The organism is Thalassospira xiamenensis M-5 = DSM 17429 (assembly GCF_000300235.2).
GTDB lineage: Bacteria > Pseudomonadota > Alphaproteobacteria > Rhodospirillales > Thalassospiraceae > Thalassospira > Thalassospira xiamenensis.
The window spans coordinates 1,368,676-1,484,018 of sequence record NZ_CP004388.1; the positions used below are offsets into that span (position 1 = coordinate 1,368,676).

Sequence of the window (115,343 nt, forward strand, 5' to 3'; positions counted from 1 at the left end):
GGGAGGCAATACCCGTAAGGCAAATGTCAGAGCAGCCTGATCAGTGACAGCAGGAATGCACGGGTTGGTATTCCTCGTACTGATCATGCAGCTTGACCCAGTCCATCACCCCGTCCTCGTTACGGCCAAAGGGCGTCATGTCAAGGAAGGCGTGCGCCCCGATCAGGGCATCACCGGCGCGCGCATAACTGGAATAGGTGTGGAAAATCTCGCCGCTGTCGGGATCGCGGACAAAGACGCTTTCGCCGTGAAGGTCTTCCATCTTGCCGGTATAGGGCGCGTAGTTATAGGTCGCGGTGCCGGTCTTGACGTCATCAGGGCGAAACGACGCATCGAAATCGTAATTGAAATCCGATCCTGCCGAAGAAAACCAGGGGAAGTTCCAGCCCATCCGTTTCTTGAAATCCTGAAATTCCGCAAGCGGGGCCCGCGAAACGACCGCGAGTGTCACGTCATGATGTTTGAGATGCAGGTTGGCACCGTCAAAATGATCGGCAAGGAACGAACAGCCCACACAGCCCTCTTTCCAGCCGGGGCCAAACATGAAGTGATAGACAATAAGCTGGTTGCGGCCATCAAACAGATCGGCGAGCGATTTTTCACCGTCCGGCGTGTCAAAGACATAATCCTTGTCCACCCGCACCCATGGCAGGGAACGGCGTTCCTCGCACAGGCGGTCATAGGCACGCATATGTTCCTTTTCCCTTGCAAGATGCGCCTTGCGGGCATCAAGCCATTCCGCGCGAGAGACGATTTCGGGGCGTTTCATCATATTCTCCTTGTTGATCGGTTGGCGCGCTGATCAAAAGGCAATGCAAATACGTGTCGTCCGGGAAATGGGCGGGCAATTCAAGCAGCATCAGGCACCGATCAGGGGGCAAGGCCGTTTTACCGGCAATATGTCCGCCCAATCGGATCTGACTTACATTCCCTCGCAGGCCTGTTTTTGCATCTCAGCGGCAGTGCCGGTTTTGTGATTGCAGTTGGCATAGGCAAAGTTGTCGGTACGGCGTGACGCATCGGGTGTACCATGGTCCCATAGATTGCGTTTAAGCGACCAGTCGACCTTTGCGGTGCCGCATTCGGTGGTCCATTCGGTGGTAAATTCGGGGGAATTTTCCGACCCATGGCGTTCTGCCACGACTTCGGCCCCGAACCAGTCAGCCAGACGGGCAATGCGTTTATTGTCGCTGGCCGTAACGCCCATGATCGACGCAAGATCAAGCTCGCGGAAACCAAAGGCGATCATCATCGTGCTGGCCTCGATGGCGGCGCGGTAACGCCCCCAATGGGTCGGTGACAGCTCGATCCCGAAAATCGCGCTATCCACCGGCAGGTCCTTGCCTCGCAGGCCGACACAGCCAAGCAGATCGCCCGACGATTTATCAAAAATCCCGACCTGAAAATTGCGCCGCGGCTGTTCTTCCTGCCATGCAAGGAACCGGTCAAACAGCGCATTGCTGCTGGCGCGCGTGCTGTCGTTATCAGCATTACCGTAAAGGGCGCGATACCGTTCATCCATCTGATAGGCGACAAACGCCGCCCGATCCGAGGGCGTGAAATCGCGCAGGATGAAACGCTTGCTTTCAAGTCTTGGGGGGAGTTCCGGACTTCGCATTGTGATTACTCCACATTTCCGGTGGCGCAGGCCGCCTGTTTGATGGCCGGGTCGTAAGGGGTATCGCCATTTACCCCATCGGTCCCATCATCGTTATTTGTGTCACAATGTACATCGCGCAACGCGAACAGGGTGCCAATCGCCGATAAAACCATCAAAATTGTGCAGATAATCGAAATAACCTGTAAACCGTCCGTAAAGGCCGCGCGCGCCAGTGGCAAAATATCCGATGATATTGCCGCAGGCAGATCATGCAGCGCATTGACCGCCCCGCCAAGGGTGCTGCGGATGGCGTCTGCGGCCTCGTTCCCGATCCCGGTCGGTACGGCTTCGATCATGACATCGCGATAGATCGCGGTGCCGACACTGCCCAGAATGGCAATGCCAAGCGCCCCGCCAAGCTCCGCACTTGTTTCCGACATCGCGGCGGCCGATCCAGCCCGATCAGACGGGGCCGATGCCACCACCATATCCGTACAGATCATCGCAACCGGCGTAATGCCAAGCGAGAAGATCGTCGCACCGGCCACAAGAACATAAAGGCTGACGACGCTGCCCGGCCATGACAGCATGCCAAAGCCAGCCGCGGTCAGGATCAGGGCACCGGTCATCACCTGTCCCGGTTTGAACCGGCCCATAAGGACCGGCGCCCCCATCGAGCCGACAATACCGGCGACAGTTGCGGGCAACATCGAAAGCCCGGCCTGGATCGGGGTAAGGCCGATGACCAGTTGCAGGGCCTGGGACAGGAACAGGAAATAAGCCATCCCGGCAAAGATCACCGCGGTCTGAATGACGATGGGAAGTGCGATGGTCTTCTGTTTGAGCAGATCAAGATCCAGCAGCGGATCGGCAAGCTTGCGCTGACGGCGGATGAAAACCCATGCGCCAAGCAGGCCAAAGACAAGGGCAGAAAGGGCATCACTGCCAAAGCCATAGGCAGCAATGACCTTGACCCCGTAAATGATTGCCAGCACCGAGCCAAGCGAAAGCGCGGCACTGAACAGGTCAAGCCGGCCAAAGCTTTTGGCCTTGTGTTCGGGAAGCAGGATCGGAGCGACAATCAGCAAAAGCCCCATCACCGGCACATTGAGCAGGAAAACAGCGCCCCACCAGAAATAGCTGAGAACAAGCCCGCCCAGAAGCGGCCCGGCAGCCGTGCCGACCATAAAGGTCGTCATCCATGCGGCAATGGCAAAGGACCGTTCCTTGTCATTGTGAAACATCGACCGGATCAGCGACAGGGTAGAGGGCATAAGCGTCGCCCCGGCAATGCCCAGAACCCCACGGGCAAAAATCAGCATTTCGGGCGTATCGGAAAAGGCCGCAAGCACGGAGGCCGCGCCAAAGCAGCCACCGCCGATCATCAGCAATTTGCGCCGACCGATCCGGTCACCCAGTGTCCCCATGGTGATCAGCGACCCGGCAATGAAAAAGCCATAGATATCAACAATCCACAGCAACTGGTCACTCGTCGGGTTAAGGCTTGCGGTCAGGGCCGGTACGGCAAGATGCAGAACCGTCATATCCATCGCGATCAGAAGGCACGGCAGGGTCAGCACCAGAAGGCCGATCCATTCGCGGCGGGTGGCCTTGTTGTCGGTCTGGGCGGTATCGTCGGTTGGTGACGCGACGGGGGTGTTCGGGGCGCTCATGTCTTGTGTTTCCAGTATTTCTTATGGTGGCGCAGGCCGCAATGGATTGGGGCATCGCGGAATTTATTCTGCGCTCGTTATTCGGGGCGATGTTGGGACCTTAACCGTGGTTGAGGTCAAGACTGCAATCGGGGCAAATTCATGCCGAGGTGCAACCCGAAGTACAACAGACTTCGAGCTTGTCGAGGGCGCTGCTCCATCCTTCCTGATGTCCATCACGCGCAGCCTCGTCAAAGAACTGCGTGTGATGGAGGGTTAATATGGTCGCCGCCCCGCGATCCTCGGCCACAAAGGTCAGGGTCACATGCGATTTGCGTTCGGGCATTGTGATCCATTGCCAGGAAAAGGACAGCTTTGCATCGGTTTCAACCGCATCATAGGTGCCGCTGACATCGTGGATTTCACCATCGGGCCCCGGTTCCTTGAAACGGATGCGAAAGGTGCCGCCGATTTTTGCATCGATGCTGGCATCAATCATCTCGCAACCTTCTGGTCCCCACCATCTGGCGAGTTTCTCGGGCTGGGTCCATGCGGCGTAAACCTTTGCCGGTGGGGCGGCAATCCGGCGCCGGATCATCAGGCTCGGCTTGTCTGGTATTGTATCGGGCATCAGTCCCTAATCCTGCTTCTTTTCGGTTTTGGTGGCGTCGTCGTCTTCTTGTTCAAGGAAGGCGGCAAGCTGATCGAGTTTATGCGACCAGAAGCGCTGATAGCGGGCCAGCCATTCCATGGCGTGCTCCATCGGTTCGGCATTCAGGCGCACATTGACCGTGCGCCCGGTCTTCTGCCGCGCAATCAGCCCGGCATCGGACAGAACATCCAGATGTTTCATCACTGCAGGCAGCGAAACGTGAAACGGTCGCGCCAGTTCACTGACCGACAGGTTTTCTTCCGTCTCCAGCCGGGCGAGAAGCGCACGGCGGGTTGGATCGGCAAGGGCGGCAAAGATGTCGTTCAGTTCGGCTTCTTGATACTTAACCATGAAGTTAAGTATTGATCAGGCCACACCGCCCTGTCAATCAAAAGTTGATCCCGGTTGTCACCATCCCCTGCCACGCGGTCAGAAGGGCAACACCGATAAACAGCAAACCCGCCGTCCGCCCGATGAAAATCGTTGCCACCGGATTGCCGGTAATCAGGTTGCGGCTGGTCCCGGCCGCAAGGGCAATCGCGCCATAAACCGCAAGCTGAACCGCAGCGGTCATGATCCCCATGATCAGCGCCTGCGACCAAAGCGGCCCGTAATGCGGGCGGATGAATTGCGGATAGACCGCAAAAATGAACAGATAGGCCTTGGGATTAAGCATGCAGGTGATCATGCCCTGGCGAAACGCGATCCAAAGCGACGCGGTTCTGGCCGCCCGGATGCGTTCCACCGTGATGGCGCTGCGCAAAAGCGTAATGCCGATCCAGACCATATAGGCCGCCCCGGCAAACAGCATGACATTCAAAAGCCATGGCGCGATGGCGAGAAGCGCGCTGATGCCGATGGCACCCAGCAACGTGTGATACACCCCGCCCAGCATGATCCCGGCAGTGGCCGACAACCCGGCGCGTTTGCCCCCGGTCAGGGAATTGGCAATCACGAAAAACATATCCATGCCGGGCACAATGATGATGCCCGACAGCAGAACAAAGAACAGCCAGAGATTTTCAGCATGTGTCATGGGGCGCTCGTAATTTATCCACCGAACGGCTTGATCGGCAGGGACAAACTAGCAGGGCGTTCCTGACAGGCTCATGTCAGGATGGTGGAGGATTCTGTGTTCGATGTTGCATTTACTTTTCGTGTCAGATTGGATCAAATGCATGCATTGGGTGGCATTGGAGTTTTCCCCAAGCATGCTGAAACTTGACCATATTACTGTTATTGCGCCGACGCTGGCCGACGGTGTGGCGCATGTTCGGGCGTGTCTTGATCTTGATGTACCGTTCGGGACGCGTCATGGCTATATGGGCACGCATAATCACCGGCTTCAGCTTGGCAACAATGTCTATCTTGAAATCGTGGCGCTGGACCCGGACGGTATTACGCCGGGCAGGGCGCGTTGGTTTGGATTGGATAATCAGGACAAGATCAGATCGGATTGGGAAGAAGGCCGTCGTCTGCGGGGCTGGGTTGCCGCGACAAAATCCATTGATACCGTTGTTTCAGCCCATGGCGCGGTTTTTGGCGAAAAGGTGCTTTTGCCGACAGCGGAGCCGACTTTTGCCTTTGCCATTCCTGCTGATGGCTCGTTACCGCTGGATGGTGCTGCACCATCGATCATTGATCATCGGGGTGACCCGACATCAATGGCGGAAATCCCCGATTTGGGCGTGCGCCTTGTTTCGATGAGGGTGGAGCATCCTGACCCAGCGTTCGTCAAGGCACTCTATCGCGAACTTTCCATTGATCGTCCACCTGCGATCATTCAGGGGGCCGGCGTCCGTTATCGGGCGCAGATCAAGACACCGACAGGACTGAAAGAGCTGACTTGAGCCAGTTTTGAAACTGCGCCAGTTCGGGGTGGGGGGGCAGGTCACGGAAACCTGATCGTGATTTGCGCATATTTTCCATTGCACTTGTCTTTATAATTCGATATTTCATGAATTATGGAAAAGATAGATACCTTAAATGCATTGTCGGCGCTGGCGCATGATGTTCGGCTTGATATTTTCCGGCTGCTGATCAAGGCGGAACCGGAAGGCATGATTGCCGGGGATATTGCCGCAGCACTTGATATTCGCGCCAATACGCTTTCGAACAATCTGAACATCCTGTCGACCGCCGGATTGGTTCGGTCGGTGCGCGAAGGGCGGGCGATCCGCTATTTTGCCGAGATCGGCACGATGCGCGATCTTCTGGTGTTTCTGATGGAAGATTGTTGTGGCGGGCGGGAGGATATCTGTCTGCCGATGTTGAACAAAACCTGCCGATAATCACAGCGACCACAGCGACCACAGCGACCACAGCGCCCACAGCGATCACAGGGAATTCCGATGACAGAGAATAATCGCGCAAACAATGGTGCCGATTGCAGTGCCGATAGTGGCAAACTTGGCGTGTTCGAACGGTTTCTGACCCTTTGGGTCGGGCTTGCCATGATTGGCGGGGTTGTGATCGGCGTGGTTGCCCCGGGGCTTGTCGATGCGATTGCCGCAAGCGAGGTGGCGTCGATCAATCTTGTGGTCGCCGTCCTGATCTGGGCGATGGTCTATCCGATGATGGTCGGGGTTGATTTCGCCGCCGTGGCCGGGGTGGCCCGCCAGCCCAAGGGGCTTCTGGTGACGCTGGTGGTCAACTGGCTGATCAAGCCGTTCACCATGGCGTTTCTGGCGGTGGTGTTTTTCGAACATGTTTTTGCCCCCTGGATCGCACCAGCTGACGCCGCGCAATATATCGCCGGTCTGATCCTTCTGGGGGCGGCACCGTGCACGGCGATGGTGTTTGTCTGGTCGCAACTGACGCGGGGTGATGCGACCTACACGCTGGTACAGGTATCGGTCAATGATCTGATCATGGTCGTGGCATTTGCGCCGATTGTCGCATTGTTGCTCGGCGTGACCGACATTGCCGTCCCTTGGGAAACACTGGTTCTGGCAACCGTGCTTTATGTGGTTCTGCCGCTTCTGGCCGGGTTGCTAACGCGCCGGATCCTGGGATCAAAGGACGCAATCGAAAGATTTTCCGCCCGGGTCAAGCCATGGTCGATCCTTGGCCTGATTGCGACGGTCGCCATTCTGTTCGGGCTTCAGGGCGATGTGATCCTGCGACAGCCCTTGGTGATTGTCCTGATTGCGGTGCCGATCCTGATTCAAAGCTACGGGATTTTCGCGCTGGCCTATGGGGCGGCGTTCCTGCTGCGTATTCCGCATCGGATGGCTGCCCCCTGCGCGATGATCGGGACATCAAACTTTTTCGAACTGGCGGTTGCGGTGGCGATCAGTCTGTTTGGCCTGAATTCCGGGGCGGCATTGGCAACCGTGGTGGGTGTTCTGGTCGAGGTGCCGGTGATGCTGTCGCTGGTGGCTTTTGCCAACCGGACACGCGCCCATTTCCCCGAAGCACAAAACAAGGTTTCATAAGGTTCTGCCATGATCGTTGTCCACCACAATCCGGATTGCGGCACATCGCGCAATGTCCTCAATATCATCGAGAAATCCGGCGATCCCTATCAGGTGATCGAATATCTGAAAGAAGGCTGGACCCGACCGCAGCTTATCGCTCTTTTTGCCGCTGCCGACCTGACGCCGCGCACGGCATTGCGCACGACCAGATCACCCGCCGCAGAATTGGGCTTGCTTGATGACGCGATATCGGACGATGCCCTGATCGCGGCGATGCTGGCACACCCGGTTCTGGTCAACCGGCCGATTGTGGCATCGCCCAAAGGGGTTCGGTTGTGTCGCCCATCCGAAACGGTACTTGATCTGCTCGATCACCTGCCGGCCGGGCCGCTTTACAAGGAAGACGGCGAAATGATTTTAAACGAGAAAGGAGCGCGCGTTGGCTGATACCCCCAATATTCAGGACGAACAGTTCGCACCGATCCCGGCTGCGGCATTGTTCCCCAAGGCACACAGTACCCATGCGCCGCGCATATTGGTGCTTTATGGCTCGCTTCGTGAACGCAGCTTTTCGCGTTTCGCCGCCGAGGAAGCCGCGCGCATCCTGACCCGGTTTGGTGCAGAGGTCCGGATATTCAACCCCGCAGGCCTGCCCCTGGTCGACGAAACCGGTGCCGATCATCCCAAAGTGGCGGAGCTTCGCGATCTGGTAAGCTGGTGCGAGGGGATGGTGTGGTCCTCGCCCGAGCGGCATGGGGCGATGACCGGCCTTATGAAAAGCCAGATCGACTGGATACCGCTTTCGCTTGGCGCGGTGCGCCCGACGCAGGGCAAGACATTGGCCGTGATGCAGGTGTGCGGCGGCAGCCAAAGCTTTAACACGGTCAATCAGTTGCGCATTCTGGGGCGCTGGATGCGGTTATTGACCATTCCCAATCAGTCATCGGTTGCCAAGGCATGGAACGAGTTTGATGAGGCGGGGCGCATGAAGCCGTCCCCCTATTACGACCGGATTGTCGATGTGATGGAAGAACTGGTGAAGTTCACGCTGTTAACCCGCGATGTTCGCGATCACCTTGTCGATCGGTATTCCGAACGGGTGGAAAGCCACGCGGCCCTTTCGGCCAGGGTCAATCAGCCCACCGCAACCTGAACAGAACAAAGGCCGCCCTGTCATAATCGGGCGGCCTTTCGTTTTTCTGGATCAGGGCAGGTGAAATCGCGACGAAGCCTGAGAATAAAGCTTTGTCTTTAAATGCGTTGCTCACCGAATTATTGGCGCATCAATGTCCAGCCAAAGTCAGGACTGGTTTCGGATCAAAGCATGTCGTTCTGTACGCTCGTAACAATAATTTGGGATGCTCAGTCAAAACAAAAATCTTAGGCGTGTTATTCTCTCCGGCATCATTGGGGGGATAAATGGCTAAGGGATTCAGATTGTTACGTCGACGGGTAGTTCCCTTGGCGTTTGTTGGTGCAGCATTATCGGGTCATGCGGCGCAGGCCGCAGATTTTACCGTTTCTGGCGGTGTCACCGATACGGTTGCCAAAACCCTGAGCGTCGGGGAAACCGGATTGATCGAGCAGGGCGGGGTTCTCAATGTTACGACGCCGGCGAATAGCGCCGCCATCACTGTTAGCGCAGACGGCGTGCGTGTGACCAATAACGGCACGATCACGACGGTGGGTGGCGGGCGCGTGGGCATATTTGGTGATGGGGGGGCTAGAAATGCGCAGTTTGTTAATAACGGTACAATTCGGACAGACGCAGCGAGCGGTTACGGAATGGCCAGTTTCGGGCCGGGTTCTAAATTTTTCAACAATGGCACGCTTACGACAGGCGGTGCGAATGCCCATGCCATAAATGGCACCGGAACCAATTCGACACTTGTCAATAACGGCACGCTTACGACAAGCGGAGATGGTTCGTACGGTCTAAACAGCGCCAACGCCAATTCGACACTCGTTAATAGCGGTACGATTACGACAAGCGGAACAGATTCCTATGGCATCGGAAGCACCAATAGCGGTTCGACACTTTCCAATAGCGGTACGATTACGACAAGCGGAGTTCGTTCCCGTGGCATGTACGCTGACGGGAATGGCGTAACAGCTGTCAATAGCGGTACGATTACCACAAGCGGCAGCGATGGCGAGGGCATGCGGAGCGACGGAAATAATTCGACACTTGTCAATAGCGGTGCGATTACCAGCACGAATGCCGACGGAATACGATCATCCGGTAGCGGCAGCATCCTTACGGTCAGTGACGGCGGGACCGTTACCGTATTGGGTGCAGGACGGGCCGGGATCAGATCCACTGGGGCCAACGGGACGATCAATGTCAGCGGGACGGTGATCGCAACCGGGGCGGCGACCGAGGCGATTGTAGGGTCGGGCAACCAGACCCTGAACATCAAGCCAGGTGCGACGATTGTCGGGACGATTAATCTTGGTGCAGGCACCAATGCGGTCAATATCGATACATCGGCCGGGGCGCGGTCATCGACCCTGAGCATCAGCAATGCCGGTACGGTGAATACATCGGCTGGTGGTGACGGGCTTGTCCTGCAAAGCGGATCGACGGTGGTGATCGCAGATCCGACAGGTCTTGCTGCCAACCGGGCGGCGCTGGGAACGACGGCAGCCGGCATTCATCAGGCGGTCAGCCAGCAACTGGCACGATCAAACAAACCGCAATCGGTTGTGGTCGCGGCCAGCGAACTTGAACCGGGTATGTTATATGCGCCGCAGATGCCCTTTGTCTGGGGACATGTTTTTGGTGGGTACAAAAAACGCGGCGATGACGGGGCGAATTTGGGCTATCGCAGCCGGGTTGGTGGCGTGATCGGCGGATATGAAAAGCCGATTGATGACCACAGTATCGGTGTGTTTGGCGGGGCGTCCGTTGCAGGGATGAAAACCGACGAGGCATCGGTCGAAAGTGACAGCAACGGCTTTTTTGTCGGCGGATATGGTGAATATGTTGTCGGCGACTGGGCTATCGACGGGGCGTTGTTCGTCGGCTATCAACGCCATCAGGATAAACGTCTTGTGGTCGATAACCTGACCGGCGAGGAAACCGCACAATCAGATTACAACAGTGTCTATATCAGTCCGTCACTGGCGGTGGTCCGGTCGATTGACATCGGCGGCGGGATTGAATTGCGGCCATCGGCCGAGGTTAATTACACCTATGGCTATTACGGTGAATATACCGAAACCGGCACGACATCATCCAATCTTCGGGTTAAGGGGCATGGTGTGGATGTGATCAACGGGCGTTTGCAATTGGCAGCCCGTCAGGTGCTTGTAGATGGCCGGGGCGAGATGGAACTGCGCGGCGGGATGAAATACAGCTATTTCGGGCGTGACAGCGTTGATGTCGGGCTCGGCAACGGTCCGGTTTTACGCTATCAGGGAACCGGTGATACGTCCTCGTACGGGGGATATGTCGGGGGCAATATGCGCTATGACGTGGACCGGCGGATGACGGTTGTCGCAGACATGGAACTGGGGCTTGCAACTGGCGACGAACGCACTGCTTCAGGCTATCTGGGGCTGGAATACCGATTCTAAAGCGTTACAGCCGCCGCACCCAGTTTGGCAACCCTGCGGCGTAGCCGGTTGACGTTGTGGCTTTGCCGTTATGATGCAATCGGGCGTTTACGGCATCGGCACGGATCTGACTTGGTGTTGAATGGAATTTGGCGCGGAATGCGCGGCTAAAATGGGACTCACTGTTAAAACCGCATTCAAAGGCAATGCTGCCAATGTTCTTGTGGCTGTAACGCTGTTGCGACAGCAATTGAAAGCTCCGCTGCAAACGGCGATCCCAAAGATAATTTGCCACCCCGCCATGCGGGGCAAAAATGCGATAGATATGTGTTCTTGACATTCGAAAGGTCAGGGCAAGGCTTGCTGGCGTGATGTTTTCGGAAAGGTTGGCATCAATATAGCGGTAGATGACCTTTGCAAGGGCAACTGATGTTGGCGCGTCAATTTCCTCGGGAAGCTGGCCTTCGCACAGCAAGCATCCTTGCATCAGGCCGAGAGTTCCTTGCACGGCACTAACAGCTTGTTGAGTTGTCATGTCAGGAATGTTCTTCCAAAGGTTCAGAAAACCGGTGGCCATGAAGCGAACCATCGGGTTGTCCTTGGAAAGCTTCAGTCCATGCAGTGGCGCGAGCATATCCGAGATATCTGGTCGCAATTCCCGTGGCAGAACAAGCGTAAGGTTTTCAAAATCACCCGTGATCATGTCGTGGGGGTAAGAAAGATCGATGATAAGCATGTCGCCCGCGACAATGCGTTCATTGTCTTTGGTAAGGCCGCCGCCCTGCAGAAAAAGCTGAACCAGAATGTGGTCCATATCATCATCGATCACTCGGCGGGGATGCCGTAAAAACTGCTGGGCTTGTGATCTGGTGACACCAAAAACCGTTTCCTGAAGGTCGTAAACATCGATCTGTGCAAAAAAATTCGTGAGATGACATTCATGATCGGACATCATTAAATCAAAAAAGATACCGATATTTTCCTGCCATGCGTCAAAGCGGTGACGCGGATCGATATCATTGGTGTCAAAGTTTGATACGGGAACCGGTTTCAGTTTTGTCAATCCGGGGACTCTTTCGCATTAATGGCAGAACGATAAATTGGTACAATTAATCGCCCGCACTTTTGCGCCCGGACTAAATCAATGATTGATGTGATTGTTGCTTTTTCTGCATTGTGGATATATTTTTTGCAAGTTCTTATGGTTTGACAATAGCTTGCTGTGTCATCCTTTCCGGACGGTTTCGGTCGCTGGTTATTGGCATTGGGAATTGGTTTTGACGCATCAGGCGCAAGGATTTGACCAAATCGCCTGAAGGGTTTGGTTAACCGGCAACATTCGCGATCACCTTGTTGATCGGTATTCCGAACAGTTCGAAAGCGATACAGCTATTTCGTGCCAGGGATCTATCAACCAACTGCAACCTGACGGACAAGATCAGAAACGGGAAATGCCGAACAAAAAGGCCGCCCTGCGATAAACCGGGCGGCCCTTGGTGTTTCGGGGGCGGGGCCTAGCCGAACTCGACATTGTCGGGTGTCAGGTCATCCTTGCTGATATCTTCAACAATCACCCCAAAGGTCCATGGATCGCCGTTGCTGAAATCGATGTAAAGATCACCGCCATCGGTTTCAGTCGCATGATCAAGCAGGCTGTCGAAATCGGTAATGCCCGATCTGGCCTGAAGATCAGCGGTAAGGAGCAGGGTATCGCCATCATTGCCGCTTTCGAAATCAACCACACGATCACGGCTGGAGGCTTCGGCGTCGAAGACGAAAGTATCGTCGCCGATATTGCCCTGAAGCCAGTCATTGCCGCCGCCACCCGAAAGGATATTGTCGGAGAAGGCTTCATGGGCGATGGGGCCAGCATCAAGTGTGTCATGGCCGTCGCCGCCATAAAGCGAGACATCATACCATTCGCCGGTGAGCGTATCATTTCCGGCTTCGCCATGGATGTTTTCGCCGACAATGACGTCGTCGCCATCGCGGCCATAGATGGTATCGCCGCCCTTGTTGCCGATCAGGCGGTTATCGTTATCATCGCCGATGATCAGGTCGCTTTGATTGCTGCCATCGACATTTTCGATGCTGATGAAATGATCGCCTGTGCGGCCCGTGCCGGTTTCAAGATTGATGACCGGTTGCGGACCATATTCACCATAAGGCGCATCATTGCCCCAGCCGGCGATGTAGCTGATGGTGTCAGACCCTTCGCCGCCGATGAAAATGCTTGTCTGTTCCTCAGAAAAAGCAGAGCCATATGCGGCATAGAAAGTGTCATCGCCGCCGCCGCCATTCATCACATCGCCGTCGCCAGCACCAGTTTGGAAAAAGGCGTTGTTGCCGTCATCGCCGATCAGAATGTCGCCATAGCGTGAATCACGGATGTCTTCGATATTGAAATAGCGGTCGCCATCCGCATCGCCGCCCACACCAATGCCGGTGGCAAGATTGACGATGACGCCTTCCTTGGCCGAGTCATTTGAATAGGAAAATCGAATTTCATCGCGGCCGGGACCGCCATCAATGACATCGGCCCCCGGGCCGCCATCAAGTTTGTCATTGCCCGACCCGCCAAGCAGCGTGTCGTCACCGATACTTGCATGGAAATGATCATGACCGGCACCGCCATCAAGCGTATCGTCCCCCGGTCCGATCTCATAGAAGCGGTCATTGCCGCCAAGCCCGCGGATATAATCACTGCCCGCGCGCCCAAAAATATGATCGTCCTGCTCTGTTCCGACAAGCACATCTGCGCCGTCGGTCCCATAGATGAGTTCAACCATGGTCCGTCTCCCGCATTGTTTGCTTTGCCCTTGGGAAAAGCTGCGGGGAGAATTCGGCGACTTGATGGCAGTGGGGCGGAATTGACGTCAAAACAGGGGAGACACCAGAAGGCGGCGGCTTACGCCACCTTCTGTTCGTATTCTTCCTGCTTTTCCATCCAGCGGGTTTCGATCTCGGCCAGTTCGTTTTCGATCTTGCCAAGGTCTTTTTGCAAGGTGGTCAGTTTGGTGGCGTTATCGGGCTCGTAAAGCGCCGGATCGGCCATCTCGTCCTTGATTTTGTCACGACGCTCGGTCAGCTTTTCCATCTGCTTTTCAAGATTTTCAATCTCGCGCTTGATGGGGGCTGCGGCCTTGCGTTTTTCGGCAGCCTGCTGGCGCAATGCCTTGCGGTTGCCCTTGTCCTCTGGCCGTGCCGGTTCGCCGTTTTCGTTGGCTTCTGCCTTGTCCGCGCGGCGTTCATCACGCGCCCGGTTCAGCAGATACTGGCGATATTCGGCAACGTCGCCGTCAAAGGCGGTAACCGCACCATCGGCAACCAGAATAAGTCGATCCGCACAGGCTTCGATCAGATAGGGGTCGTGGCTGATGATGATCACCGCACCTTCATAGGCATTAAGCGCATGATTAAGCGCATCGCGGCTGTCGATATCAAGATGGTTGGTCGGTTCGTCAAGGATCAGCATATGCGGGGCATCAAGCGTCATCAGCGCAAACAGCAGACGCGCCTTTTCCCCACCCGAAAGGTCCTTGACCTTGGTGTCGCCTTTCTGGCCTTCAAACGCAAAACGGCCAAGCTGGGCCCGGACCTTGTGTTCGATGACATCAGGCATCAGGGCAGCCATATGCTGATACGGGGTTTCATCGGGGCGAAGCTCATCGGTCTGATGCTGTGCAAAATAACCGATGCGCAGCTTGCCCGACGCAACCTTTTCCCCGGCCATCAGTTCAAGCCGGTTGGCAAGAAGCTTTGCCAGTGTCGATTTACCGTTACCGTTGGCACCCAGAAGCGCGATGCGGTCATCCATATCAATGCGCAGGCTGATATTGCGCAAGACCGGTTTGCCGGGTTCATAGCCGACATCGCCGTTATGGATATTGATCAGGGGCGGTGGCAGTTCCTTGGGGCTTGGGAAGTCGAACGAAATGCTGCGGTCTTCGACAACGGCAATCGCCGGTCCCATTTTTTCCAGCATCTTGATACGGCTTTGCGCCTGTTTGGCCTTGCTGGCCTTGGCGCGGAACCGGTCGATGAAGGACTGGATGTGTTTTTGCTGGGCGACCTGTTTTTCGTAATGCTTGGACGCCAGTTCCATCTGCTCGCGGCGCGTTTTGGCAAATTTGTCGTAATTGCCGCCATACATCGTCACTTTGCCATCGGTCAGATGGGCAATATGTTTGACCGCCTTGTTCAGAAGGTCGCGGTCGTGACTGATCAGGATGATCGTGCCGGGATAGTTGATCAGATAGTTTTCAAGCCAGATGGTGGCTTCAAGATCAAGGTGGTTGGTCGGCTCGTCAAGCAGCAGCAGGTCGGGTTGCAGGAACAGGGTTGCCGCCAGTGCCACACGCATCCGCCAGCCGCCGGAAAAATCATCGCACGGGCGTTGCTGGGCTTCGGCATCGAAACCAAGGCCTGACAGGATCGATGCCGCACGGGCTTCTGCGGTGTGGGCGTCGATGTCGGCAAGCCGGGTATAGATATCGGCGATCCGGTTCGGATCAGTAACGTTTTCGGCTTCATGCAGAAGGGCGGCCCGTTCGGTATCGGCATCCAGAACCGTATCAAGCAGGGAGCGCGACCCCGCCGGGGCTTCCTGCGATACCACACCCATGCGGGTGCGGTTAGACAGCGATACATCGCCGCCATCCGATGCGATTTCGCCGGAAATCAGTTTCAAAAGCGTGGATTTGCCGGCCCCGTTACGTCCGATCAGGCCCAGTTTGTACCCGTCGGGTACGGTCAGGGTCACGTGATCAAGGATCATACGGCCGCCAATGCGGTAGGTCAGGTCGGTAATTTGCAGCATTTCGGGTCCGCGTTCGGGAATCGTTTGAAAATCTGTGCTTTCAATAGGGCAGGGAGGGCCGTGACGCAAGGATTCTTGAAACTGTCATGAACACTCGATCACAGGACCAACAGGACAAAATACGAGCGTGATGGGGTGGCAAGGCGCGCAGTTTCACGGGATTTGGCGGCTTTTCACACCTGTTCAACCCCCGATGCAAGGGGTGCAGGTCTGAATTGCGCGGACCGAACTATGTGTTGCGTTGCGAACCAAGGGCGTTTATACAGCGCCAACCTTAGGGTCTGCGGATGATAAGGAAGCCTTGTCGTCGGCTTTTTTATCTTCCGCAGTCCCTTCTTGGGGGTAACGAATTTTTACAAGTAGCTAGGTGAAACCAATGGCTATCGAACGCACTCTTTCGATCATCAAGCCGGACGCAACGCGCCGCAACCTGACGGGCAAAATCAATGCCGTCATCGAAGACGCAGGCCTTCGCATCGTCGCGCAGAAGCGTGTCGCTCTGACCCGTGCACAGGCCGAAGGCTTCTACGCTGTTCACAAGGAACGTTCGTTCTTTGGCGAACTCGTGGACTTCATGGTTTCCGGCCCGGTCGTCGTCCAGGCTCTGGAAGGCGAAAACGCTGTTGCCAAATACCGCGAAGTTATGGGCGCCACCAACCCGGCCAATGCCGAGGAAGGCACCATTCGCAAACAGTTTGCAGAATCCATCGAAGCGAACTCGGTCCATGGTTCGGACTCGCTTGAAAATGCTGCAATCGAAATTTCCTATTTCTTCGCCCAGACCGATATTGTCGGTTAAGCCTTAAAGCTCCGACATCGTCGGTTAAGCGATATGAAATACGGTTTCCGGTTCGCCGGATAAGAAGCGCCCCGCATCATGTGCGGGGCGTTTTTTTATGCCTGAAATATACAGCCGATCAGAGCAGAAATGCCGCCATCAATAACAGCAGGACGGCAATTGAAATGACGCTCCAGAGCATGAATTTGGTCCAGTTTTCCCAGCCATGCTGGTGGACATCAACCAGATTGTTATCGTAGTCGCTTCCCTGCATTGTTTCCTCCCTGACTTGTTACAGGTGTGGCGTGACCCTTGGCGGGAAATGCCAAACGCATCGTAACACATTTCAGGGGTGAATAAAGATCATCAAAATAACGTAAGGCGTTTGTTTTTGGCCAAGAAAAAAGCTGCCGAAACCGGCAGCTTTGCATTGTTTACCCCGCGATCAGGCGATCACAGCAGGAAGATGGCCATCAGGATCAGAATGGCGACAACAGAAAGAGTGCCCCACTTCATAAAGACGGTATAGCCGTTATAGATGTCGACGTGGGTCTTGGTCAGTTCGTAGTCTTTACCCTGCAAATTAGCCTCCTGCGTTTAGAATTTCTCCAGTGTATAGACGTGAAGTTGTTGCGACGCAAGACGCAGATTAACTGGCGATATCATTCATTTGGCCAATAAAGCCCGATGCGGATGTCAGTCTGTCGGGGCGCAGGAATAGGGCAGGAAGGAACCCGTGGCGCCTTCATTCATCATTCTCAGGGACATTTTATTGGCGTAATCGAGTTCAGCCTCGGTGGTCGGACAGACATGGATGCGTCCGGTGCATCCCGATGCAACAAAGGCATCTTCGCTTTTTAGAAATTCCTCGCCAAGCTCGCTTTTATCCCGGCTCGGTTGAAGCTGGTCGCGAAACGACTGGTAAAACTGGCACTTGCGTTGGGACCAACTCGGCTCATCGGCGCGGGCTTCATCGGCACAAAGCAGCATCGGTGCCACCAATACAGCAGCCAGAAGGGATGTATGCATCAGGATGGCTTGGGGAATATTCAGGCGCAGCACGGATAATTTCATGTTTCGGGGCTCTGATCCGGTGGACAGGTCGCAGGAGAAAAGACCTGAGAAATGCGAATGAAATATGACCAATATCAGAAACTGCCAGATCATTTTTCGTGATACCAGCAGACAAAAAAAGGGACAGGTTTTTACCTGCCCCTCAGACCGCTGACAAACCCCGTCATATTTTGGCGGGGTTTTTCTTTTAGAGGTGTTTGAAAGCTGGCTTGAGTGTGCCGAGGGGATTATCCCTCAGCGATTGGCCCCTTGGGGCCCAAAGCCAGGGCTATTTTCTTGATGTTTTGGGCGGCGGCGGCCAGCAGACATTGGCATTTGACATTGATCAGTCCCCGGAACCTTGCATATCGATGACCGTGAAGCTGTTTGGCATCTGCAAAAGAGCGTTCGACCGTCTCTTTTCGGCGCTTGTAAACCCGCTTACCCCACTCTGTCAGACGATAGGCGTCAGCCCGGTCTCTGGCGTCTTGCCAGACATGGCGCGTGACAGTTTTTCGGTGGTGGGCATTGGCGGTACAGGAAGCCAGCACAGGACAGGTGCGGCATTTTTCCGGGTCGCTGTGATAATGGCGGTATCCATTTCGGTCGGTTGTCGCATAAGACAGAAGCTGACCTTCGGGGCAGCGATAAGCATCACGCTCAGGGTCATAAACGTATTTGCGTTTGGGGATGTAGCCTTCCCGAAGGTTCGGGCGGCGATAGCCCGTCACGCCAAGGATGTCACGATCTTCAAGGCCTTTGGCAATCGCGGCGGTCGCATAGCCCGCATCCAGTCCGACGGCGATAACATCAAGGTCAAAACGCTGCCTTTGTCGGTCAAGACGGTCGAGATAGGGAATGCTGTCATGCAGATTGGCCGGGGTGGCGTAACTGTCGGTAATGATCCCAAGCTTGCCATCGACCGTGCGGTGATCGAGATAGAAAAAGCCCTTGGGCTTGCCGTCGCGTACCATATATCCGCTGTCGGGATCGGTTCGGCTGATCTTGGTTTCTTTCTCAACCGGCTGGCGTTCCTTGGCTTTGAGCGGCTTTTTCGCATGAGCCGCCCGGTCTTCCTCAATCGCCAGATCCAGATCATCCCAATAGGCCGCGCGCGATTTGGCAACCACTTCGCGGTCCCATTTGTTCTTGTTGGCATCGGCCTTCAAATGCGTGCTGTCGGTATAGAGAACCTTACCATCCACCAGCCCGTGCCTGATCGCCTGCTCGACGATCTCGTCAAAAATATCCTGCGCAACACTGGCATCATGATATCGACGCCGCCGGTTCTGCGACAGGGTCGAGGCATCAAAGACCTTGTCGGTCAGCTTGAGTTGCAAAAACCAGCGATAGGCGACATTGACCTCAATCTCGCGCACAAGCTGGCGCTCCGAGCGCACGCCAAACAGATAGCCAATGAACAGCGCCTTAAACATCATCACCGGATCAAGGGCGGGACGGCCATTGTTCGCGCAGTACAAATCGGCCACGCGCGCATGGATAAAACTGAAATCGATCACGGCATCGATCTTACGAAGCAAATGATCGCTGGGGACCAAACTGTCGAGTGTCACCATCTCAAGTTCGGTTTGATGTGGGCTGGGTTTCTTAAGCATTCCCCATTGAATCAAAAATCCCCGCCAATGGCGAGGACTTTGTCAGCAGTCTGAGGGACAGGTTTTTACCTGCCCCTGAACCATGTGCGGATCGCCCGCCACGGGCGCAGTCAATTCGGTTCGGGCACCGGATTGATTTGCGCGAAATCCGGGGCATTCGCATCGGCGACCGTAACGATCCCGGCTTCATCGACCGAAACCCGGCCCTCGGCGATCCAGCGGATCACCTGCGGATAAATACGATGTTCCTGTTTCAGGATGCGCTGCGCCAGCGTACCGGCATCATCACCGGGCAGGACCGGCACCACGGCCTGCGCAATGATTGGGCCGCTGTCGACTTCGGGCACCACATAATGCACCGTGCAGCCGGAATATTTCACCCCGGCATCAAGGGCGGCCTGATGAACGTGCAGGCCCTTGAAGCTTGGCAGAAGGGACGGGTGAATATTGATCAGACGGCCTTGCCAGCGGGTCACGAAGCTTTCACTGACCAGACGCAGATAACCCGCCAGAACCACCAGATCGGCACCGGATTCTTCAATCAGGTTGCTGACCGTGCTGTCATAGGCTTCGCGCCCACCTTCAAAGCCCTTGTGCGAAATGGCTTCTGCCCGGATACCGGCACGACGCGCCCGTTCAAGCCCGCCTGCGTCAAGCTGGTTGGAAAACACCAGAACGATTTCCGCCGGATAGTCGGCAGTTTTGCAGGCATCAATGATCGCCTGAAGGTTCGACCCGCCGCCCGAAACCAGAACCGCGAGTTTTAGCGGCGTTACTTTTCCCATGCAGCGGCCATGTTTTTGATGATGACCTGCGGGCCATCACCGGCACGCGGGCCGATCACACCGATCTGGCTGACGGTTTCGCCGTGTTCACGCAAAAGCGCTTCGGCCTCATCGGCCTTGTCGGCCGGAACCACAACGCACATGCCAATGCCGCAGTTAAAGGTACGCGCCATTTCAACCGACGGGATGCCGCCCTGTTTGGACAGCCATTTGAAAATCGGAAGGAATTCCCACGTGCTGGCGTCAAACACCGCCGTCAGGTTTTCGGGCAAAACGCGCGGGACGTTTTCGGTCAAACCGCCACCGGTGATATGCGCCAGCGCCTTGACCAGACCGGCTTTGTGCGCCGCCAAACAGCTTTTGACATAGATTTTGGTCGGTTCAAGCAGCGCCTCGCCAACATTTTTGCCCGGTGCAAACGGGGCATCATCGCCGTAACCAAGACCGGCCATGTCGACAACCTTGCGCACCAGCGAATAACCGTTGGAATGCACACCACTGGATGCCAGGCCAAGGATCACATCGCCCTCGGCAACGTTGGAGCCATCAAGCAACTCGCCGCGTTCCGCCGCCCCAACCGCAAAGCCGGCCAGATCATATTCACCGTCCGCATACATGCCCGGCATTTCGGCGGTTTCCCCGCCAATCAACGCGCAGCCCGCCTGTTTGCAACCCTCGGCAATACCGGCAACAACGTCGGTTGCCTTGTCGACGGCAAGTTTGCCGGTGGCAAAGTAATCAAGGAACAGAAGCGGCTCCGCCCCCTGGACCACAAGGTCATTGACGCTCATCGCGACAAGGTCGATGCCGACGGTATCGTGTTTGTCGGCCAGAAAGGCGACTTTCAGCTTGGTGCCGACACCATCGGTGCAGGAAACCAGAACCGGGTCGTTATAACCGGCAGCTTTCAGGTCGAACAAAGCGCCGAATCCCCCCAAACCACCGGTAACGCCGGTTCTGCTGGTTGCTTTGGCCAGCGGTTTGATAGCATCGACAAGGGCATTGCCAGCATCGATATCGACACCGGAGTCCTTATAGGTAAGGCCGTTGGAGGCGGTCATTGGGTGATCCTCGGCTTAAGCGCATGGATAAAACAAAGCGGGCAACCCGCGTTTTTCATCAGTAGGGGCGATCAGGCCGGGTTTTGGCAACCGGGGCTGGAACTTTCGCCTTGGTTACGCCTTTAATCAGGGCAATAAGAAGCCAAAAGTCATCATACTGATAAAAAACGCGGGCTTGATAATTTCCGCTGGGCCGAAAATACTCAAACGTGGGCAATATGCAATGCTCAGGTGCGCATGGGAGAGTTTTCTTTCCAGAATGCTTCACTCGTGCCACAAGAAGCATCAAACCATCGAAAAATGGGCAAAGAGGCAAACGTGCTTACAAGACTCAAAAGTTTCAGGCTGTTGGCAGGTGTCGTCGGACTTTCGGCGTCCTTATCCTTTCCGGTATTTGCGCAGGACATCTTCTCGGTATCGGGGGTGCATGTTGACGAAAGTGCGGAAACCGCCGCCGCCGCACGTGATCAGGCCCTTGCCATCGGTCAGCGCAAGGCCTTCGATGAGGTTGTGGCACGCCTGACATTGCCCGAAGACCGCAGAGGTCTTGGCACGCCAAACCAGAACGACATCAATAATATGGTGCGCGATTTCGGCGTTTCGAACGAGAAAACATCCTCGGTGCGCTATATCGCCGACATGACGGTGCGCTTCAAGGAAAACGAACTTCGCAATTATTTGCGTTTCCGCGATATCCCGTTTGCCGAATTGCAGTCCAAGCCGGTGATCATTGTGCCGGTCTATCATTCGGGCGGTTACACCAGCCTGTGGGATGACCCCAATCCGTGGCGCGATATCTGGAGCCGCAATTTCGCATCGGGCGGTCTGGTCCCGGTCAAGGCACCAATTGGCGATTTGCAGGATATCGGCATTGTTTCGGCCGAGCAGGCTGAAAATGGTGTGATCGACCGCCTAAACGAGCTTGCCCGCCGCTATGGTGCGAATGTCGCCGTTGTCGCCAGCGCCACGGTCCGTGGTGAAACCGGCGCGGAAACGGTTGATGTGACCGCCACCCGATATGACGCGGGCGGTGCGCCACAGATTTTTGGCGTGACCGAAACCACCCAGCCGGGCGAAAGCCTGAACGAAACGCTGGTTCGCGCGGCCAAAGGCGTACAGGACCAGCTTTCGGATGGCTGGAAACGTGCCAACCTGATCAATTACGGCACCGGCGGGCAGTTGATGGTGTTCATTCCGATCACCGGTCTTGATGACTGGGCCAGGATCGAGGAACGCATTATCGGCTCTCCGGTGGTACGAAACAGCCGGGTCGTCGCAATGTCGCGCCGTGAAGTACAGATTGCTGTGGATTATGTCGGGTCGACCGATCAGCTTCGCACCGCCCTGGCACAACAGAATCTGAGCCTGAGTCAGATGGGGGATATCTGGTTCATCCAGCCTGTCGGGTCGGAGCGTTTGCAGGACCTGTCGATTGGCGGATAATGCCGCCTGAGGCTTAACCGTTCAGGATGTTCGCAAATATTTTGGGGGCGGGCATCATCACGGCGACATGACAGCGAAACAAGGGGAAAAACGGATATGACGTTTCGGCAGCAGGCCCGTTTCTGGCTGATTTTCATTGTCGGTTTTTTCGTTCTGATCTGGCTTTTTTCGGGTATCCTGCTGCCGTTTGTGGCCGGGATGGCGATTGCCTATTTCCTTGATCCGCTGGCCGACCGGCTGGAAGCACGCGGGATCAACCGGACGATTGCCACGACGATCATCACGGTTCTGTTTTTTCTGATTTTCATTTTCGTGTTGTTGCTGATCGTGCCGATGATCGGCAGCCAGCTTGCAGGCTTCCTTGAAAGACTGCCCGGTTATATCGACACATTGCGGACGACCGTAGCGCCGTATGTGCAGCACATCATCGACCGCATCGCGCCCGAAACGCTTGAAGGCATATCGGATTCGGTCAAAGGCCAGACCGCGAACGCGATCAAATGGGTCGGCAACCTTCTGACCAATGTGCTTTCGGGGGGGCTGGCGTTGCTGAACTTCCTCAGCCTTGTGTTCATTACCCCGGTTGTGGCGTTTTACCTGCTGCGTGACTGGGACAAGATCGTTGCCAAGATCGATGGATATCTGCCGCGCCGTTCGGCCGAGGATATCCGCCAATGCGCGCGCGAAATTGATGAAACGCTGGCAGGCTTCGTGCGCGGGCAGGCCACGGTTTGCATCCTGCTCGGCCTGTTCTACGCGCTGGGCCTGACGGCGGTTGGGCTTGAATTCGGCTTTGTCATTGGCCTGATGACCGGGCTTGTGTCCTTTGTACCCTATTTCGGCATGTTTGCCGGGTTCGCCGTTGGCATGGGCGTGGCATTGGCGCAGTTTGGCGTCAGTGTCGATCTGGCGCTGGTCGCCCTTGTTTTCGGGGCCGGGCAGGTGATGGAAGGCAACTTCCTGACCCCGAAACTGGTCGGCGACAAGGTCGGTCTGCATGCGGTCTGGGTGATGTTTGCCCTGCTGGCCGGGGGTGCTGTTTTCGGATTGCTGGGTGTGATGCTGGCCGTACCGGTGGCTGCGGTGATCGGTGTGCTTGTGCGATATGGCTTAAGGCAGTATCTGGATAGCCGGTTATATGATCACGGCCCTGACAATCCGGCCTATGATCCGTTAAAAGACGCCGAGAATTGAGAACACAGTGACCCGCGCACCCCAAAAGACGGCCCCGGACGAAACGCCCGCTGCACCCGAAAAGGGTGGCGACGGCCATATGCCGGAATTATCGCCGCAACAGTTGCCGCTGGAACTGGAACTGCGCCCGGCATTGGGGCGGGCCGATTTCATGGTCGCCGATTGTAATCGCGAAGCCGTTTCATGGATTGATCACTGGCCGGAATGGCCGGTTCCTGCCCTTTGCCTTTATGGTCCGCGCGGATCGGGCAAAAGCCACCTTGCGGAAGTATGGCGGGCACGGTCGGCCGCGCTAAGCGTTTCGGGGCGTGACCTTGTCGGGGCGAATCCGGACGTGCTTCTGGGCGATGCCACCGGGCTTGTCATCGAGGATGCCGATCTTGGCCTCGACGAGACGGTGTGTTTCCATCTTTATAATATGCTCAAAGAACGCGGCGGGCATTTGCTGATGACCGCACAGCAGCCCCCATCGCGCTGGAAAGTCGATCTGCCGGATTTGAAATCACGGCTGGGGGCGGCACTGGTCTGCGAAATTTCCCCGCCCGATGACGACTTGATGGTCGGACTTCTGATCAAGCTGTTCGCCGACCGGCAGATGGCACCTGGCCCGCAGATCATTGCCTATATCCTGCCACGCATCGAACGCAGCTTTGTCGCGCTTACCGAACTGGTGGCCGCGATTGACCGGCAGGCATTGGCGCAAAAGCGCGCGGTGACATTGCCGCTGGTGCGGGCCGTTATGGATGGTCAACAGGATTGACGTAGCAGTCAGACGCATTTTCGATAGGCGGGGCAAGATGTTGCGCGTTATATTCGCCCGATTGCAAATTACCGGATAGTGCATGTGACCCCGCGCAAGACCAAGGTTAAACCGTCCCTGAAATCCAAGACCGATGCACTGGTCCAGTCCGGACATGTTCTGGGCTGGCGCGAATGGATCGGACTACCGGATTTTGACGTGCCGTTGATGAAGGCCAAGGTCGATACCGGGGCGCGGACATCGTCGCTTCATGCGCTTAATCCCCGCATGATTGAACGCGATAACCAAAAATTCGTAAAATTCATCTTGCCGCATTACCGCGGTGACGGGCATGGTCGTATCGAATGCACGGCACCGCTTGTTGAAACCCGCGAGATTCGCAGTTCCAACGGCGAGGCCGAGGAACGTTATGTGATTTCGACCCATATTGCCGTCGGGCATCATAAAATCCGGGTCGAGATTTCATTGGCAAACCGTTCATTGATGGGCTTTCCCATGCTGCTGGGGCGCACGGCAATGAAGGCAGGAAGATTTTTGGTCCAACCGTCAAAATCTTATCTGGCGGGGAAACCGGAACAGGTTTATACGGCGCTGCAATCCGGCACCGTTTCGGAACAATGATCCGACGCTGTCGTTGAACCTTCGACACATTCTGTAACGCTCGACCACGGGAGTCCATTGCATGAAAATCGCAATGCTTGCGCGCAATCCTAATCTGTACTCCCACAAACGGCTGGTCGAGGCGGCCGAAAGTCGCGGGCACGAGATTGATGTCATCAACACCTTGCGCGTGACGATGAACATCACGTCGCTGAAGCCGGAAATCTATTACGGCGGCAAGAAACTGACCGGGTATGACGCGGTTATTCCGCGTATCGGCGTTTCGGTGACGTTTTTCGGACTGGCGGTGCTGCGTCAGTTTGAAATGATGGGGGTTTATCCGTTAAACGAATCCGTGGCGATTGGCCGGTCACGTGACAAGCTGCGCTCCTTGCAGATCCTGTCGCGGCGTGGTGTCGGCCTGCCGGTGACGGCCTTTGCCCATGATCCGAAAAAAACCGACGAGGTTCTTTCGATTGTCGGCGGTGCGCCGGTTGTGATCAAGCTTCTGGAAGGCACCCAGGGCATTGGCGTGGTTCTTGGCGAAACCGAAAAATCCGCCAAATCCGTGATCGAGGCCTTTCGCGGGGCCAATGTCGATATCATGGTGCAGGAATTCATCAAGGAAGCCGGCAATACAGATATTCGCTGCTTTGTAATTGGCGAGAAAGTCATTGCCAGCATGGAACGCACCGGGGCGGAGGGTGATTTCCGGTCCAACATTCATCGTGGTGGTTCGGCGCGTGCCGTGCGTATTACTCCGCAGGAACGTGCAACAGCAGTTGAAGCCGCCAAGGCGATGGGGCTAAATGTCTGTGGTGTCGATATTCTTCGCTCCAACCACGGTCCGGTGGTGATGGAAGTCAATTCATCGCCCGGGCTGGAAGGCATCGAAGGGGCAACCGGCAAGGACATTGCCGGAATGATTATCGAATTCATGGAAAAGGATCACCGCCCCGGCAAGGTGCGGACCAAAGGCAAGGGATAAACTGTGAACGAGATCGGGAAGAAAGTATCCAACGCCAGATCGGCAAAGGTAGCCAGGACCCCGGACTTCGAGATTGGCGATAAAAGGGTGCCTGCGGGCACCCGCCAGATCGTTGATATTCCGATCTCGCTTTTATCCAATCACACGCCGGTCAATCTGACCGTCAATGTGGTGCATGGCAAACGGCCCGGCCCGGTTCTGTTCGTTAGTGGTGCCGTGCATGGCGATGAAATCGTCGGGGTGGAGGTCATCCGCCGGGTTCTGAAATCGCCCGCCCTTCGCGGGATGCATGGAACCTTGCTGGCGGTTCCGGTCGTCAATGCGTTCGGGTTTCTGAACCATACGCGCTATCTGCCCGACCGCCGCGACCTTAATCGATGCTTCCCCGGTCATTCGGCGGGCTCCCTTGCCGCACAGCTTGCCCATCTTTTCCTGACTGAAATTGTCGAACGGTCCGACTTCGGCATCGATCTGCATTCCGCAGCCGTGAACCGCGTGAATCTGCCCCAGATCAGGGTCAATGAAGATGACGAGGATATCATGGCCTATGCCGAGGCCTTCGGTGCCCCGATCATCCTGACCAGTCCGCTGCGCGAAGGCTCGCTGCGCCAGGCCGGCAAGGAGGCCGAAGTGCCGATCCTGCTCTATGAAGCGGGCGAGGGGCTCCGGTTTGATGAAATGTCGATCCGGGCCGGTGTTTCGGGGGTTTTGCGCGTGATGCGCAAGCTTGGCATGACGTCGGGCCGCTCGATCCGTGATCCGAAAGTCCCCCCTTTCAAATCATCAAGCAGTTACTGGCTGCGTGCGCCGGTCGGCGGTATTTTACGGACCTTCAAGATCGCGGGCGAGTTCGTCAACGAAGGCGATGTGGTGGCCGCCGTCTCCGATCCGTTTGGCCTTCGCGATGCAGAGGTCGTGGCGAAACATGCCGGATTGATCATCGGGCGGACCAATCTGCCGATTGTCAATCAGGGCGATGCGCTTTTCCATGTGGCGGCGATCAAACGGTCATCGGAATTGCAGGAACGCATGGACGCCATCGAAACCCATCTGCAATCCGATCCGCTGCTCGACGAGGATGAAATCATCTAAGACGTCGTTTTTAAGTGCTTTTTGCGCATGATAGCTGCCATATCGAAGCTACTGGCGGATCACGCCCGGCAATGTTATAGCAAGGTTTATGGAACCAATTACAAATACAGAAGAACTGCGCGCGTTGTGCGAAAAGCTCCGGCAGTTCGAATATGTCACGGTCGATACCGAGTTCATGCGCGATTCGACCTATTGGCCGCAGCTTTGCCTTGTGCAGTTGGCAAGCCCCGAAGCATCCGATAATGGTGCGGCGGTTGATCCGCTGGCCGAGGGCATTGACCTTGCCCCGCTGTTCGACCTGATGCAGGACGAAAGCGTGGTCAAGGTGTTTCACGCCGCCCGTCAGGATATCGAGATTTTCGTCCATCTCAGCGGCAGGGTCCCGCACCCGGTATTTGATACCCAGGTGGCGGCGATGGTGCTTGGCTATGGCGATCAGGTCGGTTACGAGACGCTGGTCAACAAGGTGGTGCGCAAGAATATCGATAAATCGATGCGCTTTACCGACTGGTCGCACCGCCCGCTTTCAACCAAGCAGCTCAGCTATGCGCTGTCGGATGTGACGCATCTTCGCGTGATTTACGAGGCCTTCCACGAACGCCTCGAAGCCAATGGCCGGGCCTATTGGCTGGCCGAGGAAATGGAACGCCTGACCGATCCGTCGATCTATTCGATTGATCCGAAAGAAGCATGGCTTCGGCTTAAAACCCGCTCCAACAGCCCGAAATTCCTGGCGGTGGCGCGCGCGCTTGGCGAATGGCGCGAGACCGAGGCACAGCGCAAGAACCTGCCGCGTAACCGTGTTCTGCGCGATGATACGCTGCTTGATATCGCCGCCCGGCAGCCATTGACCGACAAGGATCTCGACAAGACCCGTGGTGTTGGCCGCAATTTCGGCAGCAGCAAACCCGGTCAGGCGATCATCGAAGCCATTCAGGCCGCGCTTGACAGCCCGCAGGAAGATTGGCCACAACCAAAATTCCGCCCCGACCTTCCATCGGGCATTGGCCCGACGGTGGAGCTGCTCAAGGTGCTGCTCAAACTCTGTTCCGAGGAAAAGGGCGTCGCCCAGCGTCTTGTGGCATCCAGCGACGATTTGCAGAATATCGCGGCTGATGACAATGCCGACGTCCCGGCGATGCATGGCTGGCGGCGCGAATTGTTCGGGCAATATGCCCTGCAACTCAAACACGGACAGATCGGGCTCAAGCTCAAGAACGGCGAAGTGGTGTTTGTCGAACTTGACGCCAAGGACTAAATGCTTTCACCCAATTGAAGACATGAAAAAACGGGCCAGCTTTGGCCCGTTTTTCATTTTTGCAACAGGGAAGGAACCCCGGTTTTAGAACATCGTGTTGTCATGCGCCTGTTCGGCCGGGACCGGCTGGGCGACGTCCCAGTGTTCGATGATCTTGCCAGCATCATCAAGTCGGAAGATATCCATTACCGCACTTTCGCCTTCTGCCGAAAGGGACCTGACATGGGTAACCACCATATTGCCCTCGGCGACAGTACGGACGATTTCGGCATGGATCGACGCATCAGAATTCAGCCAGCCGGTAATGCCATCGCGGAAGCCGTCAATGCCATCGGCAACAAACGGGTTATGCTGGATATATTCATCGCCGATATATTTCGTGATCGCGCCGTCAACATCGCGCTGATTGAAAACCATGTCATAAAACGCGACGACATTGGCGGTGTTGCGGTCTTCGACCTCGCCCGCATGGGCGGGCAAGGCGAAGCTGATGGCGACCAAGGTGGCGACCAGGCTGGCGGCAAGGATTGTTTTGGTGCGGCTCATTTCAGTGCCTCTTTCAGAAAGTCCGCGGTGCTTTGCGGTGCGCGACCAACAACCTTGGCGAAATCATCGCTGGTCTGTTCATAATCGCCATTACGCGTGCCGACATACATGCCGCTTAGCGCCTCAACCAGATGGCCGGGCAGGCCAAAGCTTGCCAGAATGCCGGTATGGACTTCGGGCGGCAGATCGACATAACGGATCTCCTTGCCGATTGCGTCGGCGATGATGGCGGCGATATCGGCAAAGCCGATCGGCGTGCCGGAAAGCTCGTAGGTCTGATTGACGTGATCGGCCGGGTTGGCAAGGACGGCAGCGGCGGCTTCGGCAAGGTCGTTACGCGGAATGTAGCTGACCTTGCCATTACCGGCAGGCGCACCAAAATCGCCGGTTTCAAGTGCATGCGGAACACCCGCCATCAGAAGGTCGGTATAGAAGCTGTTGCGCAGCACCGTGAAGGACAGGCCGCTTGCCTTGATGTAGCTTTCGGTGTCGGCATGGATCGCGGCATAGGTAAACGGGCTTTCAGGGCGCGCATCGATAAAGCTGGTATAGACCAGATGGCTGACACCGGCTGCCTTGGCGGCATCAACGGCGGTACGGTGCTGTTTGATGCGGGTTTCAACATCGGTTTCACCCGAAATGATCAGCGCGATATCAATGCCTTTGAACGCATTTGTCATCAGGGCAAGATCATCAAAATCGCCATGGCGGACATCGATGCCTTTGGCGGCCATTTCCTGTGCCTTGGCAACATTGCGGACACTTGCGGCAATCTGATCGGCGGAAACGCGGGTCAGCAGATGTTTGACGACAAGGCTTCCGAGCTGGCCGGTTGAGCCGGTAACAAGGATTTTCATGGTTTCATTCTCCGGTAATCGGGGGTGGGCATTGGCCCGTCAATGGAATGAAACTGCACCTGATTTCCCATATGATCAATTCGATCAAGGTGATAGTATTCATGCATGAGTATCGATGAATTGGACCTTGATTATCGTTTGCTGCGGCTTTTCCTGACCATCTATGACGAGGGATCCGTAACAGCCGCGGCCAATCGCCTTGGCGTCGGGCAACCCACCGTCAGCCACGGGCTGGATCGGTTGCGCCAGATTGTCGGCGATCCGCTTTTTGTCCGGTCGGGCCGGGGGATCACGCCAACCGCCCATGCCGATGAAATGGCCGGGCGGGTGCGCATCCTGTTGCAGGATTTGCGCAACCTTGCCCGTGTTGATGCCTTTGATCCGAACGATCCGAACCAATCCGCGCGCTTTGTGATCGGTACCAATGATTACGAGGTCGCGGTGATCATGCCCGAACTGTTTCGCATCATTCGCGGATATGCCGCCGATATCCGGCTTCGGATTTTGCCGATCCATGGTGATGTAAACGTGATCGACCGGTTGCGAAGCGGTCAGCTTGATCTGGCGATTGGCCTGCATATGACTGAAAATGTCGGCGATATCGCGCAACAGACCCTGTTTCGCGAACATATGGCGTGCTTTTACGATGCCGATTGCCATGATGTGCCACCCGATACGCTCGATCAATATTGCGCCGTGCCCCATGCGCGCGTGATCATCGGCAATAACGAGCATTCGGCGGTGGACGAGATGCTCGATGCCTGCGGACGCAAACGCCGCACGGTTTTGCAGGCATCGACCTTTGCCAGCATCGCCAGCCTGATCCGCGGGACGGACGTGATCGCATCGCTGCCCTCGCGGCTTGAACGCGATGTCATGACGGGCTTTGCCAAATGCACCTTCCCGCTTGATTTCCCTGAATACAGCTTTGCCCAGTCCTGGCATGTGCGCAACGCCGCCAGCGCCCCGCATAAATGGCTGCGCGGCGAGATTTTCAGGGTAACGCGAAAGCTGGTTTAACCTACCGCGGCTCCCTTAATCCTGATCCCGCCAACCCATCGTTCGCCGGTATAAAGTTCCATGAAATTCCGGGTGCCGGAAAGGATTTCGTGGCCGGTTTCAGTCAGTGACAATATCTGTTCGGGCCAGGGCGTGTGCGGTTGATTGTCGGCGAAGTCAAAAAGCGGTGAGCTGGTTTGCTTCATATCGGCCAGAATTTCCCGGAACATCAGATCGCCCAGAAACGGTAGCGGTTCGTAAGACAGCATGAGATGACCAAAAACCTTGCCGGCCGGAAGCGGACCGAAATCGGCAAGGATTTGCAGGGTCAGTTCCTGCGTCAGGCCAAGACCGTTTCCGGGATCGGGCAATTCGCGCAGATGGCGGTCAAGGGCTGCGATCATGCAGGGGATCGGCGATTGGCCGTTATCGATTATGGCGCGCAGCGCATCGGGCTTTGAGGCACGGATCGCGGGCCAGACCGTTTGACCGCATTCCAGCATGGCATCCGAAACCGGTGCACGGGCATTTTCCCAGCACCAGATCAGCAATTCGGGCGAAAGCTGACCTAGGCCGATGAAACGCTCGACCCCGGGCACCCGATCCACACAGATCAGATCAAGCCGGGTTTGCGGGCGAAGGTTCGCGATGAAATCAAGCAGGAAGACGAGGATCAGCTGATCGTAGCTGTCATGTTCAAACCACAGCACGACATGATCATAATCGCCCAGTGTCGCAAGACCGGCATATTCGCGTTGCAGGCGCGAAAGTGCATCGGGAAAATCAATGCGATAGGATGATGCGATAAAACGCGCCCGGGTTTCGATGAAGTCGGGCAGGGGCACATCCGGCACCGGCCCCTGACAGAAGGGATCGGAAAATTCCATGAAAGCACCGGCAAACCCGGCCAGTTTCAGGCAATGCGAAATATCCGAGCCACAGCGCAGATGTAGGGTTTCCGCCGTATCAAGCTTTGGCAGGCGGCCCGATGCGATCTGGCGCTGATGTTCGGTAATCCGGTCGATATGGGATTTCAGTTTCGGCCAGCTGGCAAAACCGTTTTCGCGCGCAATGACAAGCTGGCTATCGGCCAGTTGCAGATCATCAATGCTTTTGCCGGGCAGGTGGGTGCTAATGCGGGTTTGGGCATCGCCCTGTTGGGCGCGGGCGGATTTCAGCAGTTCCTTGGCGCGCTTGCGCTGCTGCTCAAGGTTAAGGCGGCCGTCAAAGATTCCGGATTTCGATGTGCGCGAAGCAGACATACGATTCCCCTGTGCTTAAGCCTGTGTCCGCCAGACAGGCAAGGAAACCGTGTGGTTCATATGTCGATTAGACCGGGCGCAGCCCTTTCCGCGGACGGGGTGCTTTGGGAAGCAAGGGCACCATAGCATTGCGGGCTTTCCGGTTCAAAATAAATGAACCGGAAAGCCCTGAATAAACAGAAGGAAACAGGATCAGGGCTGGGGAAGCTGATCGACAATCACGACCCTGCTGTCGCAATCCATCAGTTTGGCAAGCTTCGATAAACGCTGTTCAACGACTTCACCGTTAAGTGCCGCGAAGTCCCTGTGCATCTGAAGTGTAAGCGTCTTGTCTTCATGAACAAGCGCCGTACCGGGAAGGATGCCTTCAACACCCCCCGAAAGGGTATGGCCAAGGCGGATGGCGTGACCGTAAAGGCGGCCAATCGCACGCGTGTCTTCGTCAAGCAGACGGTCGCTTGACTCGTCACCCTTGAAATTGCCGGTATAGCGTGACCCGATGGTATAAGCGAGGAACACCCGGTCATGATGGTTCAGATCAAGATAGGGGTGATGCAGGATGCGGTTATAGCTCTGGATCGCGCGGTAATCGGGGTGTTCGCTCCATCCAACGTCGCCGATGATGCAGGCGGCAAGGCGCAGACGGCCAAGATTCCCAGGCTGATCGCGGAAAATCGGTGCCGACCAGCGATACAGTTCTTCACCATGCTGATGGAACCTTTCGCCATCTTCGGCAAAGCTGAGACAGGCATCAAGCAATGGATCACGTTCGCGCAATTCATCGGGCAGGGCTTCGTACATCCAGCCTTCGCGAAGCCCGTGACTGGAAAACACGACCTCCTTGGCCTGCATGCGTTCAAGCAGCAGGTTCATGACAAGCCCCGCATGAGGCAGGCTATCAATACGGCGTTTGGAAACACCGCCCACCTTGTCAAGCGACACGCGGCTCTGCTGGGATATGATATGCGTCAGTTCGGCGATTTCGGCACGTGGCATGGTCAGGTTATGCACCACCGAAATCGGATAATTTTCCTGGGCGATATAAAGCTTGGCAATCGAACGCCACGAACCACCAACCGCAATCAATGGCTTGCCCGCTCCTTCATGCAGCCAGTCGATGCTTTCAAGGTGGGTTTTGACTTCGGCTTCCAGACGGGCACGGTCCGAACCAAATACCGCATGCAGGCGCATGGCACCCAACGGAACGCTGACGCGTTTTTTGATCTCGCCTTCATCAAGCAATACCAGTTCCAGCGACCCGCCACCGATATCACCAACAATGCCGGTTGCGCGCCGATCCCCCGAAATCACGCCAAGGGCGGAAAGGCGGGCTTCTTCAAGGCCGTCAATGACCTTGACGGTCAGGCCGGTCTCGGCAAGGACCCGATCACAAAAAGCCTGTCCGTCGCTGGCGGCACGGACAGCCGCGGTCGCCAGGATGTCGACCCGTGTGACCTTCATCGCGCGGAGCAACCGGGCAAAACGCCGCAGGGCGGCGGTTGCCATTTCAACACCTTCGGGGTTGAGACGGCCGGTGTTTTCGGGGTCGCGCCCCAGACCGCACATCACCTTTTCGTTAAAAATCGGGGCCGGTGCGCGTGTCATGCCATCAAACACAACAAGACGCACCGAGTTCGAGCCAACATCAATGATGGCGATACGGTTGGAAACCCTTTGGTCAGTCAGCATGCGGTTGGTTGAACCTGCCTGTTTTCTTAGTCATCAAGCTGCAGCACGGGGACATTTGGATCTTCCTCGCTAAGCGCGCTGCCACGGCCCGAAAGTGACGGGTTGGTCATGAAATACTGGTGAGAGGAGAAAGCATTTTCATCGGCTTCGCACCGCTCGTAAGTCCCGTCGGGCTGCAGGTACCAAGCCTGCGCCGTATCTTTCAGATTTGCAATCATGATCTGTTCGACAATCTGGCGCTGGCAGGTGGGGTTTTCCACCGGGACCAGTGTTTCGACACGACGGTTAAGGTTGCGCGGCATCCAGTCGGCAGATGAAATAAACGCCTTGGCCTTGCGCGACGGCAGTTTTGCGCCGTTTGCAAAGACGACAATGCGCGAATGTTCAAGGAACCGACCGACGATGGATTTGACCCGAATATTTTCCGATAACCCCGGCACACCGGGCCGCAAACAGCAGATGCCGCGCACGACCAGTTCGATATGAACCCCGCACTGGCTGGCGCGATAAAGCGCGTCAATCACCACCGGATCAACAAGGCTGTTCATCTTGGCCCAGATGCCCGCCGGTTTGCCCGCCTGACAGTTTTCGATCTCCTGATCGATATGGGCAAGCAGGGTCGGGCGAAGCGTATGCGGCGCGATGGCAATCTTTTCAAGCGACCGCGGGGTGGCATAACCGGTCATGAAATTAAAGATGCTGGCCGCGTCACGACCCAATGCCGGATCGCACGAGAAGAACGAAATATCGGTATAGAATTTCGCAGTGATCGGGTGATAGTTGCCGGTCCCGAAATGGACATAGGTCCGAAGCCCGTGGCTTTCGCGCCTGACCACCAGTGACACCTTGGCATGCGTTTTCCAGTCAAGGAAGCCATAGACCACCTGACAACCGGCACGTTCAAGATCGGCCGCCCAGCGCAGGTTGGCTTCCTCGTCAAAGCGGGCCTTGAGCTCCACCATCGCCGTTACCGATTTGCCCGCTTCGGCAGCCGCAATCAGGGCCTTGACGATCGGGCTGTTTTCCGATGTGCGATAAAGGGTCTGCTTGATGGTGACGACTTCGGGGTCACGCGCAGCCTGCAACAGGAACTGCACGACGACGTCGAAATCCTCGAACGGGTGGTGAACCACCAGATCCTTTTTGCTGATCGCGGCAAAGCAATCGCCGCCAAAGTCGCGCACCCGTTCGGGATAACGCGCGCCATAGGGCGGGAACAGTAGATCATGATGCAGATCGGAATCGATCAGCTGTTTGACATCGACAAGCCCGACAAGCCCGTCGACCTTGACGACTTCTTCGGGGGCGACAGAAAGTTCGTCGACCACGAAATCCAGAAGGTCTTCTGGCATCTCGGCATTGACTTTAAGCCGGATGATGCTGCCGCGGCGACGACGCTTCAGCGCGGTCTTGAAAACGCGCACGAGATCTTCGGCTTCTTCTTCGATTTCAACGTCCGAGTCACGGATAACGCGGAACAGGCCGTGTTCGATCATGTCGAAACCGGGGAACAGCTTGTTAAGGTAAAGGACAATCGCCTGTTCCAGCGGCAGATACCGTTCGGTCCGGCCCGGCATGCGCAGGAAACGGCCGATTTTCGGCGGCACCGGGATCAGCCCGCGCATGTTGTGACCATCCGCCGGGTCAAACAGCTGCATGACGATCGCAAAGCCAAGGTTCGGAATGAACGGGAAGGGATGGGATGGATCAATGGCAAGCGGCGTTAAGGTCGGGAAGATTTCGCGCATGAAATAGCCGTCAAGCCATTTGCGGTCGGTCTGGGTCAAATCATCCGGTCTGATCACCGAAATCCCGTGCTTGTCCATCTCGCTGCTAAGCTGCTGCCAGATGCGCTGCTGATCCTGCATCAACTGGCTGGCATCATAGGTGATGGCGCGCAGCTGCTCGGACGGGCTCATGCCATCCTGGCTGACCTTGGTCATGCCCGCACGCAGCTGCCCGACAAGACCTGCGACGCGAACCATATAGAATTCGTCAAGGTTGCTGGCGGAAATCGACAGGAAACGCAGGCGTTCCAGCAACGGGTGACGTTTGTTTTGTGCCTCTTCAAGGACGCGGCCGTTAAAGGCCAGCCACGAAAGTTCGCGGTTTATAAAGCGCTTGTCCGAATCAAGTGTGATGGCGCTTGATTGAATAACGGCGGCGTGGGTCACGCTGTGCCTCCTGCGAAAGTGGGTTTGTGTCCTTGAAATAAAGCGACAGGTCCCGGTTGCGATTGGAGTATAGGATAACTGCTTGTCGGGGTGCAATTTTCTTAAATTTTTAAGTCAGTTTTCTTGGTGGCTTCACAGCGCCCGATGTGGCATGCAAAAGTCTGCTTTCCTTAAGATCACCGGATACCCGATTTTATGAAGACATTGCTTCTGCTCAGGCATGCAAAATCAAGCTGGACCGATCCGTCCCGATCCGATCACGACCGGGAACTGAACCGGCGCGGCGAAAAGGCGGCCCCGGTGATGGGGCGCTATTTGCATGAACAGGGGCTGGTGCCCGATCTGATCTGGTGTTCAACCGCCGAACGTGCGGTCCAGACATTAACCCTGCTGGGGCGCGATTTTGCCAGTGCATCCGACGTGATCTACAGCGAAGACCTTTATATGGCGAACGAGGCCGTGCTGCTTGAAAGCCTTGGGCACACCCATGACGAGGCCCGCTGTGTAATGATGATCGGCCATAATCCGGGACTTGCCGATTTCGCCGCCCGGCTGTTTGGCGAGGGCGATGGCGAGGCATTGCTGGAAATGAACCGTAAATATCCGACCTGCGGGCTTTGCCAGTATGAATTTGATGTTGATCATTGGGCGGACGTTCGGTTTGAGGCCGGGCGCCTGATTCGCTTTGTAAAGGTCAAGGATTTGCAGGGGATCGGTGCGCCGCCGACCTGAAATTCCGGCCCGCAATGCAGACCATTGCGACGGGCACTTGACGGCGGGGCTTTGGCAGCGTTTTATACCGCAGAATTTCAAGCGCCGCGTCGCGCAAACAGACAGATCACCCGATTTAAGCCCCCCGAATTGACCGGGGTGGCTGGATTGCGGTGCTTTTTTGTTTGACAGCGCGGTGCAGCCATGCACCTTTGCGCCAAATTTGTGGCCCAAAATACGAAGCATACAAAGCAACCTGGAAAGACCATGCATCCTTATCGTTCACACAATTGTAATGCGTTGCGCGCCTCTGACGCCGATGCGGAAGTGCGCCTGTCCGGCTGGATCCACCGCAAGCGCGACCACGGCAACCTTCTGTTTGTCGATTTGCGCGACCATTACGGCATCACCCAGATCGTGATCGATATTTCAAGCCCGCTTTTCGCGGTTCTTGAAAAGTCGCGCGCCGAAAGTGTGATCACGGTGGACGGCAAGGTCGTCAAACGTACCGCCGAAACCGTCAACCCGAACCTGCCGACCGGCGAGATCGAGGTTTATGCATCGAACATCGAAGTCCAGTCGTCGGCCGACGTGCTGCCGATGCCGGTCTTTGGCGATGCCGAATATGGCGAGGAAATCCGCCTGCGTCACCGTTACCTTGATCTGCGTCGCGAAAGTGTTCATTCGAACATCGTTCTGCGCTCGCGCGTGATTTCGGCGATGCGTCAGAAAATGACCGCACAGGGATTTTTGGAAATCCAGACCCCGATCCTGACGGCAAGCTCGCCGGAAGGTGCGCGTGACTTCTTGGTGCCGTCGCGCATGCATCCGGGCAAATTTTATGCCCTGCCGCAGGCCCCCCAGCAGTTCAAACAGCTACTGATGGTTTCGGGCTTTGACCGTTATTTCCAGATCGCACCGTGCTTCCGCGATGAAGACGCCCGTGCCGACCGCTCCCCGGGCGAGTTCTATCAGCTCGACTTCGAGATGGCCTTTGCCACCCAGGACGATGTGTTTGATGCGATTGAGCCGGTTCTTCATGACATCTTCGTCGAATTCGGCGGTGGTCGTGATGTAACACCGCTTCCGTTCCCGCGCATTCCGTTTGATGAATCGATGGCGAAATACGGCTCGGACAAACCCGACCTTCGCAACCCGATCATCCTGTCTGACGTGACCGAAGCCTTCCGCGGTTCGAATTTCGGCATCTTTGCCTCGAACATCGAAAAGGGTTCGGTGGTTCGCGCCATTCCGGCACCGGGGGCCGCTGGCCGCCCGCGCAGCTTCTTTGACAAGCTCAATGCCTGGGCCCGCGAAGAAGGGGCGGCAGGTCTTGGTTACATCGTTTACGATGAAAACGGCGAAGCCAAAGGCCCGATTGCCAAGAACCTCGATGCCGAACGCATCGCAAAGATCAAGGAAGTGACTGGTGTTGCGAATGGCGATGCGGTCTTCTTTGCCTGTGACAAGGAACTGGCAGCAGCCAAATTTGCCGGCAAGTCGCGCGACAAGGTTTGCGATGAACTGGGCCTTCGCGAAGACGGCATGTTCAAATTCTGCTGGATCGTTGATTTCCCGATGTACGAGGAAGACGACGACGGCAAGATCGAATTCAGCCACAACCCGTTCTCGATGCCGCAAGGCGGTCTTGAAGCCCTTGAAACCATGAACCCGCTTGATATCAAGGCGTGGCAGTATGACATCGTGTGTAACGGTATCGAACTGTCGTCCGGTGCCATTCGTAACCACCGCCCGGACATCATGTACAAGGCGTTCGAGATTGCCGGTTATGGCAAGGAAGTCGTTGATGACCGCTTTGGCGGCATGATCAACGCGTTCAAATTCGGCGCACCGCCGCACGGTGGTTCTGCCCCGGGTGTGGACCGTATTGTGATGCTTCTGGCTGACGAGCCGAACATTCGCGAAGTCATTGCCTTCCCGCTGAACCAGCAGGCGCAGGATCTGATGATGAATGCCCCGGCCGAGGTCGATGACCGCCAGCTTAAAGAATTGCATCTGCGGGTGCAGCTTCCGCCGAAAATCAAAAAAGACTGATTGCTGTCTTTTGATGACGATAAAAACGGTCCGGAAATTTCCGGGCCGTTTTTGTTTGTCTATTGACCTTCGATGCTTACGTAATCTTAACCCGCCGTAATCCACATTCAGGGTGGAACAATTTATATCCTGCGGGGGATTACGGTTTGAAAAAGATACTTGTGGTGGTGGCACCGTTGGCTTTGGCGGCGTGCGGTGGTCCGGTCGAACTGACCGTTGCCAAGCTGGCCGGCGATCTGATCAGCTATGTGACCACGGGCAAAAGCACCACCGATCATGCGGTTTCAGCGGTTGCCGAGCGCGATTGCGCCCTGCATCGCCCGCTATTTGAAGAAGACGTCTGCCGCGATAATGTCGTGCTCGATGATGCGGTTGCGCTGGCCGAACCGGGCGCACCATCGGTGAAACAGAAAATCCGCGACGCCGAACCTGCAATTTATGCCGTTAACGCACCCGGCGAAGACTGGTCAAATCCCAAAGCCGGTGCCCGCACATCGGCCGTGATTGTCCAAACCGATCTGCCGCCGCGCGCAACCTCCCATGCCGAAGCGACCGTTGTTCCGCAAACAGCCCCGGTCGAAATCGCCAGCGCACAGGCGCAGTTCACCCCCGATCATGACCGTACCCCGCTTCGCAACGAAGGTCCCCTTGATCCGCAGGGCGAAGCCGATGCCGCGGTTGCCGGATATGTCGCCCCGCCAAAGCCGGTCGCACCTGTTGCCAAAACCCAAACCGCCGCCCTGACCGATACCGGCATCATGAACGACGAGGTCAGCGTGATCGCGCCGGAAAACGCCGGGCAGGACAAGCTTGTTGCAGTGCCGCTGCCGGGAGACTATGTAATACTGGCAAGCTTTGCCGATCAGCTGCGCGCGCAAAATGCCCTGTCGCTTTACCGTGAATATCAGCCGCGCCTGATCAGTGCGACGGTTGCGGGCCGCGAATATCTTCGTGTTGCTGTTGGTCCGCTTTCGCATGAGCATGCAAAAGATTTACGCCATCTTGCTGCCAAAAAGGGTGTCAAAGATCCCTGGATTGTCGGGATCGACGCTGCCGGAGAATAGAGTTGCCAGTTATTACGGTTTGTCCTGAAAATCGACAGCGTTCCGTCTTCGGGGCGCTGATCTTTTGTGTTGCCCTGGCGGGATGTTCCGCGCAGGCAGGGCAATCCTTTGCCGCCGGTCCGGGCGGTTTTGACCCGGCCCATGTGCGCAAGGCGGCTGATATACAGGCCGAACTGGTGCCGCATGTGGCGGAATACCGGTTTTCGATGGTGTCATCGGATGTCGGCAGCTCCGTTGTCGGTGTGCGCGGTGCGCTGGGTTACCGGTTTGAAAAGGTTTGTGATGGCTGGATCACCGAGATGCAGCATCTGATGGTTCTGCAAGGGGCCGAGGGCGGTTCGATCAATTCCGCCTATTCGATGACCCAGTGGGAAAACTTTGACGGATCGAAATACCGCTTCCGCATGCGTGATTATCTCGACGGTGTACAGGTCGACGAGGTTGTTGGCGATGCGGTGCGTGACAAGGACAAGGTTCTTGTGACCTACGAAGTCCCGGTCGAAGTGACCGAGGAACTGCCGGCCGATACCATGTTCCCGACCCAGCATTCCCTAACCCTGCTGAAGCGCGCGCTTCAGGGGGATAAATTTGCCAATGATCTGGTGTTTGATGGCAGTGGCGATACACCGACCAACCGGATTGCCGCGGTGATTTCGGCAGCCAGACCATCGCAGAACACGGCCGAAGATGCCGATGGTATCGCAAATCGGCCCTATCACAGCCTTAACCTGGCCTATTACCCGCTTGGCAATGCCGAAAACGGCCCGTCGACCGAGATTGCGGTTGATTTCGGTGAAAACGGTGTTGCCCAGGAACTGCGGATGAATTACGGCAGTTTCCGCGTGCGCGGCGACCTTCAGAAAGTCACGCGGCTTGCTGCCCCCGAATGCGGTTAGGCACAAACCGGATTATTGCCGCAATAACGGCCCGATAACGCAAAAAAGCCTGCCGGATGTCCGACAGGCTTTTTTGTGGGGGAAGTTCCATAAAGTCTTAGGCGGCGACGGCGCTGCTGTCGTCGCGGCAATACAGACCATAAAGTGTCTTGATGACGGTGACGGCTTCATCGCCTTGCAGCGAATAAAAGATCGTCTGTGCCTCGCGCCGGGTTTTAACCAGCTTGTCCCGCCGCAATCTTGCAAGATGCTGTGACAGGGCGGACTGGCTCAGTCCGACAATGCGTTCAAGTTCACCGACCGATTTTTCGCCATCGTTAAGCTGGCAAAGAATCATAAGTCTGCTCTGATTGCTCATGGCCTTCAGAAGCGCGCTGGCTTGCTCGGCCTTTTTTTCGAGATGGGTAAGTTCCATTTGGCTCCCTTTAGCCTGGCCATATTCGGCTTTTGTCCCAACTGGGGCATCGGGTGTATCACATTCGTGGTGATAATCTCCGATGGGATGTCCCCGATTTTTTCCAACCAACGAGGTCTTTGTGCCTCAAACCCATTAATGAAATTCAAGAATGGGAAGATTCCTATTCTCAAGTATAACATCAAACTGTCAAGACACTCTTTGTCTTGTGGACAGAGATTATGGCGATATTTCGTTCTGAGTCACCGTGTATACAATAGACAGTTCATACAGGGTCTTAATCTGTCATTCAGTTTGAAAACTTGCAGTATTTGTCTGATTCATGATGATCTAGAACAAAGCAGCAGATAACGTCGGCTGGCACGATGAAACAATAATAACCAAGGTCGCCGCCCGTAAGGCAAGGTGACCGGCAAAAATCAAACTTGTCTGACTGGCATCTATTCAGGAAGGTATCCGCAAAACATGGCGACATTATTTGTCACGCATCAAAGCTGTATCGACCACGATACGGGGCCGGGCCACCCGGAACAGTCTGATCGTCTTCGCGTGATCCAGCGGGTGCTTGAAGCCGAAGAATTCATGTTCCTGCACCGGGAAGAAGCCCCAAAGGCCGATCTTGATCTGATCAAAAAGGTGCATGACCCTGCCTATGTCGACCGGGTCATGGCCGCGATCCCGCAAAGCGGATATGAATCCCTTGATGGCGATACCTATGTTTCACCCGCCTCGGGCGAGGCGGCATTGCGCGCGGTTGGCGGTGTCTGCGTCGCGGTCGATGCGGTCTTGGCCGGCCATGAACGCAATGCCTTTGTCGGCGTACGCCCGCCGGGACATCATGCGGAATATGACCGGGCGATGGGGTTCTGCCTGTTTAACAATGTGGCGGTCGGTGCGCGTCATGCCCGCGATGCCCATGGCATCAAACGTGTGGCGGTGATGGATTTTGACGTTCATCACGGCAATGGCACACAGGATCTTTTCTATAACGATCCCGACCTGTTTTACTGTTCAACCCATCAATGGCCGCTTTATCCCGGCACCGGTGCCCCCGATGAACGCGGATGCGCCAATAACATCCTCAATGTCGGGCTGTCGGCCGGGGCGGGAACGGCGGAAATGAAACACGCCTTCGAACAATCGGTTTTACCCGGCATTGCCGCCTTCAAACCGGAATTGCTGATCATTTCGGCTGGCTTCGATGCGCATCGCAATGATCCGTTGGCGGGACTTTCATTCATTGAAAGCGACTTTGCCTGGATTACCGAACATCTTCTCGCCCTCGCGGGCGAGGTTTGCGATAACCGCGTCGTCTCGGTGCTTGAAGGCGGCTATGACCTGCCATCGCTGGCAAGTTCGGTTCAGGCCCATGTGCGAACCCTGATGACCTCTTGAGTTTATTCAATAAAGGTTTGCTGAGCCTGTTGCTTCTGCTCACGGTGCGATTTAATCGAATGCCCGATAATAATCGTCACCGGCACCCACAATATGTACCACAATTCACCAGGAGATTTGGAGACTTGGGCAAGATCGGTTAATCCACCGATAATGGGTACACATAGCAAGCCAAGATGAAATGCCTTTGTGGTTCTATCTTCTGTATTCCAAGCGGCCCAAGCGAGCTGCGCAAACAATGCCAGAAGAAGAAATAGCCCTATTGCGCCACCAAAAAATGCCGATGACACGTATATGCTATGGGGAAATTTCTGTTCAATCGCTCCAAAGGTATTCAGGCTTGCCAGGCCATTACCAATGATTGGAGCATCCTGAATATATTTCCATGCATCCATCCATATTTCAAAACGCCATGGATTTCTGGAAAGTGATTGAATGGCATGTTGTTGGATTTCGTCGCTAAGCAGGAAAATTGAAACAATCGAGAATAGTATTCCGGCGGTGCATCTTCGCACAACTTTTCCAGAAAAAATGGAAAAGATGATGCCGATGCAAAATAGCGTCAGAAATGGCCCTCTGCTTTGTGTGAGTATTACGAAGAATACGCAGAAAAGGCAGACGGTTGCGTAGAATATCTTGTATTTCTTTTCTGTTGATATTTGAGATTGATAAAATGATATGCAAAAACCTGTCAGTATAACTAAGCTACCGAGTATTGGGTGCCTAGTTTCTGCCCACCCTGTCAATCTATCATTCAATGTGTGAGTGTCTATCGCGTAAAATAAAACAATAGATATCAATATATTTAACAGGACAGCATAAGGTAGTGCCTTGAAAAGGAAGTCTTTCCATCGGGTGCATTTTGAGAAGAAGTATGTTGCTGTGAATAAAAATATAAGGTTAACTAATGACCTTGATATGTATTTTTTCACGTTGAATTCTGGTTGGTTTACTCCCCACGATATCGTGAGAAGAAACCATAGTATTAATATAGCGCTGGTAATTAATATTTTGTTTTTAAATAGACCGAATAGTTCTTTTTTTTCTTTGAATATTATTATCGTGAATGTCGGGGCTATGATCGCGTAAAATATTATTGCCCATGTTGGTGTGGGGTGAATTAGGTATCCTGATATTATGAATATGGAAAATGATACTGGAAATACATATTTTTCAATAGTGTTCATTGTATGTCTTCTTGATTATGTCGTCCGCGACATTCTTTTCGTTGAATTTTCTATGGTATTCGCGCCAAGAGCGTTCGGCAATATTTTGCCTCTCTTGATCGTTGTCGATAAAATGAGATATTTTTGCAATAAGCTCATCTTTATCTGAGAAAAAGGCCATCTGATCTTCTTGGAAATCGTCATTCAAGCCCGTGGCTCTGTCTACAAACGTTAAAATTCCGTTTCCGACAGTCTGGGAAATTCTGTCAGATGAATATCGATAGGCGTCATTTCTGCGGCTGAAGTTTAAACTCATCGAAGTTTTACTTAGATAATGATCATATTCTTCGCATGTTATGCGAGGGCTTGTATAGCCAGGAAATGACGTTCTTATTCTTGAGCTGGACTTTGCGATATCATCCAAAAGATCCTGAACAATATAATCTTCTCCACAAATATTGCGGACCTCGTTAGGGGTTCCTATTGCCATCCCGAAGTCAAAAGCCAGTTCTTCTCGCGAACATTTAAAGTTCTGGTGACGTTCAATGCTCATGTCGACCGGATTAGGCATGAAATAAGCGCGATACTTTCCCTCGGACAATTTGGCCAATAAAGGCCCATCCGTTGAGCAGAAGGTTGCATCAACAAGGTCGATCTTGCTTTTAATGCGCCCGACATTATCTGAGGAGAATAACGGATCAACATTCCATTGAGCTATTTTGACACTTGGCAGCTTTTCTTTGATTTTTTCCAAAGTCTTGCGGGTTATCATGTCTGCGTGACCGAATACAATCATATCCGGCTCGAATTTCTCTGCCACCTCAAGCAATTTTTTATTCAATTGCGGAATGCCAAATTTTCGACTTTTGAATATATTTAAAAGTCTGGCTAAGTCTCGATCCCCAAATGGTAAAACATTGTGCCCCAGGCGCGTAAAGCCATTGGTGATCTTGTAAGGTATGCCGTAATAGCCGGGTACCTTGGGCGTTAAGCTGTAATTTGTGACATGCAATATGCGCAAACGGGAAATATCAAGCAATTTGTGTACTCTGAATCAGTTTTAACTGTGCCATGTTCTCAATGTTCTTGGAAGTTAAAAGATATTCAGGATTTGGCAAACCCTTTATGGCCATCGTTTCGTTATAACTTTATCTATTCGTAGAGCGGCACTTGTTTCTGAAAAATAGCTGCATGCTCTTAGTATGCATACCCCTTGTTACTGGGCAAGTCACCGCGTAAACTCCGCGCCAATCAAATCAATGGAGCAGATATGTCCACGCCAACCCCATCCACCACGATCCCCGATGATATCGCCAAACTCAGCTTTGAAGAGGCCCTCGGCCAGCTTGAAAGCCTCGTGCGGCAGCTCGAACAGGGGCAGGTGGGGCTTGATGATGCCATTGCATCCTATGAACGCGGTGCGGCGCTGAAACGTCATTGTGCCGATAAACTGCGCGCTGCCGAAGAACGCATCGAGAAAATTACCCTCGGTGCCGATGGCCGTCCGAACGCAACCCCGACTGAAATCGAATAATTCTCGCGGAGAATATGGTGAGTTACGACCTGCTTGCTGAGCTGAGTACTGCTTCTGCTGACCTTGGCGAAACGCTTGATGGCATTCTGCCGCGTCCCAATGGCCAGATCGAGCAACGCCTGTTTCAGGCGATGCGTTATTCAACCCTGGGCGAAGGCAAACGCCTGCGTCCGTTTCTGGTGCTAAGCTCCGCCGGATTGTTCCGGGTATCGCGCCAATGCGCCTTGCGAGTCGCCGCTGCGGTTGAAATGGTGCACAGCTATTCGCTGATCCATGATGATCTTCCGGCCATGGATGACGATGACCTTCGCCGTGGCAAGCCAAGCTGCCACAAGCAGTTTGACGAGGCGACCGCCATTCTGGCCGGTGACGCATTGTTGACGCAGGCCTTCGAAGTGCTGGCCGATGAAAGCACCCATCCCGATCCGCGTGTCTGCACCGATCTTGTCCGCGCCCTTGCCCGTGCGGCCGGGCCGTACGGCATGGTTGGCGGTCAGATGATCGATCTCGCGGGCGAGGGGCAAAGCCTTGATCAGGCACAGGTCACCCATTTGCATCTGCTGAAAACCGGCCGGATGTTTGCCTTTGCCTGCGAAGCCGGGGCGATTCTGGGCAAGGCCCCCAAAAGCATGCGCATGGCCTTGCGGTCCTACGCCCATGACATGGGGCTGGCCTTCCAGATCAAGGACGACCTTCTCGATGTGGAATCCAGCAGCGCCGAACTCGGCAAAACGGCCGGCAAGGATATCGATCAGGATAAATCGACCTATGTGAAGCTTCTGGGCCTTGAACAGGCCCGCGAGCAGGCAACCATGCTGTGCAATCAGGCGATCAATCACCTGAACTGCTTTGACGGCGAAGCCGAACCGCTGCGCGAAATGGCACGTTTCGTGATCGAACGCGGGCGTTAAGGCCAGTCCCCCTGTCATGAGCCAGCAAACCAGATATACAGCCGGTTTTCGTGACCGGCTGTTTGACAAGGACCCGTTTCCGCTGGCGATCTGGTATCCGTCGCATGCCGCCGAAGGCTCCGTGCGTCATATGGGTGTCACGTCAACCGCGGCCCGCGATGCGGATTTCGCCGATGACGGGCCCTATCCGCTGGTGATGTTTTCGCACGGCTCCGAAGGGCACCGCTTCAATCAGTTCTGGCTGGCGGAATATCTTGCACGGCGCGGTTATATCGTCGCCGCCCCGCAGCATCATGGCGACAATTACCTTGATCCGTCCGATGCGCGGCAATTGACGATCATCGAACGTCGCCCGCGCGAAATGCGCTTGGCTCTTGATCTGTTGCTGGATCATGACGGCATTGCTGCTCACATTGATACGGATCGTATTTACGCGCTCGGCCATTCGGCGGGCGGGGCGACGGTGCTGAAAATGGCGGGCTGGCAGTTTGATGCCTCTGCCTGGCAAAGCTATTGCGCGCTCAATGCCGATCAGGACCGCGTGATTTGCCAGCATGTACCGGGGGATGACATGGTCGATGAGTTGCATGATCGTTATGGCGGCCCGGTTGTTTCCGCGCGCGATGACCGGATTGCCGGCGTGATTGCCGTAACCCCGGCCTTTGGCGTTGCGGCGACCGGTGCGGGCTTTGCCGATGTCACGGTGCCGATGCTGTTTATCGAGGCCGATACCGATGAAATCCTGCCCGAAACCGCCAATGCCGCGCATTTTCGCACCCTTTTGCGCGGGCGGGCGAAGTTTGTTAAGGTCAAGGGGGCCGGGCACTATTCATTCCTGCCGCCCTGCACGCCCTATATCGCGGAAAATTTCGGCTATTTATGCCGGGATTTCGGGCGCGAACGTGTTGATATTCACCGCACTGTTGAACAGGTGGTGCTGAAGTTCCTAAGTGACATCAAATCAGGTGATTTTCAGGGTCGCTAATTACAGCGAAGCTGTTTATTTTACGCTGCTTGCAATAGGGCTTAGGAAACGTCACCCTGTTGGTTTGACGACTATATAAAAAACGCCACACAAAACTGAAAATCGAGATCGGTATGAGCACGACCTCCAAGACCCCGCTTCTGGACACGATTAAAATCCCGGCTGACTTGCGTAGCCTTCAGCCCGCGCAGATGAAGCAGGTCGCAGATGAATTGCGCGCCGAGGTGATTGATGCCGTGTCCGTCACCGGCGGGCATCTGGGGGCCGGGCTTGGCGTGGTCGAACTGACCGTGGCGATCCATTACCTGTTTGATACCCCTGATGACCGGCTGATCTGGGATGTCGGGCATCAATGCTATCCGCATAAAATCCTGACCGGGCGGCGTGATCGTATCCGCACGCTTCGTCAGGGCGGCGGGCTTTCGGGCTTTACCAAGCGGTCCGAGTCCGAATATGACCCGTTCGGTGCCGGGCACAGCTCGACCTCGATCTCGGCCGGGCTTGGCATGGCGGTTGCCAACCAGCTTTCCGATGATAAACGCAAAAACGTCATTGCCGTGATCGGCGATGGCTCCATGAGTGCCGGCATGGCCTACGAGGCGATGAACAATGCCGCCGCCGCCGATCAGCGCATGATTGTGATCTTGAACGATAACGACATGTCGATTGCCCCGCCGGTGGGCTCCATGTCGGGCTATCTGTCACGCCTGATTTCGGGCAAGGGCTATCAGGGCCTGCGCAATGCGGCCAAGGGCCTGACCAAACATCTGCCGCGCCAGATCGAAGAAGCCGCCCGCAAGATCGAGGAATATACCCGCGGCATGGTGACCGGCGGGACCCTGTTTGAAGAAATGGGTTTCTTCTATGTCGGCCCGATTGATGGGCATAATCTGGATCACCTTCTGCCGGTGCTTAAAAACGTCCGCGACGCGGATGTCGATGGCCCGATCCTTGTTCATGTCGTGACCCAGAAGGGCAAGGGCTATGGCCCGGCCGAAAATGCCGCCGACAAATATCACGGTGTCGCCAAATTCGACGTCGTCACCGGCAAGCAGGCCAAGGCCACACCCAATGCCCCATCCTACACCAAGGTTTACGGCGAAACGCTGACCAAGCTTGCCGAAACCGATGACAAGATCACCGCGATCACGGCCGCCATGCCGTCGGGCACCGGGGTTAATATCTTTGCCGAACGGTTCCCCGATCGTGCCTTTGACGTCGGCATCGCCGAACAGCATGCCGTGACCTTTGCCGCCGGGATGGCGTGCGAGGGATACAAACCGTTTTGCACGCTATATTCGACCTTCCTGCAACGCGCCTATGATCAGGTGGTGCATGATGTCGTGATCCAGAACCTGCCGGTCCGTTTCGCGATGGACCGTGCCGGGCTTGTCGGGGCGGATGGCGCGACCCATGCCGGGGCCTATGACATTGCCTATCTTGGCTGTTTGCCCAATATCGTTCTGATGGCGGCGGCGGACGAGGCCGAACTTGTCCATATGACCACGACCGCATGGGCGATTGATGACCGGCCCAGCGCGTTCCGCTATCCGAGGGGCGAGGGTGTCGGCGTTGAAATGCCGGCCGAGGGCAAGGTTCTTGAAATCGGCAAGGGCCGCATCCTGCGCGAAGGTGGCAAGATCGCCATCCTGTCCTACGGCACCCGCCTGGCAGAGGCGATGCTGGCCGCCGAAGACCTTGCCGCACGCGGCCTTCCGGCAACGGTTGCCGATGCCCGCTTTGCCAAGCCGCTTGATCATGCGCTGATCGCCGATCTGGCCCGCAACCACGAAGTCCTGATCACGATTGAAGAGGGCTCCATCGGCGGCTTTGGCGCAATGGTGTTGCAGCATATGGCAGGGCAGGGATTGCTCGATCACGGGCTCAAAGTCCGCACCATGGCGCTGCCCGACGCCCTGATCGATCACGACAAGCCCGACATTCAATACGCCAAGGCGGGATTGGATGCGCAAAGCATCGTCAAAACCGCCCTTGGCGCGCTGGGTCTTTCCGAGGCCAAAGTGCGCGCCTGATCGTTCAGGCAAGACCGGTTAACGTAAAAACGCCGCCCTGAAAAAGGCGGCGTTTTCTTTGGTCCGTCCATCTGCCGGGATCAGAAATCCGCCGTCAGAGACAGCTTTGCCGTCAACGGCGTACCCATCGTCAGGTAACCCCCATTGGCCGATGCCCAGTAATCGCTATCCGTTACGTTTTCGATATTGGCACGGATGGTAACGGGATATTCGTGCACCTCGGTCGTGTACCGCGCGCCAAGGTCAAGGCGTGTCCATGACGGGATCGAAAGCGTGTTGGTCGCATTGACATATTGCGATGCCGTGTGAACCGCACGCGCATTGACCGTCGCACCTTTAAGGAACGGCAGGTCATATTCGATGCCAAGCTTGGCAACATAGTCGGGAATGCCGATGGGCGTGTGGCCGTCATTGGTGCCGTTCTGGGTATCGGTTAGTTCCGCATCATAAACCGTGATACCGCCCAGAATGCGGGTGCCGGTCACAGGTTCGCCAAAGACCTGGAATTCAACGCCGCGGTTCTGCTGCTCGCCGTCTGCGGCAAAGGTGTTGCTGGCATTTTTATAAGAAAACGGCTTGGAAATCTGGAACAGGGCCACGCTGCCGCCAAAGCTGCCGAAATCGGCCTTTGCCCCGATTTCATATTGTTCGGAGGTGTAAGGGGCCAGCTGTTCGCTCGGGTTGGTCAGGGTCGCATCACTTGCCGCACTGGCGGCTGTTTCGCCGGGCGACAGGGATTCCATATAGTTGGCATAAACCGACACCTGATCGGTCACATTGCCGACAATCCCGACCATTGGCGTATATTCGTCCGCGTCATAGTTGCTTGATTGTGCACCGCTGGTCAGATCGAACTGCTTGGTATTGACCGACTGACGGCGAATACCGCCCGTGACACTGACGCGGTCGTCAAGGAAGCTGACGGTATCGGCCAGAAAATAACTGGTCAGTTCGTTGATATTACGAAGCCCCGGATCACTCAGATTGCCTGATGGCGCTGCCAGCGCCGGATAGCCTGTGGGTGTCGGCCCGTAAATATTGCCGGTAAACGCCGAAGTTCTTGGCGAAAACGCCCAAGCCTGATGGCTTTTGTTCTGAAGGTAGGAAACCCCGGCATTCAGTTCATGCTTTACCACGCCGGTTTCAAATTTAACGCGCGCACCGGTCAGCGCACTATTGGTCGTATCTTCGCGAATGATGGTCGAACCGCCATAGGTCATGGTGCCATCAGTACCGGTAATTGTCGGCGTGGAATAAATCCCGGATTCTTCCATGTGGCGGGTGCCTGCGGCGGCATAGGCCATAAGATAGTCGTTCACATCATGTTCGACGCGGCCCTGGACAAAGCTGTCCTCAAGGTCGGCCCATGTCCCATCCGCATTATAGTTATGGCTGGCATCCGGGGCATCGGGGATGTTCGTAAGCGCGCTGTCGAGGTTTACCGATGTCCGCCCATGATCAATATTCTTTTCATTATGCCCGGCATCGACCGTGATGCGGGTATCATCGCCGCGATAATCGAATGACAGCGACCCGATCTGGCTGTTGCGGTCTTCGTCATCGATGGCGGTTTCACCGTCGCCATATTTCAGATTGGCGCGAATGCCGAACTGGTTATTTTTGCCAAAACGCCGACCGAAATCGACATGCCCGCCGGTCTGGCTGTTCATTTCATAGAATGTCGTGACACTGGTGATCGGATCATCTGTCGCGCGTTTGGGGATAAGGTTAATGCCGCCGCCAATGCCGCTGCCGCCCGGTGACATGCCGTTGATGAATGCAGATGCGCCTTTGACAACTTCGACCCGCTCATACATCGACATGTCGATCAACTGGCGCGGTGCCGTGCCATAAAGGCCGTCCAGCATCACATCATCACCGTCAAGAACGAAGCCGCGGATCATGAAGCGGTCACCCGATCCGCCATAGCTATAGGATGTCAGAACGCCCGGATCGTTATCAACCACATCGGCAAGTGTATCGGCCTGCTGGTTTTTGATCACTTCGCTGGTATAGCTGGTGATGCTGACCGGGATATCCAGATTGTCCTTGTTGCCCAAAACACCGGCCCGGCCACCCGTCGCGACCTGACCACCGGCATAGACCGGCGGGGTCGGATCGCCTGCCTGTGATGTGGCGTTGTCCTCTACCCGGATCGGGGCCAGCCTGATGGCATCGTCGGTTTCGGTCTGTGTGCTGTTTGTGCTGCTCTCCGTCGCGTCCTGCGCATGAGCGGGAAGGGCAACAACAGCAGACATGCTGACAGACGCCAGCAATAGGGTACTGAATGTATGACGTTTGAAGATCGGTGTGATCGGCATGAAAAAACCCCAAGGTCGAATTTCCCCGCCCCCCGGCGGGATCGATATGGGGTGCTGATTATCACTATTGATAATCAATCTCAATATAAATGATTATTATTATCAATATCGATGTAATTGTTCAGTTATTCAATCGCGGGGTGGATTGGCGCTGTTTGGCAAGCCGGGCATGGCCCGCTTAATCGGCATAAATCATTTTATGCGTCATGCCGCCATCAATACGGATGGTTTCGCCGGTCATGAAGCCTGATTGTTCATGATCCAGCAGGAAGGCGACCATCTTTGCGATATCATCAGGTGTTCCGATGCGGCCCGCCGGGTGTTGCTGGCGGTCGATGTCACGGTGTTGCGGTTCTTCACGGGCGGATGATTTCTGCCAGTCACCAACTTCGATCCAGCCCGGCGCAATGCCATTGACCCGCACCGCCCCCGAAAGGCTGACCGCCATGGCATGGGTCAAGGCAACCATGCCGCCCTTTGATGCGGCATAGGCTTCGGTATTGGGCTCGGACTGAAAGGCGCGGGTCGATGCGATATTGACAATCGCCCCACGGGTTTTGCGCAAATGCTGTGTCGCATGTTTGGCTGCCAGAAACGCCCCACCCAGATTGACATTGATCACCCGTTGCCAGTTTTCCCAATCCAGATGTTCGAACGATCCCGAATGCGGGTCGGCAATCCCGGCATTATTGACCAGCCCGTCAATACGCCCGAACCGGTCGACGGTCTGCTGAACCGCAATCGCCACATCATGTTCATTGGCAATGTCGCCCTTGAAAAACAGGGCACGTTCCTGCTGATCTTCGGAAAGGGCAGTGATGGCTTCATCCCCGGCATCCGCATCCAGATCAAACAGCATGACCTTCCACCCGGTGGACAGAAGATGCTGCGTTATGCCCAGTCCCAGGCCCTGCGCGGCACCGGTGACGAAGGCGACCTTGGGATCGGGGATGTTGTTCATGTGCTGCTTTGCCCGTATCAAGATGGAAGGAATTGGTGAATTTTATCAACGCATTGAAAATGGACCTGTTCCGGTCCGATGCAACGCATCAGCCGAAATTTAATCTTGTATCTCGTCTCCCGCCGTTTCCAGTTGATCAAGCAGCGCATGAACGAACCCCATTTGCCGACCGTCAAGCCCCCGGGCTCTGGCGGCATCCTGAAGGGCTTCGGTCGCTTCAAGATGCAGGCGGTAATGCCCGGGATTCTGATCAATCCGATCCATGCGTTGCCGTTCATCACCAAAAACCATGCTTTGGCAACGCGGCGCACTCGATGATGTAAAGGCCCGGCAGGTCAGGGGGCGAACGTCATAGATCGTGCATCTTTCATCTGCGCCTAGAAGCGGGCAGCGTGCGCGCACTTCGGATGTGGTCTTTGCCTGTTCAATGATCCGTGCTGCCTGGGTCAGACGTTCACGCAATGCCTGCTGTTCGTCTGGCGGAAACGTCTTGCGGATATGCTCGGCAATCAGGCTGGTGACACCGGGCGGCACCGCAACAAACAGGTGGCAGCACGCGCTGCATCCATCCCGGCAGTCGCAATGGGGTTGATGCGGAAAACTATCCCGAAGGCTTCGCGACGCCGCATCAACCAGCATTATGGCCGCCTGCGCGGCGTCAGTGATGGTCGGGGCCTGTTCAAGCACACGGGCCAGTTCGGCGCGAAAGCCCGGAAACATCTCCTCATATCGGCGCGATGCTTCCGCGGTCAGGGCACCGGTTCGGGAAATATCCCCCGTGATCCGGTCGATTGCGTCGTCAAGTTTTACCATGACCATGCGATTGCCTTTATCCCGATCCCTGTCCGCACACCGGACAGGCTGATACGAAACAGCCTGCTAGCCTTGTCCCATCATGATGGCTTTAGCACCATTTTCCAAGTACGCGGTTACAACCGGCGGTTCCCAAAAAAACTCTGCCAGAATTCCCAACCGGCAGGGTAGTCTGGTGATCCGTAAACCCGCCAAAAGATACGCTCCATCGGAACCGGTTCCGGGCCTTGGGCGGGCTTCGGGCCTCCGAACGGTGCGTTTGGCTCCTCGCCATAGGTTCCTCGCCGAACTGCTTCTCGCCCCTTTGGTCGTTCTGCCACTTCCCGCCACCCGATGAAACGCAACCTGCCGTGATCCTCCCATGCTGCCTCCGACGCGTGGTTCCGCCAAACTTTGCCGCGCTGGCTCCTTCGGCGGATGTCCCCCGTTTGACGAACACGGAAATCCAAACAGCCGACGGACTCCGGCCCGTCGCACCAGCCGCACCGGACCATTTGCTCCAACAGACCCACCTCCCGCCGCTGTTTGCCACCTGCTGCCCAATTCTGCCAGTCGCGGCCAAACGCTGCCGATCACAATTTCGCCGCCGCCTTGCCAACAAGGCGGACCTCTCCCGTCATGACTCATCATCAGCCACCGCTTGCCAGATGCTACCCGGCGCAGCCCAGCCGCTGCCGATCACAATTTTACCGGTTGCCTTGCCAGCAAGGCGCACTTCTCCCGTCTTGACCTTTGGGTGACCTTGGGGTGGGTTATGACACGGGCGCAAAACCGCCGTAATGGCTTTTCCACCCGCCGGTCATCATCCGGCGATGTTGCCACCGGATCGGTCTGTCTTTGTGCTGCTGCATCATCATCACTTTCATCTGGCCCCAAACGCAAAAACCCGCAAAGCGAATCACGCTTTGCGGGTTTTGGTCCGGGCGCTTTTATCCCGTTGACTTTTCTTTTCTACCACAACAAAAAGAACAAATCAAGAACTTTCTTTGGGCTGCTCAAAAAAACACCGGCCAGAATTTCCGACCGGTGAGAGAGTTTGGCTGTCTGCAAGACAGCAGGGAGACACGGGAAAACGAAACAGAGTGTGCAGTTACCCGTTGGCGGATTTGCCAGTCGGGGTGGCAAAGGTATCGGCATAATCCTTGCGCAACTGGGCCTTTTGAATTTTACCCATCGTGTTGCGCGGCAATTCGTCAAGCATCCAGATGCGTTTGGGCACCTTGAATTTTGCAAGCTTGTCCTGGGTGCGTTTGATGATCGCGTCTGCATCGGGCTTGGTGCCCTTGGCCGGGACGATCACCCCGGCAACCGCCTCGCCAAAATCGGGATGCGGCAGGCCAAAGATCGCGACTTCCTCGACCTCGTCATATTCGGCAATGATTTCCTCGACTTCCTTGGGATAGACGTTGAAACCACCCGAAATGATCAAATCCTTGTCGCGCCCGACAATGGTGACATAACCGTCTGCGCCGATGGTCGCCAGATCGCCGGTGATAAAGAAACCGTCCTTGCGAAACTCGGATGCGGTTTTTTCCGGCATCTGCCAGTAGCCTTTGAAAACGTTGGGCCCGCGAACTTCAAGCACACCGATTTCACCGACGGGCAGAACATTGCCATCCTTGTCGCAAACCCGCGCCTCGATCCCCGGAAGGGTCGGGCCGACCGCCCCCGGACGGCGTTCGCCCTCCAGCGGGTTTGACGTGTTCATGCAGGTTTCGGTCATGCCGTAACGTTCGAGGATCTTGTGCCCGGTCCGCTCAAAGAACGCATCATGGGTTTCCGCCAGAAGCGGTGCCGAACCCGACACGAACAGGCGCATATTCGCGACCAGATCCTTGTCAAACTTCGGATGCGCCAGAAGCCTTGTATAGAAGGTCGGAACCCCCATCAGAACCGTGGCATTGGGCAGGCGTTCCACCACGTCATCGGCATCGAATTTCGGAAGCAGGATCACCTTGCCGCCATTGACCAGCATGATGTTGATCGCAACAAACAGGCCATGCGTGTGAAATAGCGGCAGGGCATGTAAAAGCGTATCACCCGGCTTGAAGCCCCATGCCTTATGCAGGGTTAACGCGTTGGACCCCAGATTGCCATGCGTCAGCATCGCCCCCTTGGACCGGCCCGTCGTGCCCGACGTATACAGAATGGCGGCAATGTCATCCTTGGTCACGTCGGCGACGTCGCCATGCGGTTTGGCATTGGTGGCCAGATCATTCAGCGTGCCATCGCCCTTGTCGCCAAGCGACAGGACCGCACCGACATTGTTCTGCGCGCCAAGGGTTTTGGCGGCATCAATATGGGCCGGACGGCAGACAAAAACGCGCGGCGCGGCATCGCCAAGGAAATAGGCGATTTCATCACCGGTATAGGCCGTGTTCAGCGGCAGGTGAATCGCGCCAAGCTGAAGGCACGCCAGATAAAGCGCAATCACATCGGATGATTTGTCGATCTGGGCGGCAACCCGGTCGCCCTTGACCACGCCATGATCGGCAAGAACCGTGGCATAACGTGCGGTACGATCCAGCAACCAGGCAAAGCTGCGCTCGGTGCCATCACGTTCGATCAGGAAGGTACGCGCGCGATCCGCCGGGAAACGTTTGGTAAATTCGTTGAAAAGATTATCCGACATGGTTCTGTCCTAGTTTCCCGTAAGCTGCATGACCGATTTCGAAACGGCGATTTTGCCGTCATTCATCAGCGCTTCGTGGTTTCGTTCAATATCATCAAGGTGATAGGCGTAATTGACCATCATCCCGCCTGCCTGACGCAAGCCTTTGGACGACGTATCGCCCAGCCAGTTCAGGCGTTCAAGCTGTGCCCCATTGCCAAGATGGAAGCGTGCGGTGGGATCAAGCGGCGATTTGCCGCGCTTGCAGGTCGCAAGATAGCGCGCACACAGCATCATCGCCGGTTTTTTCAGTTCGGCGGTTTTTTCCGCATCCTCGATCCAGCTGTCGTCTTCCATCGCGGCAAGGACGATGGCGGCGATATCGGCGTCGTCAGACTTGCTTTTCTGGCGGGTGCGCAGCCATCCCATGAAGCCCGGAATCGGCGACAGGGTGGCGAATTGTCTAAGTTTCGGGAACTCGCGTTTAAGCTCCTCGACCACCTGTTTGATCAGGAAATTGCCAAACGAAATGCCCTTAAGGCCCGATTGGCAGTTGCTGATTGAATAGAAAATCGCGGTATTGGCCTTTTGCGGGGCCGTTTCATCGATTTCCGGTGCCAGAAGCGCCTGAACACTGTCAGCAAGGCCATGCACAAGGGCAACTTCGACGAAAATCAGCGGATCATCGGGGATCGCCGGATGGAAAAAGGCAAAGCACTTGCGATCCGTTGCCAGACGACGGCGCAGATCATCCCAGCCCTGGATTTCATGAACCGCTTCGTAGCGGATCAGTTTTTCAAGGATGGAGGCCGACGTATCCCAATCGATATGACGCAGTTCAAGGAAGCCCCGGTTAAACCAGCTTGTCAGCAGATGCCCCATATCGGCATCAAGCGGTTCAAGATGGCGGTTTTCCTTGATCAGACCCAGAAGCGTTTCACGCATGTCGACAATCGCACGCGTACCGCCCGGTGCCATGTTGATCCTGCGCAGAAGCTCCTGCCGGGCGGGTTCCGACGCATGGGTCAGAACCGCCAGATTGGCTTCGGACGGATCCTTGGCAAAGGCTTCGGCGGCCTTTCTGACTTCGGTGCGGTTGGCGCTGAAATCGTTCTGCATCATTTCAAAAAAGCGCAGATGATCCTCTTCGGGCAGGGTTTCCCAAAGGCGCACCACTTCGCGCGCAACGGCGGTGCCGCGGGCTTCGCCCTTTTGCGACACAAGGTCCTTGCACATTGCCTTTAGCTGGGCAAACGGATCCTGCGGTGTCGAAAGCGGCAGGTCAAGAAGCTCCCGGCCGCGATCGGCAATACTGGAAATCCAGCTTCTAACGGAAATTCCGGACATTTTAACTTCCTCCTATGACCGTTTCGGGAAGCCATGTGGCAATTTGCGGGAAGAAGCACAGGATCACGATGGCAACCACCATGCACAGCACATAGGGCATCGCACCTTTCAGGATGGTTTGCAGGCGGATGTCAGGTGCAATCCCGTTAATGACATAAAGGTTCAGGCCAACCGGCGGCGTGATCAGGCCGATTTCCATGTTGATCGTCAGGATCACCGCAAACCAGTAGGGATCAAAACCGGCATTGACGATCACCGGCAAAAGGATCGGGGCCGACATCAGGATCACGGCAACCGGCGGCAGGAAGAAACCGCTGATCAGCAGGAACACGTTGATGAATCCCATCAGAACCCAGCGGTTGACGTCAAGGGCTGAAATCCACTGTGCGATGGATTGGGTGATGAACAGCGACGACAGCATGTAACTGAACAGACCGGCGGCCCCGATGATCAGAAGGATCATCACCGATTCACGGGTCGTGTCGCGCATGATGTTCCAAAGCTTGCCCGGCTGCCACATGCGATAGATGATCATCGCGACAATCAGGCAGAACAGCGCACCAACACCCGCCGTTTCGGACGGCGTTGCCACCCCGCCATACAGCGCGAACAGAACCGCACAGATAATGACGATGAACGGCAGAACACGCGGAAGGATTTCAAACTTTTCCTTCCAGCTATAGGTCACCGATGCCAGTGCAACCGATGCATTGCCCTGACGCCAGGTCGAATAAAGCGACCAGGCCATGAACAGCGCGGTCAGCATCAGACCCGGCAGAAGACCGGCAAGAAACAGGCGCCCGATCGATGTGTCGGTCGAAATGCCGTAAACAATCATGGTGACGCTGGGCGGGATCAGAATGCCAAGTGTACCACCGGCCGCGATTGACCCGGCGGCAACCGAACTCGGGAAACCGCGTTCACGCATGGCGGGAATGCCCATCTTGCCAATCGCGGCACAGGTCGCCGGTGACGACCCCGACAGGGCAGAAAAGATCGCGCATGCCCCCAGGTTGGAAATGACCAATCCCCCCGGCACACGCGTTAACCAGCGATCCAGCACGGAATACAGATCACCACCCGCACGGGATGATGCGACAACCGCCCCCATCAGGATGAACATGGGGATGGCGAGAACTTCGAAACTTTCGAGTTTGGAAAACAGGATTTCAGGCAGCAGCGGCAGCGCACTTGCGCCATCGAAAATCCAGATAAACCCGACACCGACCATCAAAAGACCGATCCCGACCGGAATACCGGAAAACAGGATCAGGGTGGTGACAATGCCAACGAGCGCGGCAAGAGAAAGCGGATCCATTGCACCGGCTCCTTAAAACGGGTTGTCTTCGATATGGAAGGCTTTCGACCGGTTGGTCAGAAGGCACATCAGATCGGCGAGGAATTGCAGGAACAGCAGGCCAAAACCGACCGGCAGCATCAGGTAGGGCTTCCACAATGCAGGGGCCCAGATCGACGGTGATTTCCATCCACCCTGATAGGCTTCGATCACCAGTTCGATGCCGTAAAAGGCAAACATCGCACTGATGGCAAGGCCGCACAGCAGGGTCGCAACCGCCAGCAGTTTGCGCGCCCCGCGTTTCAGATACATCGGCAGAAGATCGACATTCACATGCCCGCGCAGCAGCTGCACATAAGGCAGACCGATCAGGGTGCCGCCGATCATCAGGTAAATCACGGCTTCTGTCTGCCAGACGGTCGAGGAATTCAGGATATAGCGGATGAAGACCAACTGGCAGATCAGCAGCATGGCGATGAAGAACATCGATGCCGCGACAACACCACAGGTCTTTGACAGGAAGTGAACGACATTGACTGCGTGATCAAGCGGGCCACGCGGTTTCATCGGATCAGGGCGCGTCCCTGTGCCGGTGCTGCCGGTTTTTTCAGGCAGCGGTTCGACATCGGGTGGCGGCGGGAAACTGTTATGGTTCGACCGCGCGCGCGGTGCGGCATCGCCTTCGTCAGGCAGGTCGACCGGAAGGGAATTGGGAAAAACTGCGTTCGCCACGCTGGGACTCCTGAAGATCAAGCTCGTCGCAAAAAAGCGGAAAAGAAGTGGCGCCGGCATGCATCCGGCGCCACGAGACCATTATTCTACGGCAAGAGCCATATCGAGCAGTTCCTGACCGCCCGGGGTTTCTTCAACAAACTTCGCATAGGACGTCTGTTTGGCAAGTTCCTGCCATGCCTTGAAGTCGGCGTCGGTCAGATCAGCGATTTCAACACCGGCATCCTTGAAAACCTTGACGCTGTTGGCATCTTCGTTACGGGCTTCTTCGGAATAGAACGCCTCGGCCTTTTTGGCCGCCGCGGCAAGGGCATCTTTCTGGGCGTCGTTCAGACCGTCATAGGTTTTCTTCGACATCAGAACCGGCTGATACATGAACCACAGCGCGTTGGCACCCGCCGGGGTGTAGCATTTGACCTGTTCATAAATGCGGTATGAAACGAAGCTGGCAGAACTGGTGTTGGTGGCATCAAGAACACCGGTCTGCATGGCCGGATAGATTTCCGAGCTCGGCATTGCGGCGATGGATGCACCGGCACCCTGAAGCATCTGTTCGAACGATTTGCCAGCGGCACGGATCTGCAGACCTTTGACGTCATCCGGAACCCGGATGCAGCCCTTGGTCGAGGCAAAGCCACCGGCCAGCCAACCCTTGGCAATGGTAACAACCCCGTTTTCATTCAGGAGTTCTTCCATCTTTGCCATGAAAGGCGAGTTGTTCAGGCGTTCGGCGTGGTCATGGTTTTTAACCAGTGCCGGCATCAGCGTCAGGTTGGTTGCCGGAATACGGCCACCGGCATAGGCCAGCGGATAGACGATCATGTCAAGCTGACCGCGTTCCATCGGCGTCCACTGTTCGTTCGCCTTGAACAGCGAGCCGGACGGGAAAATCTGGATTTCGAGATCGACATTGGCCGCTTTGACTTCGTCGGCAATGATCTGGGCGACCTTGTGGCGGACATCGCCGGTCGACCACTGATGCGACAGCTTGAGCGTTTCCGCATCAGCGTTCGAGGACATGCCAAAAGCAGCGATGGACAGGGTAATAGCGGCGACGGACGCCGTAAGAGTACGTTTTAAAATCTTCATCTTTTCCTCCCGGATGAAGCATGCGTTTCTGGATGCATTTGTGACGTGTTGACACGTCTTTTTATTGGTGCGGATTTCGCAATATCAAAAAGCGTTACAGATTTCTGGCATCCTGTCTATGGATTTTTGTATACCAGAAATGTGTATTGCGGTGCCACAGATGTGCGCTCAAGGATTGCAGCCATTTTAGCCGTTTTTTGCCAGATAACTTTTGCGATGCAGCAGAATTTCGATGCAAAGCAGCACGTAAAAGGCTTTGCGCGGTACCATTTTCTATGTTCTGGTATACCACGATTGCAGCGCAAGGATGAGGCTTCTCATGTCACGGAACGGCAAGCTCGCCACCGATCTGGTTCAGAAACTTGAACGCGATATTGTCACCGGTGTTCTTAAACCCGGCGACAAGCTGGACGAGCGCAGCCTGTCGGAACGGTTTGGTGTTTCACGCACCCCGGTCCGCGAAGCGTTACAAACGCTGGCAGGGTCGGGGCTGGTGGCGACCATGCCTCGGCGCGGCACCATCGTTGCCTCGATCACCGTGGCCGATCTGATTGAAATGTTCGAAGTCATGGCGGAGCTTGAGGCAATGTGTGCCCGGCTTGCCGCGCGCCGGATGGCGCGCACCGACATTGAAAAGCTGATCGCACTTGGCAATGAATGTGGCACGCTTCAGGAACATGCAGACGCCGATGCCTATTACGAGGCCAATGTCAATTTCCACGAAGTGATTTACGCCGGATGCCGCAACAGTTTCCTTGAACGTCAGACCAAGAATGTGCGCAACCGTCTCGCACCCTATCGCCGTTTGCAGTTGCACCGGCCCGGGCGCGTGAAAAAATCCAATGCTGAACATTCCGAAATCCTTGATGCGATTTCGAACGGCGATGCCGAACGGGCGGGCCGGCTGATGCATCAGCATGTCGCGGTTCAGGGCGAGGCGTTAAACGATCTTCTGGCCATTGTGCCGCGTGGTTACCTTGAGCCGCTGGCAAGCTAGATTTCTTCGGAACTTTGCGCTAAAACCCGCGCATGGCAAAGAAACGTTTGGATCAGTTGCTTGTTGAACGCGGATTGGTGGAAACCCGGTCCAAGGCACAGGCATTCATCATGGCAGGAAATGTCTTTAGCGGCGAGCAACGGCTCGATAAGCCGGGGCTGCAATGCAAGGAAGACATTTCGCTGACCCTGCGCGGGCAACCCCATCCGTGGGTATCGCGCGGCGGGCTCAAGCTTGAAAAAGGTCTGGCCGAGTTTGGCGTTGATGTCACCGGCTTTACCGGCATCGATGTCGGATCCTCGACCGGCGGTTTTACCGATGTGCTTTTGCAAAACGGTGCGGCCAAGGTCTTTGCGGTTGATGTCGGGCAGGGGCAGCTTGACTGGAAACTGCGCAATGACGACCGGGTTGTCGTGATGGAAAAGACCAATGCCCGTCACATCACGTCCGAACAAATTCCCGATCCCATCGATATCGTCGTCTGCGACGCCAGCTTCATCGGCCTTCGCACAGTGTTGCCCGCAAGCCTCGATCTGGTCAAACCGGGCGGTTGGCTGATTGCATTGATCAAGCCGCAATTTGAAGTCGGCAAGGAACGCGTCGGGAAAAAAGGTGTGGTCCGTGAACCGGAACTGCATCAGGAAGTCTGCGACACCATTTCCGACTGGTTGGCAAATCTGCCCGGCTGGCAGGTGCTTGGCATCGCGACAAGCCCGATCACCGGGCCCGAAGGCAATGTCGAATTTCTGATCGGCGGGCGGAAATCGGCGTAATCAACGCCGTTTCCGGCCAATAGTGATGGGCTTATTTACCGATCACTTTCAGGAAATGATCAATCCCGGCCTGGGCGCAATCCTGATCCTGCGGTGGGGTGCCTGAACTGACGCCGATTCCACCGACAACATCGCCATCAACCGATACCGGCAATCCACCGGCGACAATCGAAAGACGACCGCCGACTTCGGAATCGATTCCGAATGCTGGCATGCCCGGCTGGGCTGCGGCTGCATATTCATGGGTCGCCTTGCGCGCACCCGCGGCGGTGAATGCCTTATCCTGGGCAATGGTGGTGCTGGTCACCTTGCCGCCATCCATGCGTTCAAAGGCAATCAAAACACCGGATTCATCGGTGATTGCAATGCACATCGGAACGCCGATTTCAGTTGCACGGTTGCGTGCACCTTCGATCAGGATTTTGGCATCATCGATCGACAGGCGTTTGATGGTCAGCATCGGGCTTCTCCGGCAGGTTTATCGTTAAAATCACGCATTATGCCGGGGCATCTTATTGTTTGCCGTATTCTTCGATCAACCCGATAAAACGTCTTTTCACATGGTGGAAGCATGCGCAATCACGGGGTCGGTTTAGACCCGCTCGCTGGTGGTGCTTCGGGCTGGCGCAAGGGCGGCAATTGCGCCAAGTGCCAGTTCCCGAACCGCCGGATTGGCCTGTTCGCGGACCAGAAGGGCGATATCGACCTTGGGCAAGTCGGGCAATGATGGATCATCGATAATCTGCATTCCGGCATACTCCGCGGTGCATCTGGGCATTGCGCCGATGGCGTGGCCGCCGTCAACAGCGGTGATGATCATGGAATTGGAGTCGCTGCTGTGGCTGATCCGAAACGCGATATCCTGGCGCGACAGGGCATCGGTCACGTAATGGCGAATGACGCAGCCATCGTGGAACAGCGACAGCCGTAACGGCCGCGCCTGATGATCAAAACCGGCATCGGCCACCCAGACCAAGGGTTCGGATGTGACATGCAGGCTGGGCGTGTCGGGATCGGCGGTCAGAATGGCCAGATCCAGATCGCCATTGGCAACCCGTTTGCCAAGATTTCGGCTGATATCGGCGTGGCAGCTGATTTCCGTGTCCGGCAGGCGGATCGCCGCAATCCGCAAGATTTCCGGCAGGTAAATCGCGGCATAATCATCCGGAAGGCCGATGCGCAAAATCGAGGGGGCAGCATCCAGAAGATCGGCCAGCATCTTGTCATTCAAGCCGATGATCCCTTCGGCATAGGATTTGACGACAAGGCCGGTCGTGGTCGGGGTAATGGCATTGCGATCACGCGTGATCAGCGGCGCACCAACGGTATCTTCAAGCTTTTTGATCTGCTGGCTGATGGCAGGTTGCGTGCGGAAAAGTCGTTCGGCTGTGCGTGTGAAACTTTGCGTATCCAGCACGGTCAGAAACGTTCTGAGCAGATCAATATCGACATTGAGAAGAGCCATAAGCGCAATTTATCCCGACGATAAGGCGAAGCAATTTCACATCGATATAGCACCGCTGCAAGATAAGCGCTATCAGCCAAGGCGCATTTTGCACAACCAGCACATCGCCCCCCGTTCCGAAAGACCAGACCATGCCCCATGTCTTGCCCGACATCCTGCGCAATACCGGAAACGCATCTGCTATTCCCTCCGCCACCACGGAAATTGCACCGGGAACCGAAAGGGTCACGCCGATGGTCCAGTCATCATTCTGGGCCATTTTAACCCTCGTAGTTGCGGCAATCCTTATGGGGCTTGGTCCGATTTTTGTGCGGTTCAGCGGTGTGTCACCCGATGCCTCGGCTTTCTGGCGTGTTGCGCTTGCTGCTCCTTTGCTGGGCGCGACCGTCTTCTTGATGCCGGCAGGATCATCAAAACCAGCGGTCGGAAATGGTGTTTCCGTGCGCAAGCGTGATACGGGTTTGATGATCCTTGCCGGTCTTTTATTTGCCGCCGATCTGGTCGCCTGTCATATGGCGATCGAAATGACGACGGTCGGCAATGCGATTTTGCTTAACAACCTTGCACCGGTGATTATCGGGTTTCTTGGTCTGTTTGGCATCGCGCGCAAACCCGGCGTGATGTTCTGGTACGGGGTGCCGTTTGCGATTATCGGCGGTTATTTCCTGTTTCGGGCCAGTGAAACCGGCGCAGGATCGATGCAGGGTGATGCCTTCGCCGTTCTGGCGGCCTTTTTCTATGCCGGATATCTGATTGTCATCAGCCGGTTGCGCCGCAATCACAGTGCCGCATCAATCATGTTCTGTAGCACCCTGACCACCATGATCGCCTTGGGCGTGATGATGATGATCAAAGGCAATTTCGTCCTGCCGCCACATATGACAGGCTGGCTGGCGCTGATCGGTCTTGCGATGCTGGTGCATTTTTTGGGGCAGGGGATGGTGTCGGTCGGGTTGAAGCGCGTGGACGAGGCGACCGGATCAATGATCCTGCTGTTGCAGCCCTTTGTCGCCTCGATCCTTGGGGCTGTCATCCTGAGCGAGATGCTCAATCAGTGGCACATCATGGGCAGTGCGGCGGTAGTTGTGGCCCTTCTGATCGCGACTCGTCGTCGCCGTACGCTTTAGGCTTGATTTTGGCACTATTTGGCAATCATGAACCAAAGGGTGCCAACCGGCATCAGGGTTGCTGCAATGCCCAGCATCGTCCAAAGCCTTACACATTTATCATAGGCATCTGGCATGATGGTTTCACCCGCCGCCACCGTCTTGGCGGCAATCCGCGACATATATAGTTGCAAGGGCAAAAGCCCGACCAGCCAAAGGGTTGCCGCCATGGCAAACAGACTGATGCCAATCGTCAGATGCGGGCTATCGGAAAGCGAAATGCCCCCGGCATGAAAAAGACCAACCCCACCAATCACCACCAGAGCCGCGCCAAAGGCGGTAAAGGCCAGATCGGTAACATTCACCAACCGGCAGGCAAAGGCGATGATCACCGGGTTTCTGGTGCGGTCGGCCAGGCTTTTCCATACCGCCGTAACGATGATATTGCCCAGAAACAGTACGGCACCCAGAAGGTGAATGAATTTAACGGTGGTATATTCCATCGCGGACAGCCTTCGAATTTTGGGATATCGGAATCGGAAATTTCAGATCAGGTATTGTCCGGTGCGGTCAGGTCCTCGGCAAGCAGGCCCAGAACAAAATCATCCAGTTCCTGATCGGCAGGCGGGACAATCATGCCGTCAATCACCAGCATGGCGATACCATGTGCGCGGCTCCATGCGGCCAGCGCGCGGTTATAGGCGGTGGCCGCCTCGTTCAGGGTCATGTCGGCACGGCGATCAACCGATGTAACGGCGCGCTGCAACACATCAAACGCATTATCGGCTGCTTCGCGAAGTTCGGGATATTGATCCAATGGCGGGCGTTCCCGGCCAAAGATCAGGCGAAAATGTTGCGGGAAATCGACTGCGAAATGCACATAGGCCGCACCAAGCGCCATGATGCGCTCTTCGTGTTTTTTGATATTTGCAGCAACATTTTCAAGCCGTTCGGCAAAGCGTTCAAACGCATCAATCGCTACTGCCGCCAAAATGCCATCCTTACCGTCAAAATGGCGATAGGGTGCTGCTTCCGAAACACCGGTAAGCCGCGCCAGACGTCGCAACGACAGGCCACTTGGGCCTTCTTCGGTCAGGATGTTTTCAGCTTGCTGTAGAAGGACATTACGGACGTCGCCGTGGTGGTATTTCCCCATAAACTCGTATCTCGATTTTCTTATGTTAACTTTGTTAACTTTAACAATCGACAGGCCATGACACAAGCAAAAAAGGACCGTCAATGTGACGGTCCAGTTTGGCGCTGTCGGGGATTATGGAATTGTGGAGCCGGGCTTAAAGCACCGCTAAAATCCTGAACGCTAGGTTGCCGGAGGCGGCGATGATGTGGCTTCATCATCTTCATTCTGGGCCGCAGATATTGAGGATGCGTCATCGCTAACGGTTGCCGGTGAAGTTGCGGCAGGGTCCTGGCTGTTATCGTCGGCTTTGCTGTCATCGATTGCAGCGTCACTTTTGGGCGCAGTTATCGCTGTGGCTGTGGCTGCGGCTTCTGTTCCGTTTTCGGTTGGCGCTGGCGCATTACTACCCGTTGGAGACTCTGCCGCCGTGGTATCGGCAAGTGCGCCAGTGGTGGCGTCGGGCTTAGAAGATGCCGTTGTGTCATCTGTTGGTATCGAACCTGCTGCGGATGAGTCGGACGTGCTTCCTGCGTCCGCACCGGTTTGACCGGCAGGCTGCGTGGCCGAACTGTTGGTGCCGCCATCCGTTACCGTATTGGTGCTGTCGCCTGTTGCAGAAGGTGCAGGGGCTTTTTGTGGCTCATCGACTGCGGTTGGTGTCGCATTGCCAGTATCGGTCGTGCTCGACGGCATGTCTGGCGTGGTTGCAGCGGATTGTTGGTTGCTGGTGCCTGTATCAGATGCCAATGGCGCAGAAGACGCCATTTCGGCAGGTTTGTCCTCGGGCACCGGGGCAAGCGTTGCCGAGGGTGAGGGTGGGTTTGATGATGTTTTATCGTGATCCGGGCGGATCAGGAAGCGATTGGACAGAATATCGCGTCCGACCAGAAGCGGCTGGGTGATGCCCGCCATTTCAAGCAGGCCAAGCTCGACATCACAGACGACATCGCGCAGGACCAGTTTCGTTCTGATTACAGGCGCACGCACAGGTGTGCTGTTGGCGTTGGTGGTAACCTGTCGGAAGGCGGTCACCGGCATCGCCAATCGCCAAGTGATCTGGCGTTGAGTGATTTTGGCGGTTGGATCAGGGGCACTGTCGACCGTGAGCGAGAAGGAAACGCTGCCCACGCTTTCGTCTTTTTCGTCATCAGAGGAACCGGCGTTGCTATCGCCGTCGCCTTCGGGTTGCTCGATGGTCAGATCGCTGACGAAAAGGCAGCTTTGCGGCGCTGCGCCAAGGATCATGGCGGGCAGGGCCGCAATGCCCCAATCGGGCAGATCGACCGGCTCATCAGGATAAAGAACTGTTCTATTGCCCAAGCCAGCATCCCGACCGGCTGCCTTGGAGGCCGGGGCCGGTTTGTTCGCGGATGCAAGCAGAATCAGGGCTTTGTACAATGTCGGGTTCATACACCGATGACGGTGCAACAGGCTGCTTGTGACAGACTATTTGTGCGATTTCACGCAGGAATTAGTTGTTGATTACTTGTTGCGGTTCCAGCCATCACACTGGCCTCGATGGCGCAAAAGATGATCGGCCAGAACGATGGCTGCCATAGCCTCGCCCACCGGAACGGCACGAATGCCTACACACGGATCATGGCGGCCCTTGGTGACGACATCGACATCCTTGCCGTAAATATCGACACTTTTACGCGAGGTCAGGATCGAACTGGTCGGTTTGACGGCAAAACGCACAACAACATCCTGCCCGGATGAAATCCCGCCCAGAATGCCGCCCGCATGGTTGGAGCCAAAGACCGGCTTGCCATCTTCGCCCATGCGCATTTCATCGGCATTTTCGATACCGGTCAGTTCGGCGGCCTCAAATCCGTTGCCGATTTCAACACCCTTGACTGCGTTGATTGTCATCATCGCCTTGGCCAGATCCGCATCAAGCTTGTCATAGACCGGATCGCCAAGTCCGACCGGCACGCCAGAGCAGACAACTTCTATTACTGCACCGACCGATGATCCGTCCTTGCGCAGGCCATCAAGATATTCTTCGAACACCGGAACGGCGGCTGCATCGGGGCAGAAGAACGGATTGTTATCAACCTCGTCCCAGTTCCAGTTGTCGCGATTGATTTCCTTGGTGCCCATCTTGATCAGGGCACCGCGGATTTTGATATCATCGCCAAGGACTTTGCGCGCAATCGCCCCGGCGGCAACCCGCATCGCGGTTTCGCGCGCCGATGATCGTCCGCCACCGCGGTAATCACGGATACCGTATTTTTCCCAATAGGTGTAATCGGCATGGCCCGGGCGGAACTGGTTTTTAATCTCGCCGTAATCCTTGGAGCGCTGATCAACGTTTTCGATCAGAAGTCCGATAGGGGTGCCGGTGGTTTTGCCTTCGAACACGCCGGACAGGATTTTGACCTGATCGGGTTCGCGGCGCTGGGTGGTAAAGCGCGATTGTCCCGGTTTGCGTTTTTCAAGAAACTGCTGGATGTCTTCTTCGGTCAGGTCAAGAAGCGGCGGCACACCGTCAACGACGCAGCCAATCGCCGGGCCGTGGCTTTCGCCAAAGGTGGTGAAGCGAAACAGGGAGCCAAAACTGTTGCCAGCCATTTCCGATATCCAGAATTCAGGTGTTTGAAGACAATACGGGCTGCCAGTAAGGCAGCCCGCAAGATCATATCATGTTCGGATCAGGATTTCTGAACATTGATATCCGGTGCGTCTGCCTGCTTCATGCCGACGGTATGATATCCGCAATCGACATGATGGGTTTCGCCGGTAACACCGGTCGAAAGGTCCGACAGGAAGTAAAGGCCCGATCCACCAACATCATCAAGAGTGACGTTGCGGCGCATCGGCGAATTATATTCATTCCATTTCAGGATATAGCGGAAATCGCCAATCCCTGACGCGGCAAGGGTCTTCATCGGACCGGCCGATATGGCGTTGACACGAATACGATCCGGGCCAAGGTCATTGGCAAGGTATTTCACGCTGGCTTCCAGTGCTGCCTTGGCAACGCCCATGACGTTGTAATGCGGCATCACCTTTTCCGCCCCGTAATAGGACAGGGTCAGAAGCGAACCACCATCTGTCATCAGCTTTTCCGCGCGCTGTGCAATCGCGGTAAAGGAGTAGACCGAAATGTTCATCGACATCGCAAAGTTTTCCGGCGAGGTATCGACATAGCGACCGCGCAGTTCGTTTTTGTCGGAAAAACCGATGGCATGCACGACGAAGTCCAGCTTGCCCCATTTTTCTTTCAATGTTTCAAAGACGGCGTCCATGCTGGCCGCGTCGGTCACGTCGCAGGGCAGAACGGTGTCGCTGCCAACAGACTCCGCCAATGGGCGGACGCGCTTTTCAAGGGCTTCACCCTGATAGGTAAAAGCAACCTCGGCGCCAGCGGCGGCCACGGTACGCGCAATCCCCCAGGCAATCGATTTATCGTTCGCGACGCCCATGATCAGGCCACGCTTGCCAGCCATCAGGCCAGAAATGTTTTCGGCGGAAAAGCTCATTTTCCCTCTCGTTCCCACGATCTCTCTCTGGCAGGCATGCAGCGCGGAACAAAGCTGTGGCCCACACAGGAGGCATTTGACATTGGGCGCATCCTACACAAAGCGAAGCCAAGGTCAATCTGGCCTGTTTTATCTTGTGCGGTCACGTTATCCTGTTGATCAGTTACACTATAACCAGAAATCGTGCAGGGATAAGTGTTTAATGGTTCCAATCGGCCAATTACTTAAGGACCGCACTGGATTTTGGCGCTACGCCATTATGCGATTTGTGCATGACAAATCCGTCGAGCGCGCAGCGGGGCTTTCTTATACAACCCTTCTTGCCATGGTTCCGTTCCTTGCTGTTGCGCTTACGGTATTGTCGGCCTTCCCGGTTTTTGAACAGTGGAAGGACCAGATCATGGGCGTGGTCCTGAACAATTTTCTGCCCGAAACGGGCGAACAGGTGACAGGTTACCTCAGCAATTTCCTTCAGAATACCGGCCAGATGACAGCGGTGGGCACGATTGTGCTGGCCTTGACCGCGGTCATGCTGCTTGCTGCGATCGAAGGTGCGATGAACGATGTGTTTCGCGTTACCACTCCGCGCAAACTTTTGGCGAAACTCGTCGTTTTCTGGACCTTGCTGACGGTCGGGCCGATGTTGCTGGGGCTGAGCCTTTCGGTGGCATCCTATATTTTTGCCATGCGCTATATGGTCGGGGCCGACGGGCTGGGTGAACATATCGGGCAATTGACGTTTTTGGCCCCTTTCCTGCTATCCTCGATTGCCTTCTCGCTTTTGTTTATCGGCATGCCGAACCGTTCTGTCGTGATCATTGACGGTATTTTGGGCGGCTTGGTGGCGGCTGGATTGTTCGAGGCGCTTAAAAAAGGGTTCGGGTATTACGTTATTAATTTCCCGACCTATCAGACGATCTATGGCGCCGTGGCGATTGTACCGATCTTCCTGTTATGGATGTATCTGACCTGGATTGTTGTGCTGCTGGGCGCACAGGTTGCTGCCGCCCGATCCGAATGGCGTGCGGCACGTGCCGCTGGGCTGATCCCCGATCCGCGGGGTGCCGTGCCCGGCCATATGGAACGCATTATCGCGGTGTTACGCGTTCTGGAATATTTGCAACGTGGTTTCCGCGAAGCAACCAAACCGCCGACCTATCGCCGCATGTTGCGCGAAACCAAGCTGGGCGGGCGGGATCTTAACTGGGCCTTGGCGGCCCTTCGGCGTGAAAAGCTGATTGAACGGTCCGAAAGCCACCGCTGGCTTTTATCAGGCGATCTGTCGCGGATCACGCTGGTGGATCTGATGTCCAGACTGGGGCTGTTTCTGGATTATGACCGGTTGCTTCTGGTTAATGCCGATGGCGGTTGGCCAGGAGCCATGCGCGAACGTCTGGTGGAACTGGAAAAAACGCGAAAATCCGTTCTGGATGTTGAAATTGCTGCCCTGCTTGATTTGCCAAAACCCGATGATACAGCCCCCAAGCAGGTTGAAACCAAGCCCGAAGACGGAAAGAAAGACGAAATCGGCCCAAAAGACATGACTGAAATCGTCGATTAAAGTGTTCCGAAGGCATCAAAATACAAGGCCGGGTTTGTGTTCCCCGGCCTTGTTTCGTTTGGCGAATTGTGCTGTTCGTCAAGGTTAGTTTTTGGAAACTTCCTGCGCGATTTCATATAGTGCCTTGGCTATTTCCGCCCGACGTCCGGCATCCGCCGATGCGCGGCTGGGGCGATCGGGTGCGTTCAATGCTTTTTCCAGATAAAACTTGGCTTCGGCGTAATGATCATTCTGAAGCAGGAAATCGCCATAGAAATAGTTGGGGTCAATCCCGTCAGGATTAAGTTCCAATGCCTTTTTCAGGAATTCTTCGGCCTTGCTGTCACTGCCAAAGGCAAGCGGCCATGGCGGCACCTGATAATAAAGCGATCCCAGTGACGTATAGGCCGATCCATCAAGTGCCGTTGGATCGAGGGCAATCGACTTTTCAAACAAATCGCGCGCGTCGTTTACTTTGCCAAGGGCCGAAATGCCGCGCACGATCCCGGCATCGGTCGACAGGACAATACCCTGCCAGATAATGACTTCGGGACTATCCGGATAGAGGTTCAGCAGACTTTCGCCCTCGGTTTCAAGTTGGTGAATGGCTTCAAGCTGCTGTTTTTCATCCGTCATCTGGTACTTGATGCGGGCCCATTCTTCCTGCAGATGGGCAACGCCATTCATGGCCTCGTTATTGGCCGTGTCGGCATTGGCAGACAAAGGCAGGCCAAGTGCAAAGGCGCATATCATGGCAAAACGGGTGATTTTCATGCCGGGTGGCTCCTTGGGTTGGCGTCCTGTTTGTTGGCGATCAGGGGGATTGGTGCAACTACCTGCTCGGCCTTGAGGATTTCTTCGCCGATGGTGGTGTTTTTACGAAGTCCCCTGTCGACGATGCTCGGTATGATGGCATTGATCAGGGCAAAAAGCCGTTCCGGCCAGCCGATCCGAACATCGGTTTTGTCTTGTTCAATCGCATTGACGATCTGACGGGCAACGTCACGTGGATCGTCTTCGGTGACATTTGTGCGACGGTTAAGCAGCCCTGCCTTGCCGCTGTTCATGGTGGTACGAACCGCACGCGGGGCGATGTGACTTATGGTGATGCCCGTGCCGGACAGTTCACGACGCAGCGCATCGCTATATCCCTTAAGCCCGGATTTGGCTGCGACATAGCCGGTCATATGGGGCAACGGGATCAATCCGGTCATTGATCCGATATTGACGATCTGACCGCTACCGCGTTTGCGCATGGCCGGAAGAACGGCCTGGCACAGGCGCATTGGCACCAAAAGGTTCAGCGTCACAAGCGCGTCGTAATCCTGATCTTCGGCATGATTGAAATCATTGATCCCAGCCAGATTGATCAGGATGTCGGGTGTGTGTTCACGCAATGCCTTGCAGGTCGTATCGATGCTTTCCATCAGGTTGCCCTGCGTCGTGCGGTCATAGGCAACGACATTTGACCCGCGTTCGATCAGCAGGTTGACCAGTGGCATGCCAATGCCGCCAGTCGCGCCCGTCAGGAAAACGGATTTTCCATCAAGCAACATTTTTACGTTGTCCTTCATGCGGGATCGCCGCAAACAGATTGGCAAACAGCCGGAAGGTGTTTTGCGCGACTTCGATGATGGCGGCCTGATCAGCCGGATCGGTGACCTGATTGACGGTCTTTTCGAAGAATTTCATGTGTTCAAGATCAAGGGTGCCGTGCGAAAACAGATAGCTGAATGCTGATTTCGGCAAATCAAGGCCGGTCATGACGGCATCCGCACCCTGACTGGCGATTTGGGTGGATGTGCTTTCAAGCATGAAGACCATACCAAGGAAACCGACCGGGTTCTTACGGCTGATATAGTCGTAGTTATAGGCAACCATCACCTGGGTTTCGAGGTTCGGTATCGCGTGGCGGGCGGCTTCGCGGTTGCCACCGGCGGCTTCGATATCATTGAGAATCCATTCTTCGTGGCCTTCTTCTTCTTCGAGATATTCAATGATCGCCTTGTGCAGCCAGCGTTTTTCATCTGGCATACGCGATCCCATTGCCATCAGGAAGGGAACGGTGTGTTTGACATGGTGATATGCCTCCGTCAGGTAGGCGACATAGGTTGACCGTGAAATGCGACCTTGCAGGCCATCAACAAGCTGGGGAACGTGATAAAGGGACGCGCGGGCTTCGGCGGTTTCGGCAACAAGGCGATCATAAAAATTCATGGTTTTCTCCGGGACGGACAAGGGGGATGTGTAAAGTTTGGCAATCGCATCGCGGCGCGGGCGTCCGGTGCCTGTCAGGCAGCCGTTTTCGACCGTAAAGGGGGCAACGATGCGGGTATGTTTGATGTGTGCGTAATCGGGCAGGCCAGCATTGGCCGCGGCAACCGCGGCACTTACATCGGCGGTCGGACCGGTCGGAACGATCAGGGCGCTTAGTTCCGGTTCCCCATCGCCAAAGACCATGGCCTGATAGATGCCTGGCTGGGCCAAAATGGCGGCTTCGGGCCATTCGGTGGAAATGTTGCGCCCAAACGATGTGATCAGGACATTTTTGCGTCGCCCTGTCACACAGACGAAACCATCGTCATCAATCTGCCCGAGATCGCCGGTTGCAAGAAAGGCCGGTGCTGCTTCGCCGACATAGCCAAGGAAACCGGGATTTTCGATGATGATTTCATCGTTGGAAATCTCGGCCTTTACATGGGGCAAAAGCGTTCCGGTGGTGCCGGGCTTATCTTTGCCCGGTACATTCATTGAAACGACCGATGCGCATTCCGAAAGACCATATCCTTCGTAAACCGGAAGCCCGATATGGCGGGCCTTGGCAATCAGGGCAGGATCAACACGCGATCCACCAACCGCAATGAATTTAAGGTCAGGAAGGCGACCCTTGCGGATGACCAGCATCATCAGCGCACGCAGGATTTCAGGCACCAGAATGACCGATGTCGCGCGGGTATCCTTAAGGATTTCGTGCAGGCCCTGATATTGCGCCCCGAACTGGCCAAGCGGTGTCAGGGTAATGGTACACCCGGCCAGAAGACCGGCATAAACCCCCGCGACATTTTCCAGAAGTACTGCAAGTGGCAGCACACAGGCATGGGTGCCAGCAAAATCATCGCCCAGCATCGCGTGGATCGAAGACGCAACAGTGATCATCGCCGATGTGGGCAGGCAAACGCCCTTTGGCGTACCAGTGGTGCCGGATGTGAAGGTGATTTTTGCCGTGCCATCGGGGATGTCGGGCGAACGCGACTGCCCTGTTTCCGCCATTCCATTAGCCGTCAGCATGTGGGTGATGCCCGCGGTCACAATTGTGTGATTGATCTGATCGCGGGTGAAAAATGGCGGGATCGGGACGCATACAATACCGGCCGATAGGGCGGCAAGGTCCCAGACCAGCCAGTCGATCCCGTTATCAAGTGCTATACCCAGTACATCGACATCTGCAAGTTCAAGACAACGTGCGTCGATCAGGTCGGAGAGGTCGCCATAGGTTACGCTATCATCGCCTTCGCGGAGCGCGACTTGATCGGCGTTATGGGTGCGGATGCATTCGAACAGCATGATTATTTCTCGCCGTTATGTTGCAGATGGGGATAAAGGCGCGGGCGCATGTGGGTGTATTCTGCACCCAGCAATGTCTGAAGGCGGCGATAACCATGTTCGACCGAACCAGACAGAACATGCGGGCACGTGTCGTAATACCGGCCCCAGTCGATTTCGTTTTCCGTCAGGCATGATGGATCGGCATGGGCGTGGCGAACGGGCTTGAGTCCCATTTTACGCAGGCGTTTTTCGATACTGTCGGTGCCGGTCACAACCGCCTGTTTAAAGCCGTTATGGTGCAGATAGGCCGACAGTGCCGCAAACAGGAAGGACGACGCCCCACCACCCGAGGACGCCAGATTGCCGATCTCGACAATCTGATGGCGCGGTACACCAAGGATCACTTCGATTGGCGCGGGCAGATATTGTTCAAGAAACAGCGGCCCATGCCCGGCTGACCGGAAACCAAGGGCGGCGACGATCCGTCCGGCATCGTCGCGGACACTCATCAGGCTGCCATATTGCACGCGGATCGCGGCGTCATAGGCATCGGCATAGATATTGGCGATGAATGTTTCGACTTCTGGTCGTTCTGTCGCCAGAAGTGTCAGCACCGAAATGGCACAAGCACGCATCTGCAGATGATCCAGAAAACCGCGTTTCTGGAAACTGAGCTTGGCGGCGGGGAAACCGTTTTCATTATAATTCAGGTGAAGCATGCCATTGGGCCTTCGACTGCGTTGATAGCGCATTCTTGGCCCGGAACCTGACAGGAACCTGAATGAGGGGTTGTTAAAGCAAAAACCTTGGAAATGTTACTTTAGCGGGCAGTGTTTTCTGAGGCATTGCCGGGGATTTCGATCTTTACCGTACCATCGGAACTGCGTAGATGAAGGTCGCGCTGCGGGAACGGAATTTCGATCTCGTTTTCCTTGAAGCTATCCCAGACATTGAGCAATACCTCGCTGATGATATTACCACGTCCGTTTTGTGGATCCGTGATCCAGAGGCGGATTTCAAGATCGACCGAATTATCGCCAAAGCCGCGTAGCAGTGTGTTCGGGCCGGGATTATCCAGAACGCGTGCACATTTTGCTGCGGCTTCATTGCACAATTTGATCGCGAAATGCGGATCGCAACGATAGGCAATGCCGACCGGAACCTTCAGGCGCAATTTGACGTCCGAGTGGCTCCAGTTTTCCACCTGATTGGTGATAAGGTCTTCGTTGGGGATCAGGAATTCGGTGCCGTCGCGGGTGCGAACGGCGGTGTAACGCGCGCCGAGCGACTGAATCCAGCCAAATGTATCGCCAATCGCAATCACGTCGCCCGGCTTGATCGACCGGTCCAGCAACAGGATCACGCCGCTGATCAGGTTGGCGACAATCCGTTGCAGACCAAACCCGATGCCGACACCGATGGCACCACCAAAGACAGCAAGCGCGGTCAGATCGACACCGATGGTCGAAAGCGCAAACAAAACCGCAATCGACAGCAGCACAAGTTTCAGAAGCTTGGACATAAGCACCTGAACCGATGGCGTCAGGCGGTGAACCTTCTGGATGCGTTGTTCGAAAATGCGCGAGGCAAATGACGCGACCCAAAGCAGGATCGCCAAAGACAGCATTGCCTTGAGGATACCAAACACCGATATCCGAAACTGCCCGATATGAAGGGCTAGGCTGTCCAGCAGATCAATTGCCGGATCAAGCCAGCCGACAATGTTAAGGGCGGCCAGCCCCCATGCGATGATGGCGATACTTCGGGCCCAGACGGGATCATTCACCACCGCTGTGCCCAGACGGATGAAAATCCACGCATTCAGAAGGCTTGCGACAAGGCGCAGGATATTGTGCCGCAGCCCCGCCTGTATCGCGACCGCATCAATAAACCAGATCAGCAGAACCAGAATGATCGGAAACGCCAGATCGGGTAAAACCGCCAGCAACCGACGGAACCCGGCATAGTGCAAAAGCGCCCGCCAGTTTTGTAAGCGCGCCAGTTGGCGCGAAAGCGGCCTGCGCAGCAACAGGGCAGGGATCACCGACAGCAAACATGCCCCGATCTGTAACAGGATCGGAACCAGCAAGATATTGTTGTCCACCCATGCGGCTGCCTGTTCAAGCCAGATCACGAGCTGGTCGGGATTCCAGAATTGCTCCATACGTCCCCTGATTTTGCCCTGTATTATGATTAATGAATGGAAAGCATTATATTTCATATGGTAACGCGAAACCGCCCGCGGGAGATAGGGGGCTAATTCTTCGTGTTTTGGTTGGTTCTGCGAAAGATGCGTCTTTTGGCTTTGGTTTCCTTGACGTTAGATAGCTATCTATCTAAATCTTTAGGGTCAAAAACCTCCTACAGGTATCTCCCCCCATGACAATTTCCAAAGATAGCAATGCATCGCGTGAACAGTTCGGTTTCTGGCTGGGCATGCTTGCCCGGCAATGGCGTGCGGAAGTCGACCGGCGTTTATCGCCCTTTATCCTGACCGAGGCGCGCTGGATCATCCTGTTTCGTCTCAGCACGACCGATCATGACCTGACGCAAAAGGAGCTGGCGCGTATTGCCGGGGTGCAGGGACCGACATTGGTGCGGACATTGGACTGGCTGGAGGAAAAGGGATTGATCGAAAGGCGCGAAGTCCCCGATGACCGGCGGGCAAAAACGGTTCACCTGACCGAAAAGGCCGAACCGGCGCTGCGACAGATTCAGGCGGTCATACAGGGTGTCCGAGCCCAGATTTTTGCCGATGTTACCGATGAAGAACTTGAACATTGTCTGACCGTGTTCAAAAAGATCGGCCGACAGTTCGATGCCTTTGCCGGAAGTGAACAGGACAAGGACATCATCATGGTTGGACGGGGGAAAACCTAAAACCGTTTCCACCGTTTTATATCTACCTGTGAGGCAGTGCTTGGTCGGGTGATCGGTTCCGCAGGGTTTCGCGTTCCCATCGTTCGGTCAGAACTGCGGCCCCAAAGCCGAGCCCGCCAAAGATCGCAAGGCTGATCGCAAGTGCGGGCAGTAAACTGTTTGCGGGCATGAATGTCGGCGAGCCGCCGGGCAATGACAACCAGACCATTGCAGCACTGCCCCATAAAATGCCAACCGCAACCATGCCGATCCCGGTAAAGGCAAGCCGCAAGCGCGAAAGATATTTCATTATTCTGACCTGCGCCGCTCGACTGATCCATCATAATGGATCGCTACGGTTTCCTGTGTCGGGCCATCAAGGGCAAGCGCGATAACATCCGCCGGTTTGCGCCGCAAAAGTGTAACGATATCGCCAGACGGGACCTCGCCGATCACGCTATAACCCGCAACCCGACCGATCTTGCAATCGCGCATCGGGGCAGGGGTGATCATCATTGCCTGTTGTTCTGAAAGGGACAGGTTGCTGACCTGTGCGGCGCGAACGTCAAACCCTTCGGCCTCAAGGCGGTTTTGCCAATCGATGCTGTCTTGGCAATCATTCGTGTATGAAAGTTCAAGCGTCGGGCGCGATGTGCCGACAAATGCGGTCAACCCGATCAGGGCGATACCGGCCAGAATCGTAGAAAGAGCAATGGGTTTCATGACTTCTGCCTTTGTCAGATAAAACTGCAAAGGCAGAATGCCTGTTAGAGCAGGTGCGAGTCTTGAGCCCGGTCAAGCCGCAATCGGGCGTGGCCGGGCTACCCGTGTTAACGTGCCTTGTAAGGATGTTTTTCCGACCATTCTCGTACGAAATCGATCAGTTCATCGTCGCGATCTTCGGGCAACTTGACGGTCAGATGTACATATTGATCGCCGCGTTTGTCACCCCGGTCATATGCTGCACCCTTGCCACGTAGCCGCAATTTCGTGCCGCTATTGGCGTTGGCAGGCAGTTTCATGCTGACCTTGCCATTGATCGTCGGGACTTCGATCGACCCGCCAAGGATTGCTTCGGCCAGGCTGATCGCAAGATCGCAATGCAGGTCATTGCCTTCGCGACGGAAAACCTTGTCCGGGTGGACATGCAGCTTGATCAGCGCGTCACCCGCTTCCCCGCCATTCATGCCGGTCATTCCCTGGCCTTTCAGGCGAAGGGTCTGGCCATCTTCGCTTCCGGCAGGGATGCGGACTTCAAGGCTTTTGCCGCTGGCAAGATTGATGCGCTTGGTCGTGCCGATAATGGCTTCGGCCAGATCAAGGCTAAGCTCATAGGAAATATTGGGTCCTTTGACCTTTTCGGCCTGTCTGCGCCCACCAAAACCACCGAAGCCGCCCCCGCCGCGGCCAGCCTTGCCGAAAATCTCGTCAAAGATATCCTCGGCATTGGCACCGGAAAAACCAAACGGATCACCGCCAGCCTGACCGCTATAACGCGCACCGCCACCACGGCCAAACGGCCCGGTTTCACGGCCATCGGCATCAATTTCGCCCGCGTCATATTTTTTGCGACGTTCGGCATCCCCCAAAAGATGATAGGCGGCCGAAACTTTCTTAAACCGCTCTTCGATCTTGGTGTCACCGGGATTGACGTCCGGGTGCAATTCGCGCGCAAGTTTGCGATAGGCTTTTTTGATTTCGTCCTGGGTGGCGTTTTTGGCAACGCCCAAAGTCTTGTAGGGATCCTGCATCGCCTGACCGGTTGGAAAATGGGAAACGCTATAAGTGTATTATAGGCCTGTATTGGCTGTTGCAAGGAAGGCATTTGTTTTTATTGCTGTCCTTGACATGGCTCAGATATGAAAAAGCGGCGCTGTTCGCAAGGAACGCGCCGCTTTTTTTAATGTCGTTTCGCGACGGTCAGTTTACAACTTCCCAGCTTCCATCCGGCTTGCGGCATGCGGTGCCGTACGCTTCTTCCTGCTTGCCGCCGATGGTGACGGTCTGCTGGTATTCACGGCAATATTCCTGGGTTTTCGGTTCCTGATAGGTCCGGGTCGGGGTTACCGTGCCACGAACCCCGGTATCGGGGTTGTTCCAGGTCGATGTCTGGCCCGTCGGCGCACTTTCAAGGGTGCGCTGCGTGCTTTGTGCCATGATCGCGCGGTCGGCATTGTCCAGTGACTTGCCGACTTCACTGCCGATAAAGGCGCCAGCCAGTGTACCAAGTGCCACACCGACAAGCTGTCCCGATCCTTTGCCGAACTGCGCACCGGCAACAGCACCACCAACCGCGCCCAAAAGGGTGCCTGCGGTTTGTTTCTGGCCTTGATCCTGTGCACAACCGGCAATGAATGCGGTCATCATGACGGGGATTACGATATGACGAAATTTCATATTTTTTTGCCTACCTTGTCTTTCCTGTCCCAACCGATATGTTCTGTATCTACGGAACGATCTTGATTGCGTCGTTTCACGTATATCCAAAACCCGTATCTTTCGAATTTGGTGCGGATTTTGAACTATCAAAGGAATCCTGACCCCAATGGACGAAAAAAATACGCCAAAAATGGGGCATGAAGATCATGCCGTACCGTTCGATCTTTTTGACGTGTGGTTTAAAGAGGCGAAAAACAAGGAGAAACCGTATCCGGATGCGATGACGCTGGCGACAGCAGATGCGCGCGGGCGGCCTTCGGCGCGTATTGTACTGCTTAAGGACTTTGATCAGCGCGGTTTTGTTTTTTACACCAACTATGAAAGCCGCAAGGGCGATCAACTTGCCGAAAACAGCTTTGCCGCATTGTGCTTTCACTGGAAGTCGCTTGAAAAATGCGTTCGCATCGAGGGGGCGGTGACCAAGGTCGACAGTGTGGAGTCCGACGAGTATTTCGCATCCCGACCGCGCGGCAGCCAGCTTGGCGCGTGGGCGTCAACCCAGTCCCGCCCGATGAGTGGCCGGTTCGATCTGGAAAAACGGGTTGCCGAATTCACCGCCAAATTCGGGCTGGGCAAAGTCCCTCGCCCGGAGCATTGGGGGGGCTTCCGCCTGATCCCTGATCGCATCGAATTCTGGTCCGAAGGCAAGTTCCGCCTGCATGATCGCCAGCTTTACACCCGCGATGCCGAGGATAAGGGTTGGAACCTGCAAAAGCTTTTCCCATGATGTAGAAGGCTGTTCTGAAAATGCAAAACGCGCGAATGTTGGTTCGCGCGTTTTTGTTTGGCTGGTTTGATCAGTATTCTTCTGACGGGCAGAAGACTTCCTGTAACACGACGATGATTTTCATGATCTCGGGATTGGCCAGCGAATAATAGATGGTTTGCGATTCCCGGCGTGTCTTGACCAGTCCCTCGCGGCGCAAACGGGCAAGATGTTGCGATAGTGCAGATTGTTTAATACCCAGTTCACCTTCAAGCGTGCTGACTGATTTTTCTGTTGTTCCAAGCGAACATAAAACCATCAGACGCCACTCGTTTCCCAATGTTTTCAGGAACTCGGCAGCCTCGCGAGCGTTTTCATGCAAGTTTTTATAAGGCATCGCAGGCAGTATCCATTCTCGAAGTCAGTCCGGCTATTTTCTGGCACGTTAAGACCGATAAACCGTATAGGATGATTAATCTTCGGCATTCGGCAACGCATTGGTTTGATGTTACACTGGTTTCTTTCTCCGCCTAAGCATTTCGTAGGGGAAAGCCCCTTTTCAATGCATGGACGGGATCTTTTATAAAAGTTTTGATCTTGAACAAGGAAAGATGCGTTTTCTGGTTGCAGACTGTCCCTTTCTGACGTCTTGACGCATTGTAGTGATCGCAACAAGGCACACGTGTCGGAAGACACATCAATTCTCGGGAGTGAGTGCGATGGCAGTAAGAACAATTCTGGCCCCGGTGGCAGGTTCGAACATTGATCAGCGTGTACTGGATCTGGCGTTCCGGACGGCCAAAAGATTTGATGCACATCTTGAGGCATTGTTTGTTGCCGCCGAACCACAAGATGCGATCCCGATTGTCGGGGAAGGCATGTCGGGCCTGATCATCGAAGAAATGATGCGGGCAGCTGAAAACGAAACCCAGCGCCGTGAAACCCGCGGGCGTGCTGCCTATGATGCGGCGCGTGATGCCGCCGCCGTTGCCGAGGCCGCCGTTCCGATGGCCGATCTTCAGGCGACCTGTGCATGGCGGCGCGACAATGGCCGCGAAGACGAAACCGTTGCCCGACGTGGCCGTCTGTTTGATCTTGTGGTCATTGGCCGCGAACCGCGCGAAGCTGCCGCGTCGCTTACTTTTGATGCCGCCCTGATGGAAACCGGTCGTCCGTTGCTGGTTGCGCCGGAAAAAACACCCGAAACCGTTGGCGAAAAAGTCGTGATTGCCTGGAATGGCGGAGTGGAAGCCGCCCGTGCCGTGACATCGGCCATGCCACTTTTGCGTACGGCCAAGGAAGTCACCATCGTCAGTGTCGGCGAAGTCCCCCATGGGCGTGCCTGTGCCAAAGCATTGGCCGAACAGTTCCTTTGGCACGGAGTCGAGGCATGGGTGTCCGAATTGCCCGAACAGTCGCACGTTGCTAATGCCTTGATATCCGAGGCAGAAAAGGTCGGTGCCGATAGCATCGTACTTGGCGCTTACAGCCATTCGCGGTTCAAGGAAATGATCCTTGGCGGTGTTACACAGGATATGCTGGCAAAATGCACTTTGCCGCTTTGGATAATGCATTGACCCATAGGTCACGTAACATCCTGAAATCCGGATGATTATTTGTATGATCATTGGTATATGACAAAAAAGGCGCAGTCTTTTGCGCCTTTTTTGTTGCGTCTGCGAACAAAACCCGCCACCGTTACTGAAATCTTACAAAGACGACGGCCCGATCAACGAGGCCTTCGCCCGATAAAAGAACAGTGGAAGAAACGTCTGGCAGGGGAAAATCCCATGTTATCACTTCGCGATGTCATTGATTTCGCATCCATGTCCGAGGATCTGAGCCGGGAACTTACCCGTCAGAATGTCGGCTTGCCCGATCTTGGCGCTTTGGTTGCAAGCTATTCCGGTGTTGCTGCTGGCCCTGTTAGCAATTGCAATGAAGCACTATGTGCCGCCAACGATGTGGATGGCGAATAACTTACAAAGTCTCTGATGTCCCGATCAGAACAGGTTGATCTGGTCTTTTCGCTTTCGCGAATTCGTTTTTTCAGGGACATCTTCTTCGCACCAATCCAGAACATGATTGGGCACCGGGCCCAGCATGTGACGCACGGCGTCAAATCCGTTGACCGGATCAAGCCATCCGGCGATATGGTTTGGCCCGATTACGGCGGGCATGCGGTCATGGATATGTGAAATTGCCTGTGCGGGGGCGCAGGTGATGATGACCGCCTCGCGTCCGTTTTCAAGCCCGGCAAACAGCACTGGCTGATGATCTGGCAGGGTGATGCGGGTCTTGTGCTTTACCCTGCCGTCCTTGCGCCATTCAAACCAGCTTGTCGCTGGTATCAGGCAACGCCGATCCAGCAAGGGACGAAAGGTCGGTTTCTGATCAAGGGTTTCGGCTCGGGCATTGATCAGTGGCGCATTCAGCGTTGAAACGCTTAACCCCCAACGGCGCGAGGCAGCCTTTTGACCCGGCAGGATCACAATCACCGGATCGGTCGGGCGTCGAATGCCAGACAGGCTCTCAAATGCGGCTTGGTCTGCGTCCTCTAACGGTTTTTCGGTATCTCGTCGATGTGCATCCCGCCCGTCTAAATCGCGGTCGGCGGCAAAATCGGATGCTTCCTTGCGAATGATATCGCTAAGGTCGATGGCCAGTTGTGCCTGAAACGCGTTCATGTCGTTGATAAGCTGGTATTGGCTGCACATCGGATTATCTGTTCGTTCCATAATTGACAATGATCATAGCCGTTTGACTGGTTTTGATACAACCTTCGTCCTATATAGGAACGCGTGTTGCGATGCGTGCTTGCGACGGATCGCAATGCTATAAGAAGATGACGATACGATATAACGTGCCACTTCGGCGCGCGGGATTTGAAAGAGCCACCCAATGAATGCCACTGCCCCGAAAACCGTTGTCCTGACTGGCGCAAGCCGGGGGATCGGCCATGTTACGGTCGGTTATTTTGCCGCGCGCGGCTGGCGGGTGATTTGCTGTTCACGGGAAGCTCCGCCGCCCAGTTGCCCGCGTGATCCGGCACAGGGCATTCATATTGCTGCCGATCTTTCCAAACCCGAAGATGTCGAGCTTTTCATCAGGCAGGCCAACGAAGTTCTTGGCGATGATCCGCTGCATGCATTGGTCAATAATGCCGGGGTATCACCCAAGACGCCGTATAAAGAACGGCTCGGCTGCCTGAATGGCGATATCGAGGCATGGCGTGATGTCTTCGAACTGAACTTTTTTACCCCGTTGACTTTGTCGCGGGGCTTTGCCGCAGCCCTGCATCGCGGCAAGGGGGCGATTTGTAATATCACCTCAATCGCGGGCCATTATGTTCATCCGTTTGCCGGATCGGCTTATTCCACGTCCAAGGCCGCCCTTTCGGGGCTGACACGTGAAATGGCAGTGGAGTTTGCCGAACTGGGCGTGCGGGTCAATGCCGTGGCACCCGGCGAGATCAAAACCGCAATGATTTCCCCGGAATACGAGGCACTGGTGCCTCGTATTCCGATGAACCGAATGGGCACCCCCGAAGACGTCGCCGCCGCCGTTCATTATCTGGTGGGGGAGGACAGCAGCTATGTCACCGGTACGGAAATTTTCGTAACCGGTGGGCAGCATCTGTACTGATTTTGTAAATCTGCGGGGCTTTGATCGAAAAAACAGCCAGGAACTTACGGCTGTTTTTTTATCGGTGGTGGTTCGGGGAAATGTAAAATGCCGGATCATATTCAGCCTTGCCCGCCGGAATATCATCAATCAGCGGACGGGCCATGAAATACTGTTCCGGAACGCCGTCCAGTTTCAGGTCGGGCAGGGGAGCAAAGCCGAACCGGCTGTAATAATCAGGTTCGCCCAGAACCACGCACCCCGCCGCATCATTGATCCGCAAGCGTGCAATGCCTGCCTGGATCAGTTCCGATCCGATGCCAAAACCCTGTCGGTCGGGGCACACCGCCACTGGACCAAGGCCGAACCAGTCGATATTTTTGCCATCGATGGTAATCGGCGAGAAGGCTACGCACCCGACAAGTTCGTTATCTTCAATCGCGACAAGCGAAATGCTGAGCTTGCCCTTTTTGCGCAAGGCATCGACGATCAGATGTTCAGTTTGCTGACTATGAGGGGCTGTTGCGAATGCGCTGGCCAGCAATGCATGGATTGCCGGAATATCGGACTTTGTCTCATCGCGTATAAGCATGATCGTCCCGTCCCATCCTGTGACTTCACGCCTGCTACCTGCAGGTCTGTCACACGACTATAACGGGAAAATCAATTAGACCAACAGGCTTTTAAGCCAGTCGCGCTTTTGCTCCAGCCGACGGGCTTCCATATCAAGCCATCCGGTGAACGGGGCGGCTTCGTTTGCGTGGTCTTCACGCAGTGCCAGAACGCGATCAAGTTCCAGTTCGCAAACGTCATGCAGGATTTCGATCTGGTCGCGACGGGTTTCATCATCAAGCAGATGCAAGAACCGCATTTTAAGCGCCATGACAAGCCGCGAAAGTTCGCCCGACGTATCTCGAAGCGTGCCCTGCATCAGTTCCTGAAATTTATCGTGCCCGGCCTTGGTCAGCGACAATTGTGCATCTGAATAGGACCCGCTATTGCAATCCTCGCGCACCAGCCCTTCAAGCTTCAGAAGCTGAAGCGAGCTTCCCATCATATCAAGCGATGGCCCCATGATATGGGCGGTAAAATGACGCACTGAATTGGCCAGATCGGCATAGCTGATCGGTTTGTCCGAAAGGGCAAGGGTACCAAGTGCGCAGAGGCGCAGACATTCTTTGGGCAGCAATGTTCTATCCGAATACATAAACGGTCCCTGTCATGTTGCAGGTACCCATGTTAACGCGAACGGTTCTTAATTGCAAGGTGTCGATGCCGGAGAAACCCCGGCACCGGTGAATATAGATCACAATCATGATTCCGCAAACAGACTGTCAAAGACATATCGTTCCCGTTCACGGGGCAACGACGTCATGAACGGTCAGTTCCCGGACTTCACCATCGGGCGTTTGCCACCAGATGGTTTCACCCTTTCTGATACCGATCAGGGCTGCTCCAACCGGTGTCATGACCGAAATCCGCTGGGTGGATATGTCTGCTTCGGTGGGCATGACAAGAATTATGGTTTGCATGCCACCGGTCGCATTGTCGCGGAATGTGACTTCCGATCCGATGGTGATGGCATCAGGGGGCAGTTCGGATCGTGTGGCGATCACAGCCCTGTCTATTTCGTCAAGCAGGCGGTTGGCGACAATCGGGTTCCGGCCAATATTGGCCCGTGCAAGGTTTTCAAGCTGATCGGCGATGGTCTGATCGATGAAAACGGCTGGATCATGGGACTGGGTTTCAGTGAGGGTTTTGGTAGTGGTTTGCATATCGAAAAGTCCTTTGGATGGGATGTGATGTTGCGACACATAAGGTCGCAAACAGGATTCAGTTGAACGGGACCAAAAGCTCACCCCCCTGAAGGGGGAGCCTTCTGACTGTGGTGTCGGCCAAAAGAAGCGGGCTGCGTTGTCGTGGTTTCATGCCGATAACGGTCAGGCCGATAAAACTTCGCAAATCAACGACACTCGGATCGCGACTGTTGCCACCAGAGTTGGCTGAGTGATCATTGATATTGCCAATCATGGCTTTGAGGCTTGGTTAGGTTCAGGCTTAGGAACGATGTCTGTGGCGGCTGATCATTAATCGAAAAGCAGATGAAATCGCCCGGGCAAAGCCTGCTTGTCAGAGGGCGCAAAGTTTCAAGTCGTTTGAATTGCTGGGGGCGACCGATAGGGCGCGTGCGCACATCGTGTGTTTGCGTGCATGTGATGCTGTTTGGGGGAATGCCACCCAAAGCACGGCATTTCAAAGCTGTCATTGTAATCCTGCCTGTCAAACGATCCGGTTGGATGTTCATCGAAGGTCATTGAAGGTTTGACTTCAAAACCCCGAGTGCAGGTATAGGAATACGTTCCTCACCCCACTCGGGGTAAGGCTCCTGCGAGAAGGGAACCCGCATTGATTACAAAACGAATGTTTAATTGCTGCTTCAACATGACTGGATCAATCTAACATATCGGTCTGGAAATTGAATGATCTTATTGGTGCATAAAAAGCAAGACCGGCACATGGTCATGTCTGTGCCGGTCTTATGTGTTCCGTCGCGGATCGCGTGATTTTCCGCTTTATGCCGCTTTTGCGATGCCCAACTGGCCCCAGACGGTCAGAAGTGAATCGATCAGGTGATCGATCAGTTCATCATTGTGAAGCGGGCCGGGGGTAAAGCGCAGCCGTTCTGTGCCGCGCGGTACGGTCGGATAGTTGATCGGCTGGACATAGATGTCGTGATCAAACAGCAACCGGTCGCTGGCTTCCTTGCACATGCTGGCGTCGCCCACCATCAGTGGCACGATATGACTTGGCGCATCCATGACCGGAAGACCGGCGGCACGCATACGTTCACGCAGCGTTTCGGCACGTTCTTTCTGCGCTTCGCGTTCGACATTGCTGTCTTTGAGGTGGCGAACCGATGCCAAGGCACCAGCCGCGATGCTGGGCGGATGGGAGCTGGTAAAGATAAAGCCGTTGCCAAAGCTGCGCACGAAATCGACGATTTCGGTTTTACCGGCGATATAGCCGCCAATAACGCCAAAGGCCTTGGCAAGCGTGCCTTGGACGATATCAACGCGGTCCATCACGCCGTCGCGTTCGGCGACGCCGCCGCCGCGCGGGCCATACATGCCAACCGCATGGACTTCGTCGAGATACGAAATCGCGTTGTATTTTTCGCACAGATCAAGGATTTCGGCGATCGGTGCGATGTCGCCATCCATTGAATAGACGGACTCGAACGCAACGATCTTGGCGCGGTTCGGCCCCAGATCGCGCAGGATTTCTTCAAGATGTTCGACGTCGTTATGTTTCCAGATCCGGCGTTCCGCCTTTGAATGGCGCATGCCTTCGATCATGGAATTGTGATTGAACGAGTCGGAAATGATCACACAATCCGGCAGCTTCGAGCCAAGGGTCGAAAGCGTCGTCCAGTTGGCGACATAGCCCGATGTCATCAGAAGGGCTGCTTCCTTGCCATGCAGATCGGCGAGTTCATTCTCGAGCGCGACATGCAGATGGTTGGAGCCGGAAATATTGCGTGTGCCACCCGCCCCGCCGCCCTGACCGGTGACGGCGTTTTGCATGGCTTCAAGAACCGTGGGATGTTGCCCCATGCCGAGATAGTCGTTTGAGCACCAGACCGTAATTTTGCGCGGTGTATCACCGTTATCGGGGTGATACATGGCCTTGGGAAATTCACCGACAATACGTTCAAGATTGGCGAATACGCGGTAACGGCCTTCAGCCTTGAGGCCGGACAACGCGTCTTTAAAGAAGGTGTTATAATTCATCTTTTGTGTCTTTCGCCTGTCTCTTTACCGCGGGTACGGGCTTGTGTCTCATCCCGTTCTCTCTCCCTTGGTAAAGCTCTGGTCCTGGCCGGATATGCGTACATCTCCGGATCAGCATGGTCCCGTCTGACCGGGTCTTGATAACTTCCTTATCGGACATGGTTTCCGACTTGGCATTGACCCTTGTCAAAAATTTTAAAGCGATTCCAGTTTCAGCTAAAACTTTTCAGCAAAGCTTCACTGCGAACCACGCTGTCAAAGAAGGCGTCCATTCATTGTGTGTCGATCACGCCATCTCGTGGCGTTGGGCGGTTCCCCATTCACTTTCCAATTTGGCGCTATTGATAGCATTTGGCAAGGTTTTGAAAGGACTTCCGACCCACAATTAAATCAATTTAAACAAGCGGCAAAATCTATCGATTTTTTTATTTCGGAAGTTTAAGGCTATTCGCCTGCCGCCGTATTCATTGGAGTGCGGCGGCAGGTGTTTGTTTTTAATGTGTTTTCTGGAATGTTATGGATTTAGCCGAGGCTTTCATGCCAGTCCGCAAGGGCCGCTTCGACCTTGTCGAACATGTCATGAACCTGTTCTTCGGTAATGATCAGTGGTGGGCAAAAGGCAACGCTGTCACCAAGTGCACGCAGGATCACACCGTAGTCCATACATTTTGCAACAACCGCCTTACCGGCAGCACCGACAGGCTGCATTGGTGTTTTCAGACATTTGTCAGCGACCAGTTCAAATGCGCCAATCAGCCCGCGTCCGCGGGTTTCGCCGATATGTTCAAATTTGTTCAGGTCCTTAAGGCGTTTCTGGAACGGCGACATGACATTGCGGACATGTTCGACAATACCGTCCTCTTCGTAGATACGCAGTGTTTCAAGGGCGACTGCGGCCGCGACCGGATGGCCGGAATAGGTAAAGCCATGGCCAAAGGTACCAATTCCATCGGATGCCTTTTTCGCCGCCTGATAAATCTTGTCATTGATGAACAGGGCCGAAATCGGCTGATAGGCCGATGAAAGCTGCTTGGCGACCGTGATCATGTCGGGTTTGAGCCGGAAGGTTTCGGTGGCAAACATCCGCCCGGTCCGCCCAAAACCGCAAATGACCTCGTCGGCAATGAACAGGATATTGTAACGATCCAGAACTTCCTGCACCTTTTTGAAATAGGTGCGCGGCGGCACGATGACGCCACCGGCCCCCATGATCGGTTCTGCAATAAATGCGCCGACGGTTTCCGGGCCTTCGGCCTGGATCAGGTCTTCAAGCTGTTCGGCCAGACGGGTCGCGAAATCTTCTTCTTCCTCGTCGGGCTGGGCTTCGCGCCAGTAATGCGGGGTTTCGGTATGGATGATGCGGTCAATCGGCAGGTCAAACATTTTGTGATTGCCTGGAAGCCCGGTCATCGAGGCCGCAGCCACCGTCACCCCGTGATAACCCTTCTTGCGCGAGATGATCTTTTTCTTTTCCGGCTGGCCGATGGCATTGTGATAATACCAGACCATCTTCACCGCAGAATCAGTTGCCTCTGAACCGCTATTGGCAAAGAACACCTTGGACATCGGGACGGGTACAAGTTCAAGAAGCTTCTCGGCCAGATCAATCGCCGGGTTGGTGCTGCGCGATGCGAATGTGTGATAATAGGGCAGGGTTTCAAGCTGCTTTGTTGCGGCTTCAACAAGGCGCCTTTCGCCAAAACCAAGCGATGCACACCAAAGACCGGCCATGCCTTCGATAAAATCGCGGCCATTGTCGTCGGTCACGTAAATCCCGTGGCCCTTTGAAATGATATGCGGCCCGGTTTTTTCGTGCGCGGCAAAGTTGGTATAGGGATGCAGATAGCTTGCGATATCGCGGCTGGCCGCGGAATTGCCTTTGGCCGATGGGGCCGCTGGGGCGATGGTGGCGTCTGTGGTCATGATAACCTCTGTTTCGTGCAGGAAAGTTCCTGATGCTTTCAGGCACTTTAGTCAGCATTCTGCGGGTTGGAAATCATTAGTTGGGCCCTGTTCCGGCGAAGATCCTTTGGCGGTTCGTCAAAACAGAAATCACCAAAACAGAAGCCCAAAAGCAAAACCGGCCGGGCAAGGGGCACCGGCCGGATTGGTAAAGATGTTGTCGGTCGTAACCTAGTGCGACATCAGAACCGGAACCGTCATGTGACGCAGAAGATGTTGGGTCACCCCCCCCAACATCAGTTCGCGCAGGCGCGGACGGCCATAGGCGCCGCAAAGGATCAAATCGATGCTTTCATCCGCCGCACGCGACAACAGAAGATCGCCAACACTGATGCCACTGGCATTCATGCTTTCCTTGCGGACATTGACACCGTGGCGTTCAAGCCGCGATCCGATATCGACACCCGGCACCGGAATGGAATCACGTGCCCCCTTGTTCGGATCGGCACAGAGAACGAGGGCCGATTTGGCATTTTCAAGAAACGCCATGCCGTCATTCACCGCACGGACAGCTTCGCGATAGGGTTTCCATGCAACCATGACGCGCTCGCCAATCGTTTCGAACCGACCGGCATAAGGTACGACCAGAACCGGGGTGCCAGCAGTCAGAATGGCCTTGTCGGGCATTTCCGAGGTCGAAGACGGGTCGGCACTGTCCGGATCATACTGGCCCAGAACCGTCAGGTCGTGATGGCGCGCATACATGGCAACCGTGTCGGCAATCTCGGCGGCAGAGCATGGTGTTTCCTGCCAACTGAAGGTTACACCGGCATCCTCGCAGGCTTTGGCGAAGTCGCGCTTGGCTTCCTTGGCGGTTTCGGCCATTGCAGCACGCTGCTGATTGATGATTTCCTGGGAAATCTGAACTTCCATGAAACGCGGAATTTCCGCATAGGGCAGAAGAAACAGCCCGGTCAGGTGGGCTTTGTGCGCTTTGGCAACTTTCAGGGCAACCGAAAGCCGTTGGGCGCAAGGGGCCGAATTGTCGATATGAACAAGGATATCCCGATACATCTGCCAGTCTCCTTTTCCGGGCAGCCCCGCCTTCGATCAAGGCGGCTAGCGTGGTTATGAGAAGCAGTCTAATGCGATCAGTGCTGGCGTTCTTTGTTCTATCTCAAATTACACTTACCGCCTGTACTGAGTATCGCGTAACCCTGTGGCGAGAAAATGACTGTCCGTGAATTGGCTAGCCGTCGGCAGGACGTGACATCATCGGAATGGACTTTTCCATGGTCGGGGCACTGTCATCGGGCATCGTGACCGGACCAGATGTTGACGTTCCCGCGGTTGGATCGGCCATCATTGGTGCGCCGGCAGACGGCATTGTTCCCATGCTGTCACCCGAAATGATCGCAAGGCTTTTGCGCAATTGCTGTGACAGGGTTGACCAGTTGGTCTGTAGCGTGTTGCAGGCTGCCGGGTCATTTTGCTGAACACAGCGTTGCGCCATGCGATCAAGTATACCAAGGGCGATACGCGCCTCGTCGATTTGCTGGCGCTGCATATCGGTGATTGCGGCCTTTTTCGGATCTGGCGCCATGACAAATTTGTCATTTGCAGTATTGGCTGGCGCATTCGCGGATGTTGACGTGGTCGGGCCACCCCACGGAGTTACGATTTCCGCCGTGGTATTGGTGGGGGAATTGCTTTGTGCGGTGGGCTGCACGCAGCCCGACAGCAGTGCCGCAGAAACAACAAGACCGGACAGGAGGCCAGCGCTTCTGATCTTCATGACTTGCTCCTTTGGCCGCAAGGCGATGTCCGCCGGGCCGTTCCCTTTACTTTACAGTGCCATTTATTGTACGGCCTTGCTTTTGCTTGTGAATATATTGGACCCAGTTACGCGTGATGTCCAGAAAAGGGCGCGTGACAGCTTATTGACCCGGGCTTTGTTCCCGAGCTGGCGATATCAAGCGGGGTTCGTTCTTAAGCGCATTTCCGAGCCATTGCAGAACCAGCTTGATGCGTTCAATGCGTTTGAGTTCTGGATGTGTAAGCACCCAAAGCCTGTTTGGTACGAATTGATGCAGAGACGTAACGCGTTCAAGATCTGGGATCGCCAGATCAGCAGGCAGGCAAGCATATCCAATTCCGGCGCGAGCAAGGCCTGCCATTGCAACAAAATCATCGCTACGATGGATGATCCGGTCAGCGTGGTTTTCGTCGAGCCATTTAAATACCGGATGATTTCTTAGGGCTCCGCTGGCACCGATAAACCCACCGGGCAAGCGATCCGGAAATTTCATGGCATTGAAATTCTGCTCGGTTTTTTCCGCCATATCATGATTTGCGTAAAGTCCCCAATCTATCTTGCGAACTTCGCGGCCGACAAGATATTCGGGCGGGAGTTCCGCGACCCGTATCGCGATATCAGCATGGCGTTCTGCCATGTTGAATTCCTGATTACTTGCCAGAAGTTCAAGGCTGATATCTGGGTAGGCCGTCTGTAAGCGGGCGAAATAATCAGGCAGAATGAAATAGGCAAAGCTTGTCGGTGCGGTAATTCGGACCGTCCCAGCAGCGGCAATATCGCGCCCGGAAACACTTAGATTGATAGCTTCGAAATTGTTCAGGATTTGCCGGGCGGGACCAAGCATCTCTTCACCTGCTTCGGTCAGGCTGTAACGGCCTTTGATCCGTTCGAATAGGCGTGTTCCGGTTTCTTTTTCCAATGCATGGATATGGCGAAATACCGTTGTATTGCTGACATTCAGACGTTCGGCTGCTTTTTCAAGTGACCCGGCGTCGACAACGGCAAGAAACGATTTTACATAATTCCAGTCCATTTTGACCTTTCAAATTTGCAATGGATTTATACAAAATTGCCTATTTATTGTAAATTTGCAAATTCATACGATGGAGCCGATAAAGCCAGACAACCAAGAGAGAGCAAAATGATTGGTTATACATCGATTGGGACAAACAACCTTGCCACGTCCGGGGCATTTTACGACGCCGTTCTTGGCATGATGGGGGCCAAGCGGGTGATGGAGATGGAGGATTTCATTGTCTGGGCACGCGCGGAAGGAGAGGCCAATTTTTCGGTTCATCTGCCTTTTGACGGCAGGCGGGCAACCGTTGGGAATGGTGTAATGATCGCCTTGCAGGGAAAATCAAAGGACGAGGTCGACGCCGTATACAGCAAGGCGATCAGCGTCGGGGCAGTATCGGAAGGGGAACCGGGCGCGCGCGACGGTGATGATAGCGGTTTTTACGCAGCCTATTTTCGCGATCCGGATGGCAATAAAATCAACATTCATTACATGTCGTGATTTGCCTGAAACTTGGCGGTTTTTGGGAGAAAACGGCTAAAAGGAGGTGGGGGTGGAACATCCGCATTTTAAGCTGATAGGCCACCGGCTGTGCCCGTATGTGCAACGGGTTGCAATGGTTATGGGACACTACGCGATTGATCATGAAAGGGAAGATATTCGTCTGGAAGACAAGCCAGCCTGGCTTGAAAAGTTCAGTTCGGAAAGGCAAGTGCCGGTCTTGCTTCTTGACCAAACGCGACCGCTAACCGAGGCTGCGGTTATTTGCGATTATCTCGACAGGATTAATGGTCGTGCGCTTTATCCGGTCGATCTGATTGAGAGTGCCGAACACAGTATCTGGATTTTACGAGCAGAGCGGATATTGTCGCTAACTGCAGATCTTGTGTATCGGGCTCATAATGAGCATGACTGCGATCTGACATTGCACAGGATCGGCCTGATCTTGGCTATACTCAACAAGAAGTTTGAAGCCGCCGGACCCTTTCGCGAGGTTGGGCTATGCATGGTCGATATGGCCTATGCGACCGCGTTTCGGGCATTTCCGGTATTGGTATACGGGCTTAACCGGGATTTGTTTGCGGGGTTTGAACATGTTCGTGGCTGGAGCGAACGATTGTTAAAAAACGATATCGTGCGGACGGTAGTCCACCAAACGTATCATGGGGAACTTCATCATTTTATCGCATCAAGACAAAGCTATCTGGCCAAAAGGCTATCGATGCTTCCGGTGCCACAAAAGCCCGCCTTATCTGCCTCCCAATAGATTTGTCAGATTACAAATAACGGACTGAAAAGCCATCAATAGTGTATGTCGACTGTTGATGGCTTTTTTCTTTATGTTTTGTCTCGCGACACCATGACGATGATGGTTTCAAAAAGTTCCTGCTTTGCCTGATCGGCGGTGATTTCGCCGGTTGCCGCTGCGTAAGAAAGGGATTCGGCTGCGCCCAGAAAGCCCCAAAGGCGGGGCATTGGTATTTTACCGGTCGGGCTGAAAGGGGACAGGATATCGCGACATTTATCAATGAACAGAATGTGATAGTCGCGTTTGACCTTCTCCAGCTCTGGCGATCCGGCAAGTGATGCTATGACACCCGAAATTTCGCGCCCCTGTGACAGCACGCAATCAATATAGGCCGATGCGATCACCGATGCCTTGTCGCGCAGGGTATGGCTGCTTTGCGCAAGGGTAGAGTCCATCAATGCTGTTTGACGTCGATCGTAATCCTGATACAGCGCGATCAGCAAAACCGATCGTGTTCCGAAATGATCATAGACCACCGGCTTGGTGACTCCGGCCTGTTCCGCAAGACTGCCAAGGCTGAGTGCCTCGGTTCCGTCGTCATGGATCATCTTCCATGCAACGTCGAGAAGTTGCCGATTGCGATCTTCGCGCGCCATCCGTTTGCGTGGGGTATGTGACGGGGACTTTTTTGCGTCGCTGCTTGACATCTTTATATACCAAACGTAACTTACAGATAGTAACTTACTTATAGTATATAGTGATTGCCGTTGAGTGGCAATTGCCTAGCAAGGAGGTATGTCATGCGCGCGCTTGTTGTTGTCGCCCATCCAAATTCCGGTTCGTTCAGTCATGCGGTTGCCAGTTATATTGGTAAGGGCATTGAGGATGCCGGACCTGAACACAGTTTCGAGTTTGCTGATCTGTCGGCCGAAGGGTTTGATCCGCGTTTCAGCCAGGATGATATCGCGGCCTTCGAGATGAGGGCCCCGTTCCCCGACGATGTGCTTGCCGAACAGAAGCGGATTGATGCCGCCGATACGCTCGTTCTGGTTTTTCCGATTTATTGGTGGTCAATGCCCGCGATCCTGAAAGGCTGGATTGATCGGGTGTTTTCAAATGGCTGGGCTTATGAGGATATTGACGGTGAAAAGGTGATCAAAAAGCTGAACCATCTGAAGGTTCATCTTGTTGCAATTGGCGGTGCAGGGCTTGGCACATTTGCCCGGCATGGATATTTCGGGGCAATGAAATTGCAAATCCATCAGGGCATTTTTGATTATTGCGGAGTGGAAGTCGCAACTTCGGAATTGATGTTGCTGGCCGACGGCAATGACCCTGCGGAGCTCTTGAAAAAAGCACGCGAGGTTGGGGCGGCGATCCCGGCAAAGGTAACAAAGCCGGAATTGGATATGGCGGGATAAATCCCGTTAGACCGGCCATCAAAAGCAAAACGCCCGCAGGGAAAATCTGCGGGCGTTTGAGTTTGGCAATGCGCCGCTGGCTTAGTCGTGCTTGCCGCCATGGGCCTTGGACCAGCCGATCGGGTCGGCAAGGAAGGCGCGAACGCCTTCGATGGCTTCTTTGGGGAAGTATTTGCCTTCTTCGGCAACCGCCAGAATATCGGCCCAGGTTGCGAGGTAATGCAGTTCGATATCGTCTTTTTTCAGTTCTTCAAGCGCATTGGGGAACACACCATAGAAGAACACGACAAATGCATGTCTGCATTCGGCACCGGCTTCGCGGATGGCATTGACGAAGTTGACTTTCGATGCGCCGTCGGTGGCAAGGTCTTCGACCAGAAGGACGCGCTGGCCTTCGTGGATGTCGCCCTCGATCCGTGCCTTGCGGCCAAATCCCTTTGGCTTCTTGCGGACATACTGCATCGGCAGGTCCAGAACATCGGCCAGCCAAGCGGAATAGGGGATGCCCGCGGTTTCACCACCGGCGACCGCATCAAATGCCTCGTAACCGGCCTTGTCGGAAACCTGACGGGCGGCAAGTTCCATGACCTTGCGGCGTGCGCGCGGGAAGGAAATCAGTTTGCGGCAATCAATATAGACCGGGCTCGCCCAGCCCGATGTCAGGATATAGGCCTCTTCCGGGCGGAAATTCACAGCCCCGATATCAAGCAAAATCTTTGCGACGGTTTTGGCAGCATACGAGCAATGCGCGGTCGAAGTTTCGTTGGTCATGGCGACTATACCCTTTTCCGGATCGAATATTTGCGCACGTCTTAGCGTTTTTGGACGCAAAGCGCAAAGAAAAGCCGCTGTCCGGCTGGTCAGGATCAGGTGCCCGGCGATGTCGGGGGCAAATTTGCGGGCAGCAGGACCGGATGCGAATAAGGCAACGTCGATTTGAAATGGCATTATTGATATCTGAAATATCATAATTGCAGTTTTAAATGCGTTTTGCTAGGCTTCGATCATGTGTGAATGAAGGATGCGCCCTATGATTACCGCGGGACAAATGCGTGCGGCGCGTGCGTTGCTGGGCATTGATCAGAAAACGCTGGCCGAAATGGCCGGGATTTCGGTGCCAACCATCCAGCGGATGGAGTCCAGCAAGGGTAATGTGCGTGGTGTGGTTGATACGTTGACCAAGGTCGTCGAAGCACTTGACCGTGCCGGGATCGAATTGATCGGGGATAACGTGCCCAGCATGGCAACCGGGCGCGGTGTGCGTCTGAAAGAACCGGAAATAAAACCGACACTGCCAGACGAGCAGGGCGAACAATAACGACCGCAACAATTTTGCGACGGCGACCGCCGACTTATGCCGACGATCCCGCCGCCTTTTGCAAGGCTGCCGGAGACTATGGAAACCAGAACCTCGAAAACCAATCAGGCATCCGAACCCGGATATGCCGACCTGTTTACCCCAAAACTTGTAACCGTCCTTCGCGAAGGTTACGGGTTTGCGCAGTTGCGGGCCGATGCGATTGCCGGTTTGACGGTGGCGATTGTCGCCTTGCCGTTATCGATGGCGATTGCGATTGCATCGGGCGTTTCCCCCGCACAGGGGCTTTATACCGCGATTGTCGGGGGAGTTCTGGTATCGCTCCTGGGGGGCAGTCGCTTTCAGATTGGCGGACCGGCGGGGGCTTTCATCGTTCTGGTCGCAGGTACGGTTCAGACGCATGGCCTTGATGGCTTGATCATTGCCACTATCCTGTCGGGATTGATGTTGCTCGCCATCGGGGCGCTGAAGCTTGGTACCTATATCAAATTCATTCCCTATCCGGTGACGGTTGGCTTTGCTGCCGGGATTGCGGTGATCATTTTTGCAAGCCAGATCAAGGATTTGCTGGGGCTGACTTTGCCAGGCAAAGAACCGGGGCCGCTTTTGGAAAAGCTCCCGGTGATCTGGGCGGCATTGCCGGGGATCGATCCGGTGACGGTTGCGTTGTCCGGCGCGACGATCCTTGTGATCATCGGCAGCAAACGGCTGCGCCCGCATTGGCCGGGCATGCTGATTGCGGTGGCCGGGGCCGCATTGGCAACCGCGTTGTTCAATCTGCCGGTATCCACCATCGGCAGCGTCTTTGGCGGTATTCCCGGTGATTTCCCCATGCCCGTCTTGCCGGAATTCACCCTTGCCAAGGTGCAGGCGGTTTTACCCAATGCGATTGCCTTTGCGCTTTTGGGGGCGATTGAATCGCTTTTATCAGCCGTGGTGGCCGATGGCATGACCGGCCGACATCACAGATCGAACTGTGAACTGGTGGCCCAAGGGGTGGCAAATATGGCGTCGGGTCTGTTTGGGGGTATTTGCGTGACCGGCACGATTGCAAGAACGGCCACCAATATCCGGGCCGGTGCGCATGGGCCGGTTTCGGGCGTTTTGCACGCGCTGTTTTTGTTGTTGTTCATATTGGTTGCTGCGCCGCTAGCCAGTTTCATTCCGTTGGCAAGCTTGGCCGGGGTGCTGGCGATTGTGGCATGGAACATGATCGAAAAGCACGCGATAACGACCTTGCTGCGCGCATCGCGTGGCGATGCTGCGGTGTTGCTGGTAACATTTTTACTGACGATTTTCCGCGATCTTCTCGAAGCAATCGTTGTTGGATTTGCCCTTGGCTCGGTTCTGTTCATTCAACACATGTCGAAAACAACCGCAATTGCCACTCACAGCCCGTTCGTATCCGAAGATCGGGCCGACGGTACGACCGGCGGCGGGGCATCGGATATTTCATCGACAACCGACCCCGACATCATGATTTACCGGATTACCGGCGTGTTCTTTTTCGGGGCAGCGGCATCCATTGGATCGGTTCTGGATCGGATTGGCGATACGCACCGGGCATTGATCATTGATTTTGCCGCTGTACCGTTTCTCGATTCAACTGCGGCCAATACGATTGCGGGACTTGCCCGCAAAACACGCGGGCGCGGGATCGAGGTGATCCTGAGCGGCACATCGCATGACCTTCGACGGGAACTGTTTGCACATGGCATCAAGCCGCCGCTGGTTCATTATGAAACCGATATCGAGAAGGCGGTCGGGCGCCTTCGCGCGCATGGATTGCGTAACGTCACGACATCCTGAGTTGCGGCCGCAAAGACAGCGATAATGGCCAAGCCTTTGTCAGGCATTGGCAAAATCCGGTTTTGGGTTTATTTGGTATAGCTTTACCGAATTAAGCTGAAAGGCACTGCCATGTCGCAGGAAACCGGACTTGCCGTCGATATCAATGACGGCGGCATTGCAACCATCACCATTTCGCAGCCGGAGCGCAAAAACGCGCTGACCAAACCGATGTGGGGGGAGCTTGCCCGGATTGCCGATGATCTTGGCGGGGATAATAACCTGCGCTGTATCGTTATTCGCGGCGGCAGCGGGGCCGGGTTTGGGGCCGGGGCCGATATCCATGAATTTGTCCGCGAACGCGACGGGTTCGAAAAGGCACGTGATTATGGAATGCTCCATGCCGAGGCCTTGCAGGCGCTTCGGGTCTGTCAGCATCCGGTCATTGCCGCGATTGACGGGCCTTGCATCGGGGCATCATTTGTGTTGGCTGCGGCGTGCGATTTGCGGATTGCGGCCGATAACGCCAAATTCGCCGTACCGCCGATGAAGCTTGGCGCGACACTGGGCTATCCGGAATTGCAGATCATGCTCGATCTGCTGGGCGAGGCGGCGTTGTTTGAAATCCTGCTTGAAGGGCAGGTGTTTGATGCCAAACGCGCGCGCGAAATCGGTTTTGTCGCCCGCTATGTGGCGATTGAGGCGTTCGATGCGGAAATCGCATCAACCGCCGCCCGTATTGCAAGCGGCGCACCCATCACCCAACGCCTGCATAAGAAAATGATCAACCGCCTCAAAGAAGGTGGTGCCATCGGTGCCAAGGAATTTGACGAAGGATACCGCGCCTTTGACAGTGCGGATTTTAAGGAAGGCTACACCGCCTTTCTGGAAAAAAGAAAAGCGGTGTTCGAAGGCAGGTAACGGTCAGATCACAACGGCAAATCCGGCGTCAGCGGTACATCAGTAATGCCGTAATCAAGGCCCATCTTGTGCAGCTCGCTTGTGATTTGCGATCTGTGATGGGTTTGGTGGTTGAAAAGCTGCATCAGGAAAAGCTGGCGCGGTAATTTGCGGGTTACACCATCCAGCCCCATCAATTCGCGAATGTCATCCTGCCAACCATGATCACTGGAATCGACGAATTCGGAGATTGCCGCGTCGGTTTCAACGCGCATTTTGCGAAGCGTTTCAAAATCATCGGCCATGATCGTGCGCGCATTGAACGGCTCGGCCTGCCCGGTATTCAGGATGCCGAGGATGCGGTGATCAATATACAGCAGATGGTTCAGCGTCGCATGGATGGAGCCAAAAAACATGCCGCGGTCACGACGGCGTTCCGCGTCGCCGATCTGTTCACAAAGTTCGTACAGAACGCCATTCTGCCAGATGTTGTATTTGGCCATGGCGCGGCCATAATCGTTGAAATTCATCTTTGCCATTTTGGTGGGGCTCCTGTCTGGCGTTAATTGACTGTGTTTAGTCGGCGGCAACGACAACAGTATCGTCGCTTTGTGCCGGGCGGGTTGTTCGATCTGTTTTGCCTCGGCCACGAAATGCACCATGACATTGGCGAAAATGCCAAAGGCCAGCATTGATGCGGTCGCTGGCAGGAGGCTGCCGTCATGAACCTGTCCGATGATGGTGCCTGCCAAGGCACCAGTGGCAAACTGGATGGTGCCCATCAAGGCGGTTGCCGTCCCGCCGATATGCGGGAAATACTGCATGAAGGCCGCAGTTGCGTTTGGCGCTGTCAGCCCGATCATGCCAACGGCGACCATCACAAGTGGCACAACCACATAAAGGGATGGTTCGAACACATTCACCGCAATGAACAATCCGATCACAGCAGCCAGTTGAAGGCCGGTGCCGATCGCCAGTATCTGATGACATTCAAGACGTTTCAGCAACGGATTGTTCAGCCGGTTGCAGATCACGATGACAATGACATTGGCTCCGAAGAGATAAGGGAACTGGCTGGGTGATACGCCAAAATAATCAATATACATGAACGGGCTGTCGGTCAGGAAACTGAACATCACCGCGCTGGCGCCGGTATGGGCCAGCATGAAACCAACCGCCTTGCGAGTACGCAGAACTTCCAGATAGGTCCACAAGACCCGTCGCGCAGGCCCCGCATAGCGTGGGCGCAGCTTGGTGGTTTCAGGCAGCTTGAACCAGACAACCACCAGCATGATGCTGCCATAGATCACCAGCAGAACGAAAATTGCCTGCCACTGGAAATAAACCAACAGGGCCGAGCCGACCGTGGGCGCGACCAGCGGTGCAATCATCATGATTACCGCGATCAGGGCAAACATACGTGCCGCATCTTTGCCGTCAAACAGGTCGCGGACCGACGCACCGACGATGACAAGGGCAAAACCGCCGCCAATCGCCTGGATAAAGCGCATGACGTTGAGCGAGAAAGAACTGTCGACAAAGATGATCATCGCACTGGTGATGATGTAAATCACCAGTCCGACAAGGGCGACCGGACGGCGACCTACGCGATCCGAAAGAGGCCCGCCAATCAGTTGCCCCAGTGCAAAGCCGATCAGGAACATGCTGATCGATACTTCGACATTGTGGGTCGGCGCACCAAAATCGACCGCCATAGCCGGGATGGCCGGCAGGTAGGTATCAATCGCAAAGGGCGCGGTCGCGATCAGGGCGGCAAGCAGGATCGCAAGGCGCTTGGTATTGATCGGGGCGCTGGCATCTTTATTCGCCATGACTTCCGTATCCGTTTCTTATGGTGGCAGGTGGGGTGCGATCCGTCCGGTTTCTGGTGTAGATATTTAACGGACTTCCTTAAGGCTGGCCACAATGACAGGTAATGGGGCAAATTCGCCCACCCCCGGATAACGGGAGGTGCGAAAATTCCGGTCAGATATGGCCGTGGCGTTAGGAAGGCTGCGCCGTTACGATTGACGGGGCCGGGTGGATCGCAACCTGAAACGATTCAAGTCATGCTATTATCCACGTAAATTCTGTTTTTTCCAGCCCGGCGATTTTTGCGGGCTGAATATCAGCTATGCATATAACCGTTTGAGGCGGTGGAAGAATATAGGCGGCAAAAGAAAACGGCACCCGCGATGGGGTGCCGTTTGCAAGGTTTTCAGTTCTCGCCTGATCTAATAGTTCATGACCTTTTCCGGGCCCATCAACATGGTCGGAAGCCATGTCGAAATTGCCGGGATATATGTCACGATGATCAGGAAGACCAGAAGGATCATCAACCACGGCAAAGCGGCGCGAACCACTTGAACCAGCGACATTCCGGTAATGCCCGACGTCACGAACAGGTTAAGTCCGACCGGCGGCGTGATCAGGCCGATTTCCATGTTCACAACCATGATGATACCAAGATGGATCGGATCGATACCGAGCTTTATCGCGATCGGGAAGAGGATCGGTGCCATGATCAGAAGGATCGCCGACGGCTCCATGAAGTTCCCGGCAATCAGCAGGATGATGTTGACCACGATCAGAAAGGCCCAGGGCTCCAGACCCCAGTTGATGATGGTTTCAGCAATGGTGTGCGGAATGCGTTCGGATGTCAGCACATGAGCAAACAGCATGGCGTTGGCAATGATGAACATCAGCATGATGGTCACTTTGCCGGCCTCAAGCAGCACGTGGCGGATATCCTTGTCGAACGGGATCATGGCAATGGCCTTGCCGATTTTCGGCAGGTTATGGCCAATAATGGCAGCAAAGCTCATGCCTTTTTCCGGAACCCATGCAACGCCTTTTATCGGCCCCATATCGCGATAGAATACGATGGCGACCAGCATGGCATAGACGGATGCAACTGCCGCGGCCTCGGTCGGGGTAAATATCCCGCCATAAATGCCGCCCATGATCACAACAACCAGAAGCAGGCCACCCGATGCTGAAAACAGGCCTTCAAGCCATTCGGTAACGCTCGGACGATCCTGTTTTGGCAGTTTCTTGATCCGGGCCACGATATAGATCACGGTCATCAGCATGATGCCGGCAATCAGACCGGGAATAACACCAGCCAGGAACATGCGACCAACGGAAACCTGGGTTGCCGCGGCATACACCACCATCACGATCGACGGCGGGATCAGAATGCCCAGCGTCCCGGCGTTACAAATCACACCGGCGGCGAAATTGCGCGGATAACCGGATTTGATCATACCGGCAATCACGACGGAACCGATGGCAACAACCGTGGCCGGGCTTGAACCCGAAACGGCTGCAAACAGCATACAGGCCAGAACCGACGCCATGGCAAGACCACCATGGAACCAGCCCACCGTATCGACGGCAAATCGGATCAGGCGGCGTGCCACCCCGCCAGTCGACAGGAAGGTCGAGGCAAGGATAAAGAACGGAATGGCCAGAAGGGTGTAATGTTCCATCCCGTTGAAAAGCTTTTCGATCAGGGTCGCAAGCGAGTCTGATCCGAAAAACAGGATGGTGGTGATGGATGACAGGCCCAGCGCCACGCCGATCGGGGTGCCAAGCGCCATCAACGCAAACAGCGTGATGAACAGATATGCGATTGTCATTTAAGGCGTTCCCCCGCGATCATTTATCGTTGTCGCGACGGACGATGCCGTCGGCCATGACGTCGGCTTTGTCGCCTTCGCCAATGGTTTCGATCACCTCGCGTGCTTCATCGGCAAGCGAGAATCCGTTTTGCTGACCCGAAAGAATACGCCACAGGACCTGTCCGAGACGGAACAGCAGCAACGCACCGCCAAGTGGCAGGATCAGATAGACGACCCACATCGGGATCGGGGAATCTTCGGCCTCGATACCGATCATGTGATAGAAGGTCATGCTTTCCCAGCCGCCATAAAGAATAAGCGCGGCATAGGACATGCAGACCAAAGCAACAAAGATACCGGTGATGCGCTGGGCGGGTTTTGCAAACAGTTGAACAAGGGCATCAACCCCGATATGGGATCCGACCTTGACACCATAAGACATGCCGAAAAGCACAAGCCAGGCAAACAGAAATTCGGTGATTTCCATCGACCAGGTCATGCCGGAATTGAAGCCGTAACGAAGGACGACATTGACGAAGGTCAGCATCGTCATGGCGGCGAGAAGGAGGGCAATAATGCCCTCCTCCAGCCGGTCAACGACCGTTTTAATCATAGCGGTAACGGTCCTCTAGGTTCGAGGAATTACTTGTTGCAGGCGGCAGCGGCTTCGATCAGATCGGCACCGATATCACCTTCGAACTGCGCCCAGACAGGCTTCATGGCTTCGCGCCATGCTTTGACATCGTCAGCAGACGGTTTGACGAGTTCGGTTTCACCCGAATCAACGATCAGCTGGCGCTGTTCGTCGGCCAGTTTGCCCGACAGGCCGTTGGCATATTCGGTTGCCTCGTCCATGGCCTGTTTCAGGCCAGCCTGGATTTCCGGATCAAGACCGTCCCACCATTTGGTCGAGGTCACGACGAGATAGTCGAGAAGACCGTGGTTGGATTCAGTGATGTAATCCTGAACTTCAAAGAACTTCTGGGAATAAATGTTCGACCAGGTGTTTTCCTGACCGTCAACAACGCCGGTCTGAAGTGCCGAATAGGTCTCGGCGAATGCCATTTTCTGAGGAACGGCATCAACAGCTTCGAACTGTGCAGCAAGTACGTCCGAGCTCTGAATACGGAATTTCAGGCCAGCAGCATCGGCTGGGGTCAGCAGCGGCTTGTTGGCCGAAAGCTGTTTCAGGCCGTTATGCCAGTAACCCAGACCGGTAAGACCCTTGTCTGCCATCGACAGCAGCAATTCCTGGCCTTTTTCACCTTTCTGGAAGCATTCAACAGCTTCCATGTCGTTGAACAGGAACGGAAGATCGAACAGGCCGAGCTTCGAGGTCCATTTGCCGAATTTCGCAAGCGACGGTGCTGCAAGCTGGACGTCACCACGCAGCATTGCCGGCAGAACCTTGTCGTCATCGAACAGCTGCGAGTTCGGGTAAATTTCGACTTTAACCTTGTCACCAAGGATTTCTTCGGCGCGCTTTTTGAAGAATTCAGCGCCCTGGCCCTTCGGGGTGTTCGGGGCAACCACATGGGCGTATTTGACAACAACCTGTGCGGATGCCGCGCTGGTCATGCCAAGAACGGCTGCCATTGCAACGCTGGTTGCGAGAAGTTTTTTGGTAATCGGACGCATCAATAGTCTCCCTATAAGCTTTGTGCGTTTTCCCAGTAGCGCGCCAATTATCGGCGTCGTTCAGGTCGCCGTTTGGCGCTGGGGTGCAACACTGCAATTGCCGGGCCAGTTCTGCATATCTGTCATTACGATAAGTAATATCAGCGGTTTGCAGTGTGTTTCGCAATGGTGCGGTGCAGCGTAAGTTCTTCTTTTTGTTGTCTTTCCCGCACATCCCTTCTTCGCAATGTGCGGTCTTCCGCACAATATCTCAAGTTGAAAATGCAAATTTTTTATCGATTGCAGGATTTTTGACGCAGGCGGGGCGGGTGATTGGTAGGACCAATTGCAAAACGTGCGGCAAAGGCTTATCCCTGCCAGTCGCTTTGTCAGATTACGGGCAGTATTGCGGGGCGATTTGCCCTGATCGTTCCTAACCGTCTGATTTATTGCGAAACTCTGCCGGGACGATGCCGTATTTGGCAAGTTTGTCATAGAAGGTTTTGCGCGGAACGCCCAGTGCATTGACCGTTGCCGTTACATGGCCGCCATGCTGACGGAGTGCCTCACAGATCACGCCTTTTTCAAATGCTTCGACTTGCTGGGGCAGGGACAGGACATTTTCGGTTGCCTGTGCGCTGTCACCGGCAAACGGATCAAGGCCCAGAACCCGGCGTTCGGCAGCGTTGCGCAATTCGCGGACATTCCCCGGCCAGTCATGGGCAGTCAGGCGGGCGATTTCCGTGCCGTTCAACGGGGCAAATTCCCGGCCAAACCTTCCTTGCGCCTCTTTCATGAAATGCTGGAAAAGAAGGGGGATGTCATCCTTTCGATCACGCAATGGCGGGATGTGCAGTTGCACGACATTCAGCCGGTAATACAAATCCTCGCGGAATGCTCCGCGTGATGATGCCTCGCGCAGATCAATCTTGGTTGCGGCCACCACGCGCAAATCAATAGGTTGCAACTTGTTCGAGCCCAGCCGTTCCAGCGCGCGTTCCTGCAAAACCCGCAGCAGTTTGACCTGAAGCGATAACGGCATGCTTTCGATTTCATCAAGGAACATGGTGCCCTTGTCGGCAAATTCGAATTTGCCGATACGTTTGTTCTCCGCCCCGGTGAAGGCGCCCGCTTCGTGGCCGAACAGTTCCGATTCAATAAGGTTTTCAGGCATTGCACCGCAATTGACTGCCACAAACTGGCCGGGGCGGCCTGATGCCTCGTGCAGGGTGCGCGCAACCACTTCCTTGCCCGCACCTGTTTCGCCATTGATCAGGACATGGGCATCGGTCGCGGCGATATTGCCAATCAGTGTGCGTAGCTTTTCCATGGCAGGCGTGCGACCGATCAGGCCCGATACTTCCTTGCTGTGGCGGGCCAGTTCGGCCTTGAGCGTCCTGTTTTCAAGAACCAGCTGCCGATGGGCCATGGCCCGGCGCGCGATATCGATGAAATGATCCGGGTCGAACGGTTTTTCGATGAAATCAAACGCGCCTTCGCGCATCGCACGCACCGCGGTGGCAACGTCACCATGTCCGGTGACAAGGATCACCGGCATTTCCGGCTCAATCTTGCGCACCTGAGACAGCAATTCCATGCCGTCCATGCGCGGCATGCGGATATCAGTAATCAGGATTCCAGGCCAGCCGCGGCGAACACGTTCCAGCGCCGAACCGGCGTCGCTGTGGCATTCGACAAGGATGTCGGCAAGCTCCAGCGTTTGCTGTGCGGCTTCCCGCACATCTTCGTCGTCATCGACAAACAGAACGCAATGGGCCGAGTTATTCAAATGCCTTCCCCTTTTAATCCGTTCCGGATCACGGGGCGATCATACGATGTACCAGCAGATCCGTTTCCGCGCCTTCTGTTTCGGCGGTTTGGCCGGATGTTGTATCAGGCATCGGCGATGACGTCGAGGTTGATGTGCCGTCATGCCCGGACACCTGTTCTATGCATCGCAATTCAATCGTGAAACAGGCCCCGCCAATCGGGCGGTTTTCCGCACGTATCGTGCCGCCAAAGCTGCGCATGATGCCATAACAGATCGAAAGCCCCAGCCCCAGCCCGTCACCAAACGGTTTGGTGGTGAAGAACGGGTCGAACAGTTTGGGCAAATTTTCGGGCAGGATGCCGGGGCCGTTATCGGTAATCGCGACCAGAACGCGACCATCCTTTTCCTCAAGCATGATACCGATTTCGGGGAATTCCTCATCCCGGCAGGCATCGGCGGCGTTGCTCAGGATATTGAGGAACACCTGTTCAAGCTGGTTTTCCTCGGCGGTGACTTTTGGCAGGTTTTCCAACGCCTGATAACGTATGTCGGCCAATCCGGCCCGGCCGGTTTCGCGCAGCAGATCAATCGCCTTTTCCAGCGGTTCGGCCAGTTGCACCGGATGGGCGTCATGTTTTGGGCGGCGGGCAAAGGTTTTCAGATGGTTGGTGATCCGGCCCATGCGTTCGGTCAGTTCAGAAATCCGGCCCAGATTACGGCTGGCGGTTTCGTCATTGCCGCGCGCAATGAATTTAAGTGCATTTTCGGCGTAACTTCGAATGGCGGTCAGTGGTTGATTGATTTCGTGTGCAATGCCAGCTGACATCTGGCCAAGGGCGGCAAGTTTGCCAGCCTGCACCAGTTCGGCCTGTGCCGTGCGCAGGGCGTCTTCGGTACGGCGGCGTTCGCTGATTTCCTCGGCAAGGCGGAGGTTTGTGCTCATGAGGTCGGCGGTGCGAAGCCGCACCTGACGTTCCAGTTCACGTTGCGACCAGTCGCGGATTTCTATTTGTTCGAGCATCGCGCGACGGCGTTGCAGCAGCACAAAAATCGTCCCCATGATGATGATATGCATGGCCCCGCCGATGAAGCCCGCGGTCAGGATCGACTGATCAAGAACCGCCTTGTCGGTCAGCAGATAAATATTCCAGCCCTGTTTGGGCAGGGGGCTTCGGATCACAAGATATGGTTTGGCATCATTTTTGGCTTTTCCGCTGGCTTCGGCGTCTGGTTTTGCCGTTGCAGCTTGCCCTGATTGAAGGGTTTTCGGAGTGATGACCTGTGCTGGTGCAAGCGACAGAATGCTGATTCCGTCATCGCCGGGCCATTCGCCCTGATGAACGGGCATCGGATCGAGCGGGTATTCACCATATTTGCGCGAAAGCATCAGTTCAGGCCTGTCTTCGGGCGGAATACCGGTCAGGGCGCGGAACCGCCATTCGGGCCGTGATGTAATGATGACGATGCCGTTTTCATCGGTTACCAGAACATTCTCGTTCCCGCGTGCCCAGCGTTGGACAAGGGTTTCAAGATGGGTCTTGACCACCATCACGCCTTCGAATGCCGCCCCGTTCGGGCGGACCGGATGCGAGATATAATAACCCGGGACATTCGACGTGATGCCAAAGGCAAAGTAATGCCCGGTCAGTCCGGCTTCGGCCTGTTTGAAATAGGGACGGAACGCAAAATTTCGCCCGACAAAGGATGCATCGCTGTTCCAGTTGCTGGCCGCAATTGTTGTCCCGTTGCGATCCATGAAATAGATGTCGGATGCACCACTGTCAGCGGCGAGTTTTTCCAGATAGAGATTGACCTCGGCCGCGTCCGACGGGCTGGAATGCAGGGCAAGGTCAAGGATACGTTTGTCACTGGCAAGCGTGATCGGAAGGTATTCGTGTTCCTTGATCGCCCCCTGAAGGTTGGAACGATAAAGTTCCAGCTTGTTGCGGCCGTCCTCGGTGATTTCGACAAGACGGGTTTCGCGCCACAGTTCCGTGGTCAGCCATACGGTAACCGGCAGCAATATCAGCATTCCGGCCAAAACCAGACGTGCACTTCGCTTTGCGGATATTGATGTCTTGAGCATTTCCCGCCAGACCGTTTCAAGAATTATGCCGGGGTATTATGATGACATATTGGTAACAATGCATAGCCGAAAAAGGCTTCGCGTGTCAGGCGCTTGATAAAAGTGCGCACTGTCTGTACCAATCAGGAAACGATCTGGCCTGATCGTGGCCCCACGTTTCCTGCCTGGACGGGAAATCCATATTCCGACAAGGATGTGACCCTGAATGACCGATGATGATGCTCGCCTGATCTGGGTTCTGGCCGATGACCGTGCAGGAAACGTCAATCAGGCCATCGGTGTCGCAGAAGCACTGGCACAGCCCTTCAAGCGGGTCGATATCGGTTATACCAATCTGGCACGGTTGCCCAATGTTATCCGCCGGGCCAGCCTTTTGGGGGTGGATACCGGATCACGGGCGCGCCTTGTCGCACCCTGGCCCGATCTGGTGATTGCCGCAGGACGTCGTACCGCACCGATTGCCCGCTGGATCAAAAAGCAAAGCAACGGCCATACACGCATATGTCAGATCATGCGTCCGGATGGGGGCGAGGGGGCGTTTGACCTGATTGCGGTCCCGGCCCATGACCGGATGCCAGCGCGTGACAATGTTGTTGAAATCCCCGGTGCCCCGCATCGGGTAACCGAAACGCGGCTTCTGATCGAAGCCGATCTATGGCGGCCGCATTTCAAGGGGCTGCCAAGCCCGCGCGTGGCACTGATCATCGGCGGCAGCACCAAAAGTACGGTATTCACCGCGGATATGGCCCGGGAACTGGTTGGTCGGGCGATTGAGGCGACCGGGGCCATTGATGGTAGCCTGCTGGTCACGACCAGCCGTCGCACAGGCCCGGAGAACGAGGAGATCATTGCCGAAATGCTCGGCAATTCGGGGCTTGCCTATCATCTGCATGATTGGAGCTCGAAGGCGGAAAATCCGTATTTCGGGTATCTGGCGCTGGCCGATATCATCCTTGTTACCGGAGATTCGGTTTCGATGTGTTGCGAAGCGGCTGCCGCACCGGGCGGGGTTTATATCTATGCCCCCGATGGCATCGCAGGCCCCCGCCATCAACGTTTGCATCAGTCACTTTATGACGGTGGATATGCGCGGCCATTGCTTCCCAATACGGAAATCGTGCCGTTCAGGCATCCATCCCTGCAACCGGCCCGAACGGTAGCGCAGCGGTGCCTTGAACTGCTAAGCGCACCTGTTTCCTGATCTGCCAGAATCCGCGATTTTATTTTTATCTTGATAGTGATCGTTACGGAAGTCGGATACCGTTTCCGTGCGGATCAATATGATTGACCAGAAAATCGATGAAGGCCCGGATGCGCGCGGCAAGATGTTCATGCCCGGCAAAGATCGCATGGATCAGCTGTTCGTCATTCGGGTTCCAGTCGGGCAGGATTTCAACCAGTGTTCCGGCCTTCAGATCGCCCTGAACATGGAACCGCCCCAACCGCGCCATGCCGAGCCCTGAAAGGCAAAGGCGGCGCATGGCCGGGCCGCTGTCGCAGAGGAAATTGCCCGATACCGTCCGGCCAAACCGTTCGCCGGTGTCGGGATTTGTGAAAGGCCATTCATTCATCGGGATCGGGAAGTTGAACCGCAGGCAATTGTGACTGTCCAGTTCGTCCGGATGGCCGGGCAGGCCGCGTTTGGCAATATATTCCGGTGATGCGACGATGGTGCGGCTGCTTTCGATCAGTTTGCGGGCCTTTAACGATGAGTCGGGCAATGATCCGGATCGGATGGCGATATCGGCCCGTTCCTCAAGCAGATCAATGATCCCGTCGGTCAGGGAAAAGTCCAGCTCGACCTCGGGATAGCGTGCGAGAAAGGCCGGGATCAGCGGCTGAACATACATCACGCCAAACGCGATGGAGGCATTGACGCGCAACCGTCCACGCGGGGCGGCCTTGCCGCCGCTTGCGACCGCACGTTCGGCATCGTCGATTTCATCAAGAACGCGCTGGGCGCGGACCAGATACATTTCGCCTTCGGGGGTCAGTTGCAATCCGCGTGTGGACCTTACCAGAAGCCGGGTCGCCAGCCGGTCTTCGATCCGTGTGACAAGTTTGCTGACAGCAGATGGCGACAGATGCAGCTTGCGCCCGGCTTCGGAAAAGCTTCTGAGTTCCGCGACCCGGATGAAGACTTCCATTTCCCCTGCGCGATTATCCAACTGATCCTCCGGCTTTGAATTCAATTCAAAAGCATTTGTCGCGCAATCCGGATTATCGTGCAAGCATTCCATCGGCATAGTGGGCGGCAATGAACGGGGCGGGATGCCCCACCAACCATTTGTGCCCGCAGACGCATGGCGCGCGGGCCGGAGAATTGAAATGCCGCTTGCTTTATTTGCGTTGACGATCGCGGCCTATGCGATCGGCACGACGGAGTTTGTTGTCGTCGGCCTTTTGCCGACCGTGGCAAACGATCTTTCGGTGACCCTGCCGATGGCGGGGTTGATTGTCAGTGTCTATGCCCTTGGTGTCACATTTGGTGCGCCGGTTTTAACCGCCCTGACCGGGCGGATGCACCGCAAGACCTTGATGCTGGGTTTGATGGGGGTGTTTGTGGTCGGCAACAGTGCCGCCGCCCTTAGCCCGAGTTATGAAATGCTTCTGGTGGCGCGGGTGATTTCGGCCTTTGCGCATGGTGTGTTTTTCTCCATCGGGGCGACGATTGCCGCCGATCTGGTGCCGGAAAACCGCCGGGCATCGGCGATTGCCATGATGTTCATGGGGTTGACGGTTGCGATTGTGACCGGTGTACCGCTTGGCACCTATATCGGTCAGATGTTTGGCTGGCGGGCGACTTTTTGGGGTGTTTCGCTTCTTGGCGTGATTGCCTTTGTCGGGATTGCGGCTTTGCTGCCCTCGAACCTCAGCCGGGCAGAGCCCGCACGCCTGCTTGATCAGGTGCGCGTGCTTGGCAGTGGCCGGTTGCTTCTGGTGTTTGGCATGACGGCGTTTGGTTATGGCGGCACGTTTGTCACCTTTACCTATCTGTCTGCCGTGCTTCAGGATATTACGGGTTTCAGTGAATCCAGTGTCAGCCTTATCCTCGTTGCTTATGGGCTTGCGATTGCGGTTGGCAACCTTGCCGGGGGACGCATTGCGGATCGGAACCCGGTCCGGGCGTTGACCATCCTGTTTGCCTTGCAGGCCGTCACACTTGTGATCTTTACCTTTACCGCCGTGTCGCCGATCCTTGCGGTTATTACGCTGGCGGCCCTTGGTTTCCTGCAATTTGCCAATGTGCCGGGGCTTCAGCTTTATGTCGTGCAACTGGCAAAGCTGCACCGGCCGGGCGGGGTAGATGTCGCATCGGCGCTGAACATTGCGGCCTTTAACCTTGGTATTGCGATTGGAGCGTGGGTTGGCGGGATTGTTGTTTCCTCGTCACTTGGCCTGTCGGCAACGCCTTGGGTTGCGGCCCTTCTGGTCGCGTTTGCTGTCGGCCTGACCATGATCAGCGGCGCGCTGGATCGCCGGTCCGATAACGCCCTTCAGACCGCATAACCGATATCGGGTTGCCGCATCCTGTTTACCGGATGTGGCACCCTTTGCCGGAAAGACTTGTTTTAAGGGGCTTTCTGGCGTTTTCTGATTGTTCGCCCCACAAAACCGGTTTTGATATGTCCATTTCGACTGCCATGCCTGCTGCCGTTCCCGCGCATTTTCCGCGCCAGATTGCGGTTCTGATCCTTGTTGTTGTTGCCTGTTCCTTTGCCGGGAACCATGTGGCGGCAAGGCTGGCATTTGAAAACGGCACCGGGTTGCTTCTGGCGATCCTGTGCCGGTCGGGGGTGGCGTTGGCGATCCTGATTACGCTTGTGATCTGGCAAAGGCAGACGATCCGGCTTCCGGCCGGGACGCGCAGATGGCAATTCTTGCTGGGGCTTCTGGTCACCATTCAAAGCCTGTGCCTGTATTCGGCAGTGGCCCGCATTCCGGTCGCGTTGGCCCTTTTGACGGCCAACAGTTTCCCGATCATTCTGGCGTTGCTGACCTGGGCGTTGGGTGGGGCGCGACCGACATTGAAATCGGCGGCCCTGATGCTGTTCATCCTGTCGGGGCTTGTTTTAGCACTTGATGTGCCCGGCGTTCTGGCGATGGAGGGTGATGTCGGTGCGAACTGGTGGCAGGGGATTGTCTTTGCGCTTGGTGCGGCAACGTCCTTTGCCGTGGCCCTTTGGGTGACCGATCACAAATTGTCGGCTTTGCGCGGATCGGTGCGCAGCATGTTCACCATGCTGATTGTGTTTGCATCGATGATCGTGGCCGGTTTCGCCGAACTGGTGCCGGGCGGGATGGCATTGCCGTCCGCGACACCGGGCTGGTTCGGGCTTGGCGCATTGGTGCTGCTTTATGGTGGTGCCTTTTCCGTCCTGTTTATCTCGGTGCCGCGGCTGAATATGGCGCGCAATGCGCCGGTGATGAATATGGAACCGATTGCCACCCTGCTGTTTGGCTGGGTGGTGCTGGAACAGATGATCAGCCTGGCCCAGATGCTGGGCGGGTTGGTCGTGATTACCGGGATTGTCATCCTGACGCTGCGCAAATCGGCCTGAGTGCCGGAATTATCGGAACCTTCGGGTTTGGCAGCCGTTGCGAAGACAGTCGCGACATTTTCAATGAGGAATTCAGATGTTTGATGTATCTGCAAATGGTGCGGTGATTCCCGCCCTTGGCTTTGGCACTTTTCGCATGCCCGAAGCCGACGTTCTGCGTATCGTGCCACAGGCGATCAAAACCGGCTTTCGCCATATCGATACCGCCCAGATTTACGACAACGAAGCCGCCGTCGGGCAGGCGATCCTTGATAGCGGCGTCCCGCGCAAGGACATCTTCCTGACCACCAAGGTCTGGGTCAGCAATTACAGGCATGATGCCTTTATCAAATCGGTCGATGAAAGCCTTGAAAAGCTTAAAACCGATTATGTCGATCTGCTGCTGTTGCATTGGCCGAACAATGATGTGTCGCTTGCCGATCAGATCGGGGCGTTAAACGAGGTCAAGCAGGCCGGCAAGGTGCGCCATATCGGGGTCAGCAATTTCAACATTGCCCTGATGGATGAAGCCGCCGCGCTATCGGATGCGCCGCTTGTGACCAATCAGGTCGAATATCATCCATTCATTGATCAGACCAAGGTCATGGACGTTGCGCGCAAGCATGGCATGGCCCTGACCGCCTATTATGCGATGGCCGATGGCAAGGTGCTGGAGAATGAGCAGCTTGGCGAGATCGCCAAATCGCATGACAGGTCGGTCGCGCAGGTTGTCCTGCGCTGGCTGTTGCAGCAGAATGATGTGATTGCCCTGTCGAAAACCGCAACCGAAAGCCGGGTCGCGGAAAACTTTGATATCTTTGATTTCGAACTGAGCGGCGAGGAAATGCAGGCCATTCATGGGCTGGCCGATGAAAACGGCCGGATCGTCAGCCCCGATGGGTTGGCACCCGATTGGGACTGATGCTGCTTTCAGGAAGCGACAGGGCCGGGGAAACAGATTTTCCCGGCTAAGATATTGAGAAATATATTTTTTATGTCGTAATGAGTTTTGATTGGGAACTTTTTCCGGTTTTTGGAAAATTGTTCTTGATTTGTTCTTGGTCTTGTGGCATAAAGATAAAGTCAACAGGACAAATGGGTCCGGAGACAAAACCCGCAAAGCGTGATTCGCTTTTGCGGGTTTTTTGCGTTTCGGGCGGCAAAAACAGGAATGAGACGATGACAGGGCAGCGATCTGAAAGGCCGCAATGGCGGCGGCGGTATCGCCAAAGGAGCATCATTGGCGCATGGAAAAGCCATTACGGCGGTGGTGCGTCCGGGCCGTGAGGCCGTCGGAAATTTGCGAAAAACGGGTGTTTATCATGACGGGAGAAATGTGTCCTTAGGGCAAGGGCGTGTGTTCGGGGCAGCGAGAACCGGGGCCAAGTTGGTTCAGTCCGGGGCCAGTCCGGTCGGTGAAGCGTGACAATGCCGAGAATCAGCGGGCCCGAATTGCGCCCGGATTGGATCGGCACTGGATCGTCTGACCGGGATTGGCTGGCAGGATCGGTTGTCAGCGGGCTGGTGGACCGTTTGGCGATGCCGAAAGGCTGGTCATCGATGGCGGGAGTTGTGTGTCTGCCATGCGGCAACGTGTGGCCCTTGGGGTGAGGTGCGTTTGCGGCGTCAACCGAGGGCGGTAGGTGCTTGTTCAGGGCAGCGTGGTCCGTCCGGGCGGTGGCGTTTGGCGATGCCGGGGGCGGCGGGCTTGGCTTGGCTTGGCGGGTTTGGATCGGTTTGCCCGGAGCGGCGGGCGGGATCGGTTGCCAGCGGAGCGATGGTGCGTTCGGAGATGCCGAAACGTGGGTCATTGATGGCGGGATTTGTGCCTGCCATGCGACAACGTTCTTGCCTTTGGGGCGAGGTGCGTTTGTGGTGTCCATCGAGAGCCCGAGGTGTTTGTTCGGGGCAGCAGGGACTGGGGCGAGGTCGGTCTGGTGCAATCCGGTTCAGTCCTGTCCTGTCCTGTCCTGTCCGTCCAGCCCACCTGGTTGGTGGCATTTGGTGATGTCGAGGGGCAGCGGGGTTGGTTGGCTGGCAGGAATGGCCTGGCGATTGATCAAACCGTCATTCCGGGCGCAGCGGAGCGCAGACCCGGAACCTGCGCCCCATTGAAAGAGCTGGATTCCCGCCTTCGCGGGAATGACGATCAGGTTGGGAATGACGATCAGGTTGGGAATGACAATCGGATCGGGAGGGCTGTGTCAGCGGTCTGAGGGCCGGGTTATCCGGCCCTGTTGACAGCCACATCTAGACCGCCTGTGAATGCCGTCCGTGGGCGTGATCAAGATAGGTGTCAAACGCCGCACACACCGCACGGACAAGCGGGCGGCCGCTTTCGGTAAGGTGGATGTGTGTGCCGTTAACTTCGACGATGCCATCCTGTGTCATGGCGCGGACCCGGTCGATTTCGCATGTGAAGCGGTCGGCGGATGTGCCGTGATCGGCGCAGATGGCGGCGACATCAACCGTCAGATTGCACATCAGTTCGTTGATGATGTCGCGCCGGATGCGATCCTCGTTGCTAATCGCAATGCCCTTTTCAATCGCACATTTTCCGGCCTCTACCGCGCGTTGCCAGCGGGCAAGGGCCGGGTCGTTCTGGGCATAGCCCTGTGGCAGCGATGAAATGG

Annotated in this window: 113 protein-coding genes (1 of these 113 running past the window's edge); 44 read left to right on the forward strand and 69 right to left on the reverse strand. The window is 55.4% G+C overall.

Annotation, left to right across the window (positions count from 1 at the left end):
* Positions 1–40: 40 nt before the first annotated feature.
* The 6 genes from TH3_RS06425 to TH3_RS06450 all read right to left on the reverse strand — a co-directional run bounded on the left by TH3_RS06425 (position 41) and on the right by TH3_RS06450 (position 4,940).
* Complete coding sequence (locus TH3_RS06425) at positions 41–772, reverse strand: DUF899 domain-containing protein (RefSeq protein ID WP_139328192.1); 732 nt, start codon at positions 770–772, stop codon at positions 41–43.
* A gap of 150 nt (positions 773–922) precedes the next feature.
* Entirely contained in the window at positions 923–1,618 is a 696-nt protein-coding gene (locus TH3_RS06430) for a GNAT family N-acetyltransferase (RefSeq protein ID WP_007091432.1), read from the reverse strand.
* A gap of 5 nt (positions 1,619–1,623) precedes the next feature.
* Positions 1,624–3,273 (reverse strand): MFS transporter, encoded by a 1,650-nt coding sequence (locus TH3_RS06435; protein ID WP_007091431.1) that lies wholly within the window; start codon positions 3,271–3,273, stop codon positions 1,624–1,626.
* A 139-nt stretch (positions 3,274–3,412) separates the two neighbouring features.
* Complete coding sequence (locus TH3_RS06440) at positions 3,413–3,883, reverse strand: SRPBCC family protein (protein ID WP_007091430.1); 471 nt, start codon at positions 3,881–3,883, stop codon at positions 3,413–3,415.
* Between the two features lie 6 nt (positions 3,884–3,889).
* On the reverse strand, positions 3,890–4,255 hold the full coding sequence (locus tag TH3_RS06445; protein WP_007091429.1) for an ArsR/SmtB family transcription factor: 366 nt from the start codon (positions 4,253–4,255) through the stop codon (positions 3,890–3,892).
* A 37-nt stretch (positions 4,256–4,292) separates the two neighbouring features.
* Positions 4,293–4,940: a LysE family translocator gene (locus TH3_RS06450; RefSeq protein ID WP_007091428.1), complete on the reverse strand. Its 648-nt coding sequence runs from the start codon at positions 4,938–4,940 to the stop codon at positions 4,293–4,295.
* Positions 4,941–5,115: 175 nt separating this feature from the next.
* Here TH3_RS06450 and TH3_RS06455 point away from each other — a divergent pair, with 175 nt between their 5' ends.
* From TH3_RS06455 to TH3_RS06480, 6 genes are all read left to right on the forward strand, one after another.
* The gene (locus TH3_RS06455; protein WP_040059676.1) at positions 5,116–5,754 is read left to right on the forward strand and encodes a VOC family protein; all 639 of its coding nucleotides are present in this window, start codon (positions 5,116–5,118) and stop codon (positions 5,752–5,754) included.
* 114 nt (positions 5,755–5,868) lie between these two features.
* On the forward strand, positions 5,869–6,195 hold the full coding sequence (locus TH3_RS06460; RefSeq protein ID WP_007091426.1) for an ArsR/SmtB family transcription factor: 327 nt from the start codon (positions 5,869–5,871) through the stop codon (positions 6,193–6,195).
* A 60-nt stretch (positions 6,196–6,255) separates the two neighbouring features.
* Positions 6,256–7,341, forward strand: a complete 1,086-nt coding sequence (arsB, locus tag TH3_RS06465; RefSeq protein ID WP_007091425.1) for an ACR3 family arsenite efflux transporter — start codon at positions 6,256–6,258, stop codon at positions 7,339–7,341.
* A 9-nt stretch (positions 7,342–7,350) separates the two neighbouring features.
* A complete protein-coding gene (locus TH3_RS06470) occupies positions 7,351–7,770 on the forward strand; it encodes an arsenate reductase family protein (RefSeq protein WP_007091424.1) in 420 nt (139 codons plus the stop codon).
* On the forward strand, positions 7,763–8,476 hold the full coding sequence (gene arsH / locus TH3_RS06475; RefSeq protein WP_007091423.1) for an arsenical resistance protein ArsH: 714 nt from the start codon (positions 7,763–7,765) through the stop codon (positions 8,474–8,476). The genes TH3_RS06470 and arsH overlap by 8 nt, the downstream gene beginning before the upstream one ends.
* Positions 8,477–8,742: 266 nt before the next feature.
* Entirely contained in the window at positions 8,743–10,902 is a 2,160-nt protein-coding gene (locus tag TH3_RS06480) for an autotransporter outer membrane beta-barrel domain-containing protein (RefSeq protein WP_052268353.1), read from the forward strand.
* A gap of 4 nt (positions 10,903–10,906) precedes the next feature.
* Here the strand turns inward: TH3_RS06480 and TH3_RS06485 are convergent, their stop codons facing one another.
* From TH3_RS06485 to TH3_RS06495, 3 genes are all read right to left on the reverse strand, one after another.
* Positions 10,907–11,944 carry a helix-turn-helix domain-containing protein gene (locus TH3_RS06485; RefSeq protein WP_007091421.1) on the reverse strand — a complete coding sequence of 346 codons (1,038 nt, stop codon included), beginning with the start codon at positions 11,942–11,944 and terminating at the stop codon, positions 10,907–10,909.
* Between the two features lie 451 nt (positions 11,945–12,395).
* Entirely contained in the window at positions 12,396–13,670 is a 1,275-nt protein-coding gene (locus tag TH3_RS06490; RefSeq protein WP_007091420.1) for a calcium-binding protein, read from the reverse strand.
* 119 nt (positions 13,671–13,789) lie between these two features.
* A complete protein-coding gene (locus TH3_RS06495; RefSeq protein ID WP_007091419.1) occupies positions 13,790–15,700 on the reverse strand; it encodes an ABC-F family ATP-binding cassette domain-containing protein in 1,911 nt (636 codons plus the stop codon).
* A 376-nt stretch (positions 15,701–16,076) separates the two neighbouring features.
* Between TH3_RS06495 and ndk the strand changes: the two genes are divergently transcribed.
* Positions 16,077–16,499, forward strand: a complete 423-nt coding sequence (gene ndk, locus TH3_RS06500; RefSeq protein WP_007091418.1) for a nucleoside-diphosphate kinase — start codon at positions 16,077–16,079, stop codon at positions 16,497–16,499.
* Positions 16,500–16,617: 118 nt separating this feature from the next.
* Here the strand turns inward: ndk and TH3_RS22800 are convergent, their stop codons facing one another.
* The 6 genes from TH3_RS22800 to purM all read right to left on the reverse strand — a co-directional run bounded on the left by TH3_RS22800 (position 16,618) and on the right by purM (position 20,993).
* On the reverse strand, positions 16,618–16,752 hold the full coding sequence (locus TH3_RS22800) for an aa3-type cytochrome c oxidase subunit IV (RefSeq protein WP_139328191.1): 135 nt from the start codon (positions 16,750–16,752) through the stop codon (positions 16,618–16,620).
* Between the two features lie 179 nt (positions 16,753–16,931).
* Positions 16,932–17,060: an aa3-type cytochrome c oxidase subunit IV gene (locus TH3_RS22625; protein WP_007091417.1), complete on the reverse strand. Its 129-nt coding sequence runs from the start codon at positions 17,058–17,060 to the stop codon at positions 16,932–16,934.
* A 114-nt stretch (positions 17,061–17,174) separates the two neighbouring features.
* Positions 17,175–17,552, reverse strand: coding sequence for a hypothetical protein (locus TH3_RS06505; protein WP_076519558.1), 378 nt, complete (start codon positions 17,550–17,552; stop codon positions 17,175–17,177).
* Between the two features lie 227 nt (positions 17,553–17,779).
* The gene (locus tag TH3_RS06510) at positions 17,780–19,147 is read right to left on the reverse strand and encodes an IS1182 family transposase (protein ID WP_040059618.1); all 1,368 of its coding nucleotides are present in this window, start codon (positions 19,145–19,147) and stop codon (positions 17,780–17,782) included.
* Between the two features lie 110 nt (positions 19,148–19,257).
* A complete protein-coding gene (gene purN, locus TH3_RS06515; RefSeq protein ID WP_007090846.1) occupies positions 19,258–19,932 on the reverse strand; it encodes a phosphoribosylglycinamide formyltransferase in 675 nt (224 codons plus the stop codon).
* Complete coding sequence (gene purM, locus TH3_RS06520; protein WP_007090847.1) at positions 19,920–20,993, reverse strand: phosphoribosylformylglycinamidine cyclo-ligase; 1,074 nt, start codon at positions 20,991–20,993, stop codon at positions 19,920–19,922. The genes purN and purM overlap by 13 nt, the downstream gene beginning before the upstream one ends.
* 318 nt (positions 20,994–21,311) lie before the next feature.
* On the opposite strand from purM, the gene TH3_RS06525 reads away from it, so the two are divergent.
* From TH3_RS06525 to rnd, 7 genes are all read left to right on the forward strand, one after another.
* Positions 21,312–22,436 (forward strand): DUF2066 domain-containing protein, encoded by a 1,125-nt coding sequence (locus TH3_RS06525; RefSeq protein ID WP_233421848.1) that lies wholly within the window; start codon positions 21,312–21,314, stop codon positions 22,434–22,436.
* 96 nt (positions 22,437–22,532) lie between these two features.
* On the forward strand, positions 22,533–23,630 hold the full coding sequence (locus tag TH3_RS06530; protein ID WP_007090849.1) for an AI-2E family transporter: 1,098 nt from the start codon (positions 22,533–22,535) through the stop codon (positions 23,628–23,630).
* Between the two features lie 7 nt (positions 23,631–23,637).
* Positions 23,638–24,390: an HdaA/DnaA family protein gene (locus tag TH3_RS06535; protein ID WP_007090850.1), complete on the forward strand. Its 753-nt coding sequence runs from the start codon at positions 23,638–23,640 to the stop codon at positions 24,388–24,390.
* Positions 24,391–24,474: 84 nt separating this feature from the next.
* Entirely contained in the window at positions 24,475–25,011 is a 537-nt protein-coding gene (locus TH3_RS06540) for an ATP-dependent zinc protease family protein (protein ID WP_007090851.1), read from the forward strand.
* Between the two features lie 61 nt (positions 25,012–25,072).
* Positions 25,073–25,978 (forward strand): 30S ribosomal protein S6--L-glutamate ligase, encoded by a 906-nt coding sequence (gene rimK, locus TH3_RS06545; protein WP_007090852.1) that lies wholly within the window; start codon positions 25,073–25,075, stop codon positions 25,976–25,978.
* Between the two features lie 3 nt (positions 25,979–25,981).
* Positions 25,982–27,070: a succinylglutamate desuccinylase/aspartoacylase family protein gene (locus tag TH3_RS06550; protein ID WP_007090853.1), complete on the forward strand. Its 1,089-nt coding sequence runs from the start codon at positions 25,982–25,984 to the stop codon at positions 27,068–27,070.
* Positions 27,071–27,158: 88 nt separating this feature from the next.
* Positions 27,159–28,328: a ribonuclease D gene (rnd, locus tag TH3_RS06555; protein ID WP_007090854.1), complete on the forward strand. Its 1,170-nt coding sequence runs from the start codon at positions 27,159–27,161 to the stop codon at positions 28,326–28,328.
* An 84-nt stretch (positions 28,329–28,412) separates the two neighbouring features.
* Here rnd and TH3_RS06560 read toward each other — a convergent pair whose 3' ends face one another.
* Together TH3_RS06560 and TH3_RS06565 are read right to left on the reverse strand one after the other, a co-directional pair.
* A complete protein-coding gene (locus TH3_RS06560; protein WP_007090855.1) occupies positions 28,413–28,874 on the reverse strand; it encodes a nuclear transport factor 2 family protein in 462 nt (153 codons plus the stop codon).
* Positions 28,871–29,731 (reverse strand): SDR family oxidoreductase, encoded by an 861-nt coding sequence (locus tag TH3_RS06565; RefSeq protein ID WP_007090856.1) that lies wholly within the window; start codon positions 29,729–29,731, stop codon positions 28,871–28,873. The genes TH3_RS06560 and TH3_RS06565 overlap by 4 nt, the downstream gene beginning before the upstream one ends.
* Positions 29,732–29,836: 105 nt before the next feature.
* Between TH3_RS06565 and TH3_RS06570 the strand changes: the two genes are divergently transcribed.
* On the forward strand, positions 29,837–30,751 hold the full coding sequence (locus tag TH3_RS06570; protein ID WP_007090857.1) for a LysR family transcriptional regulator: 915 nt from the start codon (positions 29,837–29,839) through the stop codon (positions 30,749–30,751).
* On the opposite strand, the gene TH3_RS06575 is transcribed toward TH3_RS06570, so the two are convergent.
* The 3 genes from TH3_RS06575 to TH3_RS06585 all read right to left on the reverse strand — a co-directional run bounded on the left by TH3_RS06575 (position 30,748) and on the right by TH3_RS06585 (position 35,855).
* Positions 30,748–31,992: a DUF1835 domain-containing protein gene (locus TH3_RS06575; RefSeq protein ID WP_007090858.1), complete on the reverse strand. Its 1,245-nt coding sequence runs from the start codon at positions 31,990–31,992 to the stop codon at positions 30,748–30,750. The genes TH3_RS06570 and TH3_RS06575 overlap by 4 nt on opposite strands.
* 192 nt (positions 31,993–32,184) lie before the next feature.
* Entirely contained in the window at positions 32,185–33,681 is a 1,497-nt protein-coding gene (ppx, locus tag TH3_RS06580; protein ID WP_007090859.1) for an exopolyphosphatase, read from the reverse strand.
* Between the two features lie 26 nt (positions 33,682–33,707).
* Positions 33,708–35,855: an RNA degradosome polyphosphate kinase gene (locus tag TH3_RS06585; protein ID WP_007090860.1), complete on the reverse strand. Its 2,148-nt coding sequence runs from the start codon at positions 35,853–35,855 to the stop codon at positions 33,708–33,710.
* A 195-nt stretch (positions 35,856–36,050) separates the two neighbouring features.
* Between TH3_RS06585 and TH3_RS06590 the strand changes: the two genes are divergently transcribed.
* The 4 genes from TH3_RS06590 to TH3_RS06605 all read left to right on the forward strand — a co-directional run bounded on the left by TH3_RS06590 (position 36,051) and on the right by TH3_RS06605 (position 40,581).
* Positions 36,051–36,587 (forward strand): SixA phosphatase family protein, encoded by a 537-nt coding sequence (locus TH3_RS06590; RefSeq protein WP_007090861.1) that lies wholly within the window; start codon positions 36,051–36,053, stop codon positions 36,585–36,587.
* A gap of 246 nt (positions 36,588–36,833) precedes the next feature.
* Positions 36,834–38,621 (forward strand): aspartate--tRNA ligase, encoded by a 1,788-nt coding sequence (gene aspS / locus TH3_RS06595; protein ID WP_007090862.1) that lies wholly within the window; start codon positions 36,834–36,836, stop codon positions 38,619–38,621.
* 146 nt (positions 38,622–38,767) lie between these two features.
* Entirely contained in the window at positions 38,768–39,685 is a 918-nt protein-coding gene (locus tag TH3_RS06600) for an SPOR domain-containing protein (RefSeq protein WP_007090863.1), read from the forward strand.
* Between the two features lie 2 nt (positions 39,686–39,687).
* Positions 39,688–40,581: an EipB family protein gene (locus tag TH3_RS06605; protein WP_007090864.1), complete on the forward strand. Its 894-nt coding sequence runs from the start codon at positions 39,688–39,690 to the stop codon at positions 40,579–40,581.
* Positions 40,582–40,678: 97 nt separating this feature from the next.
* Here the strand turns inward: TH3_RS06605 and TH3_RS06610 are convergent, their stop codons facing one another.
* The gene (locus TH3_RS06610; RefSeq protein WP_007090865.1) at positions 40,679–40,996 is read right to left on the reverse strand and encodes an ArsR/SmtB family transcription factor; all 318 of its coding nucleotides are present in this window, start codon (positions 40,994–40,996) and stop codon (positions 40,679–40,681) included.
* Positions 40,997–41,461: 465 nt separating this feature from the next.
* Here TH3_RS06610 and TH3_RS06615 point away from each other — a divergent pair, with 465 nt between their 5' ends.
* Positions 41,462–42,391, forward strand: a complete 930-nt coding sequence (locus tag TH3_RS06615) for a histone deacetylase family protein (RefSeq protein ID WP_007090866.1) — start codon at positions 41,462–41,464, stop codon at positions 42,389–42,391.
* Positions 42,392–42,393: 2 nt separating this feature from the next.
* Here TH3_RS06615 and TH3_RS06620 read toward each other — a convergent pair whose 3' ends face one another.
* Positions 42,394–43,578, reverse strand: a complete 1,185-nt coding sequence (locus TH3_RS06620; protein WP_007090867.1) for an O-antigen ligase family protein — start codon at positions 43,576–43,578, stop codon at positions 42,394–42,396.
* The gene (locus tag TH3_RS06625; protein ID WP_007090868.1) at positions 43,565–44,596 is read right to left on the reverse strand and encodes a glycosyltransferase family protein; all 1,032 of its coding nucleotides are present in this window, start codon (positions 44,594–44,596) and stop codon (positions 43,565–43,567) included. The genes TH3_RS06620 and TH3_RS06625 overlap by 14 nt, the downstream gene beginning before the upstream one ends.
* 231 nt (positions 44,597–44,827) lie before the next feature.
* On the opposite strand from TH3_RS06625, the gene TH3_RS06630 reads away from it, so the two are divergent.
* The 4 genes from TH3_RS06630 (at position 44,828) to dxs (ending at position 49,020) form a co-directional block, all read left to right on the forward strand.
* The gene (locus TH3_RS06630) at positions 44,828–45,091 is read left to right on the forward strand and encodes an exodeoxyribonuclease VII small subunit (RefSeq protein WP_007090869.1); all 264 of its coding nucleotides are present in this window, start codon (positions 44,828–44,830) and stop codon (positions 45,089–45,091) included.
* Between the two features lie 14 nt (positions 45,092–45,105).
* Positions 45,106–46,002: a polyprenyl synthetase family protein gene (locus TH3_RS06635; protein WP_007090870.1), complete on the forward strand. Its 897-nt coding sequence runs from the start codon at positions 45,106–45,108 to the stop codon at positions 46,000–46,002.
* A gap of 16 nt (positions 46,003–46,018) precedes the next feature.
* Positions 46,019–46,987 (forward strand): alpha/beta hydrolase family protein, encoded by a 969-nt coding sequence (locus TH3_RS06640; RefSeq protein ID WP_007090871.1) that lies wholly within the window; start codon positions 46,019–46,021, stop codon positions 46,985–46,987.
* A gap of 113 nt (positions 46,988–47,100) precedes the next feature.
* Positions 47,101–49,020: a 1-deoxy-D-xylulose-5-phosphate synthase gene (dxs, locus tag TH3_RS06645; RefSeq protein WP_007090872.1), complete on the forward strand. Its 1,920-nt coding sequence runs from the start codon at positions 47,101–47,103 to the stop codon at positions 49,018–49,020.
* Between the two features lie 80 nt (positions 49,021–49,100).
* Here the strand turns inward: dxs and TH3_RS06650 are convergent, their stop codons facing one another.
* The 8 genes from TH3_RS06650 to dctP form a co-directional block, all read right to left on the reverse strand.
* Complete coding sequence (locus TH3_RS06650; RefSeq protein WP_007090873.1) at positions 49,101–51,341, reverse strand: TonB-dependent receptor; 2,241 nt, start codon at positions 51,339–51,341, stop codon at positions 49,101–49,103.
* A 178-nt stretch (positions 51,342–51,519) separates the two neighbouring features.
* A complete protein-coding gene (locus tag TH3_RS06655) occupies positions 51,520–52,302 on the reverse strand; it encodes a glucose 1-dehydrogenase (RefSeq protein WP_007090874.1) in 783 nt (260 codons plus the stop codon).
* A 99-nt stretch (positions 52,303–52,401) separates the two neighbouring features.
* Positions 52,402–53,121, reverse strand: a complete 720-nt coding sequence (locus TH3_RS06660; protein WP_007090875.1) for a YkgJ family cysteine cluster protein — start codon at positions 53,119–53,121, stop codon at positions 52,402–52,404.
* A gap of 1,084 nt (positions 53,122–54,205) precedes the next feature.
* Positions 54,206–55,747 (reverse strand): malonate--CoA ligase, encoded by a 1,542-nt coding sequence (locus tag TH3_RS06670; protein WP_007090877.1) that lies wholly within the window; start codon positions 55,745–55,747, stop codon positions 54,206–54,208.
* 9 nt (positions 55,748–55,756) lie between these two features.
* Complete coding sequence (locus tag TH3_RS06675) at positions 55,757–57,073, reverse strand: malonyl-CoA decarboxylase (protein WP_007090878.1); 1,317 nt, start codon at positions 57,071–57,073, stop codon at positions 55,757–55,759.
* Position 57,074: 1 nt separating this feature from the next.
* A complete protein-coding gene (locus tag TH3_RS06680; RefSeq protein ID WP_007090879.1) occupies positions 57,075–58,391 on the reverse strand; it encodes a TRAP transporter large permease in 1,317 nt (438 codons plus the stop codon).
* Positions 58,392–58,403: 12 nt separating this feature from the next.
* Positions 58,404–59,102 (reverse strand): TRAP transporter small permease, encoded by a 699-nt coding sequence (locus TH3_RS06685; RefSeq protein ID WP_007090880.1) that lies wholly within the window; start codon positions 59,100–59,102, stop codon positions 58,404–58,406.
* A gap of 81 nt (positions 59,103–59,183) precedes the next feature.
* Positions 59,184–60,191: a TRAP transporter substrate-binding protein DctP gene (gene dctP, locus TH3_RS06690; protein ID WP_007090881.1), complete on the reverse strand. Its 1,008-nt coding sequence runs from the start codon at positions 60,189–60,191 to the stop codon at positions 59,184–59,186.
* Between the two features lie 319 nt (positions 60,192–60,510).
* Between dctP and TH3_RS06695 the strand changes: the two genes are divergently transcribed.
* Both TH3_RS06695 and TH3_RS06700 read left to right on the forward strand, forming a co-directional pair.
* The gene (locus TH3_RS06695) at positions 60,511–61,188 is read left to right on the forward strand and encodes a GntR family transcriptional regulator (RefSeq protein ID WP_007090882.1); all 678 of its coding nucleotides are present in this window, start codon (positions 60,511–60,513) and stop codon (positions 61,186–61,188) included.
* Positions 61,189–61,220: 32 nt separating this feature from the next.
* Positions 61,221–61,961: a TlyA family RNA methyltransferase gene (locus tag TH3_RS06700; RefSeq protein ID WP_007090883.1), complete on the forward strand. Its 741-nt coding sequence runs from the start codon at positions 61,221–61,223 to the stop codon at positions 61,959–61,961.
* A 31-nt stretch (positions 61,962–61,992) separates the two neighbouring features.
* On the opposite strand, the gene TH3_RS06705 is transcribed toward TH3_RS06700, so the two are convergent.
* The 3 genes from TH3_RS06705 to TH3_RS23040 all read right to left on the reverse strand — a co-directional run bounded on the left by TH3_RS06705 (position 61,993) and on the right by TH3_RS23040 (position 63,685).
* Positions 61,993–62,421 carry a GlcG/HbpS family heme-binding protein gene (locus tag TH3_RS06705; RefSeq protein ID WP_007090884.1) on the reverse strand — a complete coding sequence of 143 codons (429 nt, stop codon included), beginning with the start codon at positions 62,419–62,421 and terminating at the stop codon, positions 61,993–61,995.
* Between the two features lie 132 nt (positions 62,422–62,553).
* On the reverse strand, positions 62,554–63,426 hold the full coding sequence (locus TH3_RS06710; RefSeq protein ID WP_007090885.1) for a LysR family transcriptional regulator: 873 nt from the start codon (positions 63,424–63,426) through the stop codon (positions 62,554–62,556).
* Positions 63,401–63,685 (reverse strand): hypothetical protein, encoded by a 285-nt coding sequence (locus tag TH3_RS23040; protein WP_167710554.1) that lies wholly within the window; start codon positions 63,683–63,685, stop codon positions 63,401–63,403. The genes TH3_RS06710 and TH3_RS23040 overlap by 26 nt, the downstream gene beginning before the upstream one ends.
* Between TH3_RS23040 and TH3_RS06715 the strand changes: the two genes are divergently transcribed.
* Positions 63,660–64,553, forward strand: coding sequence for a DMT family transporter (locus TH3_RS06715; protein WP_167710555.1), 894 nt, complete (start codon positions 63,660–63,662; stop codon positions 64,551–64,553). The genes TH3_RS23040 and TH3_RS06715 overlap by 26 nt on opposite strands.
* Positions 64,554–64,567: 14 nt before the next feature.
* Here the strand turns inward: TH3_RS06715 and TH3_RS06720 are convergent, their stop codons facing one another.
* The 5 genes from TH3_RS06720 to fabI form a co-directional block, all read right to left on the reverse strand.
* On the reverse strand, positions 64,568–65,035 hold the full coding sequence (locus TH3_RS06720; protein WP_007090887.1) for a DUF2269 family protein: 468 nt from the start codon (positions 65,033–65,035) through the stop codon (positions 64,568–64,570).
* 47 nt (positions 65,036–65,082) lie between these two features.
* Positions 65,083–65,688 carry a TetR/AcrR family transcriptional regulator gene (locus tag TH3_RS06725; RefSeq protein WP_007090888.1) on the reverse strand — a complete coding sequence of 202 codons (606 nt, stop codon included), beginning with the start codon at positions 65,686–65,688 and terminating at the stop codon, positions 65,083–65,085.
* Between the two features lie 162 nt (positions 65,689–65,850).
* Complete coding sequence (locus tag TH3_RS06730) at positions 65,851–66,990, reverse strand: hypothetical protein (protein WP_139328279.1); 1,140 nt, start codon at positions 66,988–66,990, stop codon at positions 65,851–65,853.
* A 162-nt stretch (positions 66,991–67,152) separates the two neighbouring features.
* Positions 67,153–68,244: a chorismate synthase gene (gene aroC / locus TH3_RS06735; RefSeq protein WP_007090889.1), complete on the reverse strand. Its 1,092-nt coding sequence runs from the start codon at positions 68,242–68,244 to the stop codon at positions 67,153–67,155.
* A gap of 80 nt (positions 68,245–68,324) precedes the next feature.
* Positions 68,325–69,155 (reverse strand): enoyl-ACP reductase FabI, encoded by an 831-nt coding sequence (gene fabI / locus TH3_RS06740; RefSeq protein WP_007090890.1) that lies wholly within the window; start codon positions 69,153–69,155, stop codon positions 68,325–68,327.
* A gap of 259 nt (positions 69,156–69,414) precedes the next feature.
* Between fabI and TH3_RS06745 the strand changes: the two genes are divergently transcribed.
* Positions 69,415–70,716: a YihY family inner membrane protein gene (locus tag TH3_RS06745; protein ID WP_233421849.1), complete on the forward strand. Its 1,302-nt coding sequence runs from the start codon at positions 69,415–69,417 to the stop codon at positions 70,714–70,716.
* A gap of 84 nt (positions 70,717–70,800) precedes the next feature.
* On the opposite strand, the gene TH3_RS06750 is transcribed toward TH3_RS06745, so the two are convergent.
* The 5 genes from TH3_RS06750 to TH3_RS06770 form a co-directional block, all read right to left on the reverse strand.
* Entirely contained in the window at positions 70,801–71,469 is a 669-nt protein-coding gene (locus TH3_RS06750) for a tetratricopeptide repeat protein (RefSeq protein WP_007090892.1), read from the reverse strand.
* The gene (locus TH3_RS06755; protein ID WP_233421850.1) at positions 71,466–72,269 is read right to left on the reverse strand and encodes an SDR family NAD(P)-dependent oxidoreductase; all 804 of its coding nucleotides are present in this window, start codon (positions 72,267–72,269) and stop codon (positions 71,466–71,468) included. The genes TH3_RS06750 and TH3_RS06755 overlap by 4 nt, the downstream gene beginning before the upstream one ends.
* Positions 72,241–74,259: an AMP-binding protein gene (locus TH3_RS06760; RefSeq protein ID WP_007090894.1), complete on the reverse strand. Its 2,019-nt coding sequence runs from the start codon at positions 74,257–74,259 to the stop codon at positions 72,241–72,243. Before TH3_RS06760 ends, TH3_RS06755 begins: the two co-directional genes overlap by 29 nt.
* A gap of 2 nt (positions 74,260–74,261) precedes the next feature.
* Entirely contained in the window at positions 74,262–74,960 is a 699-nt protein-coding gene (locus TH3_RS06765; RefSeq protein ID WP_007090895.1) for a thermostable hemolysin, read from the reverse strand.
* Between the two features lie 101 nt (positions 74,961–75,061).
* Positions 75,062–76,405, reverse strand: a complete 1,344-nt coding sequence (locus TH3_RS06770) for a mechanosensitive ion channel family protein (RefSeq protein ID WP_007090896.1) — start codon at positions 76,403–76,405, stop codon at positions 75,062–75,064.
* A 215-nt stretch (positions 76,406–76,620) separates the two neighbouring features.
* On the opposite strand from TH3_RS06770, the gene slyA reads away from it, so the two are divergent.
* The gene (gene slyA / locus TH3_RS06775) at positions 76,621–77,121 is read left to right on the forward strand and encodes a transcriptional regulator SlyA (protein WP_007090897.1); all 501 of its coding nucleotides are present in this window, start codon (positions 76,621–76,623) and stop codon (positions 77,119–77,121) included.
* Positions 77,122–77,143: 22 nt separating this feature from the next.
* Here the strand turns inward: slyA and TH3_RS06780 are convergent, their stop codons facing one another.
* The 4 genes from TH3_RS06780 to TH3_RS06795 form a co-directional block, all read right to left on the reverse strand.
* The gene (locus TH3_RS06780) at positions 77,144–77,410 is read right to left on the reverse strand and encodes a hypothetical protein (protein WP_040059693.1); all 267 of its coding nucleotides are present in this window, start codon (positions 77,408–77,410) and stop codon (positions 77,144–77,146) included.
* On the reverse strand, positions 77,410–77,823 hold the full coding sequence (locus TH3_RS22300; RefSeq protein ID WP_139328280.1) for a DUF411 domain-containing protein: 414 nt from the start codon (positions 77,821–77,823) through the stop codon (positions 77,410–77,412). The genes TH3_RS06780 and TH3_RS22300 overlap by 1 nt, the downstream gene beginning before the upstream one ends.
* 107 nt (positions 77,824–77,930) lie before the next feature.
* Complete coding sequence (locus tag TH3_RS06790; RefSeq protein ID WP_040059695.1) at positions 77,931–78,851, reverse strand: DnaJ C-terminal domain-containing protein; 921 nt, start codon at positions 78,849–78,851, stop codon at positions 77,931–77,933.
* 169 nt (positions 78,852–79,020) lie between these two features.
* Positions 79,021–79,497 (reverse strand): RT0821/Lpp0805 family surface protein, encoded by a 477-nt coding sequence (locus tag TH3_RS06795; protein WP_007090901.1) that lies wholly within the window; start codon positions 79,495–79,497, stop codon positions 79,021–79,023.
* A 148-nt stretch (positions 79,498–79,645) separates the two neighbouring features.
* Between TH3_RS06795 and pdxH the strand changes: the two genes are divergently transcribed.
* Positions 79,646–80,266, forward strand: a complete 621-nt coding sequence (pdxH, locus tag TH3_RS06800; protein WP_007090902.1) for a pyridoxamine 5'-phosphate oxidase — start codon at positions 79,646–79,648, stop codon at positions 80,264–80,266.
* 70 nt (positions 80,267–80,336) lie between these two features.
* Here pdxH and TH3_RS06805 read toward each other — a convergent pair whose 3' ends face one another.
* Positions 80,337–80,642 (reverse strand): ArsR/SmtB family transcription factor, encoded by a 306-nt coding sequence (locus TH3_RS06805; protein ID WP_007090903.1) that lies wholly within the window; start codon positions 80,640–80,642, stop codon positions 80,337–80,339.
* Positions 80,643–80,964: 322 nt separating this feature from the next.
* Between TH3_RS06805 and TH3_RS06810 the strand changes: the two genes are divergently transcribed.
* Together TH3_RS06810 and TH3_RS22805 are read left to right on the forward strand one after the other, a co-directional pair.
* Positions 80,965–81,822 (forward strand): universal stress protein, encoded by an 858-nt coding sequence (locus tag TH3_RS06810; RefSeq protein ID WP_007090904.1) that lies wholly within the window; start codon positions 80,965–80,967, stop codon positions 81,820–81,822.
* A gap of 213 nt (positions 81,823–82,035) precedes the next feature.
* Positions 82,036–82,224: a hypothetical protein gene (locus tag TH3_RS22805; RefSeq protein ID WP_007090905.1), complete on the forward strand. Its 189-nt coding sequence runs from the start codon at positions 82,036–82,038 to the stop codon at positions 82,222–82,224.
* A 24-nt stretch (positions 82,225–82,248) separates the two neighbouring features.
* Here the strand turns inward: TH3_RS22805 and TH3_RS06820 are convergent, their stop codons facing one another.
* The gene (locus TH3_RS06820; RefSeq protein ID WP_007090906.1) at positions 82,249–82,962 is read right to left on the reverse strand and encodes an SOS response-associated peptidase; all 714 of its coding nucleotides are present in this window, start codon (positions 82,960–82,962) and stop codon (positions 82,249–82,251) included.
* A 184-nt stretch (positions 82,963–83,146) separates the two neighbouring features.
* Here TH3_RS06820 and TH3_RS06825 point away from each other — a divergent pair, with 184 nt between their 5' ends.
* Complete coding sequence (locus tag TH3_RS06825) at positions 83,147–83,890, forward strand: SDR family NAD(P)-dependent oxidoreductase (RefSeq protein WP_007090907.1); 744 nt, start codon at positions 83,147–83,149, stop codon at positions 83,888–83,890.
* Positions 83,891–83,948: 58 nt separating this feature from the next.
* On the opposite strand, the gene TH3_RS06830 is transcribed toward TH3_RS06825, so the two are convergent.
* The 8 genes from TH3_RS06830 to TH3_RS06870 all read right to left on the reverse strand — a co-directional run bounded on the left by TH3_RS06830 (position 83,949) and on the right by TH3_RS06870 (position 92,411).
* Complete coding sequence (locus TH3_RS06830; RefSeq protein ID WP_007090908.1) at positions 83,949–84,461, reverse strand: GNAT family N-acetyltransferase; 513 nt, start codon at positions 84,459–84,461, stop codon at positions 83,949–83,951.
* 75 nt (positions 84,462–84,536) lie between these two features.
* The gene (locus TH3_RS06835) at positions 84,537–85,076 is read right to left on the reverse strand and encodes a hypothetical protein (RefSeq protein WP_007090909.1); all 540 of its coding nucleotides are present in this window, start codon (positions 85,074–85,076) and stop codon (positions 84,537–84,539) included.
* Positions 85,077–85,224: 148 nt separating this feature from the next.
* On the reverse strand, positions 85,225–85,644 hold the full coding sequence (gene rnk, locus TH3_RS06840; RefSeq protein ID WP_007090910.1) for a nucleoside diphosphate kinase regulator: 420 nt from the start codon (positions 85,642–85,644) through the stop codon (positions 85,225–85,227).
* A 798-nt stretch (positions 85,645–86,442) separates the two neighbouring features.
* Positions 86,443–87,660, reverse strand: coding sequence for a 5-aminolevulinate synthase (gene hemA / locus TH3_RS06850; protein ID WP_007090912.1), 1,218 nt, complete (start codon positions 87,658–87,660; stop codon positions 86,443–86,445).
* Positions 87,661–88,182: 522 nt separating this feature from the next.
* Positions 88,183–89,583, reverse strand: a complete 1,401-nt coding sequence (locus TH3_RS06855; RefSeq protein WP_007090913.1) for an aspartate aminotransferase family protein — start codon at positions 89,581–89,583, stop codon at positions 88,183–88,185.
* A 210-nt stretch (positions 89,584–89,793) separates the two neighbouring features.
* Positions 89,794–90,636: a universal stress protein gene (locus TH3_RS06860; protein WP_007090914.1), complete on the reverse strand. Its 843-nt coding sequence runs from the start codon at positions 90,634–90,636 to the stop codon at positions 89,794–89,796.
* A gap of 175 nt (positions 90,637–90,811) precedes the next feature.
* Positions 90,812–91,357, reverse strand: coding sequence for a hypothetical protein (locus TH3_RS06865; protein ID WP_007090915.1), 546 nt, complete (start codon positions 91,355–91,357; stop codon positions 90,812–90,814).
* A gap of 142 nt (positions 91,358–91,499) precedes the next feature.
* Positions 91,500–92,411 (reverse strand): LysR family transcriptional regulator, encoded by a 912-nt coding sequence (locus tag TH3_RS06870; RefSeq protein WP_007090916.1) that lies wholly within the window; start codon positions 92,409–92,411, stop codon positions 91,500–91,502.
* A gap of 108 nt (positions 92,412–92,519) precedes the next feature.
* Between TH3_RS06870 and TH3_RS06875 the strand changes: the two genes are divergently transcribed.
* Positions 92,520–92,897, forward strand: coding sequence for a VOC family protein (locus TH3_RS06875; protein WP_007090917.1), 378 nt, complete (start codon positions 92,520–92,522; stop codon positions 92,895–92,897).
* A 52-nt stretch (positions 92,898–92,949) separates the two neighbouring features.
* Positions 92,950–93,663: a glutathione S-transferase family protein gene (locus tag TH3_RS22305; protein ID WP_007090918.1), complete on the forward strand. Its 714-nt coding sequence runs from the start codon at positions 92,950–92,952 to the stop codon at positions 93,661–93,663.
* Between the two features lie 71 nt (positions 93,664–93,734).
* Here the strand turns inward: TH3_RS22305 and TH3_RS06885 are convergent, their stop codons facing one another.
* A complete protein-coding gene (locus TH3_RS06885; protein ID WP_007090919.1) occupies positions 93,735–94,352 on the reverse strand; it encodes a TetR/AcrR family transcriptional regulator in 618 nt (205 codons plus the stop codon).
* Positions 94,353–94,445: 93 nt separating this feature from the next.
* On the opposite strand from TH3_RS06885, the gene TH3_RS06890 reads away from it, so the two are divergent.
* Positions 94,446–95,066, forward strand: coding sequence for an NAD(P)H-dependent oxidoreductase (locus TH3_RS06890; RefSeq protein ID WP_007090920.1), 621 nt, complete (start codon positions 94,446–94,448; stop codon positions 95,064–95,066).
* Positions 95,067–95,147: 81 nt separating this feature from the next.
* Here the strand turns inward: TH3_RS06890 and TH3_RS06895 are convergent, their stop codons facing one another.
* The gene (locus tag TH3_RS06895) at positions 95,148–95,837 is read right to left on the reverse strand and encodes an orotate phosphoribosyltransferase (protein ID WP_037990021.1); all 690 of its coding nucleotides are present in this window, start codon (positions 95,835–95,837) and stop codon (positions 95,148–95,150) included.
* 259 nt (positions 95,838–96,096) lie between these two features.
* On the opposite strand from TH3_RS06895, the gene TH3_RS06900 reads away from it, so the two are divergent.
* The 3 genes from TH3_RS06900 to TH3_RS06910 all read left to right on the forward strand — a co-directional run bounded on the left by TH3_RS06900 (position 96,097) and on the right by TH3_RS06910 (position 99,093).
* Positions 96,097–96,384: a helix-turn-helix domain-containing protein gene (locus TH3_RS06900; RefSeq protein WP_007090922.1), complete on the forward strand. Its 288-nt coding sequence runs from the start codon at positions 96,097–96,099 to the stop codon at positions 96,382–96,384.
* 78 nt (positions 96,385–96,462) lie between these two features.
* Positions 96,463–98,193: a SulP family inorganic anion transporter gene (locus TH3_RS06905; protein ID WP_040059700.1), complete on the forward strand. Its 1,731-nt coding sequence runs from the start codon at positions 96,463–96,465 to the stop codon at positions 98,191–98,193.
* 111 nt (positions 98,194–98,304) lie between these two features.
* Positions 98,305–99,093, forward strand: a complete 789-nt coding sequence (locus TH3_RS06910) for an enoyl-CoA hydratase/isomerase family protein (protein ID WP_007090924.1) — start codon at positions 98,305–98,307, stop codon at positions 99,091–99,093.
* An 8-nt stretch (positions 99,094–99,101) separates the two neighbouring features.
* Here the strand turns inward: TH3_RS06910 and TH3_RS22310 are convergent, their stop codons facing one another.
* From TH3_RS22310 to TH3_RS06940, 6 genes are all read right to left on the reverse strand, one after another.
* Positions 99,102–100,904, reverse strand: a complete 1,803-nt coding sequence (locus TH3_RS22310; protein ID WP_007090925.1) for a Bcr/CflA family efflux MFS transporter — start codon at positions 100,902–100,904, stop codon at positions 99,102–99,104.
* Between the two features lie 402 nt (positions 100,905–101,306).
* Entirely contained in the window at positions 101,307–102,713 is a 1,407-nt protein-coding gene (locus tag TH3_RS06920) for a TRAP transporter large permease (RefSeq protein WP_007090926.1), read from the reverse strand.
* A 19-nt stretch (positions 102,714–102,732) separates the two neighbouring features.
* On the reverse strand, positions 102,733–103,308 hold the full coding sequence (locus TH3_RS06925; protein ID WP_007090927.1) for a TRAP transporter small permease: 576 nt from the start codon (positions 103,306–103,308) through the stop codon (positions 102,733–102,735).
* A 29-nt stretch (positions 103,309–103,337) separates the two neighbouring features.
* Positions 103,338–104,333 (reverse strand): TRAP transporter substrate-binding protein, encoded by a 996-nt coding sequence (locus TH3_RS06930; protein WP_007090928.1) that lies wholly within the window; start codon positions 104,331–104,333, stop codon positions 103,338–103,340.
* Positions 104,334–104,745: 412 nt separating this feature from the next.
* Positions 104,746–106,101 carry a sigma-54-dependent transcriptional regulator gene (locus TH3_RS06935; RefSeq protein WP_007090929.1) on the reverse strand — a complete coding sequence of 452 codons (1,356 nt, stop codon included), beginning with the start codon at positions 106,099–106,101 and terminating at the stop codon, positions 104,746–104,748.
* A gap of 28 nt (positions 106,102–106,129) precedes the next feature.
* Positions 106,130–108,169, reverse strand: coding sequence for an ATP-binding protein (locus tag TH3_RS06940; RefSeq protein WP_007090930.1), 2,040 nt, complete (start codon positions 108,167–108,169; stop codon positions 106,130–106,132).
* 205 nt (positions 108,170–108,374) lie between these two features.
* Here TH3_RS06940 and TH3_RS06945 point away from each other — a divergent pair, with 205 nt between their 5' ends.
* A complete protein-coding gene (locus TH3_RS06945) occupies positions 108,375–109,370 on the forward strand; it encodes a mitochondrial fission ELM1 family protein (RefSeq protein ID WP_007090931.1) in 996 nt (331 codons plus the stop codon).
* Between the two features lie 43 nt (positions 109,371–109,413).
* On the opposite strand, the gene TH3_RS06950 is transcribed toward TH3_RS06945, so the two are convergent.
* Complete coding sequence (locus TH3_RS06950) at positions 109,414–110,337, reverse strand: LysR family transcriptional regulator (RefSeq protein WP_037990013.1); 924 nt, start codon at positions 110,335–110,337, stop codon at positions 109,414–109,416.
* Positions 110,338–110,497: 160 nt separating this feature from the next.
* On the opposite strand from TH3_RS06950, the gene TH3_RS06955 reads away from it, so the two are divergent.
* The 3 genes from TH3_RS06955 (at position 110,498) to TH3_RS06965 (ending at position 113,632) form a co-directional block, all read left to right on the forward strand.
* Positions 110,498–111,679 (forward strand): MFS transporter, encoded by a 1,182-nt coding sequence (locus TH3_RS06955; protein WP_007090933.1) that lies wholly within the window; start codon positions 110,498–110,500, stop codon positions 111,677–111,679.
* Positions 111,680–111,795: 116 nt separating this feature from the next.
* Complete coding sequence (locus TH3_RS06960) at positions 111,796–112,731, forward strand: EamA family transporter (protein ID WP_082242530.1); 936 nt, start codon at positions 111,796–111,798, stop codon at positions 112,729–112,731.
* 76 nt (positions 112,732–112,807) lie between these two features.
* The gene (locus TH3_RS06965) at positions 112,808–113,632 is read left to right on the forward strand and encodes an aldo/keto reductase (RefSeq protein ID WP_007090935.1); all 825 of its coding nucleotides are present in this window, start codon (positions 112,808–112,810) and stop codon (positions 113,630–113,632) included.
* A gap of 704 nt (positions 113,633–114,336) precedes the next feature.
* Here TH3_RS06965 and TH3_RS06975 read toward each other — a convergent pair.
* The gene (locus TH3_RS06975) at positions 114,337–114,546 is read right to left on the reverse strand and encodes a hypothetical protein (protein WP_007090937.1); all 210 of its coding nucleotides are present in this window, start codon (positions 114,544–114,546) and stop codon (positions 114,337–114,339) included.
* 59 nt (positions 114,547–114,605) lie between these two features.
* On the opposite strand from TH3_RS06975, the gene TH3_RS06980 reads away from it, so the two are divergent.
* On the forward strand, positions 114,606–114,926 hold the full coding sequence (locus tag TH3_RS06980) for a hypothetical protein (RefSeq protein ID WP_007090938.1): 321 nt from the start codon (positions 114,606–114,608) through the stop codon (positions 114,924–114,926).
* Positions 114,927–114,960: 34 nt separating this feature from the next.
* On the opposite strand, the gene hemN is transcribed toward TH3_RS06980, so the two are convergent.
* On the reverse strand, positions 114,961–115,343 hold the 3' end of the coding sequence (gene hemN, locus TH3_RS06985) for an oxygen-independent coproporphyrinogen III oxidase (RefSeq protein ID WP_007090939.1). Its footprint extends 973 nt past the window's final position; 383 of the gene's 1,356 nt are visible here — the last part of the coding sequence; its start codon lies beyond the right edge, outside the window; it ends in the stop codon at positions 114,961–114,963.

Bases quoted from the DNA above. Each gene is read 5' to 3' on its own strand.
- TH3_RS06425 (WP_139328192.1), bottom strand. From the start codon at position 772: ATGATGAAACGCCCCGAAATCGTCTCTCGCGCGGAATGGCTTGATGCC.
- TH3_RS06430 (WP_007091432.1), bottom strand. From the start codon at position 1,618: ATGCGAAGTCCGGAACTCCCCCCAAGACTTGAAAGCAAGCGTTTCATC.
- TH3_RS06435 (WP_007091431.1), bottom strand. From the start codon at position 3,273: ATGAGCGCCCCGAACACCCCCGTCGCGTCACCAACCGACGATACCGCC.
- TH3_RS06440 (WP_007091430.1), bottom strand. From the start codon at position 3,883: ATGCCCGATACAATACCAGACAAGCCGAGCCTGATGATCCGGCGCCGG.
- TH3_RS06445 (WP_007091429.1), bottom strand. From the start codon at position 4,255: ATGGTTAAGTATCAAGAAGCCGAACTGAACGACATCTTTGCCGCCCTT.
- TH3_RS06450 (WP_007091428.1), bottom strand. From the start codon at position 4,940: ATGACACATGCTGAAAATCTCTGGCTGTTCTTTGTTCTGCTGTCGGGC.
- TH3_RS06455 (WP_040059676.1), top strand. From the start codon at position 5,116: ATGCTGAAACTTGACCATATTACTGTTATTGCGCCGACGCTGGCCGAC.
- TH3_RS06460 (WP_007091426.1), top strand. From the start codon at position 5,869: ATGGAAAAGATAGATACCTTAAATGCATTGTCGGCGCTGGCGCATGAT.
- arsB (WP_007091425.1), top strand. From the start codon at position 6,256: ATGACAGAGAATAATCGCGCAAACAATGGTGCCGATTGCAGTGCCGAT.
- TH3_RS06470 (WP_007091424.1), top strand. From the start codon at position 7,351: ATGATCGTTGTCCACCACAATCCGGATTGCGGCACATCGCGCAATGTC.
- TH3_RS06480 (WP_052268353.1), top strand. From the start codon at position 8,743: ATGGCTAAGGGATTCAGATTGTTACGTCGACGGGTAGTTCCCTTGGCG.
- TH3_RS06490 (WP_007091420.1), bottom strand. From the start codon at position 13,670: ATGGTTGAACTCATCTATGGGACCGACGGCGCAGATGTGCTTGTCGGA.
- TH3_RS06495 (WP_007091419.1), bottom strand. From the start codon at position 15,700: ATGCTGCAAATTACCGACCTGACCTACCGCATTGGCGGCCGTATGATC.
- ndk (WP_007091418.1), top strand. From the start codon at position 16,077: ATGGCTATCGAACGCACTCTTTCGATCATCAAGCCGGACGCAACGCGC.
- TH3_RS22800 (WP_139328191.1), bottom strand. From the start codon at position 16,752: ATGCAGGGAAGCGACTACGATAACAATCTGGTTGATGTCCACCAGCAT.
- TH3_RS06505 (WP_076519558.1), bottom strand. From the start codon at position 17,552: ATGAAATTATCCGTGCTGCGCCTGAATATTCCCCAAGCCATCCTGATG.
- TH3_RS06510 (WP_040059618.1), bottom strand. From the start codon at position 19,147: ATGCTTAAGAAACCCAGCCCACATCAAACCGAACTTGAGATGGTGACA.
- purN (WP_007090846.1), bottom strand. From the start codon at position 19,932: ATGGGAAAAGTAACGCCGCTAAAACTCGCGGTTCTGGTTTCGGGCGGC.
- purM (WP_007090847.1), bottom strand. From the start codon at position 20,993: ATGACCGCCTCCAACGGCCTTACCTATAAGGACTCCGGTGTCGATATC.
- TH3_RS06530 (WP_007090849.1), top strand. From the start codon at position 22,533: ATGACGTTTCGGCAGCAGGCCCGTTTCTGGCTGATTTTCATTGTCGGT.
- rimK (WP_007090852.1), top strand. From the start codon at position 25,073: ATGAAAATCGCAATGCTTGCGCGCAATCCTAATCTGTACTCCCACAAA.
- rnd (WP_007090854.1), top strand. From the start codon at position 27,159: ATGGAACCAATTACAAATACAGAAGAACTGCGCGCGTTGTGCGAAAAG.
- TH3_RS06560 (WP_007090855.1), bottom strand. From the start codon at position 28,874: ATGAGCCGCACCAAAACAATCCTTGCCGCCAGCCTGGTCGCCACCTTG.
- TH3_RS06565 (WP_007090856.1), bottom strand. From the start codon at position 29,731: ATGAAAATCCTTGTTACCGGCTCAACCGGCCAGCTCGGAAGCCTTGTC.
- TH3_RS06570 (WP_007090857.1), top strand. From the start codon at position 29,837: ATGAGTATCGATGAATTGGACCTTGATTATCGTTTGCTGCGGCTTTTC.
- TH3_RS06575 (WP_007090858.1), bottom strand. From the start codon at position 31,992: ATGTCTGCTTCGCGCACATCGAAATCCGGAATCTTTGACGGCCGCCTT.
- ppx (WP_007090859.1), bottom strand. From the start codon at position 33,681: ATGCTGACTGACCAAAGGGTTTCCAACCGTATCGCCATCATTGATGTT.
- TH3_RS06590 (WP_007090861.1), top strand. From the start codon at position 36,051: ATGAAGACATTGCTTCTGCTCAGGCATGCAAAATCAAGCTGGACCGAT.
- aspS (WP_007090862.1), top strand. From the start codon at position 36,834: ATGCATCCTTATCGTTCACACAATTGTAATGCGTTGCGCGCCTCTGAC.
- TH3_RS06610 (WP_007090865.1), bottom strand. From the start codon at position 40,996: ATGGAACTTACCCATCTCGAAAAAAAGGCCGAGCAAGCCAGCGCGCTT.
- TH3_RS06615 (WP_007090866.1), top strand. From the start codon at position 41,462: ATGGCGACATTATTTGTCACGCATCAAAGCTGTATCGACCACGATACG.
- TH3_RS06620 (WP_007090867.1), bottom strand. From the start codon at position 43,578: ATGAACACTATTGAAAAATATGTATTTCCAGTATCATTTTCCATATTC.
- TH3_RS06630 (WP_007090869.1), top strand. From the start codon at position 44,828: ATGTCCACGCCAACCCCATCCACCACGATCCCCGATGATATCGCCAAA.
- TH3_RS06635 (WP_007090870.1), top strand. From the start codon at position 45,106: ATGGTGAGTTACGACCTGCTTGCTGAGCTGAGTACTGCTTCTGCTGAC.
- TH3_RS06640 (WP_007090871.1), top strand. From the start codon at position 46,019: ATGAGCCAGCAAACCAGATATACAGCCGGTTTTCGTGACCGGCTGTTT.
- dxs (WP_007090872.1), top strand. From the start codon at position 47,101: ATGAGCACGACCTCCAAGACCCCGCTTCTGGACACGATTAAAATCCCG.
- TH3_RS06650 (WP_007090873.1), bottom strand. From the start codon at position 51,341: ATGCCGATCACACCGATCTTCAAACGTCATACATTCAGTACCCTATTG.
- TH3_RS06655 (WP_007090874.1), bottom strand. From the start codon at position 52,302: ATGAACAACATCCCCGATCCCAAGGTCGCCTTCGTCACCGGTGCCGCG.
- TH3_RS06660 (WP_007090875.1), bottom strand. From the start codon at position 53,121: ATGGTCATGGTAAAACTTGACGACGCAATCGACCGGATCACGGGGGAT.
- TH3_RS06670 (WP_007090877.1), bottom strand. From the start codon at position 55,747: ATGTCGGATAATCTTTTCAACGAATTTACCAAACGTTTCCCGGCGGAT.
- TH3_RS06675 (WP_007090878.1), bottom strand. From the start codon at position 57,073: ATGTCCGGAATTTCCGTTAGAAGCTGGATTTCCAGTATTGCCGATCGC.
- TH3_RS06680 (WP_007090879.1), bottom strand. From the start codon at position 58,391: ATGGATCCGCTTTCTCTTGCCGCGCTCGTTGGCATTGTCACCACCCTG.
- dctP (WP_007090881.1), bottom strand. From the start codon at position 60,191: ATGAAGATTTTAAAACGTACTCTTACGGCGTCCGTCGCCGCTATTACC.
- TH3_RS06695 (WP_007090882.1), top strand. From the start codon at position 60,511: ATGTCACGGAACGGCAAGCTCGCCACCGATCTGGTTCAGAAACTTGAA.
- TH3_RS06700 (WP_007090883.1), top strand. From the start codon at position 61,221: ATGGCAAAGAAACGTTTGGATCAGTTGCTTGTTGAACGCGGATTGGTG.
- TH3_RS06705 (WP_007090884.1), bottom strand. From the start codon at position 62,421: ATGCTGACCATCAAACGCCTGTCGATCGATGATGCCAAAATCCTGATC.
- TH3_RS06710 (WP_007090885.1), bottom strand. From the start codon at position 63,426: ATGGCTCTTCTCAATGTCGATATTGATCTGCTCAGAACGTTTCTGACC.
- TH3_RS06715 (WP_167710555.1), top strand. From the start codon at position 63,660: ATGGTCCAGTCATCATTCTGGGCCATTTTAACCCTCGTAGTTGCGGCA.
- TH3_RS23040 (WP_167710554.1), bottom strand. From the start codon at position 63,685: ATGGCCCAGAATGATGACTGGACCATCGGCGTGACCCTTTCGGTTCCC.
- TH3_RS06720 (WP_007090887.1), bottom strand. From the start codon at position 65,035: ATGGAATATACCACCGTTAAATTCATTCACCTTCTGGGTGCCGTACTG.
- TH3_RS06725 (WP_007090888.1), bottom strand. From the start codon at position 65,688: ATGGGGAAATACCACCACGGCGACGTCCGTAATGTCCTTCTACAGCAA.
- aroC (WP_007090889.1), bottom strand. From the start codon at position 68,244: ATGGCTGGCAACAGTTTTGGCTCCCTGTTTCGCTTCACCACCTTTGGC.
- fabI (WP_007090890.1), bottom strand. From the start codon at position 69,155: ATGAGCTTTTCCGCCGAAAACATTTCTGGCCTGATGGCTGGCAAGCGT.
- TH3_RS06745 (WP_233421849.1), top strand. From the start codon at position 69,415: ATGCGATTTGTGCATGACAAATCCGTCGAGCGCGCAGCGGGGCTTTCT.
- TH3_RS06750 (WP_007090892.1), bottom strand. From the start codon at position 71,469: ATGAAAATCACCCGTTTTGCCATGATATGCGCCTTTGCACTTGGCCTG.
- TH3_RS06755 (WP_233421850.1), bottom strand. From the start codon at position 72,269: ATGAAGGACAACGTAAAAATGTTGCTTGATGGAAAATCCGTTTTCCTG.
- TH3_RS06760 (WP_007090894.1), bottom strand. From the start codon at position 74,259: ATGCTGTTCGAATGCATCCGCACCCATAACGCCGATCAAGTCGCGCTC.
- TH3_RS06765 (WP_007090895.1), bottom strand. From the start codon at position 74,960: ATGCTTCACCTGAATTATAATGAAAACGGTTTCCCCGCCGCCAAGCTC.
- TH3_RS06770 (WP_007090896.1), bottom strand. From the start codon at position 76,405: ATGGAGCAATTCTGGAATCCCGACCAGCTCGTGATCTGGCTTGAACAG.
- slyA (WP_007090897.1), top strand. From the start codon at position 76,621: ATGACAATTTCCAAAGATAGCAATGCATCGCGTGAACAGTTCGGTTTC.
- TH3_RS06780 (WP_040059693.1), bottom strand. From the start codon at position 77,410: ATGAAATATCTTTCGCGCTTGCGGCTTGCCTTTACCGGGATCGGCATG.
- TH3_RS22300 (WP_139328280.1), bottom strand. From the start codon at position 77,823: ATGAAACCCATTGCTCTTTCTACGATTCTGGCCGGTATCGCCCTGATC.
- TH3_RS06790 (WP_040059695.1), bottom strand. From the start codon at position 78,851: ATGCAGGATCCCTACAAGACTTTGGGCGTTGCCAAAAACGCCACCCAG.
- TH3_RS06795 (WP_007090901.1), bottom strand. From the start codon at position 79,497: ATGAAATTTCGTCATATCGTAATCCCCGTCATGATGACCGCATTCATT.
- pdxH (WP_007090902.1), top strand. From the start codon at position 79,646: ATGGACGAAAAAAATACGCCAAAAATGGGGCATGAAGATCATGCCGTA.
- TH3_RS06805 (WP_007090903.1), bottom strand. From the start codon at position 80,642: ATGCCTTATAAAAACTTGCATGAAAACGCTCGCGAGGCTGCCGAGTTC.
- TH3_RS06810 (WP_007090904.1), top strand. From the start codon at position 80,965: ATGGCAGTAAGAACAATTCTGGCCCCGGTGGCAGGTTCGAACATTGAT.
- TH3_RS22805 (WP_007090905.1), top strand. From the start codon at position 82,036: ATGTTATCACTTCGCGATGTCATTGATTTCGCATCCATGTCCGAGGAT.
- TH3_RS06820 (WP_007090906.1), bottom strand. From the start codon at position 82,962: ATGTGCAGCCAATACCAGCTTATCAACGACATGAACGCGTTTCAGGCA.
- TH3_RS06825 (WP_007090907.1), top strand. From the start codon at position 83,147: ATGAATGCCACTGCCCCGAAAACCGTTGTCCTGACTGGCGCAAGCCGG.
- TH3_RS06830 (WP_007090908.1), bottom strand. From the start codon at position 84,461: ATGCTTATACGCGATGAGACAAAGTCCGATATTCCGGCAATCCATGCA.
- TH3_RS06835 (WP_007090909.1), bottom strand. From the start codon at position 85,076: ATGTATTCGGATAGAACATTGCTGCCCAAAGAATGTCTGCGCCTCTGC.
- rnk (WP_007090910.1), bottom strand. From the start codon at position 85,644: ATGCAAACCACTACCAAAACCCTCACTGAAACCCAGTCCCATGATCCA.
- hemA (WP_007090912.1), bottom strand. From the start codon at position 87,660: ATGAATTATAACACCTTCTTTAAAGACGCGTTGTCCGGCCTCAAGGCT.
- TH3_RS06855 (WP_007090913.1), bottom strand. From the start codon at position 89,583: ATGACCACAGACGCCACCATCGCCCCAGCGGCCCCATCGGCCAAAGGC.
- TH3_RS06860 (WP_007090914.1), bottom strand. From the start codon at position 90,636: ATGTATCGGGATATCCTTGTTCATATCGACAATTCGGCCCCTTGCGCC.
- TH3_RS06865 (WP_007090915.1), bottom strand. From the start codon at position 91,357: ATGAAGATCAGAAGCGCTGGCCTCCTGTCCGGTCTTGTTGTTTCTGCG.
- TH3_RS06870 (WP_007090916.1), bottom strand. From the start codon at position 92,411: ATGGACTGGAATTATGTAAAATCGTTTCTTGCCGTTGTCGACGCCGGG.
- TH3_RS06875 (WP_007090917.1), top strand. From the start codon at position 92,520: ATGATTGGTTATACATCGATTGGGACAAACAACCTTGCCACGTCCGGG.
- TH3_RS06885 (WP_007090919.1), bottom strand. From the start codon at position 94,352: ATGTCAAGCAGCGACGCAAAAAAGTCCCCGTCACATACCCCACGCAAA.
- TH3_RS06890 (WP_007090920.1), top strand. From the start codon at position 94,446: ATGCGCGCGCTTGTTGTTGTCGCCCATCCAAATTCCGGTTCGTTCAGT.
- TH3_RS06895 (WP_037990021.1), bottom strand. From the start codon at position 95,837: ATGACCAACGAAACTTCGACCGCGCATTGCTCGTATGCTGCCAAAACC.
- TH3_RS06900 (WP_007090922.1), top strand. From the start codon at position 96,097: ATGATTACCGCGGGACAAATGCGTGCGGCGCGTGCGTTGCTGGGCATT.
- TH3_RS06905 (WP_040059700.1), top strand. From the start codon at position 96,463: ATGGAAACCAGAACCTCGAAAACCAATCAGGCATCCGAACCCGGATAT.
- TH3_RS06910 (WP_007090924.1), top strand. From the start codon at position 98,305: ATGTCGCAGGAAACCGGACTTGCCGTCGATATCAATGACGGCGGCATT.
- TH3_RS22310 (WP_007090925.1), bottom strand. From the start codon at position 100,904: ATGGCGAATAAAGATGCCAGCGCCCCGATCAATACCAAGCGCCTTGCG.
- TH3_RS06920 (WP_007090926.1), bottom strand. From the start codon at position 102,713: ATGACAATCGCATATCTGTTCATCACGCTGTTTGCGTTGATGGCGCTT.
- TH3_RS06925 (WP_007090927.1), bottom strand. From the start codon at position 103,308: ATGATTAAAACGGTCGTTGACCGGCTGGAGGAGGGCATTATTGCCCTC.
- TH3_RS06930 (WP_007090928.1), bottom strand. From the start codon at position 104,333: ATGCGTCCGATTACCAAAAAACTTCTCGCAACCAGCGTTGCAATGGCA.
- TH3_RS06940 (WP_007090930.1), bottom strand. From the start codon at position 108,169: ATGCTCAAGACATCAATATCCGCAAAGCGAAGTGCACGTCTGGTTTTG.
- TH3_RS06945 (WP_007090931.1), top strand. From the start codon at position 108,375: ATGACCGATGATGATGCTCGCCTGATCTGGGTTCTGGCCGATGACCGT.
- TH3_RS06955 (WP_007090933.1), top strand. From the start codon at position 110,498: ATGCCGCTTGCTTTATTTGCGTTGACGATCGCGGCCTATGCGATCGGC.
- TH3_RS06960 (WP_082242530.1), top strand. From the start codon at position 111,796: ATGTCCATTTCGACTGCCATGCCTGCTGCCGTTCCCGCGCATTTTCCG.
- TH3_RS06965 (WP_007090935.1), top strand. From the start codon at position 112,808: ATGTTTGATGTATCTGCAAATGGTGCGGTGATTCCCGCCCTTGGCTTT.
- TH3_RS06975 (WP_007090937.1), bottom strand. From the start codon at position 114,546: ATGGCAGGCACAAATCCCGCCATCAATGACCCACGTTTCGGCATCTCC.